Annotated in this window: 90 protein-coding genes, 2 tRNA genes and 2 riboswitches (1 of these 94 cut by a window edge); of the genes, 54 read left to right on the plus strand and 38 right to left on the minus strand. The window is 56.2% G+C overall.

What is annotated here, in order from left to right; genetic code table 11:
- The 3 genes from ahpC to ACI5FR_RS20305 all read right to left on the minus strand — a co-directional run.
- Positions 1 to 463, minus strand: partial view of an alkyl hydroperoxide reductase subunit C gene (ahpC, locus tag ACI5FR_RS20295; protein ID WP_405457644.1) — the 5' portion only. The gene continues 101 nt to the left of window position 1, outside the view; the window shows 463 of its 564 coding nt (coding positions 1–463); the start codon lies at positions 461 to 463; its stop codon lies off the left edge, out of view.
- Between the two features lie 134 nt (positions 464 to 597).
- Positions 598 to 2,271, minus strand: coding sequence for an AarF/UbiB family protein (locus tag ACI5FR_RS20300; protein ID WP_405457646.1), 1,674 nt, complete (start codon positions 2,269 to 2,271; stop codon positions 598 to 600).
- 12 nt (positions 2,272 to 2,283) lie between these two features.
- On the minus strand, positions 2,284 to 2,583 hold the full coding sequence (locus ACI5FR_RS20305; RefSeq protein ID WP_405457649.1) for a phasin family protein: 300 nt from the start codon (positions 2,581 to 2,583) through the stop codon (positions 2,284 to 2,286).
- Between the two features lie 306 nt (positions 2,584 to 2,889).
- Between ACI5FR_RS20305 and ACI5FR_RS20310 the strand changes: the two genes are divergently transcribed.
- On the plus strand, positions 2,890 to 4,212 hold the full coding sequence (locus ACI5FR_RS20310; protein WP_405457651.1) for a phytoene desaturase family protein: 1,323 nt from the start codon (positions 2,890 to 2,892) through the stop codon (positions 4,210 to 4,212).
- Positions 4,187 to 5,062 (plus strand): RNA polymerase sigma factor SigJ, encoded by an 876-nt coding sequence (gene sigJ, locus ACI5FR_RS20315; RefSeq protein WP_405457653.1) that lies wholly within the window; start codon positions 4,187 to 4,189, stop codon positions 5,060 to 5,062. The genes ACI5FR_RS20310 and sigJ overlap by 26 nt, the downstream gene beginning before the upstream one ends.
- Before the next feature lie 121 nt (positions 5,063 to 5,183).
- Here the strand turns inward: sigJ and ACI5FR_RS20320 are convergent, their stop codons facing one another.
- Together ACI5FR_RS20320 and ACI5FR_RS20325 are read right to left on the minus strand one after the other, a co-directional pair.
- Positions 5,184 to 9,386, minus strand: a complete 4,203-nt coding sequence (locus tag ACI5FR_RS20320) for a X2-like carbohydrate binding domain-containing protein (RefSeq protein ID WP_405457656.1) — start codon at positions 9,384 to 9,386, stop codon at positions 5,184 to 5,186.
- 438 nt (positions 9,387 to 9,824) lie between these two features.
- Positions 9,825 to 10,403 (minus strand): TetR/AcrR family transcriptional regulator, encoded by a 579-nt coding sequence (locus ACI5FR_RS20325; RefSeq protein WP_405457659.1) that lies wholly within the window; start codon positions 10,401 to 10,403, stop codon positions 9,825 to 9,827.
- 169 nt (positions 10,404 to 10,572) lie between these two features.
- Here ACI5FR_RS20325 and ACI5FR_RS20330 point away from each other — a divergent pair, with 169 nt between their 5' ends.
- Positions 10,573 to 11,796, plus strand: a complete 1,224-nt coding sequence (locus tag ACI5FR_RS20330) for an MFS transporter (RefSeq protein WP_405457661.1) — start codon at positions 10,573 to 10,575, stop codon at positions 11,794 to 11,796.
- 129 nt (positions 11,797 to 11,925) lie between these two features.
- Here the strand turns inward: ACI5FR_RS20330 and ACI5FR_RS20335 are convergent, their stop codons facing one another.
- From ACI5FR_RS20335 to ACI5FR_RS20350, 4 genes are all read right to left on the minus strand, one after another.
- Positions 11,926 to 12,747 carry a phytanoyl-CoA dioxygenase family protein gene (locus tag ACI5FR_RS20335; RefSeq protein ID WP_405457662.1) on the minus strand — a complete coding sequence of 274 codons (822 nt, stop codon included), beginning with the start codon at positions 12,745 to 12,747 and terminating at the stop codon, positions 11,926 to 11,928.
- A gap of 81 nt (positions 12,748 to 12,828) precedes the next feature.
- The gene (locus ACI5FR_RS20340) at positions 12,829 to 13,743 is read right to left on the minus strand and encodes an AraC family transcriptional regulator (RefSeq protein ID WP_405457664.1); all 915 of its coding nucleotides are present in this window, start codon (positions 13,741 to 13,743) and stop codon (positions 12,829 to 12,831) included.
- A gap of 238 nt (positions 13,744 to 13,981) precedes the next feature.
- Positions 13,982 to 14,056: transfer RNA gene (locus tag ACI5FR_RS20345), tRNA-Ser, on the minus strand.
- Positions 14,057 to 14,150: 94 nt separating this feature from the next.
- A tRNA-Ala gene (locus ACI5FR_RS20350) sits at positions 14,151 to 14,224 on the minus strand.
- Positions 14,225 to 14,838: 614 nt separating this feature from the next.
- Between ACI5FR_RS20350 and ACI5FR_RS20355 the strand changes: the two genes are divergently transcribed.
- Complete coding sequence (locus ACI5FR_RS20355) at positions 14,839 to 16,497, plus strand: recombinase family protein (protein WP_405457667.1); 1,659 nt, start codon at positions 14,839 to 14,841, stop codon at positions 16,495 to 16,497.
- An 85-nt stretch (positions 16,498 to 16,582) separates the two neighbouring features.
- On the opposite strand, the gene ACI5FR_RS20360 is transcribed toward ACI5FR_RS20355, so the two are convergent.
- Positions 16,583 to 17,164 carry an NAD(P)H-dependent oxidoreductase gene (locus ACI5FR_RS20360; RefSeq protein WP_405457668.1) on the minus strand — a complete coding sequence of 194 codons (582 nt, stop codon included), beginning with the start codon at positions 17,162 to 17,164 and terminating at the stop codon, positions 16,583 to 16,585.
- 134 nt (positions 17,165 to 17,298) lie between these two features.
- Between ACI5FR_RS20360 and ACI5FR_RS20365 the strand changes: the two genes are divergently transcribed.
- On the plus strand, positions 17,299 to 18,333 hold the full coding sequence (locus tag ACI5FR_RS20365; RefSeq protein WP_405457823.1) for an AraC family transcriptional regulator: 1,035 nt from the start codon (positions 17,299 to 17,301) through the stop codon (positions 18,331 to 18,333).
- Between the two features lie 54 nt (positions 18,334 to 18,387).
- Here the strand turns inward: ACI5FR_RS20365 and ilvD are convergent, their stop codons facing one another.
- A complete protein-coding gene (gene ilvD / locus ACI5FR_RS20370; RefSeq protein ID WP_405457669.1) occupies positions 18,388 to 20,073 on the minus strand; it encodes a dihydroxy-acid dehydratase in 1,686 nt (561 codons plus the stop codon).
- A gap of 219 nt (positions 20,074 to 20,292) precedes the next feature.
- On the opposite strand from ilvD, the gene mobA reads away from it, so the two are divergent.
- From mobA to ACI5FR_RS20400, 6 genes are all read left to right on the plus strand, one after another.
- The gene (gene mobA, locus ACI5FR_RS20375) at positions 20,293 to 20,898 is read left to right on the plus strand and encodes a molybdenum cofactor guanylyltransferase (RefSeq protein ID WP_405457671.1); all 606 of its coding nucleotides are present in this window, start codon (positions 20,293 to 20,295) and stop codon (positions 20,896 to 20,898) included.
- Between the two features lie 132 nt (positions 20,899 to 21,030).
- Positions 21,031 to 21,264 carry a hypothetical protein gene (locus ACI5FR_RS20380; RefSeq protein ID WP_405457673.1) on the plus strand — a complete coding sequence of 78 codons (234 nt, stop codon included), beginning with the start codon at positions 21,031 to 21,033 and terminating at the stop codon, positions 21,262 to 21,264.
- Between the two features lie 214 nt (positions 21,265 to 21,478).
- Complete coding sequence (locus ACI5FR_RS20385; RefSeq protein WP_405457675.1) at positions 21,479 to 21,817, plus strand: hypothetical protein; 339 nt, start codon at positions 21,479 to 21,481, stop codon at positions 21,815 to 21,817.
- 278 nt (positions 21,818 to 22,095) lie between these two features.
- A complete protein-coding gene (locus tag ACI5FR_RS20390; protein WP_405457677.1) occupies positions 22,096 to 22,245 on the plus strand; it encodes a hypothetical protein in 150 nt (49 codons plus the stop codon).
- A 13-nt stretch (positions 22,246 to 22,258) separates the two neighbouring features.
- Complete coding sequence (locus tag ACI5FR_RS20395; RefSeq protein ID WP_405457679.1) at positions 22,259 to 22,711, plus strand: DUF86 domain-containing protein; 453 nt, start codon at positions 22,259 to 22,261, stop codon at positions 22,709 to 22,711.
- 131 nt (positions 22,712 to 22,842) lie between these two features.
- Positions 22,843 to 23,469 (plus strand): helix-turn-helix transcriptional regulator, encoded by a 627-nt coding sequence (locus ACI5FR_RS20400; protein WP_405457681.1) that lies wholly within the window; start codon positions 22,843 to 22,845, stop codon positions 23,467 to 23,469.
- 142 nt (positions 23,470 to 23,611) lie between these two features.
- On the opposite strand, the gene ACI5FR_RS20405 is transcribed toward ACI5FR_RS20400, so the two are convergent.
- Positions 23,612 to 24,250: a bifunctional 4-hydroxy-2-oxoglutarate aldolase/2-dehydro-3-deoxy-phosphogluconate aldolase gene (locus ACI5FR_RS20405; RefSeq protein WP_405457684.1), complete on the minus strand. Its 639-nt coding sequence runs from the start codon at positions 24,248 to 24,250 to the stop codon at positions 23,612 to 23,614.
- 185 nt (positions 24,251 to 24,435) lie between these two features.
- On the opposite strand from ACI5FR_RS20405, the gene ACI5FR_RS20410 reads away from it, so the two are divergent.
- The 5 genes from ACI5FR_RS20410 to ACI5FR_RS20430 all read left to right on the plus strand — a co-directional run bounded on the left by ACI5FR_RS20410 (position 24,436) and on the right by ACI5FR_RS20430 (position 28,516).
- Positions 24,436 to 25,317, plus strand: coding sequence for a helix-turn-helix domain-containing protein (locus ACI5FR_RS20410; RefSeq protein WP_405457686.1), 882 nt, complete (start codon positions 24,436 to 24,438; stop codon positions 25,315 to 25,317).
- The gene (gene selD, locus ACI5FR_RS20415) at positions 25,298 to 26,368 is read left to right on the plus strand and encodes a selenide, water dikinase SelD (RefSeq protein WP_405457688.1); all 1,071 of its coding nucleotides are present in this window, start codon (positions 25,298 to 25,300) and stop codon (positions 26,366 to 26,368) included. The genes ACI5FR_RS20410 and selD overlap by 20 nt, the downstream gene beginning before the upstream one ends.
- 42 nt (positions 26,369 to 26,410) lie before the next feature.
- Complete coding sequence (mnmH, locus tag ACI5FR_RS20420) at positions 26,411 to 27,454, plus strand: tRNA 2-selenouridine(34) synthase MnmH (RefSeq protein ID WP_405457690.1); 1,044 nt, start codon at positions 26,411 to 26,413, stop codon at positions 27,452 to 27,454.
- 212 nt (positions 27,455 to 27,666) lie between these two features.
- Positions 27,667 to 28,152: a DUF948 domain-containing protein gene (locus ACI5FR_RS20425; RefSeq protein ID WP_405457691.1), complete on the plus strand. Its 486-nt coding sequence runs from the start codon at positions 27,667 to 27,669 to the stop codon at positions 28,150 to 28,152.
- Positions 28,139 to 28,516 (plus strand): YtxH domain-containing protein, encoded by a 378-nt coding sequence (locus tag ACI5FR_RS20430; RefSeq protein ID WP_405457693.1) that lies wholly within the window; start codon positions 28,139 to 28,141, stop codon positions 28,514 to 28,516. Before ACI5FR_RS20425 ends, ACI5FR_RS20430 begins: the two co-directional genes overlap by 14 nt.
- A gap of 328 nt (positions 28,517 to 28,844) precedes the next feature.
- On the opposite strand, the gene ACI5FR_RS20435 is transcribed toward ACI5FR_RS20430, so the two are convergent.
- The 3 genes from ACI5FR_RS20435 to ACI5FR_RS20445 form a co-directional block, all read right to left on the minus strand.
- On the minus strand, positions 28,845 to 29,999 hold the full coding sequence (locus ACI5FR_RS20435) for a phosphodiester glycosidase family protein (RefSeq protein WP_405457695.1): 1,155 nt from the start codon (positions 29,997 to 29,999) through the stop codon (positions 28,845 to 28,847).
- A gap of 175 nt (positions 30,000 to 30,174) precedes the next feature.
- Entirely contained in the window at positions 30,175 to 31,650 is a 1,476-nt protein-coding gene (locus ACI5FR_RS20440; protein WP_405457697.1) for a putative bifunctional diguanylate cyclase/phosphodiesterase, read from the minus strand.
- Positions 31,651 to 31,786: 136 nt separating this feature from the next.
- The gene (locus ACI5FR_RS20445) at positions 31,787 to 32,371 is read right to left on the minus strand and encodes a GNAT family N-acetyltransferase (protein ID WP_405457700.1); all 585 of its coding nucleotides are present in this window, start codon (positions 32,369 to 32,371) and stop codon (positions 31,787 to 31,789) included.
- Between the two features lie 82 nt (positions 32,372 to 32,453).
- On the opposite strand from ACI5FR_RS20445, the gene ACI5FR_RS20450 reads away from it, so the two are divergent.
- Positions 32,454 to 32,882 (plus strand): disulfide oxidoreductase, encoded by a 429-nt coding sequence (locus tag ACI5FR_RS20450; protein WP_405457703.1) that lies wholly within the window; start codon positions 32,454 to 32,456, stop codon positions 32,880 to 32,882.
- A gap of 115 nt (positions 32,883 to 32,997) precedes the next feature.
- On the opposite strand, the gene ACI5FR_RS20455 is transcribed toward ACI5FR_RS20450, so the two are convergent.
- Positions 32,998 to 35,079: a transglycosylase domain-containing protein gene (locus tag ACI5FR_RS20455; RefSeq protein ID WP_405457705.1), complete on the minus strand. Its 2,082-nt coding sequence runs from the start codon at positions 35,077 to 35,079 to the stop codon at positions 32,998 to 33,000.
- Positions 35,080 to 35,244: 165 nt separating this feature from the next.
- On the opposite strand from ACI5FR_RS20455, the gene ACI5FR_RS20460 reads away from it, so the two are divergent.
- Positions 35,245 to 36,222 carry a polysaccharide deacetylase family protein gene (locus ACI5FR_RS20460; RefSeq protein WP_405457708.1) on the plus strand — a complete coding sequence of 326 codons (978 nt, stop codon included), beginning with the start codon at positions 35,245 to 35,247 and terminating at the stop codon, positions 36,220 to 36,222.
- A gap of 4 nt (positions 36,223 to 36,226) precedes the next feature.
- Here the strand turns inward: ACI5FR_RS20460 and ACI5FR_RS20465 are convergent, their stop codons facing one another.
- Complete coding sequence (locus ACI5FR_RS20465) at positions 36,227 to 37,393, minus strand: serine hydrolase domain-containing protein (protein ID WP_405457709.1); 1,167 nt, start codon at positions 37,391 to 37,393, stop codon at positions 36,227 to 36,229.
- A gap of 243 nt (positions 37,394 to 37,636) precedes the next feature.
- Here ACI5FR_RS20465 and racE point away from each other — a divergent pair, with 243 nt between their 5' ends.
- The 4 genes from racE to ACI5FR_RS20485 all read left to right on the plus strand — a co-directional run bounded on the left by racE (position 37,637) and on the right by ACI5FR_RS20485 (position 40,338).
- Complete coding sequence (gene racE / locus ACI5FR_RS20470; protein ID WP_405457710.1) at positions 37,637 to 38,443, plus strand: glutamate racemase; 807 nt, start codon at positions 37,637 to 37,639, stop codon at positions 38,441 to 38,443.
- Positions 38,444 to 38,630: 187 nt separating this feature from the next.
- The gene (locus ACI5FR_RS20475; protein WP_405457712.1) at positions 38,631 to 39,758 is read left to right on the plus strand and encodes a M14 family metallopeptidase; all 1,128 of its coding nucleotides are present in this window, start codon (positions 38,631 to 38,633) and stop codon (positions 39,756 to 39,758) included.
- A 22-nt stretch (positions 39,759 to 39,780) separates the two neighbouring features.
- On the plus strand, positions 39,781 to 40,017 hold the full coding sequence (locus ACI5FR_RS20480) for a hypothetical protein (protein WP_405457715.1): 237 nt from the start codon (positions 39,781 to 39,783) through the stop codon (positions 40,015 to 40,017).
- Positions 40,018 to 40,098: 81 nt separating this feature from the next.
- Entirely contained in the window at positions 40,099 to 40,338 is a 240-nt protein-coding gene (locus tag ACI5FR_RS20485) for a hypothetical protein (protein ID WP_405457716.1), read from the plus strand.
- Here the strand turns inward: ACI5FR_RS20485 and ytvI are convergent.
- Entirely contained in the window at positions 40,335 to 41,417 is a 1,083-nt protein-coding gene (ytvI, locus tag ACI5FR_RS20490; RefSeq protein ID WP_405457718.1) for a sporulation integral membrane protein YtvI, read from the minus strand. The genes ACI5FR_RS20485 and ytvI overlap by 4 nt on opposite strands.
- Positions 41,418 to 41,563: 146 nt before the next feature.
- On the opposite strand from ytvI, the gene ACI5FR_RS20495 reads away from it, so the two are divergent.
- Positions 41,564 to 41,863: an iron-sulfur cluster assembly accessory protein gene (locus ACI5FR_RS20495; RefSeq protein ID WP_405457720.1), complete on the plus strand. Its 300-nt coding sequence runs from the start codon at positions 41,564 to 41,566 to the stop codon at positions 41,861 to 41,863.
- Positions 41,864 to 41,907: 44 nt separating this feature from the next.
- Positions 41,908 to 42,132 (plus strand): YuzB family protein, encoded by a 225-nt coding sequence (locus ACI5FR_RS20500; protein WP_405457722.1) that lies wholly within the window; start codon positions 41,908 to 41,910, stop codon positions 42,130 to 42,132.
- 69 nt (positions 42,133 to 42,201) lie between these two features.
- Here ACI5FR_RS20500 and ACI5FR_RS20505 read toward each other — a convergent pair whose 3' ends face one another.
- Positions 42,202 to 42,486: a hypothetical protein gene (locus ACI5FR_RS20505; RefSeq protein ID WP_405457724.1), complete on the minus strand. Its 285-nt coding sequence runs from the start codon at positions 42,484 to 42,486 to the stop codon at positions 42,202 to 42,204.
- A 480-nt stretch (positions 42,487 to 42,966) separates the two neighbouring features.
- Positions 42,967 to 43,055, plus strand: a riboswitch (cyclic di-GMP riboswitch).
- 78 nt (positions 43,056 to 43,133) lie between these two features.
- Here ACI5FR_RS20505 and ACI5FR_RS20510 point away from each other — a divergent pair.
- From ACI5FR_RS20510 to ACI5FR_RS20520, 3 genes are all read left to right on the plus strand, one after another.
- Positions 43,134 to 43,424 carry a hypothetical protein gene (locus ACI5FR_RS20510; RefSeq protein WP_405457726.1) on the plus strand — a complete coding sequence of 97 codons (291 nt, stop codon included), beginning with the start codon at positions 43,134 to 43,136 and terminating at the stop codon, positions 43,422 to 43,424.
- A 168-nt stretch (positions 43,425 to 43,592) separates the two neighbouring features.
- Positions 43,593 to 44,972, plus strand: coding sequence for a molybdopterin-dependent oxidoreductase (locus ACI5FR_RS20515; RefSeq protein WP_405457728.1), 1,380 nt, complete (start codon positions 43,593 to 43,595; stop codon positions 44,970 to 44,972).
- 35 nt (positions 44,973 to 45,007) lie between these two features.
- On the plus strand, positions 45,008 to 45,925 hold the full coding sequence (locus ACI5FR_RS20520; protein ID WP_405457730.1) for a lipoate--protein ligase family protein: 918 nt from the start codon (positions 45,008 to 45,010) through the stop codon (positions 45,923 to 45,925).
- A 38-nt stretch (positions 45,926 to 45,963) separates the two neighbouring features.
- Here the strand turns inward: ACI5FR_RS20520 and ACI5FR_RS20525 are convergent, their stop codons facing one another.
- Complete coding sequence (locus tag ACI5FR_RS20525; protein ID WP_405457732.1) at positions 45,964 to 46,599, minus strand: TetR/AcrR family transcriptional regulator; 636 nt, start codon at positions 46,597 to 46,599, stop codon at positions 45,964 to 45,966.
- A 191-nt stretch (positions 46,600 to 46,790) separates the two neighbouring features.
- On the opposite strand from ACI5FR_RS20525, the gene ACI5FR_RS20530 reads away from it, so the two are divergent.
- Complete coding sequence (locus ACI5FR_RS20530) at positions 46,791 to 47,549, plus strand: SDR family oxidoreductase (protein WP_405457734.1); 759 nt, start codon at positions 46,791 to 46,793, stop codon at positions 47,547 to 47,549.
- A gap of 552 nt (positions 47,550 to 48,101) precedes the next feature.
- Here the strand turns inward: ACI5FR_RS20530 and ACI5FR_RS20535 are convergent.
- Positions 48,102 to 48,830: an alpha/beta hydrolase gene (locus tag ACI5FR_RS20535; RefSeq protein WP_405457736.1), complete on the minus strand. Its 729-nt coding sequence runs from the start codon at positions 48,828 to 48,830 to the stop codon at positions 48,102 to 48,104.
- A gap of 281 nt (positions 48,831 to 49,111) precedes the next feature.
- Between ACI5FR_RS20535 and pdhA the strand changes: the two genes are divergently transcribed.
- From pdhA to ACI5FR_RS20560, 5 genes are all read left to right on the plus strand, one after another.
- Positions 49,112 to 50,200 carry a pyruvate dehydrogenase (acetyl-transferring) E1 component subunit alpha gene (gene pdhA, locus ACI5FR_RS20540; protein WP_405457739.1) on the plus strand — a complete coding sequence of 363 codons (1,089 nt, stop codon included), beginning with the start codon at positions 49,112 to 49,114 and terminating at the stop codon, positions 50,198 to 50,200.
- A 3-nt stretch (positions 50,201 to 50,203) separates the two neighbouring features.
- Positions 50,204 to 51,187 carry an alpha-ketoacid dehydrogenase subunit beta gene (locus ACI5FR_RS20545; RefSeq protein ID WP_405457741.1) on the plus strand — a complete coding sequence of 328 codons (984 nt, stop codon included), beginning with the start codon at positions 50,204 to 50,206 and terminating at the stop codon, positions 51,185 to 51,187.
- A gap of 119 nt (positions 51,188 to 51,306) precedes the next feature.
- Positions 51,307 to 52,659, plus strand: a complete 1,353-nt coding sequence (locus ACI5FR_RS20550) for a dihydrolipoamide acetyltransferase family protein (protein WP_405457742.1) — start codon at positions 51,307 to 51,309, stop codon at positions 52,657 to 52,659.
- A 3-nt stretch (positions 52,660 to 52,662) separates the two neighbouring features.
- Positions 52,663 to 54,075: a dihydrolipoyl dehydrogenase gene (gene lpdA / locus ACI5FR_RS20555; RefSeq protein WP_405457745.1), complete on the plus strand. Its 1,413-nt coding sequence runs from the start codon at positions 52,663 to 52,665 to the stop codon at positions 54,073 to 54,075.
- 163 nt (positions 54,076 to 54,238) lie between these two features.
- A complete protein-coding gene (locus ACI5FR_RS20560) occupies positions 54,239 to 55,150 on the plus strand; it encodes an exopolyphosphatase (RefSeq protein WP_405457747.1) in 912 nt (303 codons plus the stop codon).
- 331 nt (positions 55,151 to 55,481) lie between these two features.
- Here ACI5FR_RS20560 and ACI5FR_RS20565 read toward each other — a convergent pair whose 3' ends face one another.
- The 6 genes from ACI5FR_RS20565 to ACI5FR_RS20590 form a co-directional block, all read right to left on the minus strand.
- The gene (locus tag ACI5FR_RS20565) at positions 55,482 to 56,801 is read right to left on the minus strand and encodes an ABC transporter substrate-binding protein (protein WP_405457749.1); all 1,320 of its coding nucleotides are present in this window, start codon (positions 56,799 to 56,801) and stop codon (positions 55,482 to 55,484) included.
- A 64-nt stretch (positions 56,802 to 56,865) separates the two neighbouring features.
- The gene (locus tag ACI5FR_RS20570) at positions 56,866 to 57,783 is read right to left on the minus strand and encodes a helix-turn-helix domain-containing protein (RefSeq protein WP_405457752.1); all 918 of its coding nucleotides are present in this window, start codon (positions 57,781 to 57,783) and stop codon (positions 56,866 to 56,868) included.
- A gap of 100 nt (positions 57,784 to 57,883) precedes the next feature.
- Positions 57,884 to 58,726, minus strand: coding sequence for a helix-turn-helix transcriptional regulator (locus ACI5FR_RS20575; RefSeq protein ID WP_405457753.1), 843 nt, complete (start codon positions 58,724 to 58,726; stop codon positions 57,884 to 57,886).
- 107 nt (positions 58,727 to 58,833) lie between these two features.
- Positions 58,834 to 59,631 carry a M55 family metallopeptidase gene (locus tag ACI5FR_RS20580; protein ID WP_405457825.1) on the minus strand — a complete coding sequence of 266 codons (798 nt, stop codon included), beginning with the start codon at positions 59,629 to 59,631 and terminating at the stop codon, positions 58,834 to 58,836.
- 112 nt (positions 59,632 to 59,743) lie between these two features.
- A complete protein-coding gene (locus ACI5FR_RS20585) occupies positions 59,744 to 60,322 on the minus strand; it encodes an NUDIX hydrolase (protein ID WP_405457756.1) in 579 nt (192 codons plus the stop codon).
- A 22-nt stretch (positions 60,323 to 60,344) separates the two neighbouring features.
- Positions 60,345 to 61,505, minus strand: coding sequence for a THUMP domain-containing class I SAM-dependent RNA methyltransferase (locus tag ACI5FR_RS20590; RefSeq protein WP_405457758.1), 1,161 nt, complete (start codon positions 61,503 to 61,505; stop codon positions 60,345 to 60,347).
- Positions 61,506 to 61,676: 171 nt separating this feature from the next.
- Between ACI5FR_RS20590 and ACI5FR_RS20595 the strand changes: the two genes are divergently transcribed.
- Together ACI5FR_RS20595 and ACI5FR_RS20600 are read left to right on the plus strand one after the other, a co-directional pair.
- On the plus strand, positions 61,677 to 62,321 hold the full coding sequence (locus ACI5FR_RS20595) for an O-methyltransferase (protein WP_405457760.1): 645 nt from the start codon (positions 61,677 to 61,679) through the stop codon (positions 62,319 to 62,321).
- A gap of 126 nt (positions 62,322 to 62,447) precedes the next feature.
- Positions 62,448 to 63,089: a C-terminal helicase domain-containing protein gene (locus ACI5FR_RS20600; RefSeq protein WP_405457762.1), complete on the plus strand. Its 642-nt coding sequence runs from the start codon at positions 62,448 to 62,450 to the stop codon at positions 63,087 to 63,089.
- 394 nt (positions 63,090 to 63,483) lie between these two features.
- Here the strand turns inward: ACI5FR_RS20600 and ACI5FR_RS20605 are convergent, their stop codons facing one another.
- From ACI5FR_RS20605 to ACI5FR_RS20630, 6 genes are all read right to left on the minus strand, one after another.
- The gene (locus tag ACI5FR_RS20605) at positions 63,484 to 63,951 is read right to left on the minus strand and encodes a hypothetical protein (RefSeq protein ID WP_405457765.1); all 468 of its coding nucleotides are present in this window, start codon (positions 63,949 to 63,951) and stop codon (positions 63,484 to 63,486) included.
- A 63-nt stretch (positions 63,952 to 64,014) separates the two neighbouring features.
- Complete coding sequence (locus ACI5FR_RS20610) at positions 64,015 to 64,998, minus strand: ABC transporter ATP-binding protein (RefSeq protein WP_405457827.1); 984 nt, start codon at positions 64,996 to 64,998, stop codon at positions 64,015 to 64,017.
- A 34-nt stretch (positions 64,999 to 65,032) separates the two neighbouring features.
- Positions 65,033 to 66,034, minus strand: coding sequence for an ABC transporter ATP-binding protein (locus ACI5FR_RS20615; protein WP_405457767.1), 1,002 nt, complete (start codon positions 66,032 to 66,034; stop codon positions 65,033 to 65,035).
- A 17-nt stretch (positions 66,035 to 66,051) separates the two neighbouring features.
- Positions 66,052 to 66,897 (minus strand): ABC transporter permease, encoded by an 846-nt coding sequence (locus ACI5FR_RS20620; protein WP_405457769.1) that lies wholly within the window; start codon positions 66,895 to 66,897, stop codon positions 66,052 to 66,054.
- Positions 66,898 to 66,903: 6 nt separating this feature from the next.
- Positions 66,904 to 67,854: an ABC transporter permease gene (locus ACI5FR_RS20625; protein WP_405457771.1), complete on the minus strand. Its 951-nt coding sequence runs from the start codon at positions 67,852 to 67,854 to the stop codon at positions 66,904 to 66,906.
- Positions 67,855 to 67,959: 105 nt separating this feature from the next.
- Positions 67,960 to 69,558 carry an ABC transporter substrate-binding protein gene (locus tag ACI5FR_RS20630; protein ID WP_405457772.1) on the minus strand — a complete coding sequence of 533 codons (1,599 nt, stop codon included), beginning with the start codon at positions 69,556 to 69,558 and terminating at the stop codon, positions 67,960 to 67,962.
- Positions 69,559 to 69,886: 328 nt separating this feature from the next.
- On the opposite strand from ACI5FR_RS20630, the gene ACI5FR_RS20635 reads away from it, so the two are divergent.
- The 9 genes from ACI5FR_RS20635 (at position 69,887) to ACI5FR_RS20675 (ending at position 83,474) form a co-directional block, all read left to right on the plus strand.
- Complete coding sequence (locus ACI5FR_RS20635; protein WP_405457775.1) at positions 69,887 to 71,524, plus strand: ATP-binding protein; 1,638 nt, start codon at positions 69,887 to 69,889, stop codon at positions 71,522 to 71,524.
- A 14-nt stretch (positions 71,525 to 71,538) separates the two neighbouring features.
- Positions 71,539 to 71,955 (plus strand): gamma-glutamylcyclotransferase family protein, encoded by a 417-nt coding sequence (locus ACI5FR_RS20640; protein ID WP_405457777.1) that lies wholly within the window; start codon positions 71,539 to 71,541, stop codon positions 71,953 to 71,955.
- A gap of 307 nt (positions 71,956 to 72,262) precedes the next feature.
- Entirely contained in the window at positions 72,263 to 73,768 is a 1,506-nt protein-coding gene (locus ACI5FR_RS20645) for a sulfatase family protein (RefSeq protein ID WP_405457779.1), read from the plus strand.
- 53 nt (positions 73,769 to 73,821) lie between these two features.
- Complete coding sequence (locus ACI5FR_RS20650) at positions 73,822 to 76,092, plus strand: helix-turn-helix domain-containing protein (protein ID WP_405457781.1); 2,271 nt, start codon at positions 73,822 to 73,824, stop codon at positions 76,090 to 76,092.
- A 148-nt stretch (positions 76,093 to 76,240) separates the two neighbouring features.
- Positions 76,241 to 77,200: an ABC transporter permease gene (locus ACI5FR_RS20655; protein ID WP_405457784.1), complete on the plus strand. Its 960-nt coding sequence runs from the start codon at positions 76,241 to 76,243 to the stop codon at positions 77,198 to 77,200.
- An 18-nt stretch (positions 77,201 to 77,218) separates the two neighbouring features.
- Positions 77,219 to 78,112, plus strand: coding sequence for a carbohydrate ABC transporter permease (locus tag ACI5FR_RS20660; protein ID WP_405457785.1), 894 nt, complete (start codon positions 77,219 to 77,221; stop codon positions 78,110 to 78,112).
- A gap of 26 nt (positions 78,113 to 78,138) precedes the next feature.
- On the plus strand, positions 78,139 to 79,746 hold the full coding sequence (locus tag ACI5FR_RS20665) for a type 2 periplasmic-binding domain-containing protein (protein ID WP_405457788.1): 1,608 nt from the start codon (positions 78,139 to 78,141) through the stop codon (positions 79,744 to 79,746).
- A gap of 28 nt (positions 79,747 to 79,774) precedes the next feature.
- Positions 79,775 to 81,067: a sulfatase-like hydrolase/transferase gene (locus tag ACI5FR_RS20670; RefSeq protein ID WP_405457789.1), complete on the plus strand. Its 1,293-nt coding sequence runs from the start codon at positions 79,775 to 79,777 to the stop codon at positions 81,065 to 81,067.
- A gap of 103 nt (positions 81,068 to 81,170) precedes the next feature.
- Positions 81,171 to 83,474 carry an ATP-dependent DNA helicase gene (locus tag ACI5FR_RS20675; protein WP_405457792.1) on the plus strand — a complete coding sequence of 768 codons (2,304 nt, stop codon included), beginning with the start codon at positions 81,171 to 81,173 and terminating at the stop codon, positions 83,472 to 83,474.
- 16 nt (positions 83,475 to 83,490) lie between these two features.
- On the opposite strand, the gene ACI5FR_RS20680 is transcribed toward ACI5FR_RS20675, so the two are convergent.
- Together ACI5FR_RS20680 and ACI5FR_RS20685 are read right to left on the minus strand one after the other, a co-directional pair.
- A complete protein-coding gene (locus tag ACI5FR_RS20680; protein WP_405457794.1) occupies positions 83,491 to 84,156 on the minus strand; it encodes a tetratricopeptide repeat protein in 666 nt (221 codons plus the stop codon).
- 95 nt (positions 84,157 to 84,251) lie between these two features.
- Positions 84,252 to 86,822 (minus strand): S-layer homology domain-containing protein, encoded by a 2,571-nt coding sequence (locus ACI5FR_RS20685; RefSeq protein ID WP_405457796.1) that lies wholly within the window; start codon positions 86,820 to 86,822, stop codon positions 84,252 to 84,254.
- A gap of 595 nt (positions 86,823 to 87,417) precedes the next feature.
- Here ACI5FR_RS20685 and ACI5FR_RS20690 point away from each other — a divergent pair.
- The 3 genes from ACI5FR_RS20690 (at position 87,418) to ACI5FR_RS20700 (ending at position 89,075) form a co-directional block, all read left to right on the plus strand.
- A complete protein-coding gene (locus ACI5FR_RS20690) occupies positions 87,418 to 87,843 on the plus strand; it encodes an SRPBCC family protein (RefSeq protein WP_405457799.1) in 426 nt (141 codons plus the stop codon).
- Position 87,844: 1 nt separating this feature from the next.
- Positions 87,845 to 88,186, plus strand: a complete 342-nt coding sequence (locus tag ACI5FR_RS20695; RefSeq protein WP_405457800.1) for an ArsR/SmtB family transcription factor — start codon at positions 87,845 to 87,847, stop codon at positions 88,184 to 88,186.
- 79 nt (positions 88,187 to 88,265) lie between these two features.
- Entirely contained in the window at positions 88,266 to 89,075 is an 810-nt protein-coding gene (locus tag ACI5FR_RS20700; RefSeq protein ID WP_405457802.1) for a C39 family peptidase, read from the plus strand.
- Positions 89,076 to 89,126: 51 nt separating this feature from the next.
- Here ACI5FR_RS20700 and ACI5FR_RS20705 read toward each other — a convergent pair whose 3' ends face one another.
- Positions 89,127 to 90,377 carry an MFS transporter gene (locus ACI5FR_RS20705; protein ID WP_405457805.1) on the minus strand — a complete coding sequence of 417 codons (1,251 nt, stop codon included), beginning with the start codon at positions 90,375 to 90,377 and terminating at the stop codon, positions 89,127 to 89,129.
- A gap of 143 nt (positions 90,378 to 90,520) precedes the next feature.
- A riboswitch (ZMP/ZTP riboswitch) is annotated at positions 90,521 to 90,601 on the plus strand.
- Positions 90,602 to 90,694: 93 nt separating this feature from the next.
- Between ACI5FR_RS20705 and ACI5FR_RS20710 the strand changes: the two genes are divergently transcribed.
- From ACI5FR_RS20710 to purN, 4 genes are all read left to right on the plus strand, one after another.
- Entirely contained in the window at positions 90,695 to 91,564 is an 870-nt protein-coding gene (locus ACI5FR_RS20710; protein ID WP_405457807.1) for a bifunctional 5,10-methylenetetrahydrofolate dehydrogenase/5,10-methenyltetrahydrofolate cyclohydrolase, read from the plus strand.
- Complete coding sequence (locus ACI5FR_RS20715; protein ID WP_405457809.1) at positions 91,561 to 92,220, plus strand: cyclodeaminase/cyclohydrolase family protein; 660 nt, start codon at positions 91,561 to 91,563, stop codon at positions 92,218 to 92,220. The genes ACI5FR_RS20710 and ACI5FR_RS20715 overlap by 4 nt, the downstream gene beginning before the upstream one ends.
- A gap of 84 nt (positions 92,221 to 92,304) precedes the next feature.
- A complete protein-coding gene (locus ACI5FR_RS20720; protein ID WP_405457810.1) occupies positions 92,305 to 93,213 on the plus strand; it encodes a sugar phosphate isomerase/epimerase in 909 nt (302 codons plus the stop codon).
- On the plus strand, positions 93,206 to 93,796 hold the full coding sequence (gene purN / locus ACI5FR_RS20725) for a phosphoribosylglycinamide formyltransferase (protein WP_405457811.1): 591 nt from the start codon (positions 93,206 to 93,208) through the stop codon (positions 93,794 to 93,796). Before ACI5FR_RS20720 ends, purN begins: the two co-directional genes overlap by 8 nt.
- Positions 93,797 to 94,054: 258 nt before the next feature.
- Here the strand turns inward: purN and ACI5FR_RS20730 are convergent, their stop codons facing one another.
- Positions 94,055 to 94,291: a hypothetical protein gene (locus ACI5FR_RS20730; RefSeq protein WP_405457812.1), complete on the minus strand. Its 237-nt coding sequence runs from the start codon at positions 94,289 to 94,291 to the stop codon at positions 94,055 to 94,057.
- A gap of 139 nt (positions 94,292 to 94,430) precedes the next feature.
- Here ACI5FR_RS20730 and ACI5FR_RS20735 point away from each other — a divergent pair, with 139 nt between their 5' ends.
- The 3 genes from ACI5FR_RS20735 to ACI5FR_RS20745 are packed head-to-tail and all read left to right on the plus strand — an operon-like array spanning position 94,431 to position 97,656.
- A complete protein-coding gene (locus ACI5FR_RS20735) occupies positions 94,431 to 95,813 on the plus strand; it encodes a CapA family protein (protein WP_405457814.1) in 1,383 nt (460 codons plus the stop codon).
- Positions 95,814 to 95,842: 29 nt separating this feature from the next.
- Positions 95,843 to 96,484, plus strand: coding sequence for a fumarylacetoacetate hydrolase family protein (locus ACI5FR_RS20740; RefSeq protein ID WP_405457817.1), 642 nt, complete (start codon positions 95,843 to 95,845; stop codon positions 96,482 to 96,484).
- Positions 96,481 to 97,656, plus strand: a complete 1,176-nt coding sequence (locus ACI5FR_RS20745) for a DUF2264 domain-containing protein (protein WP_405457818.1) — start codon at positions 96,481 to 96,483, stop codon at positions 97,654 to 97,656. Before ACI5FR_RS20740 ends, ACI5FR_RS20745 begins: the two co-directional genes overlap by 4 nt.
- 42 nt (positions 97,657 to 97,698) lie before the next feature.
- On the opposite strand, the gene ACI5FR_RS20750 is transcribed toward ACI5FR_RS20745, so the two are convergent.
- Positions 97,699 to 97,995, minus strand: a 297-nt coding sequence (locus ACI5FR_RS20750) for a hypothetical protein (protein WP_405457820.1), incomplete at its 5' end; no start/stop codon positions are given.

The following is a 97,995-nucleotide window of genomic DNA, read 5'->3' on the forward strand; positions in this document are numbered from 1 at the left end:
CAGCCTTGATCTTGTTCACCAGCGAGCTTGCATCGCGGCCAATGCCGCCCGCATTGATTTCGACGGTTTGGATGACGCCGTCCGGGTCGATGATGAATGTACCGCGATCCGCAAGACCGTCTTGCTCGATCAATACATCGAAGTTGCGGGAAATCGTATGGGAAGGATCCCCGATCATGATGTAAGTGATTTTGCTGATCGTTTCCGAGCTGTCGTGCCATGCCTTATGAGTAAAATGGGTATCGGTCGAAACGGAATACACTTCAACGCCAAGCGACTTCAGCGTCTCGTACTGGTCTTGGAGATCGCCCAGCTCGGTGGGGCACACGAAGGTGAAGTCTGCCGGATAGAAGCAAACTACGCTCCACTTGCCTTTCAGATCGGCTTCCGTAACTTCGATAAACTTGCCATTGTGATAAGCATTTGCTTTGAACGGTTTGACTTCAGTACCAATGAGTGACATGAATCGTTTCCTCCCGTTAGTGGTTTATTTAAAATAATTCTAAATAAATATTAACTACTGGTTAGGCTGTTGTCAAGTGCTCTCGCCAGCATTTTCGGACGAATATTTTTGCTCTACAGTAAACGGCAGCCTGGTTAGAAACGGCCGGAACGAAAAATGGCAAAGAGGAGCCATAGGACCATGAGCAAAGCGACGATAAATCCAATCTCGAGAATCGGAATGTTCCAAAGTGTCGTTTGCGACTGACTCAGCGAAGCGCCGATGATCAATCCTACCATGATGATACTCAGCGATAACAAAACGATGCTGAACGACAGGCGGTTGCTGATGCGATCCAGCCTGTTCATCAAGTCATCCACCTGGGGAACCGAAACCTCCACTCGCACCTGTCCCTTGCGCAGCATCAAAGACCATTGCTTCAAACTGGCCGGTACCTCATGAATCAAATCGATAAATTCCGGCACATCCTCGACCCATTTCCTCAGCCATCGCACAGGATTCAGCTGCTCCAAAAACAGCTTGGTCCCGAAAGGCTCCGCTACATCAAATACGCTGAATGTCGGGTCCAGTGCCGATACGACCCCCTCCATGGTCAAGAGGGTCTTGCCCAGCAAAGTTAACTCCGTCGGAATCCGAATCCGATGGCGGAACGCGACGGCGAACAAATCCCGCACCGCTTCTCCCAGGCTAACCTGTTTTAACGGAACCTTGTAGTATTTCTCCCGCAATTCCTCTACATCGAGATAGAGCAGCTCTTTGTTCACCGTTTCCGGAATCACGCCCAAATTCGATATCGCTCGGATCACGCCCTTCGAACTCTGGTTTCGAAGAGCGATGACCAACGTTGCAAAATGCCTTTTCGCCTCAGGCGTCAAACGGCCTACCATTCCGAAATCGAGCAAGGCCAGATTGCCGTCCTTCATCGCCAAAACATTGCCCGGGTGGGGATCTCCATGGAAAATGCCCTCGATGAGCACTTGCTGGAAAATGGTCGTCGCCAATCGTTCCGCAAGCAATCGGCGGTCGAGGCCCGCGTGATCCAATTGGTGATGTTCGGATAGTTTGATCCCCTCTATGTAGGTCATCGTCATTACCCGCTTGGAGCAATAGTCCGGGTAAACCTGAGGTACATGGACATGCTCCCAGGTTTTGCTCAGAGCAGCAAACTTGGCGGCATTCCGCGCTTCCGTCCCGTAATCGAGCTCGGCTCGAAGCGCCTTTCCCAGTTCGTCCACCATATCGCTCAGCCGATAATTGTGCGCCCATTCCAACCTGGATTCGGCCGCCTTCGTCAAATCCTTCAAGATGTCCAAATCCGTTTCAATCTGGTCTTGAATACCCGGCCGTTGTACTTTTACCACTACCGGCGTGCCGTCCTTCAGTACGGCTTTGTAAACCTGTCCAATAGAGGCGGCTGCCAGGGGCACATCGGAGAATTGCAGGAAAAGCTTTTCGATGGGCGCCCCAAGTTCCTGTGCGATAATCTTGGATGCTTCGGAATAAGAAAATGCAGGCACGTTATCTTGCAGGCGCTCCAGCTCGGAGAGGATGGAGGGCGGAACCAAATCAGGCCGGGTGCTTGCGATTTGTCCCAGCTTGACAAAGGTCGGACCGAGCTCCTCCAGCAGCAGACGAATCCTTACCCCGACGGTTTTGGCATGAATGTCATGCCGTTCCGTTCTCCACAAAAACCTAAACCTCTCGGTTTTGCCGATCTCATCGGACACATAGCCGAATCCATTGCGCGCGAATGCCGAGGCGATCGTTCGATAACGCTGCAATTGTCGAATCCGCTTGCCTGCACTCATCTACGCCTCCTGTTACTCCTCGGGTTGGACCTTTCGCTCCAGCGCTTCCAACCTCTGTTCTAGCCGTTCCAGTTCCTCCCGGGTGGCCCATCGTTCACCCAGTACGGCGTTCACCCGCTCACGCGCCACCGCCTCTATTTGCTGCCGCGTGTCTTCTCCTTTCCTTATGAGTTCTTCCACCATGGCTTTCGATTCAGCCCGGTTGACTTCGCCTTTTTTCACAAGCTCATCTACCGTTTTTTCAATTTGTTCCTTGCTTGCGATCACCAGGCCCAGTCCCAGAGAAATTGCTTTTTGGATGGTGTCTTTCATGTTCTTCACGGCTCCTTGTTTTGAATTGTTATGGAGGTTCAACTGTACTAATATGCGTCCAGCGTCTTCCTTAAGAACGCCTGTTTCATAGCTATTGTTCTCAAATCTTTGGACAAATTAACCCAGGTTTTCATTTTTGTTTGAAAGCGGTCGCCCAACTACGAACCGCAAGGTTCGAGACAGGAAATTCAAGATGAGTATGGAAGGACTGTATAGCATTTCGTATTTGGCCATTAACTTTGGATGAAAGTGTCACACTTTACTCTCCGGTAACGTCTTGTTCCCAAAAAGAGTGAGGTGGCCAACATGGCAAAGTATGATGTCGCGATCATTGGCGGAGGACTTACCGGTTTAACCGCATCGATTTATTTGGCAAATGCTGGACTGTCCACGATTGTATTGGAAAAAGCAAATCAGCTTGGCGGTCGTGGGATTACGGTCCATAAAAGCGGAGCATCGCTTAATTTGGGCGTGCATGCGTTATATCGGGACGGGGCGGGGGAGGAGGTTTTGCGCGAAATAGGCGTGAAGCTGAAAGGCGCCAGTCCGCCGGCTTCGGCGGGAGCGGTGTGGAATAACCGGGTATATACGCTGCCATCCAAACCTTTGCAATTGATTGCATCCAGGCTGTTTTCATTCCCGGAAAAGATGGAGCTTACCCGTCTAATGCTCAAGCTGGGCAAGATGGATACCAAACAAATCGGGCCGATCAGTTTAAAGGAGTGGGCTGAACGGGAAATTCGGCACCCGATGCTTAGGCATGTTATATATTCGGTGAGCCGGGCTAACTCTTTCGTTCCTCACCCTGAGCTTCATCTTGCGGGTCCTGCCGTGCGGCAGCTTCAACGAACGTTTGGCGGAAAAGCTTTCTATCTCGATGGGGGATGGGGAGCGCTGGTCGAGGATTTAAGAGAGCGGGCCATTCGCGCAGGCACTACGATTATGCATCATAAAAAAACGGTCGAAGTGGAACATGACGGGACGGTTCGACGGATCCGGTGTGCAGATGGCGATACGATCGAAGCTCCGCATGTCGTGATCGCTGCCGGTCCGAAGGAGGCGTATGATTTGGTCCATAACGCGGACGGCACCTCACTTGCCAGGTGGAAAGACTCCGCTAAACCGATCCGCGCAGCGTGTCTTGATCTCGTATTGCGCCGTTTCCCCGATGGCGGTTCCACCTTTATTGCCGGATTTTGGCTGGATCAGCCCATCTTCTATAACTCCCCGTCTACTGTAGCGAAGCTGAGCGATGACGGCTCCGTCGTCATCCACCTGATTAAACATCTTGGTCTGAATGACAGCCATCCTGAAAAGGATTTGTTGCAGTTGGAACAAGCCATGGATCTCGTTCAACCCGGTTGGCGAAAAGAGGAACTAGCCAGGCAGTATTTGCCGAACTTGACGGTTGTCCATGATTTCAATACGGTAGATAAAAGCAGTGTCTATCACGGTCCGGCGATCCCGGAAATACGCGGCCTGTATGTGGCTGGAGATTGGACCGGGCATGGGGAGCAATTGGTTGATGCATCGTTTGCCAGCGCCAAACGAGCGGCCCAAGCGATCATAGCCGATAAACATTCGGGAAGGGGAGAACTGCGCGTTGGAGAGGGGAGAGTTATATCTTGAATGGAAACCGTTGCTCTTGTCGTTAGCGTATCACACTCTGGGAAGCATCACAGATGCGGAGGATATTGTCCACGAAGTGTTCGTGTCGTGGGAAGAGAATCCGCCGCAGCAAGTACGCGACTTCAAGTCCTATTTGTGCAAGTCGGTTCATAATCGTTGCGTTGATTTCATTCGATCGTCGAGTAAAAAACGAGAATCGTATCTCGGTCCCTGGTTGCCGGAGCCGGTTGATACCGGGGAACTTCGGAAGAGCGATCCATTCGCGATGATGGTATGGAAAGAATCCCTTTCTACAGCGGGATTGTTATTGTTGCAGCAGCTCTCCGCGACAGAACGGATTGTATTCCTGCTGCGTGAAGCGTTTCATTACCGTTTTGATGAAATTGCCGAGATTGTCGACAAAAGCACGGCAAATTGCCGGCAAATCTTTCATCGGGCGAAGAAGAGCATCGGTCCATTGCCTGTACGGAGCCCGGAAGTAAGGGAGACCAAAGCGGCCTTAGCTGAACGATTCGCCGTGGCGTTGATGAACGGGAATATCGGATTGCTCATTGAATTGTTATCAGCGGAAACCGTACTTTACACGGATGGAGGGGGTAAGGTAAAAGCGGCATTCCGCCCAATCCTTGGTTCGGATCGAATCATCCGTTATTTCGTCGGTATTGCGCATGAGGTTCCGGCAGGATATCGATGTGAGACTTGTGAAATCAACGGCATGCCGGGAATACGGTTAGCGGCCGGAGAGATGATTTTCGCAGTTATTACATTTGAGTATTCGCAGGAGCGGCTATCCAACCTCTATATCGTGATGAATCCGGAGAAACTGTCGCACTTTAATCGTGCGAAGTAAGGCTGCTGTGAAAAACTTGTAGGCAGGTAGTCGGGGAGCAAAAAAACGGCATCTCTGCCGGCCATAAAAAATTCCGCATGATGGGTTTGACCCACTCATGCGGAACGATGGCTGCTCGCAATCAGTCAATCGATCCAAGCGTTTTCAGCGTCCTTACGAACACGACCACCGCCTGTGCGCGTGTTGTTTCTCCCTTTGGACTGAATGTGTCCTCGGCTGTACCTGTCATTATTTGAAGCTTGACCATGAGACGAACGTCCTCCAGATAAGACGCGTCCACGCTTCCGATATCCTTGTAGCCGTCCAAGCTAACGGGTTGCTGTGTGATCGCCAGATTTTCGAGCGTAATGACAGCAGCCAGCATACTTGCCATATCTTCGCGGGTTAGCGGCTGATCCGGCATGAAGCTGTAGCCTTTCACGAAGTTCAGTAGTCCGAGCTCCTTCGCTTTCGCTACCTCTCCAAAATACCATGCGTTTTGCTTCACATCGTCATAGGGCACCGTACTGCCGGTCGATGTGCCGCGTCCGAGCGCCCGGACCAGCATCGCAGTGAACTCCGCTCTTGTTACGGCTCGGTCAGGGTTGTATAGGCCGCCGCCAACGCCATCCACAAGCCCTTTCGCCGCAGCAAGTTCGACGAACGACTGGCTCCAATGCTTAAGCACATCGGTAAAGCTCGCCGCATTTTCCGCCACCGTATACACGCTATTGGAATAAGAGCGGATCATCACATACCATATGCCATCGATCAATACTTTCTTGGCGGGAACAAACTGAAACTTCTTCGTAGTATCGTTATAGCGGAAAGCGCCCCATTGCTCCGGCATGCTGGCTATGCTCTTCGGCATCGGTATCACTCTCGTGAGCGCCTTATTGAACTGATCCGCTGTTCCGATCGTTTGGCCAGTCTTCGTATTTATAACGTCGATGTGGAAATCCACCATCGCGCCCAGCACTTTACCCTCTGGTAAGTCGTTCGAAAGCGCCGTCCGTATGTCTTTGTCGCCGGACTTGTCAGTAAGCACAATCTTGAAATGGATATCCTCGGCTTTGAGGTTATGGTTTGCAAGCAAGTCTTTGAGTCCCGGAATCAGCGACGCCACATTGACCGGTATTCGATAGATGCCGTAAGGCGTCTTAATCTCGATTAAGAAGGTAGGGTTCTTACCCTCAAAGCTCGTCAAAATGCTTGCCGGAATGCTCACATACGCTACGCCGTCCTTAGGCGTAACTTCCAGTGTGACGGATGGCTTCGTTGTGTCGATTGTATCCGGGTTAAGCGTTACGCCATTCAGGTCGATGAGCGGCAATGTAACGGGAGGCGTTGAGTCGCCTTCGTCACTCGGTGATGGCGGCGTTGGTGTCGTGTCGCTCACCGTAACAGCCAAGATTGGATCGACACCCGCGCTAAAGTCGAAGGTCAGGTTGGTCGTACCAACCGTTTGCGCTGCCAAATAGCTCTTCTTGATCGTTACGGTGCTACCCGAAACAATGTAGTCGGTGCCGGATACTAGGGTAGACGTGCCGTTCTTAATCGCGCTGAGCGTGTTGCCGTTTAACGTCATCGTAACCGGGATGTCGGCTTGGGCGGACGTCTTCTTATCAAAAGCTGCCGTTGTCGGCGTTATCGTTGAATCATAGATTGTCGTATCGATTACAGTGACAGCCAAGACCGGATCGACACCTGCCTCGAAATCGAAGGTCAGGTTCGTCGTACCGACCGCTTGCGTTGCCAAGTAGTTTTTGTTGATGGTAACAATGTTGCCTGCTACGGTGTAGTCGGTGCCGGATGCGAGCGCGGATGCGCCGTTCTTAATCGCGCTGAGCGTGTTGCCGTTTAACGTCATCGTTACCGGGATGTCGGCTTGGGCGGACGTTTTTTTGTCAAAGCTTGCGCTTGTTTGGTCAATCCCGCTGTCAGGGATGAAGAAATACCGATAGGCAGCTGCCACTCCAGCCGGAACCCCACCACCTTGCGCTTCCAATACCAGTGCATATATCGTATGTTCGCCGCGAGTCATCGATGTCGTCGTTCCCGTCCAATCGCTGCCTGCTCTGTTTGCTTGTATCCATGGCCCTTCGGTGCTGTCAAGCTGGAAATACACACTTTGCACGACCGAAGGAAACGGCGTATAAGAATTGGTTACTTGGAACGTGAACGTCTCGCTCGTTCTGTGTGCAATGTTGTCGGGTAATGGCATTATCGCAACATTCATCGGATTCATCGTACGTCCGGCAGCGTCGATGACGGTCACGTTGACGCTGCTATTATTCGGGAGAACATAGATTTTGTTCGTAACCGAATTCACCGCGAGGGTATAAGGATCAGCTCCCGCCGCTACATGCGTCGTCGTGTTGGTCGCGCCATCTATGACTGTCACGGTGTCGCTGTTTTCATTAGCAACATAGATTTTGTTCGTTACCGGATTCACCGCAATTCCACTAGGACTGGTTCCTACCGGTGCCGTCGTCGTCGTGTTGCTCGTACCATCGATGATCGTCACTTTGCCATCCAATGGATTATTAACATAGATTTTGTTCGTTACCGGATTCACCGCAATTACACTAGGATATAATCCCACCGCTACCGGCGTAGTTGTCGTGTTGCTCGCGCCGTCGATCACGGTCACGTTGGAGCTGTCATTATTGGCGACATAGATTTTATTCGTTACCGGATTCACCGCGATTGCCCAAGGACTGGTTCCCGCCGCTATCGTCGTCGTCGTGTTGCTCGCACCGTCGATGACCGTCACGTTATTGCTGTCAGCATTGGCTACATAGATTTTGTTCGTGACCGGATTCAGCCCAATTGCCCTAGGACTGGTCCCCACGGTTACCAGCGTCTTCGTGTTGCTTACTCCGTCTATGACCGTCACCTTGCCAATACCAACATGGGCCACATAGATTTTGTCCGTTACCGGATTCACCGCGACTGCGAGAGGATTGCTTCCCACTGGTACCGTCGTCGTCGTGTTGGTCGCGCCGTCTATAACTGTCACGTCTTGATCGTTACAATTGCTGACATAGATTTTGTTCGTTACCGGATTTACCGCAATTGCGCAAGGTGCGTGTCCCACCGGTACTGTCGTCGTCGTGTTATTCGCGCCTTCAATGACCGTCACGTTGTCGTTGAAGCGATTAGCGATATAGGTTTTATTCGTTACCGGATTCACCGCGACTGCGAAAGGATTGCTTCCCGCCGCTACCGTCGTCGGCGTGTTGCTCGCGCCGTCAATGACCGTCACGTTGTCGCTGCCAGAATTCGCGACAAAGATTTTGTTCGTTACTGGGTTCACCGCAATCGCTTTAGGGGTGGTTTCCGCCGGTACCGCAGTCGGCGTGTTGCTCGCGCCGTCTATAACTGTCACATTGTTGCTGCCAGCATTGGTCACATAGATTTTGTTTGTTACCGGATTGACCGTAATTTCCCAAGGGCTGCTCCCCGCCACTACCCGAGTCGTTGTGTTACTCGCGCCGTCAATGACTGTTACGCTGGTGCTGCCCTCATTGGCCACATAGATTTTATTCGTAACCGGATTCACCACGATTGCCCTAGGATTAGTTTCCGCCGCTATCGGAGTCATCGTGTTGCTCGCACCGTCGATGACTGTCACGTTGGCGCTGCCATAATTGGTCACATAGATTTTATTCGTAACCGGATTCACCACGATTGCCCTAGGATTAGTTTCCGCCGCTACCGGAGTCGTCGTGTTGCTTGCACCGTCGATGACCGTCACGTTATTGCTGCTAGCATTGGCCACGTAGATTTTGTTCGTGACCGGATTCACCGCAATTGCACTTGGACTGGTTCCCACAGGTACCGTCGTCGGCGTGTTGCTCGCTCCGTCAATGACCGTCACGCTTGCGCTGCCAGTATTGGCCACATAGATTGTGTTCGTTACCGGATTCACCGCAATTGCACTAGGACTGGTTCCCACTGGTACCGCCGTCGGCGTGTTGCTCACACCTTCAATGACTGTCACGCTGGCGCTGCCAGTATTGGCCACATAGATTTTGTTCGTTACTGGATTCACCGCAATTGCCGTAGGATTAGTTCCCGCCAATACTGTCGTCGTCGTATTGCTCGCACCGTCAATGACCGTCACGAAGGTGCTGCCATAATTGGCCACATAGATTTTGTTCGTTACCGGATTTACCGCAACTGCTTCCGGAGTGAGCCCCGACGTCGCAATAGCAGTCAAGCGCGTATCTGCCGAAGTCGATTGCGGCGCCAAAAAAAACGATGTAATGAAGAGTCCGAGCACCATAATCGTGTGAAGGATAGAGGTAAGCGACTTTCTTTTAAGTGTCCATTGTTTCATCCGAGATTCTCCTGTCTGCGAGCCGCGAGACGCCGTTAATGGGCGTCTGACCCTGTATAAATGTATTCCGCTTCGTCGGTGCTCTAAGCCGCATTAGCCGCACAAAATAATTCCTGTTCGCTATCCATTTCTATTAAATACATACTCTAGAGTATATCATACCAAGACTAAAAATTGGTATAAGTAGAATCAAACCCGTTTCGATCAGCGTCTTCGGCTGACTAAGGGGATGTCCGAATCTTGATTGAACTTGCTGATGAAACTTATTCGATGATGTAGCGCGGCATAAAGAAAGAAGCCACCCGAAGGTGGCTTCTTTCTGTATAGAGCCTAAGGGGATTGAACCCCTGACCGCATCGCTGCCAGCGATGCGCTCTCCCACGCTTGCTAGCTACACTACCCAAATTCTATCTACACCTTAGAAGCTTCCAAACGCTCTCAATTCGAACGTATACCTTTAAAAACTTGAGTTACTAATTGCTCAACATAGTTTTTACCAATCGGATCCCCCGTAACTAGTAAACGGTAGAAAATCGGGCCGTAAATGAGATCTGTGCATAATGCGATATCGAGATTCTTCCACAGCTCTCCACGCTCAAGCCCCCGATTCATTATAGTACGAACCTCCAGCCGGCGAGGCTGAATATAGCGGGTCCGAAATGCCTCGGCCAATGCAGAATCAACCTGCCCCTGTCCTATAATTTCCAGAAAAATGGACCCCTCGCGGCTTATCATAAACTGGGCCATATTCGTAGCATGTTCCAGGATATCCTGAAACACCGAACCTGTATCCGGCACAGGCAATCTTGCAGTCGCAGCGGATAGAAAACCGTCCATCACCACTGCAGCCTTGTTTGGCCACCATTTATAAATCGTGGCTTTGCTTACCTGGGCACGCTCAGCGATTTTCTCTACCGTAACAGCTCCAAAGCCGCTTTCCAACAATAATTCATAAGAAGCTGATAGGATGGAGCTTTGCGTTTCCATATTGCGCGGACGCCCTCTTTTGCCCTGCACAGGAATCCTCCTTTGTCAAAATCCTCTTATTCCAAATAAACTATACGTTTAGTATACAAAACAAATTAATTTTTAAAAAGTCTATTTACAAAACGATACGTACAGTATATTATTTCAGTTAACTATATATTAAACTAAACGTTCAGTATTTATTAAAAGGAGGATTTTTATGGTTAGCGAACACGGTAAACAAGGCAACCGTATATCAAGTTGGATGATGTTTCTGTTGGCAGCCGCGTGCGGCCTTATCGTTGCCAATCTTTATTATGCTCAACCCCTTGTAGGACCTATCAGCGTTGCAACTGGCCTTACTGCTGCAACGGCGGGATTCATTGTTACAATGACCCAAATCGGTTATGTAGCCGGGCTGTTGTTCATCGTACCGCTAAGCGACGTCATTGAAAATCGGCGTCTCACGGTGATTATGCTTATGGTTGCAGTTGGCGCACTGTTAACTGCCGGACTCGCATCCAATGCACCGTTGTTCTTTATCGCATCTTTATTCATTGGGATTGCATCGGTAGTAGCCCAGATTCTCGTGCCATTCGCCGCCTATTTAGCGTCCGAAGATCAGCGCGGCCGAGTTGTCGGTAATGTTATGAGCGGCCTTTTATTAGGTATTATGTTCGCCCGGCCGTTGGCCAGCTTCGTAACCAGTCTTTGGGGTTGGAGAGCTATATTTATTTTGTCTGCAATTGTTATTTCTTTATTGACCGCCTTGCTATCATTTGCGCTTCCGGTTCGTAAGCCGTTTCCAGCCGTACGCTACGAAAAATTAATTGTTTCTTTAGGCGCTATTTTCCAACAAACTCCCTCGTTACGACGTCGCGCTATGTATCAAGCCTGTTTATTTGGTGCTTTCAGTTTATTTTGGACGGTTGTTCCTTTACATTTAGCGGATCATTTCGGAATGTCCCAAATAGGTATTGCATGGTTTGCGCTAGTTGGTGTTGGTGGGGCGATAGCTGCACCGATTGCCGGAAGATTAGCGGATAAAGGCTGGAGTAAAGTGTTAACTGGAATAGCCATGATTGTAGCCGTATTGTCTTTTTTGCTCATCCATCTGTTCCAAGGTTCTTCAAGCTTTGCTCTGATTCTTCTCTTTGTATCCGCCATTACACTTGACATGGCCGTATCTGGGAATCTTGTGATTGGTCAACGTACGATTTATTCATTAGGAAGTGAAGCGAGAGGACGCCTGAACGGACTCTTCATGGCCATATTCTTCGTAGGCGGAGCCATCGGTTCATCTTTGGGAGGCTGGTCTTATGCCCATGGGGGCTGGAGTCTCACGTCTCTTATTGGAACAATCTTGCCGCTCTTGGCTTTGGTTTACTTTCTCACCGAAAAAAGAACAACTGAACGGGTTGAACTTACAAGTCACGGCAGCTGAATTAGAACCTAGGGGAATGTCTGAATCGTGATTATGTTTGCTGACGAGGTGGGCTCGACGAAGTGAATGTCGGAAAATCCTGTATGCGGACAAAAAAGACCCGCGAGCAACAGGCTGCGGGCCTAACTGTTATTGTTCCTTATAGAGAAGTGGTAGCCCATCTCCAACGAATCGTTCGCCGTGTTTTGGCTGAAACAATCTTACATTCATATGATTATCATTTTTCGTACCGGCTCTATAACGCGATTCGCCCGACATCAGATGGATGGCCATCGATCTGCGCGGTTGATCCGTTGTATTCGCTCCGCTGCCGTGAATAGTTAGTGCATGATGAAAGCTGACCTGCCCCGCCTTCATTTCTATTGGAACCGGTTTGAATAATTTGCCCAACGATTCCTTTAATCCTTTCTCTTGCTTATCGATATCTTGCTCATAAAAATCGTTTACTTTCATTAAACCCTGTTTATGGCTGCCTGGAACAACCTGCATGCAGCCGTTAGCTACAGATACATCATCAAAAGCAACCCAGGCTGTCACTAACGTAGGCTCAGCCACGCACTGCCAATACGAATAATCTTGATGCCATCCAACGTTGGCCTTGATCCTCTCCTTGCTAGTTCCCGGCTTGTATAACAGCTGATCATGCCATAGCCGCGTGCTTTTCGTATTCAGCAGCTTCGCAGCAATTTGACCAATCAACGGATCAACGGCCAACTCGCGAAGGGTATAATCCGACCAATGACAATTGTCTGTTTGCCTGAGACCGGGTGTGTCTTTCCATGCTTTCCAAGGAGCTCTGCCAGTTTCGAATTCACCGTTATATACTTTGTCCATGTGGTGTTTTAGCAATGTCAGGCGTTCATCGTCGATGATTTTTTGCGATATCCAGTAGCCGTATTCGTTAAAAAAAGCAATATCCTGTTCTGTTGGTAAAAAATTTTTATCAACCATTTACAACACCTCAACCAATTTTTGATAACTTCATTGTAAATGGTTGAAAATCTAGTGTCTTTCCATATCTGACGCAACAATTTAAACTTTCGAATCATCTTTATAGTTTGTTTTGCTATGAACAAACTTACGAAATTCGGCAGGCGACATTTTCGTAAAATTCTTGAAAAACATGCTGAAGTTATGAATCGTGTTGAAACCCATTCTTTCTGCAATTTCTGTAACGGAATCATTGGTTTCCCGCAAGTAATATTTGGCTCGGTCAATATAGAGGGCACGTATATAGTCGCTGATGGAAATGCCGAGAGTTGTTTTGAATAACCTGTTTAAATGGGAGCGGCTTAGATGAACAGCAGCACATAAATCGTCTACGTTATGTCTGCTGTTTACTTCCAAATGAAGCAGTTCAAGAGTGCGCTTGATAGCCGGATGAAGAATGGTTGATGACGATTTGCCCTGCTCAACTGCACTTGAATAATTTCTTATCACTGTAATTAGAAGCTGAATCAACAGACTTTGAGCCATACGCATACTTTGCTTTTGAACGCTTCGAATTTCTTCAATGATCTTATCGAACATCAGTTTCAGGGTTCCCGTTCTATCCTCCACTACCCGATTATTCCCGATGTCAATATATTCAAGCTCCAGATTCTTCATTTGATCCAGTTTAAAGCCTAAGTAGTACATCTTAAAGGAATTGATTCCGGAAGCGGCGCCGTAATGGACTTCCCCAATTTTGGAAAGAAAAAGATCTCCTTCCTTTACGTTATAAAAGTGACTGTTGTTATAAAACCAACCCTGTCCCTTCACAATGTAGCACAATTCAAAATGAGGATGAAAATGAGGAGGGGTATACCACTTTTTTTGCTCCGCAACCCCAACATATAGCAGGCTGTCAAAAAGCATCCCGAACGGCACTTCATAACAAAATTCGTCCGGTATTTCCATAAGCCGTGTCGAAGTGGGTGTTGCGTATTCGGGTGCCTGATTAATCAAATTTACCCCTCCCTGAAAGTTTTCACGATCTAAAATCATATACTGCAGACAGACTCGGAAAGTTCCGATGACGTAAGACGGGAGACTCCAGATGCTAATGCATGCTTCAGGACACGCATGCAACCGTACTAAATTGGTCGAGAGAGCGGAGCCTAGTGTGCGCGGAACGACCCCCTTGCAGGGGTTCACTCCAACCCTAGGCTCCATAACGAAAAAGCACCCCGAAGGGCGCTATATTTGGAGCCTAGGGGGCTCGAACCCCTGACCTCATCGCTTCCAGCGATGCGTGATTCCCAGCTGAGCCTAAAACACTACCATAATGGATTGCTTGAGATGAAGATTATCGTTGACACAAAAATTGCAAAAAAGGAAAAACCTACTCACAATTTAAGAGTAGGTTTATTTTATGGAGCTTAGGGGGCTCGAACCCCTGACCTCTTCGCTGCCAGCGAAGCGCTCTCCCAGACTGAGCTAAAGCCCCGGACAACAAAATTTATTATACAAGCTCCCCGAATAAATTGCAAAGAGAACATACATTCCCTAATTGCGTATGTATTAGACACCAAGAGTGCTTCGGTTTACACAAGCTGCTTATCATTTGGCAAAGAACGCGAAAGAGTTCAACAACTACAACGACATTATGCACCAGCTTAATGACTCCTTCACGCGCCTCAAACTTGGATAACAACACTCAAGCCATTGCTGAGATGTCCGAAGCCCTTGGTCGGATTCGTCGTCGTGACTATGTTGGCGTCTTCCTTTCTCGTAATGACCTTCGGAGACTTCAACTGGAAGCGGCATTGTACGAGAAGCAGTGCTCATACTGTCATTGATTCCTCTACTGTACGGTATGGCGCTTGTGGGAGAAAAGCCAAGTGCTGTATCTCCTACTCCAACTACACTGCCGCGAATCTTCACTTATTATCTATGTGTTCATAAGTTTGCGGTTAAGATGGCAGTTGTTTGTCACCATATCAAAACAAATCATCGAAAAAGCTACCAGCATATAAGTTGGTAGCTTTATTTACATTTATTACAAGTCTAAATTATAATTGTTTCATGGTAGTTAAAACAGCTTAAATGAAGGAGTAATGTATGGTGGCGAATTTGTCTGCACCAAAAAGAGTGGCTTGCCTGTATAGGGTGTCAACTAAAGGTCAGTTGAGTTTAAATGACGACATCCCAGATCAAAGAAGGGCTTGCCAGAACTTCATCAACTCCAAATCTGATTGGGTACTTGTCAAGGAGTATGTTGAGAAGGGTGTTTCTGCATTCAAGGTGTCTGCCAGCAAGAGGGATGAAATACAGAGGGCCAAGGATGATGCCGAGAAAGGTCTATTTGATGTGTTGCTTGTTTTTATGTTTGACAGGCTGGGCAGAAGGGACGATGAGACACCATTCGTAATGAAATGGTTTGCAAAGCAAGGTGTTGAACTCTGGTCTGTAAATGAAGGACAGCAGAAATTCGAGAGCCACGGAGATGATCTAATGAACTATATTAGGTTCTGGCAATCTAGTGGTGAGAGTAAGAAGACATCAATGAGGGTTAAAGAGAACCATACACAGATGGTCGAGGATGGAAAGTTTAGAGGTGGTAAGCCGCCATACGGTTATAAGCTTGTGAAGACAAGTGAGGTGAACAAGAAAGGTAAGGAGCTAATGGGGCTGGCTGTGAACGAAGAGCAAGCGGCAATCGTTAGAGAGATGTACATGCTTGTTTACGAGCAGGGGTTCGGTAGCAACAGAATAGCGAAGTATTTTAACATCGAAAGAAAGCCTACAGTAATGTCAAGCACAGGCGGCGAGTGGACGACAGGTGTCATTAATTTTATCCTGCGGAATCCTATCTACAAAGGCTATAGCACATACGGGAAAAGAACTAGTGACTTTGGTGTCTTTAATATGCAACCTAAAGACAAATGGGTGTTGTCACAACAGGCCAACGATGAGTTGATTATTGTTGACGAGAGTGTGTGGAATGCAGTCCAGACAATTAGAAGTTCTAGGACTCCTGACAAATCAAAGAATGATTCATATGAGAGGGTGACTATAACGAAAAGCCCACTGTTATTTACCGGAATTGCAAGATGTGGGCATTGCGGATCGCCTCTAACAACAACCTATAACAGCAAGAAGTATGCACTAGCAGACGGAACAATTCAGAAATGGAAGTCAGCCAAGTATCGTTGTAGCGGCAAGGCATTAGGGAAGTCTTGTGACGGTCAAACGATTCATTCTCACAACAAGATAGAAGGGGTAGTTCTTGAGGAAGTGGATAAATATTTAGATAAGCTTAAGCAAGTTGACTACAACAAGGAGATCGAACACTTCCGTAAGAAGAATCTTGGCGAAGACACTAAATTACTGAAATCCTTGCAGAAGGACATAGAGGAACATTACAAAGAGCTTGCTCACCTACATGCAGAGGTTCCCAAGGCGATAGCTAGTAAAAGCTCTTTTAAGCCAGAACTGCTTTCATCTTTGATCGAACACAAATACACGGAGATCAAGGAGGTAGCTGAAAAGATTAAACAAGTAGAATCCACACTTGGGACCAAGAAGGTTGAGATCGGGGAGATGGAGGCATTACAGAAACATATCCCCATCTGGAAGGAAGAGTTTGAGGCCGCACCACATGAAAAGAAAAAAATGATGCTAAACTCAATCATTGAGCGCATCACAGTTTATAGAGATTCAATTGTGGTTGATGTCAAATTGCATGTTTCTCAGTTTATTTCTTCGCTAATGGGGTAGTGAATAAATCTCACTCGTTCTAACGCATCGAGGCCGCCCCCGCAAAGAGAGCTTGGCTTCCCATTGCGGAGGCGTATTCAGGCTGTTAAGCAAGCTTCGACCCTAACCGTCTTACCTTCTCCAGCCAACGTGCTCTATGCTCCGGCGACGATGGTCTTACCGGGCCAATCTCGGTGACGCGAACGGGGGTGATGCCGCAAAATTGCAAAATGTTACGCTTCATGACGCTATGCCCGGCGCGTTTGTAGATCCAGCGGTTGTACCAAGCCGGCGTATCCATCGTGACGATAAGGTGTGCGCTTTTCCCGGATAACAGCTTATCCCAGAGCGGAGAGTTCTCGCGGTACTTGTAGGCGAAGCCGGGCAGGAAGACGCGGTCGATAAAGCCTTTCAGAATCGCCGGCATTGCGCCCCACCAGGTCGGATAGACGAAAACGAGGTGATCGGCCCACCGAATGAGCTCTTGCGCCTCTACTAGCACCGGCTCGAGCTCGGTTCGTTGCCGATACCCATGCTTCAAGTTCGGATTGAACTCGATTCGGCTGAGATCGAGCTCCCGAATGTGGGCTTGACTCCCCGATGCACCTTCCCGATAAGCACCGGACAGAGCCGAGCAAAAGCTTTCGGAATCAGGGTGTCCCTGGATGATGAGAATGTTCGATTTCATGGCTATGTTCCTCCTATGTGAATGGTCATGGTACTATAAAGTGGAGTGACTAGTATCAAGCATACAAGGATGAGAAACATAAAGGTATGATCGACCGCGCACGGAAATTGCTCATTCACGCAAGGGAGGAGTCCATCGTGACCTATAACGGAATTGCCATTTCTATGGTCTATCCGATCTTGAAAGCCATTGTACACAAAGGATATGAAGCGGAGGATTTTGGCCGGTATGCTTCGCTTGACGCAAGCCTGCTGCAAGATGTCGAAGCTCGGATCTCCGCAGAGGAGCTGGAACGGCTCATGCTCGCAGCCGCGGCGTTCACCCGAGACGAGCATTTCGGCTTGCGGCAAGGGCAACTGATGGAGTTCGCCGACATGGGGGTACTCGGTTACGTGATGATGCATTCCAATACGATCGCAGACGCGCTGGAGGCGTATCGGAGATATAACGTCATTCTGTGCAGCGGGTTCAATCTAGAGTGCGCCAGCGGGGAGGAAGACGTCACCATAAGATTGTCCATACAGCAACCTGCACAGATGTCGCGGCATTGTGTGGAGGATATGGCCGTCTCTGTCTATCGCTTGATCGGGAAGCTGAGCAATCGGCCGATCCCGCTGAAGGGGGTGAACTTTACGCATGAAGCGACAGCCGATACGGAGCCGTACGTGACGGCATTCGGCCTCCTGCCCAAGTTCGGCGAAGCGGAGAACGCGCTGATCCTGAGCAAGGACGTTTTGAACTATCCGGTGCTTTACTCGGATCCCAGGCTGTTGGAGGTATTTGAACGCATAGCCCGAGAGACGCATGAGACCTTGACCGGAAATAACACCTTCACGAATCGAATCGTCGCATGGATGGAGAAGTGTATGCCTTCCTGCTTCCCGACCTTGCAGCAAACGGCGGAAGCATTCGGGACGAGCACGAGAACGATTCAGAACAAGCTGAAGGAAGAGAACACGACGTATGTCGACTTATCGACCCGCGTGCGCAAGGAAATCGCCATGCGATATTTGAAGCAAAAGGACTACTCCGTGGGCGATATCGCTTATGTGCTGCACTTCTCGGAACCGAGCGCCTTCCAGAGCGCCTTCAAAAAATGGACCGGTCTCACTCCGGGCCAGTACCGGGCGAACTCGGGGAAAGAGCGGAGGGAGGCCGCAACGCGGTGATGCAACAAAAAAGAGCCCTGCCACCCGGCAGGGCTCTTCCTAAAATCGCAAACCTTACAGCTTCATCACGCCGCCGCTGCTGGCGTTGGTGACGAGCGCCGAGTAGCGCGCGAGGTACCCGCGCTTGATCTTCGGCTCGAAGCCCGGCCATGCGGCACGGCGGCGTTCCAGCTCCTCGTCGCTCACCTCGAGCGTGATCTTGCGGTTGTTCATGTCGAGCTCGATCATATCGCCGTCATGGACGAAGGCGATCGGGCCGCCCTCGGCCGCTTCCGGCGAGACGTGGCCGATCGAGATGCCGCGGGACGCGCCCGAGAACCGGCCGTCGGTGATCAGGCCGACCTTCGTGCCGAGGCCCATGCCGACGATCTGCGACGTAGGCGCGAGCATCTCCGGCATCCCCGGGCCGCCCTTAGGCCCTTCGTAGCGGATGACGACGACGTGGCCTTCCTTGACCTTGCCGTTCGCGATCCCGGAGAGCGCTTCGTCCTGGGAGTCGAAGCAGATCGCTGGACCGCGGTGGTAGCCGCCGACGGACTTGTCGACCGCGCCGACCTTGATGATCGAGCCGCCCGGCGCCAAGTTGCCGAACATGACGGACAGGCCGCCTTCTTTTGAGTGCGGATCCTCGACACTCCGGATGACGGTGCCGTCGGTGATCTGGGCATCGATCACGTTCTCGCGCAGCGTGTTGCCCGTTACGGTCAGCACGTCGCCCACGAGCGCGTTGTCTTTCTTGAACAGCTCGTTGATGATCGCGCTCACGCCTCCGGCGTTGTGCAGGTCTTCAATATGATGGTCCGAAGCCGGAGCGAGCTTGCACAAGTAAGGAACCCGCTTCGCGACTTCATTGATCCGCTCGATCGGGTAGTCGATGCCGGCTTCATGCGCCAAGGCCAACGTGTGCAGCACGGTGTTCGTCGAGCCGCCCATCGCCATGTCGAGGGCGAAGGCATTGTCGATCGAGTCCTTCGTCACGATGTCGCGAGGCTTGATGTCGCGCTTGATCAGCTCCATGAGCTGGGTCGCGGAACGCTTCACGAATTCGCGGCGCTCCGGCGAAACGGCGAGAATCGTGCCGTTGCCCGGCAGGGCCAAGCCGAGCACTTCGGCGAGACAGTTCATCGAGTTCGCGGTGAACATGCCGGAGCACGAGCCGCAGGTCGGACAGCCGTAACGCTCGAGCTCGTCGAGGCTCTTCTCGTCGATCTTCCCGGTCATGTAGGCGCCGACGCCTTCGAAGACCGAGGTGAGGGAGATGGCGCGGCCATCGCTCGTGCGTCCTGCCTTCATCGGGCCGCCGCTCACGAAGACGGTCGGGATGTTCACGCGAAGCGCGCCCATCATCATCCCGGGCGTAATTTTGTCGCAGTTCGGGATGCACACCATGCCGTCGAACCAGTGGGCGTTGACCATCGTCTCGACAGAGTCGGCGATAATCTCGCGGCTCGCGAGCGAATAGCGCATGCCGATGTGGCCCATCGCGATCCCGTCGTCGACGCCGATCGTATTGAACTCGAACGGCACGCCGCCCGCCTCGCGGATCGCATCCTTGACGATTTTCCCGAACTCTTGCAGGTGGACGTGGCCGGGTACGATATCAATGTAAGAATTGCAGACTGCGATGAACGGTTTGTCGAAATCTTCCTCAGCCACGCCGGCAGCGCGCAGCAAGCTGCGGTGCGGGGCGCGGTCGAACCCTCTTTTGATCATATCGGATCTCATTTTTGCCTTAGCCATCTCGTAGGTTCCTCCCTCATATGAACGCATGAATCGATCGGTATCGCATCCATGTTCGTCTACCCCATGCATTTACCCTTAATACTAAACAAATTCCACCTATCTGACAAGTGAACATCTTATCCAGCATGGGATTGATAGGGTAGGCTGCTCGAGTTGAGCGGGATGTTTCAGAATCGATATAATGGGGTAATAAGGATGGGGCTGGGGGGATCTGGATTGACGGCAGGTGTAATCTTGGCGGGCGGACGGAATCGAAGAATGGGCGGACAGCCCAAGGGACTGCTAGAGCTGCAGGGTGAGGCGATCATAGCGAGACAAATCCGTCTGATGCGGACGCTATGTGCGGAAATGATCGTGGTGACCAACGAGCCGGAGCTGTATCGGAGCGAGGTGCCGCAAAACGTAAACCTTGTGCCGGATCGGAATCCGGGGCTCGGACCGCTGGCGGGCATGGAGGCGGCCTTCGCCTGTACCTCTTCCGATACGATATGGATCGTTGGCTGTGACATGCCGTTCGTATCGCCTGAGGCGGCACGGCTCATGCGGAGCAAGCTGGAGGAGCGGGAGGAGCTCGATGCGGTCATCCCTTGTCTCCAGGGGAAGCGGCACCCTTTGCACGGGCTGTATAGGAAGCGGGTGGAGAAGGCGGTGTCGCCTCTTCTGGAAACGCAGCAATTGCGTCTGATGGGCTTGTTCGAGCGGATCCGATGGGTAGAACTAACGGACGAAGTATTTGTAGAAACAGGTATCGGCACCCGTTTTGCCACGAATGTCAATACGCCGGAGGAATGGGTCGAGCTCAGAAAAAATGTCGAAAAGTAAGAAATTGGATCGAAATTAGGGACGCAAAAGGGCAGAACGATACGAATGCTTTTTGTAACCTTTTACCCCACACTCACGTCTAGGAAATAGGCGACATGCCGTTTCCAATCTATTCCGGGAGAGTGATATGAGATGCCCTACTACATTGGCTACAAAGGAAAAAAGCTTGGCTCCGCCTTATCCAAAGCAGATGCGGAAGAGAAGCTGGTCGCGCTGAGCCGCTGTTTCAACCAATTGGAGATTATTAAGGAACCGAGCGTAAACTCCTCAAAGGAAACCCAGCCGTTATTGCCGTTGGAAGTCGCCGCCGCCGTCCCGTTCACTCGTCCCATTTTCGAGAATACCCTTTATTCAGTGCGTAAATAAAAATGCCGATGATGGCCACCGTGATGATCCCGATCAATACCCAAATGCCTGTCATAACGTAATCCCTGCCTTTACTAGGTTTCATGCTGCCCGAGCTAACCTGTGAGCTATCCTACACTATACACGAAAATCCGGCAAAGATACATATACGTATATTAGCAGGACGTTTGGGAAAAAAGATGGATAGGCATGTTTTGCGACAGGAGGGAACCTTATGGACAAAAAGACGTTCTACGTATCGGTACAAGCGGGCGATGTTCTGGAGGATCCGGATGTCGCAGCGTTCGAGTTCGAAATCGAGGCGACGGACGACCAAGTGGCCCTGCTGCAGGATCTGATGGACGAATGGTCGCAAGGGGACAGCCGCTCGCCGGTCTCCATGTTCTCGTACATGGGGGAAGAGCATTCCGACGATACCCGAATCGATAACTATGACGCCAGGCTGGAGCGGATCTACCGGTACATCCACAAGCTGGGGACGCCGGAGACGAAGCGGCATATCGAGAGCATGAATGTGATGCACGATTTGCAAGACGAGAGCCGTCAGAAATAAAAACTCCTGATTCTGTAAGCGAAAACCGCACTGCCTCCGGCAGATGCGGTTTTTTGATAACATCAGAATTTATAAGTTTTGAGCGTAAGCTCAAGAATTCTGGTGTTTCAAGAAAAGCTACCGCTAAAGCACGAATGCACTTCCTCGAAATGCTTCGAACTGAAGCTTTTCTTATAACCTCATCGCGGTGCCCGGGTTCCCGACGGCCCTTTTCTTGACGCTGGCGTTGCCGGGGGATAAACTGGACTGTAGAAGACGGATTGGAGTGACGACAGAAGGTGAGCGCAGTGTTGGGGTTGCCGCTAGCGGCCGAGGTCGACATGAAGGATGTCGGCGAAGCGATGTTTTTTGTGATGGTGGTTGTTCTCGCCTTTATTTTCCTGATTCTGTGGGCCAAGTGGAAAAAGAAGAAACGGGATCGAAAGTAGAGGGGGAAGGCCGATGTATTATGTGAACGTGGAACAAATGGACGAGCGGCTCGCCATGATCCCGCTCTTGACGCAGGCGTGCGGCGAGCTATTGAGGCAGGAGGGGGCGGCACCGCTGCCGCTGTTGTCCCGGCTGGCGCAGGAGCGCGCGCTGCACCTCGCCATCGAGCTGGTGACGGACGTCGGCAGTCTGCTGATCGACGGGTTCCTGCTGCGCGATGCAAGCAGCTATGAAGATATAATCGAGATTCTCAGGGTAGAGTCGATCTTCCCGGACGAGCTGGTCGCGCCTCTGCAGGAGCTGGTCCGGCTGCGCAAGCCGCTCGTGCAGGACTATATGCGGGCGGGGACGGAGACGCTCCATCCGCTGACGAGACAGCTGCCCGGGCTGCTGGCGTCATTCGAAGCGTCGGTACGGGCGTTCATGGCGAAGGAACTGGGTCCGTTCGGCAAAGGGGTTCAGTAAAGAAGTTCAGCAAGGAAGTTCAGCAAGGAAGATCATCAGGGAAGATCAGCAAGGTTGACCAGCAGGGAAGCAAGGCCATGACGTTCATGGAGATCAACAAGAGAGCGACTTGGGGAAGGAGGCGGAGGAACATGGAGCAGGAATCTTCTACGCGCCAGACGATCTTGACGATGCTGAAGACGTCCGGCCCGCTGCATGTCGGGGAGATGGCACGGCGGCTGGGCGTGACCGAGATGGCGGTACGGCGGCACCTGCATACGCTTGAGCGGGATGCGCTCATCGAGTCCAGCCTCGTCCGGCAGCCGATGGGACGGCCGATGCACGTCTACCGGCTGACCGAAGCCGCCGATGAGTTGTTCCCCAAAAATTATGGCGTGCTGGCGCTCGATCTCCTCATGGAGCTCTCCGAGGACGAAGGCGAGGAGCGGGTCGACCGGCTGTTCGAGAAGCGGCGCGACAAGCTGCTGAGCAAGTATGCGAAGTCCATGGAGGGCAAGCCGCTCGAGGCGAAGGTGGCCGCACTCGCGGACATCCAGAACGCCAACGGCTACATGGCCGAGTGGCAGCAGGGGGCCGAAGGCGAGTTCGTGCTGCAGGAAGCAAATTGCCCGATCGCACAGGTGGCCCGGCAGTTCAACCAAGCTTGCCAATGCGAGCTGCAGCTGTTCCAGCGGCTGCTCGAGGCGGACGTGGAGCGGACGGAGTGCCTCGCTAAAGGCGGAGGCAAGTGCGTGTACATCATTCAGCCCAACACATGACAACATCCCAACTCAGGCTGCCTCATAGCCGCGAGATTGGGATGTTGCGGTTTCCGGGAGCGGGCGGAACCGAAGCCGTCCAGCTGCCACGATGCGTAGCGGCGGAAGAGCCAGGCCGCGTAACAGCATGCAGCCTAACCGCCTAGCTGCCGATCGTCTGCTCCGTCAACGCCCGGGCTTTCTCGGTGATCCAGGCGAAGTTGCCGGCGGCGATCTCCTTCAAATTGACGACGGAGCCGCCGATCCCGACGCCATGGCAGCCGATGCGGATAAATTCGCGGATATTGTCCGCGTTCACGCCGCCGACGGCCAGCATCGGGATGTGGCTCAGCGGGCCTTGCAGCTCCTTGATGTACCCGATGCCGAGGCTCGCGCTCGGGAACACCTTGACGGCGGTCGCGCCGGCTTTCCACGCACGGACGATCTCGCTCGGCGTCATCGCGCCGGGGTAGATCGGCACGCCTGTGTCGGCGCAGTAGCGGATGACGGCTTCATCCGTATTCGGCGTGACGATGAAGCCCGCTCCGGCCGCCAGCGCCGTCTTGGCGTCGTCCAGATCGAGCACGGTGCCCGCCCCGATGAACATGCGGTCGCCCCGCTCGTGCTGGAGCTGCCGGATCATGTCCGGCGCACCCGGAGTGTTAAGCGTCACTTCCATGACGGTAATCCCGCCGGCGTAGAGCGCATCGGCCACTTGGAGAATGTGGCGCTCTTCGACGCCTCGAATGATGGCGATGATACGGGTTGCTTCGACTTGCTTCAGTCCTTGTTCTTTGTCCATGTGTCGCTGCCACTCCTTGTCTCCTGCTATTGTCGGTTATTATACCACATGCAGGCCGGAACCGCCGAACCCTCGTGAAGGCAACGCTTGAATGAGCGCGTCCCAAAGCATACAATGAATGGGAACCCTGCGTATGGAGCGGGCGCCCGTATCCGCGCTGCCATGCTCCTGGATGGAGGCCAGAGATGAAGCTCCGACCGATTCCGCTGCCCGCAAGCGGTGTATATCTGTATGAAAGCAAGCACCAGGAAGGCGACACGATCGATCCGCATCACCATGCGGTCCATCAGATGTTGTTCGCGCTCGAGGGGCGGGGGACGATCAAGGTCGACCGGACCGCATACGACTTCACGACGGACAATGCCGTCATCCTGACGCCGCAGACCGACCACGCGATCGTCTCCGACGCGAAGCTGACGCTGCTCGTGCTCGCCTTCGACGCGGGCCGGCTCGATGCCGACGTGCGCCGCGAGCTGCTGCAGGAGAGCTTCCCGCAGTCGGCGTACATGCCGCTGAATGGATTCACGGCGAGCGAGCTGCGGCCGCTGCTCCGCAAGATGCTGTTCGAGCAGTCGCGGCCGAGCGCGCTCGGCGGGTGGGCGATGCGCATCTACTTGCTCGAGATGCTGCTCTTGCTCGCGCGGTCGAAGCACCCGGCGCCGATCCACGACTCGAACCAGCTGCGGGCGGAGCGGATCCGCGCCTACATCGACGGGAACTATTACGAGCCGATTCAGGCCGGCGATCTGGGGAGCAAGCTCGGGCTTAGCGCGCGGCATATCAATCAGATTTTCAAGGACCAATATCAGCTGACCCCTACGCAGTATTTGACCGAAGTGCGCGTCCAGGTAGCCCAGAAGCTGCTGCAGGAGACGGACAAAGACATCGTGTCGATCTGCTTCGAGGTCGGCTACGAGAACCTGTCGACGTTCTATCGGACGTTCAAGGGGGTCGTGAACATGTCGCCGAACCAATACCGTAAGGTTTATCGCGGCACAGATATAGAAACAATGCGTACAGAGGCAGGAAAGGACGAGGAGGACCACGATGAGCGACAATCAAACTGAACGGATCAAACTGACATCATATTCGTCGAAAGGCGGCTGCGGCTGCAAGATCGGCCCGGCCGATCTCTCCCAGGTGCTGCGCAACCTGCCGCCCGGAGTGCCGAACCCGAACCTGCTCGTCGGGCTGGACACGAGCGATGATGCCGGCGTGTACAAGCTGACGGACGAGCTGGCGCTCGTGCAGACCGTCGACTTCTTCACGCCGATCGTCGACGATCCCTACGCGTTCGGGCAGGTGGCGGCGGCCAATGCGCTCAGCGACGTGTACGCCATGGGCGGGAAGCCGCTCACGGTGCTGAACATCGTGGCGTTCCCGATCCACACGCTGGACAAGTCGGTGCTGGCCGACATTCTGCGCGGGGCGGGAGACAAGGTGCGCGAGGCCGGCGCGACGCTCGTCGGCGGCCATTCGATCGACGACAAGGAGCCGAAGTTCGGCCTCGCCGTCACCGGGACGGTGCATCCGGACCGGGTGCGCACGAATGCCGGGGCGAAGCCGGGCGACGTGCTGATCCTGACGAAGCCGATCGGAGTCGGCATTCTGACGACGTCGATCAAGAAGGATCAGCTGAGCGAGGCGGAGATCGCCCGCGTGACGAGCGTCATGACGACGCTGAACAGGACGGCGGCGGAGACGATGGAGCGCTTCGAGGTGCACGGCGTAACCGATGTCACGGGCTTCGGCCTGCTCGGCCATGCGTCCGAGATGGCCAAGGGCAGCGGCGTCGGCTTGCGCATCGCGGCGAAGCGCGTGCCGTTCCTGCCCCGCGTGCGCGAGCTCGCGGAGGCCGGTTTCGTGCCCGGCGGCACGAAGAGCAACTACGCCCACCTCGAGGGCAGCGTCACATTCGACGCCTCCATCGACCAGATCGGCCAATGGATGCTGTGTGACGCGGTCACCTCGGGGGGCTTGCTCATCGCGGCGGCGCCCGGGGAGGCGCCGGCGCTGCTCGAGGCGCTGATCGCCGCCGGCGTCGAAGCCGCCGCCATCGGCGTTGCCGTCGCGGAGCACGCCGGACACATCGTCGTGCTGGACGCGGAAGCGGTGTAACCCGCGGATCATGAAGCGACATCGACAGAGGAGGGAAGCCGGATGGTGCAGGAAATCACAATAGAGCAGCTGCTGGAACCGTACCGGGCCGGTGCGGTCACGCTGATCGACGTCCGATCTCCTTCGGAGTTCGCGGATTCGACCATTCCTGGGAGTCGGAATATCCCCTTATTCAATGACGAAGAACGGGCCGAGATCGGCACGATATACAAGCAAGTGAGCGTAGAAGCGGCGAAGCAGCGGGGGCTCGAGATCGTGTCGGCCAAGCTGCCCGCGTTCATCCGGGAATTCGCCGAGATCCCGGGGCGCAAGGCCGTCTTCTGCTGGCGCGGCGGTATGCGCAGCAAGACGAGCGCCACGCTGCTTGGGCTCATGGACATTCGCGTCCATCGGCTCCAGGGCGGGTTCCGCGCGTTTCGCCAATGGGTCGTAGGGACGCTGGAGCAGTTCGAGCTTCGGCCGCCCGCGGTCGTCGTGAACGGCTACACCGGCTCGGGCAAGACATCGCTCCTCCAGCGTCTCGAGAACGAGGGCTATCCCGTGCTCGATCTCGAAGGGATGGCCGGCCATCGCGGGTCGGTCTTCGGGCAAGTCGGGCTCGCGCCGAACAACCAGAAGACGTTCGAGGCGCTTCTCGCCTTGAGGCTGCTCGAGCTGCAGGAGGCGCCGTACGTGCTATTGGAGGCGGAGAGCAAGCGGATCGGCAAGGTGATGGTACCGGACTTCCTGATGGAGGCGAAAGCCCGGGGCGTGCAGCTGTTCCTGGAGCTGCCGACTCAGGAACGGGTCCGGCACATCCTCGAGGACTACGAGCCGGAGCGGCACGCCGAGGCGTGCCTGGAGGCGTTCGCCCGCATCAAGAAGCGGATCCATACGCCGGTCGCCGCGGAGATCCAGGGTCATCTGGAGGAGGGGCGCTATGCGGAGGCGGTGGCGCTCCTGCTGGTCTACTATTACGATCCCCGGTACGAGCATGCCTCGTTGCAGTACGGGGGGGAGAAGCTGGTATGCAAGGCGGAGACGATCGAAGAAGCGATGGAGCTCGTGCGGGACCGGCTCCGGGAGCGGTTTCCCGTCCCCAAGTGAAACGAATTGGAGCGCTTGCCCTTCCGGGAGGCGCTCTTTTCGTTGTTTCTGGGGTCCCCGGCTGACAAGAGTGCGGATATTTTTCCCTGATGTTGTGTCAAAATGGGCGCCCCCGACTTATAATGGAACTAAGAAATGGGCATTCGTCTAGAGCAGCACGTGCACCAAAGTCCACCCCATTGCATAACAAACCGCCGAGGTGAGGGAAGCGAATGATTTGGCAAATTAGCGTGGCATGTATAGCAGCAGCATTTATCGTACTCGTCGGGTACCTGATCGCCGCCATTCAAACCGCACGCGCCTCCATGATGCAAATGAACCAGTCGCTCGAGAAGATCGAGCACCGGCTGAATGAAATGTCCGCCGAGACGATGAACGTCATGCGCTCCGCCCAGCAAGTAACCGACGATGTTCAGCGCAAGATGAAGACGTTGGATGCGCTGTTCGTGTCGATCGGCCAAGTGGGCGAGTCGGTCCAGCAGGTGACCTCTTCGGTGAAGCAAGTGTCCGCGACCGTGTCGCAATCGATGCAGCAGGCGGGGCAGACGGTTCGGGGGAATGAGTCTCGGATCGCGGAATGGCTGGACTGGGCGGCATGGGGGTTTCAGGTAGTGCAAAAATGGCAGCAACGGAAGCAGCAGAAGACGAACCAACCCAAACCTACAATGGAAAGGGAGGATTCACATGTCGGAACCTAATACCACGAGAGGCAAGGATCTATTAATTGGAGCTGTGATCGGCAGTGTACTGGGGGCGGTCGCGGCGCTTCTCCTGGCGCCGAAGTCGGGCAAGGAGCTTCGCGCGGACTTGTCCGAGCAGCTGTCGACGGTGAGCGAGAAGACGCAGCAGCTCGCCACGAACGTGAGCAGCAAGACGTCGGAGATCGCGAAGCAAGTGTCCCAGCACACCGGCGACTGGGTGCAAAAGGCGAAGGAAGTGGCCGTCAGCGTGAGCGACGAGGTGCGCGCTTGGAAGGAAGCCCGCCACGAGGTGGCCGCGACTAGCGAGGAACTGATGCCGGCCGACGCCGAGATCCTGCTGTCGAAGCAGAATAAGCAGTAGGCGGGTATACTTGGTGAAATAGAGGAAAAACTTTCATCTAATCGAACTTTTCATGCTTTTGTAAGTGGAATAAATGAAAAAAGTTCATCTATTGGAGTCGAGGATTGCATTCCCATAGAAAATCTAACAGATAGATGCAAATTTTTCATCTATTCCACACAAAAAGCGGATGCTTGGCGAAATAGATGAAATTTTTTCATCTATCCGCTTTACAACAGCCACAACGCTCTAAGGCGCTATGCCTTAGAGCGTTGTTCTGTTCCTAACCCGGGGTCCCCACAAAGTAACAGGAATAAGCGTCGAAGGTCCACCTCACTTTGTGGGGTGTTTACCACTTGGACGGATCGATCTTGCTGATGTCGAGGCCTTCCCAGATATTCTTGATGTGCACCTGCTCCGGGTGTTCGAACACGAGGAACGCGGTAGGCAAATACCGCTCGCCGTAAGGGCTCGCCGGCTTATTGACGATCTCGTTGTTGTGCACGAGCACCGTTGAGGAGCCGCCGTCCAGATTGGCGGCGATGATCGCGCCGTGCTCGAGGAAGATCTGCTGCACATCGTACAGCGTGGCGCCGATGCTGTGCGTCTGCCGGCCGTCGATGATCGCGAATAGAATCGTGCCGTCTTCCTTCTGTGCGATACACGTGCGGGGAGCGATGCCCCAGCCGTCGGCCTGGCTCTTGATCAGGCCCTTGCCGTCGACGATGAACTTGGGCGAGAACGTCACCGCTTCCCGCACGCCCATGTCGAGCAGCTGCTTCGGCGTATAGCGGCCGGCCACCATACGGCCGTCCTTGTCGATGCCGACGATCTGCGTCGGCGTATTGTTGTCCCCGTCGTTATAGAACACCTTGCCGCCGGCTATAACAAGACCGGTCGGCTGGAAGCCGTTGCCTTCCCAGTTCGGATCCACGAAGCCGCCGGCATTTACGCCGAGCACCGCGCCGGTCCGCTTCACCATGCTGGATACCTTCTCGCCCTTGCCGACACGCTCCGGTACGGCGAGCCGGATCGACTTCGGATCGGAGATCGAGACCAGGTAGCCGCTGAATTTCGGGCCCTTGATCGGTTCGATCTCGACCAACTCCCGTTTCTTCACTTCCTTCACCGTTTCCGACACCGGGGCGATATGCACCGGGATCGTGCTCGGCACTTCGGCCATCGCTTCGAACTGCTTCATATACTTGTTCACTTGCTCCTCGAGTCCCTTGCTGCCGATCAAATATTTGGCCCAATGGCGATGCTGGGTGGTGATCAACGTATCGGCCATCATATAGCGAAGCTGATTGCCGGACGAGGTGAAGAAGAACCAGCCGAAGAAGAGGAGTCCGGCGAACGCCATCGAAACGGCCAGCATGCCGAAGCGTCGGGCCCACTTCCGCCGGCGCTTCGGCTTCGGACGCGGGTTCGGCCTCGCCGCTCGCTTCGTCCGGCTCGACCGGCTGAGCGAGGGCGGGAGATTGGGATTCACCTTAGTTTCCATAACCGTTCCTTTCCGTTCATGTAGGCATATCTTGTTCCGGTTGGGAGTTCCCTAAGGTATAGACGGATTCGGAACTAAAAAGTTTCAGAGGGCCCCGTCAAGGAACCCCACAAAGTGACGTGGGCCTTCGGAGCTTATTCCTATTACTTTGCGGGGACCCCGGGATTTTAAATTCTTAAATGTCAAGAAAGTTGCGCTCCTGCCCGAGCAGCTGCTCGAACGGCTGGGCCGCAAGCGGTTTGCTGATATAGTAGCCTTGGATCTCTTGACACCCGTGCTCCCGCAAAAAGGTCAGCTGCTCAGCCGTCTCCACGCCCTCGGCGATCGTCCGGATGTTCAGCCGCTGCGCCATCGCGAGCAGGGCGGTCACGATCGCGGAGCTCTCTTCGTCGGCATTCAGCTCCTGTATGAACGATTTGTCGATCTTGAGCGTATGGATGCGGAACCGTTTCAAGTAGCTGAGCGAAGAGTACCCGGTGCCGAAGTCGTCGATCGAGATCGCTACCCCAAGCTCCTTCAACGCTTGAATCGTCTGCACGACATGCCCGATATTCGTCATCGCCACATTCTCCGTAATTTCCAGGCACAAGTAACGGGGGTCCAACGAGGTGCGCTCCAAGGCGTCCCGGACGGTCTGGACGAACAGCGGATGCTCGAACTGCTTGACCGATATATTCACCGACACGCACACCGGAGGATAGCCGCGCCGCTGCCAGTCCCGGGTCGCCCGGCAAGCCTCCTCCAGAATCCACTGGCCGATCGGGACGATAAGTCCCGTCTCTTCCGCAAGCGGGATGAATTCGAGCGGGGAGATCAGACCCAGCTGCGGATGCTCCCAGCGCGTCAAAGCTTCCATGCCGGTCATCCGGCCGGTGGCCAGACTGACGATCGGCTGGTAATGGACGAGAATCTGGCCGCGGTCGACCGCCTTCCGGAGATCGATCTCCAGCTGAAGCCGATGAATCGAGCGGACGTTGTGATCCCCGTTATAGAGCTCGTATGTATTGCCGCCTCTACGCTTCGCGACATGCATCGCCGAATCGGCATACTGGATGAGCGTATCCGGCTCGTCGGAATGCTGCGGGAAGAGCGCGATGCCGATACTGGCGCTGCTGTACAGCTCCTGGGACTCATGCATGAACGGAGTCTGGAACAGGTGGACGATCGCCTTCGCCATCTGTGCGACCCGATCGGGCCCGTCCACTTCCGGCAGCAGCAGGATGAATTCGTCTCCGCTGAACCGGGCCGCCATGCCGACGGGGCGCACAAGCGCCTGCAAGCGTTCGCCCCAATGCTGGAGCAGCAAGTCGCCGACATGATGGCCCAATGTATCGTTGATAACCTTCAGCCGGTCTATGTTCAAGAAGAACACGGCCGACTGCTTGCCGGACTGTTGTGCCGCCCGGAACACCTCCACCATCTGCTCCCCCAGCATGAGCCGATTGGGGAGTCCGGTAAGGGCATCGTAGCGCACCATATGCCGGATTCGTTCTTCGGCCTGCTGGAGATCGGAGGCCTCCATCCGGAAGCCGGCCTCGATGAGCGACTCCCGAATCGAGTCCAAGGTCAGGTTGAGCACGTAAGCCGCGTCGGGCGTATACACTTTGTATTCATGATGACTGATCCGTTCGACTTTCACAATTTGCTGCACGCGCGATCAGCTCCGTTTTGGGTTCCTAGCATTATTTTACGGTATAATGGCTGGATTTCGATAGAAAAGTTACAAAACGGAGCAGAAAAGCCGACATGAGAGAGGGGCATTATCTAGCAAACGCCGTCAGCTCAGTCTAGTCTACCCAGGAGTCGTTCACTCGCGCGAACAGCACATGATCCTCCCAGGCTCCGTTAATGCGTAAATACTGGCGGGCATAGCCTTCTTCGCTAAACCCGTTCTTCTGCAAAACTCGGATCGAGCCGCGATTGTGGGGCATGACGGCTGCTTGCACACGGTGCAAGCCGAGCGCGCCGAAAGCGAGCTCCAGGCACAGCCGGACCGCTTCAGTCATATACCCCTTCCCGTTGTACCGTTCGTCGAGGGAATAGCCCAACAAGGCATTCTGGAACGCGCCCCGCGCAATACCGGTCAAGTTCAGCTGTCCGATCAGCTCCGCGGAAGCCGAGTGCACGATCCCGAAACGGTACGCCTCGTCGAGAGAAGCTTCCCGGATCGCCTGCCGTACGATTCTGGTCTGGGCGTCCAGCGAGAAGTGCTCCTCGGACTGAAGAGGCGAGAAGGGCTGGAGGAACGCGCGGTTGCGGTTTTTGAACGCATGAAGCGCCTCCGTATGGTGGAGGGCGAGGGGCTGCAGCTCAATGGAAAGACCGGCCCGGAATAACTCTATAGAAAAGTTCCTGGTTGTAGGGTTCGACATTTGGGGGCCAGCTCCTTTCTGTGGTAGGATAGATTTTGAAAATGATAGGGTCGATTCGTTGAACAAAAGGAGCTGCGCGTCTGTGAAATGGAGAAAGTTCGTGCTGGAAAACGGGCTGCACTTGTCCTGGGTCGTCGCCTTGGTCGCCACCCTGGGCAGCTTGTACTTTTCCGAAGTCAAAGAATATTTGCCCTGCAAGCTGTGCTGGTATCAACGTATTCTGATGTACCCGCAGGTGCTGCTGCTCGCGATCGCTGCGGTGCGGAAGCAGACCGGCATCTATGCGTATGTGCTGCCGATGACGCTGCTGGGTGCGTGCGTGTCCACGTACCACTACTTGATGGAGAAGACCGATTGGATTCCGTCAACTTCATTCTCCTGCGGAATGGTGCCCTGCGATATCGAATACATCAACTGGCTCGGCTTCATCACGATTCCGTTCCTCGCCTTGTGCGGATTCGTCCTCATCTCCATTATTCATCTCCTGCTGTGGAGATATTCGAGACGCTAGAGCGTAAGACGCGGGCGGGCAGCCTTTCCGCAGAGGAAGGGCTGCCCGCTTGCATCGTACCGAGTGTCAATCGTCTTTATCGTTCCGGTTTTTCCGAATCGCTTTCTTCGTCGTGCTACTCCCGCTTGTCTTCCGATTTGCCTTTGTTTTTCTCCTTCTCTTTTTCCTTTTTCTCTTTCTCCTTTTTCTCCTTCTCTTTTTCTTTTTCCTTCTCTTTCTCCTTCGACGCACCATTTCCTTGTCCCTTGGATCCGTTCGGGTTTGTCGTCTCAGGCTTCTTGAACGGCGTGACCGGTACGTCCTTCAGTGCGATCTGCATCATTTCGCGGAAGACGAGCGCCGGGTTGTACCCGCCGGAAGTCGACAAATAATGGGTTTGGTCGGTATGGTCATACCCGATCCAGACCGCTCCGGCCAGCTCAGGCGTGTAGCCCGCGAACCAAGCGTCCTTCGCTCCGTCCGGGACGCCGGCGAACTGAGGGCTATCGGGCAGCTGCGTCGTGCCGGTCTTCCCGGCGACTGGGCGGTTCATCGCCGCGTTCGTGGCCGTCCCTCGCGTGACGTTGTCGGCGAGGATGTCGGTCATCCGGTAAGCCGTCTGTTCCGACATCACCCGGACGGCCTGCGGCTTCGCTTCCGCCAGCACGTGCCCGTCGGCGTCCACAATCCGGGAGATCGTACGGCCGGTATACATGGCTCCTCCGTTCGCGAAAGCACCATACGCTTGTGCCATCTGCAGCGGCGAGACGCCTTCCTCCATCCCGCCGAGCGCCAGACCCAGATTGTTGTCGTTCGGTGTGAATGGGATACCTAGTTTTCCGGCGAACGACTTGCCGGTCTGAAGCCCGATTTCGTTCAGCAGCCATACGGCCGGAATGTTCCATGAGCGGATGACGGCTTCCCGGAGCGTAACTTGGCCCCGAGTGGATCGATCCCAATCCGTCGGCTTGTAGCCGTTGATATTGAGGGGACCGTCGTACAGGAGCGACTCCGGGGTATACCCGCGCTCGAGCGCCGGGCCGTAGACGATGAGCGGCTTCATCGTGGAGCCGGGCTGCCGCTTCAGCTGCGTCGCGTGATTGAACCCCCGGTACACGTGCTCGCCCCGGTTGCCCACGATTCCGCGCACTCCGCCCGTAGCGGGATCCAGGATGACGGCCCCGCTCTGGATGAGCTGATCGGACGCGCTTTTCGGGAACAGGTCGTCGCGTTTGTAGACCGTCTCCATTGCCTCCTGAACCGTCGGGTCGAGCTCGGTCTCTATGCGCATGCCCCCGGCCAGCAGCTGCCGCTCCGTAAGTCCGTACCGCGCGATCGCCTCTTCGATCACGGCGTCCATGTAGGAGGGGTATTGGCCGCGCAGCCCGGGCTCGGCTTGGGTCGCGAGCTGGACCGGACTCGCCTTGGCGGCGGCCGCTTCCGCTTCGGTGACATAGCCTTCCTCCCGCATCAGATCGAGCACGAGGTTGCGCCGTTCGACGGCCAGCTCCATGTTCTTGAACGGCGAATATCGGCTCGGCGCTTTCGGCAGGGCGGCGAGCATGGCACTCTCGGCCAAGTTCAACTCGGACACCGGCTTGCCGAAATATCGCTTGGCCGCCTGTCCGATCCCCCACTGCCCTTCGCCGAAGTAAATCTGGTTCAGATACATTTCCAGGATGCGGTCTTTATCGTAAGTCGCTTCAATCTTCATCGCGTACGCGGCTTCGGTCAGCTTGCGGCTGAACGTTTTTTCCTTGCTCAGGAACAGGTTTTTGGCCAGCTGCTGGGTGATCGTGCTGCCACCTTCACTTAGACCCCCCTCTTGTACGTTGCGGAGCGCGGCCCGCATAATGCCGAACGCATCCACGCCGGAGTGGTCGTAGAACCTCCGGTCTTCGACGGCCACTACCGCTTGGCGCAGCGTCTGCGGGATGCTCGCCAGCGGAACCGGGACGATTCGCGAGGAAGACATCTCCGAGGCCGGCTTGCCGTTCCGGTCGAGCAGTTGCGTCGGGGCGAGGAGCGGGTCGGCCAGCTTCCCGATGTCAAGCGAGCGGATCCACAGTCCGGCTGCCGTCAGGGTTCCCAGCAATACCGCGCCGGCGCCTAGAAGCGCCAGCTTCTTGTTCACCCGCAGCTTCGGCCGCACCTTCTTCTTCGCCGGTTCGAGCGGGCGCAGGCGGCCGCCTGGCATCGCTTGCGTCGTTTTGTTCATCTCTAGTTCCCCCTTGCACCACAATGCAGATCGGCATTCCGGTACATAGTATTCGGCGGTCCGTGGCGATAACAGGGGGGCACTCCGATAATTGGGGAGAAGCGGGACGGCCTGGAGGAGAACGATCGGCTTTTGTCGAATATTAGGAGAGAAGAGGTGATCCCAATGAAATCGACCAAATGGATGCTTACAGCAGCACTCCTGTCTACAATGATCGTGCCGGCTTGTTCCTCTCCGGATGCGAATGGGAATGGGAATGGGAAAGGGGCTGAAACGCCCAAGCCGTCACTAACCCCGACGATGGCGCCAACGGCAACCCCGGTGCCGACACCGTCGTCTACTCCGACACCGAGCCCGACCCCTAAGCCGACGCCGGAGCCTACGCCAACCCCGACGCCTACGCCGAAGCCTTCTTCGTCTGCAGGGGTTAAACCGCCTACGGCTGGCGATTTGAAGCCGATCAACTGGTACTACATGAAGAAAAAGAAGGGCGAAGTTCCCGGATTCCCCGCCGAAGTGAAGGGACTCACCGAGAGTCAAAAGGCCGTTTGGGTGGGAGAAGGCAAGAAGGTATATTTGACGATCGATTGCGGCGGCGAGCTGCTGGACTATAAGAAGCTGCTCAAGGCGCTCAAAGACAACGATGTGAAAGCGACGTTCTTCCTGACCGGGTACAATCTAAAAAACCAACCGGATTACGTCAAGCTGCTGCTGGCGGAAGGCCATACGATCGGGAACCATACGATGACGCACAAAGACTTCACTACGCTCTCCGATGAGCAAGTGAAAAAAGAGTTCGCCGATTTTGAGAGCCTGTATAAAGGCATTACCGGCCAGGAGCTTCCGAAGCTGTTCCGCTTCCCGTACGGAACGTTCAGCAAGCATCTGCTGAATCTCGTCACCGATCTCGGGTACACGTCCTATTTTTGGTCGACTGCGATGAAGGACTGGGAGCCGCGCGCGAACGGCGCCGAGGATCCGTATAACGACATTATCGGCAACCTGCACGACGGGAATGTCATCCTGATGCACCAGGCGTCCAAGGAAAACATCGACGCGATGGACCGCATTCTGAAGGAAATCAAGAAAGAAGGCTATGAGTTCGGGATGATTCAGGATCTGAAGCCGAAGCCGGCAGGGTAATCCGTCAGGATGACCCCGCTCGGAACCATTCAATCGCTTCGGCCAGCTTGGCACCCGCGTTCAGGGATTCGGGGATCGGTTGATCGGAGCGGATCGCCCGGACGATGCCGTTCAGCACCTGCTCCGGCAACTCCATCACCGGCGTCTGGGCCGTCATGGCCACGATGAGTTGCAGCTCGGGCACGACGAAGATGCGGTTGCCTCCCGAGCCGGCGGCGTAGAACGTCTCCAGCTTTCCTGCGCCCAAGTGCTCGAATTCGGGGGAGAGCGGTTTCGTCCACCAGTAGTAGCCGTAAGCTTGCTTGCTGATGCTGAGGACGATCCGCTTGGTCAGCGATTCCCGGATCCACGCCTCCGGCAGTACCGTCGTGCCGTCCCACTGGCCCTCCATCATGTACAGCAGCCCGAGCTTCGCCATGTCTCTCGCGGTCAGGGCGAGTGCCCACGCTCCGATCGTAATGCCTTGGGGATCGTGATTCCAGCTTGGCGTGCGGATGCCTAGCGGCCGGAACAGCCGGGCCGAAGCGTAGTCGAGCATCGCCTCGCCGGTCGCTCGCTGGAGCACCGCCGATACGAGATGCGCATCGCCGTTGCTGTAATTGAATTTCGTCCCCGGCTTGTACAGCCCGGGATGCTGCAGAATCGTACGCACCCAGTGATCCGAATGCATCATCTCGACGGAAGCTTGCTCGTTCACATTGTTCCATTCCAACCCGGAAGCCATATAGAGCAAATGTTGGATCGTGATCTCGGAGCGGAGCGGATCGTGAGCGAGCTCGGGAAAAAACTCCGCCAGCCGTTGATCGACGCTGTGCAGCTTGCCTTCCTTCAGCGCAATCCCGACCAGAGCGGAAGTCAGGCTCTTCGCCACCGACCGCATGTCCTGCGGATCCTCCGGTCCTGTCCGGTCACTGTAGGCTTCCGCGACCAGACACCCGCCCCGGACGACCACGATGCTGTTCACTTGGCGATCGCGAACCGCCAGGAACGCATCGGCGATCGCGCCCGAGTCCATCCCTTGCTCCTCGGGGACGGTTGTCTTCCAGTGTTCCGTCGGCCAATGGTCCAGCTTCGGACCCTGAGCCGAGGAACGATTCCATCTTGTAGGCCAGCCTGAAGATGCCCCGCTTGACCGATTCAAGGACTTCGTAGCAGATTTCGATGATTTCACTCCGACGGGTCCTCCCTATCCATTTTTTTCTCTATGTTGTGCGATACTCTAGTGTCCATCATACTTGGCGAATATGAAAGGGAAATGAAAGGAAGCTGAAAGCCAGCTGAATGTTGGCTGAACATAGGCTGAATGCCGTGGTTCGGATAAGCCCGCCCCCGCGCGGAGTATGAGAACGTTTCGCAGCCCGGAGTCATATTGTAAACGTAGACTTTACTTTTTGACAAAAGGAAGCGAAACCTTGTGCAGCAAGCCATTGCAATACTCGACTCCGGCGTGGGAGGCTTGACCGTCGTGAGGGAAGTGATGCGCCAGCTTCCTCAGGAGAAGGTCATTTACTTCGGCGATACGGCGAGAACGCCGTACGGTCCTCGTCAAGCGGAAGAAGTCGTCGAGTTCACCCTCCAGATCGTCCAGTACTTGACCCAGTTCAACCCGAAGATGGTCGTCATCGCCTGCAACACCGCTACCGCGCTGGCGGTCCGGGCCATTCGCGCTTCCGTCACGATTCCGGTGCTCGGTGTCATTCATCCCGGCGCGCGGGCGGCGATCAAGTCGACGCGGAACGGCCGGGTAGGCGTCATCGGAACCGAGAATACGATCAAGAGTGGCGCCTATCAGCATGCCTTGCAAATGATTTCCCCGAATCTGAAAGTGGAAAGTCTGGCTTGTCCGCACCTCGTTCCGATCGTGGAACAAGGTCTGTTCCGGTCCGCGGAGGCTTGGGAGACCGTTCGGACGTCGCTCGCTCCTCTTCGAACCAGCTCGATCGATTGTCTCATTCTCGGCTGTACTCACTACCCCTTCTTGTCCGAAGCGATCTCGGAAGTGATGGGGACGGGGGTCAAGCTCATTAATTCGGCGGAAGAGACGGCGCGGGAGATCAGCGCGATTCTCTACCACCGCGGGCAGCTCGCCGCATCGGGGGACGTCCCCGTGCATCAGTTTTTTTGCAGCGGCGATCCCGCCAAGTTCCAGCACATCGCGCAGGAATGGCTAGGCGATCAGATTGCCCATACGCCGGTAGTCTGGCAGATGGCCCGGCTCTAACGGCGCCCTGCGCTATTACAATGTGAAATCGCGAAGACCAGAGCGACGCTCTGGTCTTTTTGGAGTTAGGATGAAAGGTTTCCTCTAGTACAGGGTTCAACCATCTCCGGGCGCCCGGCAGCGGGCATCACAACATTGTCCCCGCGCATAAGCATGGGTATCACCATGTAACAGGGAGGCAATACGCATGGCTGTGCCTTATGTCATTCAACCGGGCGATACATGGTTTCGTCTCGCCGAACGGACGGGGGTGCCCGTCGGGGAACTGGCCGAGCTGAATCGGAACATGCACCCGGGCCCATCCGAATACTTGTTACCGGGGCAAGTGATCTTCGTCCCGATCGCCCCGATGGAGCGGCGTCTCGTCGATCGGGCCCGGAAGGGCGAGCTGCTGACGGGGGCGGGACCGTATGGCTATGTCGAGCTCATCCGCGACGTCCAGCTGTTCATGATCCGCTATCCGTTCGTGCAGCTGGAATGGATCGGCCGCAGCGTCATGGGGCGGCCGATCCCGGTCGTCCGCCTTGGGATCGGGCCGTACGAGGTGCACGCCAATGGCGCGTTCCATGCGAACGAGTGGATCACCACCCCGCTCCTGATGCGATTCATGGAGCAGCTGTCGGAGGCGGTCTCTCGCGGAAGCGGACTGGGGAAGATGGATCCGCGGGAGGTCCGAAGCTTGTACAGCGACGTCACGCTATGGGTCGTGCCTATGGTGAACCCGGACGGCGTCGAGCTCGTCCACGGCGGGATATGGCCGGACCACCCTTACGGCTCGCGGCTCTTGGAATGGAATCGGGGAAGCTGGAACTTCACCGGCTGGAAGGCCAATATCCGCGGGGTCGACCTGAACGACCAATTCCCCGCGTTCTGGGAAGAGGAACGGGACCGGCGCACGGCAGGCGCACCCGGACCGGGGCCGCGCGACTATACGGGCATCGCGCCGCTCACTGAGCCGGAGGCGCAGGCGATGGCGCAGTTCACCCGCTACCGGGACTTCCGGCTGGCTCTTGCTTTTCACACTCAGGGAGAAGAGATATACTGGAACTATCGCGGGCTGGAGCCGTCCGCCTCGGCCGGTATCGCCGAACGGCTCGGCCTGGCGAGCGGCTACAAGCCTGTCAAGCTGTCCGGCAGCGACGCCGGCTACAAGGACTGGTTCATCCTGCAATACCGCCGTCCGGCGTTCACGGTTGAACTGGGACAAGGCGTCAATCCGCTGCCGCTCGAGCAGTTCCCGGACATCTATGCGCGGATGGAGCCGCTCCTGCTGGAAGCGATGCGGGCGGCGAGGGAACTGACAGGTGATCGATAACTGGAATGTGTAGGGAGGACATATGTCAAACTGGTGGAAGAGGGGGCTGTCAGCAGGCAGATCGGCCCTCATCGTGTTGGCCGGCGTACTGCTGCTTTATTTTGGCGTCCCGGCGACATCTTATGCTTGCGCCTGCAACGGCATGCCGTCCGCGGCACGACTGCTTATGATCGCCGTATTCGTAGGCGCCGGGATTATACTGACGGTCTTTGTGGTTATAGTAATCCTAATCGGCCGCAAAAACCGCAAAACGAAATAACCGGGCCGGAAGAAAAGCCGCGCTTCCGGCCAGAGCGATCGAAGCCTGGAGGAAGGCGCGGCGTGCGAGGAGGAGATTCGCTTGAATAAATGGCTGTCGCTGAGACATTGGTCGCATGTCATTCGCAGGGTGGTGCGGCTCTTGGCGTCGCCCCGAATCCCGGTACGCGAAAAGCTGCTGTTCCTGATCCCGGTCGTCGTCTACTGGGTGATGCCGGACGCGCTGCCCTTCCTGCCGATCGACGACATCGCCGTGACGATGCTGCTCATGGGCTGGTTCTCCGGCCGGATGGAGTCGAAGTACGACATGTCCGACCGTTAATACTCCCCGCTTGGCAGGCGGATCCATCGCCTCAGGTAGCCTTGGTCCATAAGCGCCTTGATAAGAATGATCAGGATCGGCGACAGGATGAGGCCGGCTACCCCGAAGAGCGAGAGGGAGATCATCATGAACGACAGCATCGTGAAGGCGGATACGCCGAGGGAGTCGCCTGTAATCTTCGGCTCCATGATTTGGCGCACGAGGATGACGACGACGAGTACGACAGTGATCCAGATCGCCAGCGTCGTGTCTCCGACAATGAACAGGTAGATGATCCATGGAATGAACACCGTCGACACTCCGAGCAGCGGGAGCACGTCGAAGAACGCAGCCAGGAGCGAGATGGACAGTACGTTTTTGACGCCGAGCAGGAGCAGCGCGATGAAGATGATGACGAAAGTCAGCGTGATGAGCTTGAGCTGCGCCTTCAAGTAGGTGACGATTCCCTTCAATACGTTCTCCTTCAGGAAGAAGAAGGCGTTCTTGAACGTGCGGGGCGTTTTCTCAGTTGCGAGCCGCTTCCAAGTCTCGATCTCGATGCTTAGGAAATAGGCGAGAATAATCCCGATGGAGAAGTTCACCATAAAGCTGGAGAACGTCGTCAGCTGCGAGAATATCCATCCCAGGAACTTGGCGGCGAGCTCGGCGCCCCGGGTCGTAATCGTGCCTGCGTATGATTTGGTCTTCTCCACGACGTCCTCCGGCAGTGCCTCCATCTTGGATTGCCAATAGGCGGCATTATTCACGATCTGATCCTGGAGAATCCGGGCGTATTCCGGAATTTTCTGCGAGAGCGAGTAGATCTGTGCGGCGAAGATCGCACCCAGCCCGATGAAGACGGCCAAAATAATGAGGATGAACAGCATCGTGGAGATGGCGGTGGCGATCGACTTTTTCATCCCGCGGCGGTTCAGGAACTTGGCCAGCGGTTCGATGATCATGAAGATGACGAAGGCCATGAAGATCGGGGTCGCGATTCGATACATGTAGCTGAACGCCAGCATGAACAGGTACACGGTTAGAACCATGAGTCCGATATCGAAGATCGTTTTGTAGTATTTTTTGTAGAAAGAAAGCATCGGTTCACCTCACTGTCATTCGCCCGGAAGAAGGGTCTCCCACTATTTTACATGGTACAAACCGCAAGAGCAACGAACCGACCATTAGACGATGCGCGGAAAACATGATATGATTTTGATGATCCATGGGACAAGGAGTGACGAGCATGAACTGCAAAATAACGCGCAGCGCGGCCAAGGTACTAGAAAAGGAATTGGCTCTGGAAGAAAATAAAGGCTTGAAGGTCAGAGTGAAAGTGGAGTTCACGCATAACGGACTTGTCCAGTATGCCTTGGGATTGGACGAGCAGGACGAGAATGATGTGGTCGTGATGACCGATAAAGGCATTGAAGTGCTGCTGGAGAAAAACGACGACACGCTTGACGGCGTCAAAATCGACTACTTGTACGTCCCGAATGAAGGGTTCTTCATCACCAACCCAAGCAAGACGGGCTCCCGGGTGTAGAGCTACGGGCACGGTTGTCGGATCAGTGAAAGGAATGCCAGACGATGGCCAACGATATCCGGATTTGTGACAAATGCAGGCATATGAAGGTGAAAACGACGCTGGCCAAGCTGGACAAGCTGGCCCCCGGCACCGAGGTGAAGGTGGGGTGCAAGTCCTACTGCGGACCTTGCTCGCGGGCGGCGTTCATCTTCATCAATGGCCGGTATATTACCGCGCCGACGGAAGACGAAGCGATCGAAAAAGCACGGAAATACATCAAAGCTTGATGAACGAAAAGAAGAGCAGCTTTTCCGTCATGGAAAGGATGCTCTTCTCTTACTTTCGGGTTCCATCGCTCAGCGATTGCCCTTGCGCTTCCGTCCCTTGACGGCCCGGTTGGCGGCGGAAGCGCTGGGGGCACGCTCCGGACGCGGCCGCGGGCGCTGTCTCGATTGCTTCACCTTCCGGAACAGGAATAGCCCGTTCAATACACCCGCGAGCCCGATCACGACCAGCATAAGCTGGAGCGAAAGCGAGTCCGGATGCCGCAGGAAGGCGTAGAGGGATATACCGGCGAACAAGAGCGCCAGAGCGAGCTCCAGGATGGCCAAATGCCGGAGCAGTCTGTGATTCGGGATCATGCCGCACCTCGTAGGGGGAGCTCCGGCCGCAGCCGGGGTTGTTCTCTCATCATAGCATATAGGCGGAGGCTTCTCCTACTTTCCTGCTAGAAGGGGTGGCGGACGTCCTCATAGGATGGATGGCCGGGAGGGAGAAACACACAGAAGTTTTGCGCCAATCGGGCATCTGTCCAATCCATGTTCGCCCTTTCTTCATACTGTGGTTAATGTGGTGCAGCCACTAACGATGGGTTACGAGAGAGAAGCAAGAACTAGGGATAGGCATGAGGCGCTGGTTGCGGACCTGGAAGGTCGTCCGCAGGGGGTGTCTTCCCCCGCAGAAAACCGGGTTATTACAACCCGGTTTTCCGTTTCTTCCCACCGTGTGTCTCAGGAATGCAATAGAGTTGCAAGAAAAATAGGAAAAAAGAACGATGCTTTCATAGAGATGATCCTTTATGCTTGGGTAAGCATCTATAGAAAATCGACAAACTTCGAACAATCTCGAACCGGCAAACCTGGCGAAAGCCAGCGTCGCAAAGCTACAGGGGCTACTGCCAGTACTTGGGCAACGCCAGCCAGCTACCGAAAGAGGGTTGAAGTTTTTTATTTTCATACCTCCATCGGACCGATCAGTTTCCAAATCACAGCTAAGGAGAGGATAACCCGTGAACGGCACTTCATTCGCGGCGGAGCAAGGATTTTATTTCAAAGTGGGCGGCGATTTCTTCGGCATGTACCAGACGTCCGAAGGCCCGAAGCTGTTTTTCAACAGAGACAAGTACAAACTAAGCGACAACTGCTGGGATGTAGAGCTCGTCATCGGTCGCGACAACAGCCTGTTCACGTTTTATTGGAAGGGCGAGGTCAAGATCTCGTTCCGATGTCCCGGGCATTATGCCAAGTTCTTAACATGGTTCCACCTGCTGCTGGGCAAGACGAATCCGCAATGGGCTTAATTGCGCGACGGGCGTTCGTCCGCTGCATACATAGCGCCGACTATTTGCCAGGCATGGCAAAGGGGGCGCTTTTTTGTTTAGGCTTGGACTTGGCACTCGCGATCTTTCGCACGCCTCTATTTTGCTATACAATGAAGGAAGATCATGGAGTTCGGCGGTTTGGGCAGAATGGCTAATACGGATCTTGAGAAGGAGCGGATCGCGGTGGGGGTCATGAGCAAATGGAGGAAGAAGTCGTTTGGTAAAAAGCTGGCGGCCTTGCATAGTTGGAACGCCTGGCTGGTGCTGCTGCTTGCGGTGACCGGGATCGTGCTGTTCATCCCGTCGTTGCGCGGGGTGTTGGGCGAGGGGCGCGTATGGACGAAGCACATCCATATTTGGTTGGGAGTAGCTTCCACCATCGTCGTCGTGCTGTATCTCCCGCGCATGGTTCGCCACATTCGCCAGCTGAAGGGGAAGCCGGAGCAGCAATGGAACTTGGGTATCGTACTCGTCCTGCTCGTCGGTTGGATCGTGTCCGGGATCGTGCTGTGGCAGTTCAAGCGGCTGCCGCCCCTGTGGAGCAACGCCGCGCTCGGCGCCCACGACTTGTTCACGTGGGTCGGGGTACCGTACGCGCTGTACCATTCCGTCTCCCGCAGCCGCTGGCTGAAGATGAAGCGCCCGGGAGCCGTGCTTCAGCGCGATGCGGAGATCGAGAGGGCGCGCGAAGGTTCGGGCCCCGGGAGGGGGGACATTGCCGCGGCGGCCACAGGGAGGACATGGACCGCCACGCCACGCTCCGTAACCGATCGGGTGCGGGACGTCTTGTACACCCGCAGATCGTTCATCCGCTGGGGGTTCGCCGGCCTCTTGGTCGTGCTGGTGGGACCTAAGTTCGTGCGATGGCTGTTCGGCAGCGGAGGCGGGACCGTCAATCTGGCCGACCTCGAGCCTCAGTGGAACGGCAATCAGATGGTGCCGGACCCGCAGCCGCTCCCGGATTCAATCGTGCCGGTGGGCGGCGGGAGCAAGGGCGAGTACCGCATTTATACCGTCACTCCGCTCCCGACATTCACGTCAGAGAACTGGTATTTCAAGATTACCGGGCTGGTCGACCGGCCGCAGGAATGGAACTGGAGCCAGTTCATCGAGCTCGGCCGAACGGTGCAAGTGAGCGACTTCCACTGCGTGACCGGCTGGTCGGTGTATAAGAATACATGGGAAGGCATCAAACTGACGAAGCTGCTGGAGATGGCCGGCGTCAAGCCCTCGGCCAAGTACGTCAAGTTCTACTCCGGCGACGGCGTCTACACCGATGCGTTGACACTCGCGCAGGCGTCGTTGGACGACGTGATGGTCGCGGTCTTGCTCGACGGCAAGCCGATCCCGCGGGAGCTCGGCGGACCGGTACGGCTCATCGTGCCGAAGATGTACGCCTACAAGTCGGTCAAGTGGCTGGAGCATATCGAGCTCATCGCCGAAGACCATATCGGCTACTGGGAAGTGCGCGGGTACGACGTCGATGCGTGGGTCCCCGGGCTGAAGCCCAAGCAGAGCAATTTGTAATACGCCAATCGTATATAAAGGAGTCGCACTAAAACATGACAGCCAGATGGAGCATAGACGAACCGTTCTACATTCACGATACGAGCGAGCGTACCTTAGTGGGCGACGTCCTTTATCCGTTCGCCTACGATGAGCTCATGTGCCGCCGTGTGGGAGAGGGAGCCGCTCCGCTCGTCCATGTGTGGCGGCATGAGAAGGCGCTCGTGCTCGGCTTGCGGGACCGCCGCTTGCCGATGGCCGAGCTCGGCATGAGCTGGCTCAGCTCCCAAGGGTACCAGGTAGGCGTCCGCAGCTCCGGGGGAGCGGCGGTTCCGCTCGACCCCGGCGTGATCAACATCTCGCTCATTCTGCCTGTCGGGGAAGGCAAACCGGACTTTCGCGCCGGGTTCGCGGAGATGCGCGATCTGATCGCCGAGACGCTGCAGCGGTTCGGCGTCGACATTCAGACCGGCGAGGTGAAGGGCTCTTACTGTCCCGGCGACTTCGATCTGTCGATCGACGGCCGGAAATTCTGCGGCATCTCCCAGCGCCGGCAAAACAAAGCGTATGCCGTCCAAGCGTTCGTCGTCGTGGAAGGTCACGCCGAACGCCGCGCCCAGATGGTGCGGATGTTCTACGAGATGGCTACGGGCGAAGAGAACAATGAGCGGGACGGCTGGCTGGAGCCGCAAGACGGAGCGGCAGCGGCGGTGGGGGTAGAGCCAGACAGCGAGCGTGAAGCAGAGGAGAGCAGCAGGGGCGCGTTGCTGTCTTACCCGATCATCCGTCCGGGGACGATGGGCAGCCTAGTCAGTTTGGCCGGCGGGAAGGGCATTACGATGCGGACTTTCACGCTGGCGCTCCGTCAGACGCTCCAGCAGCGGGGAGGGCGGCTGGAGCGTCATTCGGCGCTGCCGAGCATGGACGAGCTGCAGCGGAAGGCCGCGGAGCTGAAACAGCGGTATGGCGGGTAATGGGTAACGGGTAAGGTGTAGTGGGTAGAAGAAAACAGTTATTTGGGAGTGCCGTTCTTTCCTTTCGGGGAAGGGGCGGCATTTCTGTTGATGGTAACCGCGGTGCGGGGACGATAATGAATCAGTTTGATCAATTGGTCCTGCATGTAAGAGGGCGGAACCTTAAACCCGCTCTCGATCCAATGGAACACGAGACCGAGCAGGGCATGGATCGTGTAGACGGCCATCAGCTCCTGATCGATCTCGCTGTTCGTATATTCCAGATCCTCCATGGCGATTTGCTTCAAAGCCACCAGCATGCGTTCCCGGACATTCGGAAGGACGTCGCTCTTGAATAGAATTTGATACACAGCCGCATGCTGATAAAAATGCTCAAAGATGAGAATGGAATTGGCCCCCAGCTCGTCAATATGGAAAATCTCCACATTCTCATAAGGGGCCCGATACGAACGCAGCATGTCCTCGATCAGCTCCGAGATGATGTCGTCGAGCAGAGCTTTTTTGCTGTCGTAATGCGAGTAGAACGTGCCGCGGTTGTAATTGGCGCGCTCCACGATTTCGGTAATGGAGATCGACCCGAAGTCTTGTTCCGTCATTAGCTCCAATAATGAAGCTCGGAGCGCTTCTTTGCTGCGCACGACGCGCCGGTCCGATTTTTTGTCCGCTGCCGCCATTTCCACCATTCCCTACATTTGTTATTGAACAAAAGGACTCCGAATGTACGTTACCTTACAAAACGAACTTTTTTACTGATTGTGCGCCTTATTCGATTTTTATTATACTCGAATCAACAGGTGTTAAGAAATATACATCTGTTGAAAAAAACAGTCTTTGGGAAATACAAATAGATAGGGAGGATGGCAACATGAGATTGGCTGGGAAAGTGGCGGTAGTCACAGGTGCGGCTTCCGGGATGGGCAAGGCGATAGCGGAATTGTTCGCGGCGGAAGGCGCGAAGGTGGTCGTCTCCGATCTTCGAGTCGAAGCGGCCCAAACTGTTGTCACCGGGATCGAGTCCAAGGGCGGCACGGCGATCGCGCTGGCGGCCAACGTGGCCGTCGAAGCCGACGTGCAGCAAATGATCGATACGGCTGTGGAGAAGTTCGGCAAGCTGGATATCCTGGTGAACAATGCCGGCATTATGGACAACTTCGTTCCGGCGGCCGAATTGACCGATGAGCTCTGGGAGCGAGTCATCGCGATTAATACGACCGGTCCGATGCGGACCATCCGGAAGGCGCTCCCTCTCTTCCTCGAGCAGGAGAGCGGCGTTATCATCAACATCGCTTCCGTAGGGGGCTTGTACGGATCCAGAGCGGGCGCGGCCTACACGGCGTCCAAGCATGCGGTCGTCGGGCTTACGAAAAATGTCGGGTTCCAATATGCGAACAAGGGCATCCGCTGCAACGCGATTGCACCCGGCGGCGTGAACACCAATATCGGGACGACGATGAATGCCCCGAACCCGTTCGGCATGGAGCGGGCGATGGCGGGAGCGGCCATGAACCCGCGTTCCGGCGAGCCGGAGGAAATCGCCAAGGTGGCGCTCTTCCTCGCGTCGGACGAAGCCGGCTTCGTGAACGGTACGGTCGTCACCGCCGATGCGGGTTGGACGGCTTATTAAGATAGAATGCAATAAAACTCTGGAGCGAACGCGCTCCAGAGTTTTTTGTTAAGCAAACGCGACGATTACCGTACTCTGGTTCGAATTTGCCCACTTGTAAGTTGATCGTCGGGGCGGGAGCGCGCTTTAGTTCGATTTTTGCCAAGTTGGAGCTATGATTACGAGCAATGATCCCGGATTGCCGCCAATTAAATAGGTGGATCGAAATAGATCGCGGCACAAGAAGACTTGCAGGACCAAAGTGGATGCACGGCGTAAGCATGGACAACCATTAGATGAAAAAATGGCTGTTATTCTCGAAATCTTCGGTTTTTCCAACCGAATAAAAGAAAAATTTGCAGCTAATCCATAAAGTCGGGCAGCAAATCGAATCTTTGGAATCATTAGCGGAAAATTTTTCATCTATTGCTTAGCTAGAAGGCCTTGATTTTCAATTAGAGGATCATATAGCTGCTATTTTTTCGGTCTACCCTCCTGCAGCCCCATCGAATTCGGGATCCTTGAAAAGCGAAGCGCGATCCGCAAGGATATCCTGAATAAGACCCTTCCGCCTCAGCCCAAAAAGTGCCTAAGCGCATCGGGCAGCGCGTTCTGCCAAAAGCCCCATAGGTGCTTGCCGTCCCGCTCCAGGTAAGTCAAACGACACTGGCGCTCTTCGAGCAGCCGTCTCGCTGCCCGGTTGGCCGCCAGGAAATCGAACACACCCCGCGTCGTCTCCACAGACTCCTCCTGCAGCCCGATCAGCATGTACAGCTCCAGCCAGCTCAAGTCCCCTTCCGCCTGAAGCCGCTCCTGCGTGCTCGCCAAGAATGCACCCGATAGTGACAGGACGCGCCGGAACAAGTCCGGATAGTCGAGCGCCAGGTGCAGCGACACCGTCCCGCCCAGCGAATCGCCGGCGAGCAGCCGGGCGTCCGCTCCCTGGCGGATCGGATAACGGTTCTCTACATAAGGCAGCAGCTCCTTGGCGAAGAATTGGCAATATGCGGCGAATCGGGACCCTTCCGGGGCATATTCCTCCGTCCGCACCGCCTTGTCGACGTCGACCGCGACGATCACGGCCGGCTCCATGCCGTCGTCTAGCACGAGCTTCGTCAGCTGAGTGACGATGCGCCCGAAGTTGATGAAGTCTTCGCCGTCCTGACAATAAATGACCGGATACGTCAGCAGTTCGTTATAACCGGGGGGCAACGCGACCCGGATGACTCTCGGTTCACCCAAGTTCTCGGAGGGTATATGTTCTTTAATAATGGTCCGCTTGTAGTAAGCCGTTTCATCCATGGCGCACAGCTCCTTCGAAAGTCAGTTTCAGGGATTGAATTTTATCGTTTTGGCGCAAAATAATCGTTGTGTCGTGTAAAAACCATGTAAATCGCAGAAAGATGTCACTAGCTTTTTGAGTAGCTGTACTATATAATGAGAGTGCCTGTTATACTTGATAATTTCAAGAAACTCGCAAGTAATAAGTACAGTATCACACAGTTTCTTGGAACAGTTTATGTAATATACTATAACAGTTTTAACGCGAGGCAGCAAACAATATCAGTTCGAGGTGATTCGACATGAGCCAATCTTTATCCGAAGTCCGCATCGACGACATTCAACCGCTATCGATTCTATCCGCCGACGGAACCGTTGTCGATCCAGACGCCGTTCCCCAGCTGAGCGACGAGCAATTGCGCGAGTTGATGCGCCGCATGGTATTCACCCGCGTATGGGACCAGCGCGCCGTCAGCTTAAACCGTCAAGGCCGCCTCGGCTTCTACGCGCCGGTGTCGGGGCAGGAAGCCACGATGATCGGGAGCGAGTTCGCTCTTGTGAAGGAAGACTGGGTATGTCCGGGATACCGCGATATGCCGCAGATCGTATGGCATGGATTGCCGATGTACCAAGCGTTCCTGTACTCCCGCGGCCATCAGCATGGCGGTCAAGTGCCGGACGACGTGAATGTGCTTATGCCTCAAATCATCATCGGCGCTCAAATCGTGCAAGCTTCCGGAGTAGCGATGGGACTGAAGAAGCGCGGCAAGAAAAATGTGGTCATTACTTACACCGGCGACGGCGGATCGTCCCAAGGCGATTTTTATGAAGGCATGAACTTCGCGGGCGCGTTCAACCTCCCCGTTATTTTTGTCGTGCAGAACAACGGTTATGCGATCTCGACCCCTCGGGAGAAGCAATCCGCGGCCAAGACGATCGCCCAGAAGGGCGTGGCGGCGGGTATCCGCAGCGTTCAGGTAGACGGTATGGACGTACTGGCGGTATACAAAGCCGTGCAGGAAGCGGCTGAACGCGGACGGAACGGCGAAGGGGCGACATTGATCGAAGCGATCACTTACCGGTTCGCGCCGCACTCGATGTCCGGCGACGACCCGACCAAATATCGGACCAAAGAAGAAGAATCGGAATGGTCGCAGCGCGATCCGCTCGTCCGGTTCCGCAAATATCTGGAGAGCAAAGGGCTTTGGACGGAAGAAGAAGAGAACAAAGTCATGGAAGAAGCGAAGGAAACGGTAGCCGAGCAAATCAAGAAGGCCGAGTCGACCGAGAAAATGACCGTGCCGGGCTTGATTGACAGTATGTTCGAAACGCCGACACAGCAGCTGGAAGAGCAAAAAGCGGAGTACATCGCCGCGAAGGGGGACAAGTAAGCCATGGCACAAATGACGATGATTCAAGCGATCACGGACGCGATGCGCGTGGAGCTGGAGCGCGATCCGAACGTATTGATTTTCGGGGAAGACGTGGGGAACGTCGGCGGGGTGTTCCGGGCTACGGAAGGGCTGCAGAAGCAGTTCGGCGAAGACCGCGTATTCGATACGCCGCTCGCGGAATCCGGCATCGGCGGCCTAGCGATCGGGCTCGGCGTGACCGGCTTCCGTCCGGTAGCGGAGATCCAGTTCATCGGCTTCATGTTCGAGATGATGGACTCGATCGTGGCCCAAGCTTCCCGGATGCGCTATCGCTCCGGCGGCAAGTACAACAGCCCGATCACGTTCCGTACACCGTTCGGCGGCGGCGTGAAGGCCCCTGAGCTGCACTGCGACAGCCTGGAAGGCTTGATGATCCAGACGCCGGGCATCAAAGTCGTCTGCCCTTCGAACCCTTACGATGCCAAGGGCTTGCTCATCTCGGCGATCCGCGACAACGATCCGGTGTTCTTCATGGAGCACCTGAAGCTGTACCGCGCGTTCCGCGATGAAGTGCCGGAAGGCGAATACACGATTCCGCTCGGCAAAGCGAACGTCGTGCGCGAAGGCTCCGATGCGACGATCATTACGTACGGCGCGATGGTGCACACTTCGCTCAAGGCGGCGGAGGAGATCGAGAAGTCCCGCGGGGCGAAGATCGAAGTCATCGACCTGCGTACGCTGAGCCCGCTCGACATCGACACGATCGTCGCGTCGATCAAGAAGACGAACCGCGCCATCGTCGTGCAAGAAGCACAGAAATCCGCCGGTGTAGCCGCGGAAGTGATTGCGCAGATCAACGAAAAAGCGATTCTGCACCTGGAAGCTCCGGTACTCCGGATCACCTCGCCGGATACGGTCATGGGCTTCCCGCAGATCGAGGAAGAATGGCTGCCGAACCCGGCCCGCATCATCGCCGGTCTGAACAAGGTCCTCGATTTCAATTAAAACCTTACTAGGTAAATCATAGATAACAGTGATCATAGTCCGCAGGCGAATCGCAATTGTCTCCAATCAAGGGATGAAACGGTTCGTCTTGCGGGATTCTTATAGTGGAGGTAATGGACGTGGCGATCTATAATTTCAGACTGCCGGAGCTGGGCGAAGGCTTGCATGAAGGGGAAATCGTCAAATGGCACATCAAGCCGGGCGATACGATCCAGGAAGACCAAACGATCATGGACGTGCAAAACGATAAAGCGACCGTCGAAGTGCCGTCCCCTGTCACCGGGAAAATCGTGGAGCTGAAAGTGAGCGAGGGCACCGTCTCCGTCGTCGGCGACATCCTCGCGACGATCGACGTCGAAGGCGAGCTGCCGCCGGACGTGCACGCCGGCCATGGCGACGACGCGCATGCGGCACCGGCTGCTCCTAGCGCGCCGGCTGCAGCGCCGGCTCCGCAAGCGGAAGCGGCGAAGCCGCAAGCCGCCGCGCCAAGCGCGCCTGCAGCGCCTAGCGCTCCGGCCGCTGCGCCTGCGCCGAGCGGCGAAGTGCTGGCGACGCCGAGCGTGCGCAAGTTCGCCCGCGAGCAGGGCGTCGCGATCGCGCAAGTGCGCGGCACCGGCCGCAACGGCCAAGTGACGCGCGACGACGTGAGCGCGTTCGCGGCCGGCGGCGGTGCTGCCGCAGCAGCGCCTAGCGCGGGCGCGGACAACGCGGCGGGAGCCCCGGCCGCACCGAGCGTGAGCGCGCCGGCAGGCGGCCCGGTGAGCGGCGAGCGCGTCGAAGAGCGCGTGCCGCTGAAGGGCATCCGCAAGGCGATCGCGAACGCGATGGTGAAGTCGGTGTACACGGCGCCGCACGTGACGATCATGGACGAAGTCGACGTCACGGGGCTCGTCGAGCTGCGCGAGAAGGCGAAGCCGCTCGCCGAGAAGAAGGGCGTGAAGCTGACGTACTTGCCGTTCATCGTGAAGGCGCTCGTGGCGGCGGTTCGCCAGTTCCCGGCACTCAACGCTTCGATCGACGACGAGAAGAGTGAGATCATCTACAAGAAGTATTACAACATCGGTATCGCGACCGACACGGACAACGGCCTCATCGTCCCGGTCATTCACGACGCAGACCGCAAGAACGTCTGGTCGATCGCCGGCGAGATCAAGGATCTCGCCGCCCGCGGCCGCGAAGGCAAGCTGGCGCTGAATGAAATGAAAGGCGGCACGATCTCGATCACAAACATCGGATCGGCGGGCGGCATGTTCTTCACCCCGGTTATCAACTATCCGGAGGTCGCGATCCTGGGCACCGGACGCATCTCCGAGAAGCCGGTCGTCAAGAACGGCCAGATCGTAATCGGCAAAGTAATGGCCCTGTCCCTAAGCTTCGACCATAGACTGATCGATGGTGCGACCGCTCAAAACGCAATGAACTACATCAAGTCGTTGCTGGAAGATCCGCAACTGCTTGTCATGGAGGTGTAACCAATGGTTGTAGGAACATTTACTACCGACGTGGACGTGCTCGTGATCGGTTCCGGACCTGGAGGTTATGTAGCGGCGATCCGGGCCGCGCAGCTCGGCAAATCCGTCGTGGTCGTGGACCGCGCGGAGATCGGCGGCGTCTGCTTGAACCGCGGCTGTATCCCGTCCAAAGCGTTGATCACGGCGGCGCATCACTATGAGGCGGCTACTCACGGCTCCGACATCGGCATTATCGCCGAGAATGTGAAGGTCGATTTCGCCAAAGTCCAGGAATGGAAGAACAGCGTCGTGAAGAAGCTGACCGGCGGTGTGGCGCAGCTCCTGAAGGGCAACAAAGTGCAAGTCGTAAGCGGCGAAGCGTTCTTCGTGAGCGAAAATGTAGTGAGCGTCGCAACCGAGAACGAAGCGTCCCAATATAAGTTTAACCAATGCATCATCGCGACCGGCTCTACGCCGATCGAGCTGAAGACATTCAAATACGGCAAACGCATCCTGTCCTCGACCGAAGCGCTCAGCCTGCCCGAGATTCCGAAAAGCCTCGTCGTCATCGGCGGCGGATACATCGGCATCGAGCTCGGCCAGACGTTCGCCAAGTTCGGGACGCAAGTGACCGTGCTGGAAGGCTCGGATTCCATCCTGCCAGGCTTCGAGAAGGAGCTGTCCCGCTTCGTCGGCCGCAACCTGAAGAAGGTCAACGTGGAAGTGGTGACCGAAGCGCTCGCGAAGGAGTCGAAGGTAACGGACACCGATGTGACGGTTACGTATACGGCAAAGGGCGAAGAGAAGTCCATCACCGCCGAATACGTGCTGGTGACGGTCGGACGCCGTCCGAACACCGCGGATCTGGGCCTGGAGTCGATCGGCGTGAAGCTGACGGAACGCGGCCTGATCGAGATCGACGCGCAGTGCCGGACGAGCGTGCCGAACATTTACGCGATCGGCGACATCGTACCGGGCCCCGCGCTGGCGCACAAGGCTTCCTACGAAGGCAAGGTCGCCGCAGAAGCGATCGCAGGCCAGCCTAGCGTGATCGACTACAAGGCGATCCCGGCGGTCGTCTTCTCCGATCCGGAGATCGCGAGCGTCGGTTTGTCCGAGACGGAAGCGAAAGCGGCCGGCAAGAACGTCGCGATCGGCAAGTTCAACTACGCGGTGAACGGCCGCGCCCTGACAATGAATGCCGGCGACGGCTTCGTGAAGCTAGTTGGCGACAAGGACACAGGCTTGCTCCTCGGGGCGCAGATCGTCGGTCCGGAGGCGTCGAACCTGATCGCCGAGATGGGGCTTGGGCTCGAGATGGGCGCTACGCTCGAAGATATCGCCCTCACGATCCACGCGCATCCGACGCTCGGAGAGATCGCCATGGAAGCGGCGGAGGTTGCCTTGGGCCATCCGATCCATTCGATCGTCAAGTAAGACCCGGTTTCCGTAAGCACGAAGGAGCATTTTCCGCTGGAACAAGCGGGAAATGCTTCTTTTTTTCGTTTTTTTATTGGAAGATGAAGGAATAAGTCATGAGGAGCGAGAATACATAGTTCTTTAGAACCATTTTATGTGACAAGGAGGCTGTTTTCCCCGTATGCGTTTGATTACCCGATCCGATTTCGACGGCCTGGTCTGTGCGATGCTGTTCAAGAAGCTGGGCATGATCGACGAAATGAAATTCGTTCACCCGAAGGACGTGCAGGACGGTCTAGTGGAAGTGACGTCTAACGATATATTGGCCAATTTGCCGTACGCCCCGGGGTGTGCGCTCTGGTTCGATCACCATTCGAGCGAGCTGCAGCGGATGGGCGAATCCGTACAGTTCGAAGGCGAGACCCGCATCGCTCCAAGCGCGGCCCGTGTCGTGTACGATTACTACGGCGGCCGCGAGCGCTTCGGCGATATCGACGACATTATGGCCGGCGTGGATAAGGCGGACTCGGCCCAGTTCAGCGCCGACGATATTTTGAATCCCCAAGGATGGGACTTGCTCTCGTTCCTCATGGACGCCCGGACGGGTCTTGGACGGTTCCACGACTACCGGATCAGCAACTACCAGCTGATGGAGACGCTGGTCGACTACCTCGGTGAGCGGAGCGCGGAGGAGATACTGGCGCTGCCGGATGTCGAGGAACGCGTAGTGCGTTATCGCGAGCTGGACGTCTCGTATCGCGAGATGCTGAAGCAATATACGCGCCTCGAAGGCAACGTCATCGTGACCGACCTGCGGGGCGTGGAGACGATCTATCCCGGCAACCGGTTCATGGTGTACGCGCTGTATCCCGAGCAGAACATCTCGATCTGGCTAGTGGAAGGCAAGGGCAAGCAAAACTGCGTGTTCGCATGCGGCCACAGCATTATTAACCGTACATCAGCCGTCGATGTCGGGGCGCTTATGCTCGAATATGGCGGAGGCGGCCATATGCCGGCGGGCACGTGCCAAGTGCCTTATGACGATGCGGATCGTGTACTGGGCGAATTGATCGCCCGGATGAATCAGGCATAGGGAGAGACTGCAGACAGACTGCAGACAGACAACAGAGACAATAGGCAGAAGCTTCATGGGAAGGAATCGACCGAGGCAAGGAAAGTCGGGATTCTATGGAGGGCGGGGCAATGCCGAACTATTTTTTTCAAGAAATATGGACGCCGTTGAAATGGATTGGACTTAAGTTTTTTCGAGACGATGAAGGCAAGCTATGGATCAAATGGTTCTCCCGCCCGCGCAGACGACTCTAGATACCACAACCTGTCAAGTCCGATTACGCAATAAACGGCCGCTACCACCACGATTACGTGTGGGGAAGCGGCCGTTCGTTGTGGAAATCCCGGTTTCGTTATTTGCCCTGCTCCGCCACCTGCTTGTCATTGCGCTCCGCCGCTTCGCGCAGCGCCGTGTTCATGTCACTGCCCTTCGACATCGCATCGAGCGCGGCCAGCGTTTGCGCCTTGCTGATGTCGTTATACTTCGTCTTGACCGTAGGCGGAGCATAGGTCGGCGGAATCATCGCCTTCAGGTTTTTGCCTTTGACGTAAGGCAGATCGGCCCCGAAGTCTTGCATAATCGACGCGTCCTTCAGAATCGTCGTGATCCCGCTGCGCACCGCGGCGCGCTGGAACTCGTCGGAGGTCAAATACTTCATCACCGTGAAGGCCGCATTCCGATTTTGGCTGGAGCTGGCGAGGAAGAAGTAAGTGGGGTACGACTGCGAGCCCATGCCGGTCTTGCCGGGTAGGATCGGGTAAGGAGCGACGTCCCAGTTCACGCTGTCGGCATAGATCTTTTCGGCGCCGCTTAGCGTCAAGAACATGGCCACGGTTTTGTCTTTGTAGAACGGATTCTGCTGATTGTCCAGAAAGTACTTGCCGCCCGGCACTTCATTGCCTGGAATTTGGTAAAAGCGGACCAAGTTCTGGAACGCTTTCTGGAAATTGTCCTGGAGGAACTGCGACTTGCCCGTTGTCAGATCCTGGAGCGGGGCTTCGTACTGGTTCAGCATCAGTCCGAAATCGAATGCCATCGTCAGTCCTTTGTAGTTTTTGCCGGCCTCGTTCCGTGTCATTTTCCGCGCCAGCTCATACATTTCGTCCCAAGTCATATTGTCCTTCGGATACCCGACGGCGAACTGATCGAACAAGTCCTTGTTGTAGTACGTCACGAGGGACCGCGTCCAGGTAGGCAGCCCGTAGATGCCGCCGTTAGCCAGCTTGCGCTGCAGCTCGATCGTAGTAGGCTCGAACCGGCTCAAATCGAGTTTATCTTTGGCGATCAAATCGCTGATATCGCTTTGCAGGTCGAAGCTCATAAGGGCGGAGGCGGTGGAGGCGACCATGAGGTCGATTTTCTCCCCGGAGGCGATGACTTCGCCCAACGTTTTGCTGTTTACCTGCTGAATGATCTTGAACGTCCAATTCGGGAACTTCTCCTTCAGCTTGTTGCCGTACTTCTCCATAAGCAGCTCGACCTTCTCGCCGGTCGTATCGTAGATGACGAGCGAGGCCGGCTGGGCCGCAGGATCCGGCGTCCGGGCAGACGCGGTGGGCGCCGGATCATTCGTGGGGCCGGCTGTGCCGCCGCTGCCATCTCCTCCGCAGGCCGAGACGGTCCACGTCAAGACGAGCACGCCGATCAGCAGGGTAAGCTTCCGTAAACGCATGAACATGACCTCCTTGTATGACTCTTCTGGCTTTTCTGTTCGTCGGGCGCCTTTCAAGCTTCAACTACTTGCCGAGGGCAGGGACCGGGAGGGTGAAGGGCTCGAGCAGGAACGGCTGCACTTTTTTGCGGTACTGCTCGGGAGACAGGCCCACGAATTTTTTGAACAGGCGGCTGAAGTGGGACAGACTCTGGAACCCGACTTCCCGATACACGTCCGAGACGGTACAGTCCCGATTCAGAATGAACAAAATCTTAGCCTGATTGATCCGGAATTTGAACAAGTAATCGATGATCGAGGCGCCCGTCAATTCGCGGAAAATCCGGGACAGATGGTGCTTGCTCATGTACACGCTCTTCTCCAGCGATTCCAGTGTAATCGGCTCGCGGTAGCGGTGTTCGATGATCGAGATGATCGCCTGCACGTTCCGTTCCTTGTCGTCCCGGTGGCCGGCGCCGGCTTCGCCCTTCCCGCTGCGCCGCTCCAGCTCGTCCATAGCTTCCTGGCATTCGCTGTAGATCAGCCACAGCATGTCGAAGAATGCTAGCAGGAACCGGTTGAACTCGACGTTGTTCTGGCTGTAATAATACTTGTGCATGCGGGCGAGCAGCTCCTCGAATTCCGCCTTGCGCTCCCCGCGCAGCCGAATACGCCGGTTCTTCAGCTCCTCGAACGGACGAAGCGGATGGAGCGGGCCTTGGGACTGGTAGAAGATGCGGACGATCTCGGGGTAGAACGAGAACATGGAACGCACATACTCGCTGTCCCGATCGACGATCGGTCCGTGCAACGTCATGCCGTTCATGATGATGGCGTCGCCGGGCTCCAGCTCGAATATTTCGTTGCCGATCAAATACTCGCAGTCGCCTTTGTGAAAATAATAAATTTCGTATTGCGGATGGGTGTGGAACGACTTGACGAATGGGGTGCCCCACTCGTAGTAGTATTCATTGAACAGGGGGTATTGCCGCTTCAGATTCATGGACTCTCCCTCCTTCCCGAATCCGTTCGCCTCGAGGATCCGCTCCGACATCGATAACCGTAACATACATGGCTTTGCGGCCGCTTTCCTGATATTCGTGTCAATGGTCGCCTATTTGTCTCTGTTTGCTTTCCTCTGGATGCATGGTGGAGGAGGGGAGGCTTTTGCGGTACTTTTCCGGGGAGACGCCGACATGGGTTTTGAACAGCCGGCTGAAATGGGACACGCTGTGGAAGCCGACCTGGAGGCAGATGTCCGTGATCGAGGAGCAGGGGGACGCCTGGAACCGCTTCTTGGCCTCGTGAATGCGGCGGCGGTACAAATAATCGAAGATCGTCATGCCCGTCGTTTCGCGAAAAATTTTGGACATGTACTGTTTGCTCAGATGCAGCTCCCGCTCCAGGCTCTCCAATGTTACGGATTCGCTGAATGCGTTTTCAAGATAGGCGGTTACTTTGCGGGCGTTCCGGGCTTTCTCGCTGACCGAATAGTTCGCGGCCTTCATGGAGGGCTCGCACTGCGCATACACAATAATCAGCAGGTCGAAGAACGCCATGACGAGCCGATTGAATAGGACCCAGTCGGGTTCTCGGTAGAACCGGTCGATCCGCTTCATCGCATCCTCGCATTCGGAGACCGCTTCGTCATCCAACTCCATCCGGGCGTAGCCGAGCACTTCGAAAGGGAGCAGGATGTCCATCCCGTTCGTCTGCGTTTCCAGCGTTCTAATATGATTCGGGAGAAAAGACAGCTTCGTATGGAGAAGCGCCGTATCGGTCTCGATGCTGGAGTCCAAAAGGCCGCTGCCGTTCCAGAGAAGAAGCTCGCGGGTGTCCGGTAAGTATACGATGTGATAGCAAGCGGGCGAAGGTTGGTGAAGCCGGATGGGGGAGGGCGAGCGGTAAAGGAACGCTTCGATTAACTGAGGCGGGTTCGCGGTCATTTGATCCACTCCTGGTAACGATGTTGCTTCCATAGTACCATAGTTGGACGAAGTCGGACATGGAAAAGGCCGAGGAGAAGAGGGGCTTCTCCCCGGCCTGCGAGGGACTAGATGCCTCGGGACATAAGCCGGATCAAGTCGGTATCCTTCGTGCGGATCGTCAGCCCATCGAGTCGCTCGGATTGGACGCCGTCGCAGTAGCGGCCGTCAGCCAGGTCGGTGCTTAAATATTGGACCGTGAGCTCGTACGGGCCTTCGATGCGGTGCGGGCGGCACTCGGCTCGATTGCGGATCGCTTCGCCGATCGCCTCCTTGATCTCCGTGCGTACCCGCTGTGGCGGGATCATCAAGGCGCTGTGGCGGCCCCAAGCCTTCTTCGTACAATAGGTGGCCACGCCCTGACCGAGCTCTTGCTTCGCTTCCTCACACGTCTTGTCGTCGCCGGTCACGAGCAGGACCGGCACGCCGTATTGGCCGAGCAGCAGGCCGTCCAGGCCGATCTCCCCGACCGGGCGGCCGTTCAGCTTGACGGAGGAGAACGAGCGGCTCGAGTATGTATGGTCGCGCACGGCCTGGGCCACGCCTGCCATCGCGTGGTACCCGATCAGGAACGCGCCGTCGAACGAGGCGTCGATGCCGGGGAACCGCTCCTTGAACGAGGTCGCCCCCATGAAGTACGAAGCCCCCGGATGCAGCCGGTCGGGAACGAAGTTAATGCCCGTCGCATGCACATCCCGCACGATAATCTCGGTCGCTCCGGCCTGGAGCAGCCCTTCCACGACCGCATTGACCTCGTCGGTCAAGAGCCGCCGCGATTCTTCGTACATCCCTTCGCCCTTCATAAGCTGCGACGTGTGGATGATCCCGCCGATGCCTTCCATATCCACGGCTACATAAATTTTCACAGTCAAAAACGCCCCTCTCCGCTACAGATTCTGGGTGTATCTTACCATGCGCGGCGCGGGGCGTAAACTTGGATATTCAACCGACTGAGGGCACGTTCGCCGGGATTGTAGGCTAGTTCGCCGATACGAACACATTTGCGGCCAATTGCGGATTGTTGTGGAGCAGCCAGGCGAGGAATCGGAATTGAGGAAACGGCTGTATCGGAAGCTGAGCCTCGTAGGGTGAGCGGGACAGGCATCGGCCGCCCCATGCGGTGAAGTCGCCGTAAGTCGCTTGGCCGTCGGCGAGCCGGGCTATATCCGCCGCGGTGAGCAGGACGAGCCCCTGCGTCTCGGAGGCCAGTCGGGGGACGTCGTCGGTCACGGCCCAGAACATCGCATTGTGGCCCATCCGCAGAACGGGCTTCACGACGTATCGAGGTTCTTGGTCGGTTATCTCGCTCGGGGACGCGTCCCCCGCCGGGTCCCATTGATACGTCGACGGAGAATGGAGCAGCGTGACCCGACAGCCGGTCTCCTCCAACGCTTCCCGCACTGCGGCGGCCTCGACGGTCTCCCCGGGATCGACGTGACCGCCGACGCGTACGAGGGCCAATTGGCCGGTCTTCGGGTTAGGTCCGCATTGGAATACGAAGGCGTCCCGGTATCGCAAATATACGCCCGCTGTTAGGATTGGGGTTGTTTCCGGCAACAAAATCGCTCTCCTTTAGGGATCATTCAGATGAATCTGTCTCATCCCGCCGGCGCGGCGGCAGCGGGCCAAGATACTGCAGCAGCGCACACTCGATCCGCCCGTTGAACAGCTTGCGCTTCTTGTCCGCGGTCCGGCCGAAGTAATGCTCGAACTGCTTGCTCGGGCTCAGCACGAACGCGGACCATGTGTCGAGCCCGCTGTAGACCGAGCCGAGCTGGCGGATGACGCGCTCGACCTCGTCGGAGGTGCCGATGCGCTCGCCGTATGGCGGATTCGTAATGAGGACGCCGTAGTCGCCCTCCGGCTTCCACCTGGCCACGGGCGCCTCGTAGAACGAGATTTCCTTGGCTAGGCCCGCGCCCTTGGCATTCGCAAGCGCGACCCCGATCGCCTCGCGGTCGATATCGGAGCCGACGAGCTCGAGCGGCTCGTCGTCGCGCACGAGGTCGTACGCCTCTTCGCGCGCCTGGTCCCACAGCGCCTTCGGCAGCGCGTCCCACGCTTCGGCGTCGAAGGAGCGCCGGAGGCCCGGCGCCAAGTTCCAGCCGATCATCGCCGCCTCGATCGGGATCGTGCCCGACCCGCAGAACGGGTCGTGGAGCGGCCGGCCGGGCCGCCAACGGCTCAGCAGCACCATCGCGGCGGCCATCGTCTCCTTGAGCGGCGCTTCGGTCGCCTGCTTGCGGTAGCCGCGCTTGTGCAAGCTCCAGCCGGTCGTATCGAGCGTCAGCGTCGCGATGTCGTTCAAGAGCGTCACCTCGATGACGTAGCGCGGTCCGTTCTCCGGGAACCAGTCGGTCTGGTAGCGCATCTTCATCTTTTCCACGACGGCCTTCTTCACGATGCCTTGGCAGGCAGGGACGCTCGACAGCTGCGACTTGTGCGACCGGCCGTTGACCGGGAACGTCCCGAGCTCGGGAATCCAGTCCGGCCAGGCGAGCGCCTTCGTGCCCTCGAACAGTTCGTCGAACGTCGTCGCCGGGAACTCGCCCATCTTGATGACGATCCGATCCGCGGTGCGCAGCCACAGGTTCGCTCTGCAAATGCCGAGCAAATCGCTGCGGAAGGCGACCTTCCCGTTCTCCACGCTGACATCGGTATAGCCGAGATCCCGGACCTCCCGGGCTACCAAGGCTTCGAGCCCCATCGGGCATGTTGCGATCAGCTGTATGTGCTCCATCTGTCTATATCCACTCCGTCCCGGTTTGCGATCCCCTGAGGGAAGTCATACAATTAAGTTTAGGCTAGTATTTATAGGCTAAGTATAGGCGAAATGACCAAGCGTTACAAATCAAACGGGCGGCCGGCGATGGACAGCTCGATCCACATTTTCGGAAGGGGAATCAGTAGAATGACGGAACAGTTGACGGCGGAACAATATGCGGAAAGCTTATATGCGGAGGATCCGATCCTTCGGATGGTCACGGAGGGCATCCGGGCGGCGGATATGCCGGAAATCTCGATCGCGCCGGGATACGGCCGACTGCTCACGTTGCTCGTGCGGATGAGCGGGGCGAAGCGGGTGCTCGAGATCGGCGCACTCGGCGGATACAGCGGCATCTGTCTGGCGCGCGGGCTTGGGGAGACGGGGCGGGTCGTCTCGCTCGAGCTGAAGCCGGACTTCGCGGAGGTGGCGAAGCGGCATGTGACGGCCGCCGGGCTCGGCGACAAGGTCGAGTACCGGATCGGGGAAGCGCTCGACAGCCTGGACGCGCTGGAGCGGGAAGGCGCCCGGTTCGACCTTTACTTCATCGACGCGGACAAGGGCAACTACTTGAACTATTTGGAGCGGGCGATCCGCCTCGCGAACCCGGGTGCGATCATCGTCGGCGACAACGCGCTTATGCGCGGCCGGGTCGTCGACCCGAGCGTCACGTCGAACTCGGTGCAGGTGATGCGCCGGTTCAACGAGACGATCGCGACCGACCCGCGGCTCGAGAGCACGCTGCTGCCAGCGTACGACGGGCTGTGCATCGCGCGGGTGCGGACGCCGTAACGGCGGGTGTGTAAAAGCTGGAAGCTTTCGATCAACGGTCCCTACGGCGCGAGTCGGTTCGAACATGTATAGTATAGCCGTTCTGCTATACTATACATCGGATAACCAGGAAGGATGATTGCCCGTATGAACGTGATCGAAAAGCAAATCTCCGTCTCCTTGGAACCGGCCTTTGAAACCGAATACCTTGGGCTTTTGAACGAATACTTTGCCGCTTCGGAGCGGAACGGCCGGGCTTCCTCCATCCACGAGAAAAAGAAACTGATGGCGGTCAAAGAGGAAATGGCTCGGTTATGCAACATGAATCCGCAGAAAATAAACATGCTGAAGGCGGTCATCCAAGAGGTCCGGGACTCCAGGGAAAAACTGATCGTGTTGACCAAGTCGAATGCGGTGGCGAATGAATTGCTGGGGGAGCTTGCCGCGGATGAGGAGATGGAAGGTGTTCTCCTGCTGCATGCACAGATGTCCATCCATGAAGTGAATCAGATCCATGACCGGTTTAACAAGAGTCCTAGATCAACGGTCCTGCTCGTTACGGATGCGGTCAATACGGGACTGGATTTTACCGCGGCCAACCATCTGCTGCACTACGATTATCCGATCCGCTATAATGAAATGATTCAACGCAACCTGCGGATTACGAAGCAAACTTCTCCTCACAGCCAAGCTACGATCTACTACCTTGTAACGACGGGTAAAATCGACGATTTCGATTATCGGGAATGCAGGAGTGAAAAAGAAGGGATCGAAGCGGTAAGCTCGTAAGGATAATGTGGAATTGAATACAGCGAAAAGGAGCTTGCCGTGGGCAAGCTCCTTTTTTCTGGCGAATAAGAGGGAACGTAGCTCTTGCGACCAGTTGTCGGATTGGTTAGTAAAGCGATGTTAACAAATAGTTTAGCAATCTTTACATATTAGGCGCGACTTTGCTGCATAGTGGCCGATTGTAAGGCAAAGTTCCGTTAATGGTAAACTCGGCTTTATTATTAACGGAGGATAGGTTTACAATTTGCTCTAAACGTCACGATTCTACGCTGAAGTTGTAAGATTAGGTTTACAATTTGTAAGTTTCGCCTTACAACGACGGCACACAAGTACAGACGCTCCTCTGCCAGGGTTCTGGGCACTGCGGTGCGGCGGAATCGGAATCAGCACGGGCTTACTCCGCCCCCGACCCCGTCGCCGGCAAATAAATGCGCAGCGTCACAGTACCCTGCGCGTCGTCCCGTCCCGTCTCTTCGACGGTCCAGAACGGGGACAGCGACTCGCGGAGCCGTGAAGCATCGGACAGCGACAACATCAGTCCCTCAATGCGGTCCGGCAGGTTCGGGTAGTCTCGCTCGCGCATCCGGCCGAAGCGGATGCCGATGTAATACTTCATGCCATTGATCGTGTTGAACGTGATCTGATAGCCTTCGCGAACCGCCCGTTCGAACGATTCCGGCTGCGTGGCCGCGTAGTCAATCAGGTTGCCGAACTCGAGCTCGCCCGGGGCGATAGAGGCGAACGGCTCGGGCGAGCCTGCCGACGCGAGCCGGATCAGCTCGTCGTCGCTCATGCCCGAGGTGCGGGCGGCTTCGATCAGGATGGCGGTGTTTTGCGATACTTTTGCGCGGTTAGGCGACATACGCTAGCTCCTCCTCTCACTAGACTTCTCTCACCAGACTTCTCTCACCAGGTCTCTCCCCAATTATTCGTCCTTATCGAATAAATGGCAAGCCACATAGTGGCCGGGCGCGATCTCCTTCATCCGCGGGGTGTCCTCGGCGCACACGCCCATCGCGTGCGGGCAGCGCGTCCGGAACTTGCAGCCGGACGGCGGCGAGAGCGGGCTCGGCATGTCGCCGCCGAGCACGATGCGCTCGCGGCGCACGGCGCGGGGATCGGGCACCGGGATCGACGACAGCAGCGCCTGCGTGTACGGGTGCGCGGGATGCTCGTACAGCTCGTCGCTATCGGCCACCTCGACGAGGCCGCCCAAGTACATGACGCCTATCCGGTCGGAGATGTGGCGCACCATCGACAGATCGTGGGCGATGAACAAGTACGTCAGCCCGAGCTCGGCCTGCAGGTCCTCAAGCATGTTGACGACCTGAGCCTGCACGGACACGTCGAGCGCCGAGATCGGCTCGTCGCATAGGACGAACTCCGGCTTCGCCGCAAGCGCGCGGGCGATGCTGATCCGCTGCCGCTGGCCGCCGCTGAATTCGTGCGGGTACCGGTCGGCATGCTCCCGCTTGAGCCCCACCTTCTCGAGCAGCTCATAGATGACGTCGCGGCGCTCCCGAGCCGGGTACACCCGGTGAATGTCGATCGGCTCGCCGATCAGCTCCGTGACCGTCAGCACCGGATTCAGCGAGGAATACGGGTCCTGGAATATCGCCTGCATCCGGCGGCGGTACGGCTTGAGCCCCTTCTCCGGCATATGCGTCAAGTCCTGGCCGTCATAGACGATCTCGCCGCCGGACACATCGTACAGCCGGATGACGCTGCGGCCAGTCGTGGACTTGCCGGACCCCGACTCGCCGACGAGACCGAATGTCTCGCCGCGGCGAATGTCGAAGCTCACGTCATCGACGGCGCGCACTTCCTCCAACGTCCGGCCGAAGAAGCTCTTTTTCGCCGGGAAATATTTTTTCAGGTGGCGCACGCTTACGAGGGGGCTTTGCGGCACGGCAGGCTCATGCTCGTGCTCAAGCTTAAGCTCTTTACTCATCCGAATCTCCCCCTTTCTCCTTCACGCGCTCGTCGAGCAGCCAGCACAACGACCGATGGTCCGGTCCGGCGTCGAAGTAAGGCGGGCGCTCCGAGCAAATGTCCATCGTGTGCGGACAGCGTCCGGCGAACGGGCAGCCCGTCGGCGGGTGCAGCAGGTCGGGCGGCGTCCCCTCGATCGGGACGAGCCGTTCGCGCGAGCCCTTGTGAACCCGCGGCAGCGAGCGAAGCAGGCCGTGCGTGTACGGATGCTTCGGGTTGTAGAAGATGTCGTCCACGGGACCCTCCTCCATGACGAGCCCTCCGTACATAACGACGACACGGGTGCAAATCTGCGCCACGACGCCGAGGTCGTGGGTGATGAGCAGAATCGCCGTTTCCGTTTTCTGCTGCAGCTCCTTCATCAGCTCCAGGATTTGCGCCTGGATCGTCACGTCGAGCGCGGTCGTCGGCTCGTCCGCGATGAGCAGCTCCGGCTCGCACGACAGCGCCATCGCGATGACGACGCGCTGCCGCATCCCGCCGCTGAACTCGTGCGGGTATTGCTTCATCCGCGCTTCGGGCGAAGAGATGCCGACCAGCCGGAGCAGCTCGACGGCGCGCGCCTCGGCCTGGCGCTGGCTCAGCTTCCGATGTCGCACGAGCACCTCGGTCAGCTGGCCGCCGATCGTGCGCACCGGATTGAGCGACGTCATCGGATCCTGGAAGATCATCGCGATCCGATTGCCGCGAATGCGGCGCAGCTCTTTTTCCGGCTTGCTTAGCAAGTCCTCGCCGTCGAAGAGCACGCGGCCGCCCAGCACGCGCCCCGGCGGAGGGAGGAGGGAGAGGATCGACTTCGCGGTGATGCTTTTGCCGCTGCCGGACTCTCCCACGATGCCCACCACTTCTCCTTTCGCGATGCGGAAGCTGACGCCCCGTACGGCTTGCACTTCACCCGCGCGGGTGAAAAACGAAGTTTTCAAATCTTGTACGTCCAAGAGCGGTTTGCCCATTTGAGCGTGCCTCCTTTCTACCTCTGGTTCACCCTAGGCTCAAACGCGATACGGAGCAAATCGCCCAGAACGTTGAAGCTGAGCACCGTAAGCAAAATGAAGATGCCCGGGAACAAGGCGAGATGCGGCGCTTCGCCGATATAGCCCTGCGCGTTGTTCAGCATGCTGCCCCAAGACGAGTTCGGCTGTTGAATGCCGAGCCCGAGGAAGCTGAGCGACGATTCCATAAGAATCGCCGTCGCGATATTGATCGTTGCCGCTACGATAACCGTAGAGATGATGTTCGGAAAAATGTGCATCGTTACCGTCTTGAACGCGCTCTGCCCCGACACCTTGGCGTACAGCACATACTCGCGCTCTTTGATCGACAACGTCTCGGCCCGCACGAGCCGGGCGATGTTCATCCATGTGAGCAAGCCGATGATCAGAATGATGTTCTGAATGCCGGGCTTGAAATAAACGCTGATGATCAGCATGATCAGGAACGAAGGCACAGACATGAAAATATCGACGAGCCGCATCAATAGAGCGTCAACCCGGCCTCCGGCGTAGCCGCTGATCGTGCCGATGGCCGTCCCGACGACGGTGGCGATCAGCATAGCGAGAAAGGCGACGGAGAGCGAGATGCGGCCGCCGTACAGCGCACGGGTGAAGTAATCGCGCCCGTAGTCGTCCGTGCCGAACCAGTGGCTCGCATTCGGAGCCTGCAGCCGGTCCTGCACGACGATCTGATTCGGGTCGTACGGACTCAGGAAAGCGAGGATCGACGCGATCAAAAACAGTGCGAGCAGGCCGAGGGCGACGAAACCGATTTTGCGCAGCAGCAAGCCGCGGAGCAGATTGTCCCAGATTCGTTTGTTCATCTCGCGTCACCCCCCTGCCTTAATGCGCGGATCGGCTACCGTGTAGAGCAGGTCGGCGACCAAGTTGCCGATTACGAGCATGATGGAGGTGAGCAGCGTGATGACCATAATGATCGGATAGTCGAACCCGAACATCGCGGACACCCCGAACGAACCCATCCCCGGCCACGAGAATACGGTCTCGGTAATGATGGCGCCGGCGACCAGCTCGGGCAGCGACAGCCCCAGGATCGTAATGACGGGCAGGAGCACATTCTTCAGCACATGCCGGAACAGCACTTCCCGCTTCGAAGAGCCATAGGCGTACTGAAGCTGCACATAATCCTCCCGAAGCTGGCCGATCGTATTGGAGCGAATATAGCGCATGAAGACGGCGAAATTGGCGAAGCTGAGCACGATGCATGGGAGAATCCCATGCTTCAGGATGTCCCAGATTGAACTAACCCCGATCGTTCGCATGCCTAGACTGGGCAGCAGATGCAGCTGGATGGCGAATACGTAGATGAGCAGCATGGCGAACCAGAAGCTCGGAATCGAGATGCCGATATAAGAAATAAAGTTCATTATCTTATCGATCCACCGGTTCGGATTTGCTCCAGACAGCAGCCCTAGCGGGATGGCAAAGATGAGAGAGACGACAAGCGCCGCCCCCGTCAACCCGGCGGTAGCAGGAAGCCGCTCCAGCACCTGGTCCAGCACGGGCCGGTGATTGATGAGCGAATAGCCGAGGTTCCCCTGCAGCGCATTGCCGAGCCATAGGAAATATTGCACATAAGCCGGCTTGTCGAGGCCGAGGTTATGGCGAATGCGTTCGACGTCCTCCGGGCTCATGTTCGGAGTGACGAACGTCTGCACCGGATCGCCCGGCGCCAGCTTGATCAGCGCGAACGCTAAGATAGAGATGAAGATCAGCATTGGGATAGCCTGCAGCAGTCTTCGGAGAATTAATGAGTTCATCGGCGTCCCTCCAGCATAGTAGCGGGCCACGAATCAGGAAGCGAAAATAAGCTGATGCGCGATCAGCTTATTCTCGCTTGGCCGTGATTCGATTACAACCACGTATTACTTGACGTACAGCTTGTTCAGGTTCTCAAACATAACGACCGGCTTCGTGACCGCTTCCTTCAAGCCTTCGTACTTTTTGTCAATCGCGATGATCGACTTCGTGTAAGCGATCGGGTAGAAGAGGCTCTCGTCCGCGATCTGCTGTTGGATTTTCTTGTACAGGTCGCCGCGTTTCGCCGTATCGGTCTCGACCGCCGCCTTGGACCAGAGGGCGTCGAAGTCTTTGTTGTTGTAGTGCGAGTAGTTGTAAGCTTCCGTGCTCATGAACAGCGACTTGTACGCATCCGGCTCATACCCCATGATGTAGCCGCCGAGCGACAGCTCGAAATCGGTATTCTTCATGTTCGTCGACTTTTGGCTGTAAGCTGCAGGGTCGAGCGCCATCAGTTCGACTTCCACCCCGACGTCCTTCAGCTTTTGCTGAATGTAGAGCGCTTGGCTCGTCTGCGCCTTGTTCGAGTTAATATAAGCGAGACGAAGCTTCAGTTTATCCACGCCTGCCGTCTTCAGCAATTCCTTTGCTTTGTTCGCGTCGTACTTGTACGTGTTGACATCCTTCGTATGGTACAGCGTATCGGGCGTCAGCACCGAAGAGGCGGGCTCTGCAAAATCCGTCGACGTGTACGAGGCGGTAATGAGCTCGTCACGGTTGATCGCGTAAGAGATCGCTTGGCGAACTTCCTTCTTCTTCATGACGTCGATGTTCATGTTGTACGCCATGTAGGCGAGGCGGCCTTCGTTGAACGAGATCAGGTTGAACTTGCCCGTATCGTTGAACTTCTTGAAGTCCTGCGGATCGATGAACTTCATTTGCATTTCGCCGTTCTGAAGCGCCAGGTTGGCCGCGTTTGTGTCTTTGGCGATGCGGTACGTGACCGAATCCAAGTACGATTTGCCGTCGAAGTAGCCGTCGAAGCGGTCCAGCGTGACATATTCGCTGGCCTTGTATTCCTTGAACTTGAACGGACCGGATCCGACCGGCTTGGCGTTTTTCGGGCTCTTCTCGATGTCGGCTTCGCCTTCGAAGATGTGCTTCGGAATCGGGAAAATTTGAACGAGCGCACCCTCGAACGCCGCGGTCACTTGCGGCAAGTTGAATTCTACCGTGGTGTCGTCCACTTTCTTCACGGTGATCGGCTTGCCGTCCAGGACGAACAGGCTGCGAAGGAAGCTGTGCTGCTTCTCGTCCAGAATGCTATTGATCGTGAACACGACATCGTCGGCCGTCAGCTTCTGACCGTCATGCCAAGTCAGGTTGTTTCTCAGCTTCAAAGTGTACTTCAAAAAATCGGCAGAAGGCGTCAGGCTCTCGGCGAGCACGAACGTTTTCTTGCCGTCGTTGATTGAAAAGAAGGGAGCATAGAGCGACTGATTGATCGTTAACGTCACACGGTCGCCCGCATATAGCGGATTCAGCGCCTTCGGATCGTCGGCTACGCCGATGACAAGACTGCCTCCGCTCTTAGGGGTGCCGGCCGCCGGCGATGCCGCTGGAGTGCCTGCCGGAGATGGAGTCGCAGCTTTCCCGCACGCTGCCGTAATGAAGAGCAGCAGGGAGAGCACGGTCGCGGTCCAAAAAGCTTTCTTGTTGCGCATTGGTTGCATTCCTCCGTGTCTGAAATGTAATATTGTTTCATGAACTTTCATCAGTATAGCACCATTATTTCAGAAATCAAGTAAATATTCCTTGTAAACAGGTAGGAATTATAGGTTATTGGCAAAATCGTGAAATTCCTCGTTGTAGGATGTCCCTTGAATACCATAACTATCCATGCTGAAAATCAAAGGAGCAGTCCGTACCCCTTTTCGGGTTTCGAATTGCTCCTTAGTTGTATTCGTAAAACATCTCATATAGAAATCGCGATCTCTGTCGTTTATGATAGAAAAGTATGTTCATCCTAACAACCAATGAGCGGGTGTAGAAATGTTGTTTCTATTTGACTACATCGTTAATCTCTCCATTTTTTCACTCCTGGTCAGTACACCCTTGGTTATCCGTTCTTTCCTTCATCTTCGGCCGCTTAAGCAACTGAACCTTTGGATAGGTCTCTACGGGGGGATCGTTTCGATAATCCTTGTTATGTTGTCGGTTAAGCAACAAGGCTATTCTTACGACATTCGCTATGCCCCTGTCATTCTGGTATTCGCCTATCTGGGACCGGCAGCAGGTTTAATAACCGGTTTTTTTGCCTTAACCACAAGGCTGCTTGCAAGCGGCAACTGGCCTCCCGCTATTATTGGCTGGGCATTCATTATGCTGGTTTTTTCGATTTTCCATCTCTTTATATCACGATCACGTCTCACCCCTCTGAAAAAAAGTATGGCCTTTTTTGGAGTCTATATTGTTTTGTATTTAACTACCGTATTTTCATTTCACATTTTAGTCGATAAACCGCTTTTTCATCTTCAGTATTTGTTGTTTGTGATGTTAGGCGTAATCCTTGGGAGCTTGCTCATTGAATCGAATGAGAGGCTTCGCAGAATCATTACTGAGAACCAATATATGGAGAAGACATTGGAGGCAAGCGAGTCCAAATATCGGCTAATTGCCGAGAATACATCCGACTTGATTATGGTTTTGGATAAAGATTATTCGGTTAGTTATATTTCTCCTTCCCACGAGCTCGTTCTGGGATATCCGAGCCTTGAATTGGAAGGTGCTGAGTTCTATAAAATCGTAGATCCGGACGATGCGGGAATGTTCAGGGATACCATCGAGAAGATGTTTGAAAATAAGAACACGCACTCCATGGAAATCAGGCTCAAGCACAAAGAAGGCCATTGGATCCAGTTTGAGTCTCTCTGTAGACCGGTTAAGGGAGAAGAAGGGACGACCCGGCATATCGTCATGATCAGCCGCGATATCTCCGAGCGCAAAAAAGCGGAACAATTCCTCTTGCAATCCGAGAAGCTATCCATTGTCGGGGAGCTGGCAGCAGGTGTGGCACATGAAATACGCAACCCCCTCACAACGATAAAAGGGTTTCTTCAGGTCTATAAACGGGAGAATCCTTCGATAAAGTATAATGATTTGCTCCTGGATGAGCTCGAACGCATTGAAACGATTACTAGTGAACTTCTCTCTATGGCCAAACCTCAAGCGGCTCAGCTTACTCGTATGGATGTACAAGAGCTGATTGAATATACGCTCGAGTTTCTGACTCCTCAGACCCTTTTGAAGAATATCGAATTTAAACGTAATTATTCCGGAATCGGTTTTCCGGTAACAGGCGAAAAAAATCAATTGAAGCAAGTGTTTCTCAATGTTTTGAAGAACGCTATAGAGTCTATGCCTGATGGCGGAGAGATCTATATCAGCTTGCAAAAAGTAGCGGAAGAGGAGTGCCTTATTTCGATTCAAGATCAAGGCTGCGGGATCCCCAAGGAGTTAATCCCTCGATTAGGCCAGCCCTTTTATAGCTTGAAAGAAAAAGGGACAGGGCTCGGTCTGATGATCAGTCATAAAATTATTAAGCAGCACCATGGGAGTATTGCGTATCAAAGCAAGGTAAATGAAGGTACTTTGATTGAAATTAGACTGCCGCTCGCCGCTGGAAGATAAGGGGGAAAATAAGGATGGAACCGGTGCTGCTGTTCGTGTATGGGACGCTGCGTATGGGGGAGGCGAACCATGGTGTGTTGCGGGGAGCGGTGTGCGTATCGAGAAAAGCATTCGTCACCGGCAAGCTGGCCGATACCGGGAAAGGGTACCCGGCATTGTTCCAACTCGGCGAAGGGCTCGTAGCAGGCGAGTTGTACGCGGTGAATTGGACTGAAGCGGGCGCAGGTTTGGACGAACTGGAGACGTATTACGGCCCGGGCGATCCGCGCAATGAATACGAACGGATTCAGGTGACGGTAAGGGACGAATCGCAGGGCGGGAGCCGACAGCTGCAAGCATGGACGTATGTGTATCCGCCGGCCGCCTTCTCCCGGTACGCGGCCATCCCGTCCGGAGACTGGACGAGCGTAAGCGGACGCCGTATGGTATAGTACCGAACCAATTCTTTTCTAAAGGGGCCCTCTCCGAGATCGTTGGTCTTTGGGGGAAAGGCTCCTTTCTTTCGCATGCGCCGAATGCTGCCGCGTGCAAGGAAATAGGGAATTGGAAGGAAGTTATCGCTTATCACATTCGGGAACAATGCTATACTATTAGATCATATGATTTGTAATTTGGAGGATCACGCTTGTAAAGAACCGACAATGGGCAGCACAATCGACATATTTACGCCGCGGGGGCAATTGACGCCATAATGGGGGTTGAACCATTCCAGCATCAGATTAGGGAGGCAACCATCTCATGGCAAATCATACGGAAACGGCCAACCGCCGGCCGAATATCCTGTTCATTCAGACCGACCAGCAGCGGATCGACACGCTGCGCGCTTATGGCGGAAGTGTATGCCAAACGCCTCACCTAGACCGTCTCGCGGAGGAAAGTGTCGTTTTCGCGAACGCCTACACGAGCTGTCCCGTATGCACGCCTGCGCGCGCGTCGATGCAGACGGGGCTCTACCCGTTCAAGCATGGGATGCAGACGAATAGCTACGGCCTCGGTTCGACGGTGCAGGAGCTTCCGGATATGCCCCGGCTGCTGAGCCGCCAACTGGAGAGCCAATCGTACAGCATCGGCTATACAGGCAAATGGCATCTCGGATTCGGGCCGGAAATGGGCCAATACCTGCGCGGCAATCTCGCCTACATGCAATTCCCGGAAATCGCCGCCGGCTTCCGGTCGCTGCCGACCGATCTCGGCTATGAGGGCGACGACTTCGGCGGCCACGGGGGCGGAGGTATGACGTACCCGCTGTTTCAAACGTATTTGAAAGAAAACGGGCTGGAACTGAAAATTGAAAACAAAGTAAGCGGTCATTTCGAGTACCATTATGCGGGAGAAATTACGTCCCCCGTCGAATCGACCGTCGACTATTACTTGGCGGAGCGCGCGATACATTATATCGACGAGTTTCGCAAACGGGATCGCCCGTTTTTCTTCTCGCTGAACTTCTGGGGACCGCATGAGCCGTATGTGGCGCCGACGTGCTTCCTCGACTTGTATCGCGACGCCGAGCTGGAGCCGTGGCCGAACTTCAAGGACGAACGGAAGGACAAGCCGTCGATCCACCGCATCAAGAAGGGCAACACGACGGAGTGGAACGATTTCGTGCCGTATATCAAGCATTATTACGCGTTCATGAGCTGCATCGATGAGCAGATCGGCCGCGTGCTCGACCATTTGCGCCGGCATGGCGTGTATGACGACACGGTCGTCATCTTCACGGCGGATCACGGCGAATCGCTCGGCATTCACGGCGGGCTGTGCGACAAATCGTATTTCATGTACGAAGAAACATGCCATATCCCGCTGATCGTCAAACCGGCCGCAGGACTAGGCGCAGCGCGGCGGGAGGAGCGGTTCGTCGGCACCTGCGACATTCACGCAACGATCGTGGACCTGGCCGGCGCCGAGCCGTTCCCGGGCGCGGACGGGCGCTCGTTCGCCCCCATGCTGGAACAGGAGCAGCTGCCGGACTGGCCGGACTGCATCGTGACGGAAGGCGCCGGACTAGAGAGCGTGATGTTCACGCAGCGGATGATTCGCCATGGAGCCATCAAATACGTGTTCAACTGCGGCGATCTGGACGAGCTGTACGATTTGGCTGCCGACCCGTATGAAATGCGCAATCTGGCATCCGACGAAGGCAGCGCTGCGCTGCTAAGGAAAATGAGGCAGTGCTTGGCCGAATGGATGGTACTGCACGAGGACGGCCTGTACAAGCAGTTCGTCAGACTGCGGCTGGAGTAGGGGGCGCTTGGTGCTTACGAATAGAAAAACATGTGCGAAGGGAGTCCAACAGCATGAGCCGATTGAAGCCGAAGTCCAATGTCTGGTTCCGGATGTTTATGTCTTATCTGCTCGTCTTTGCGGTTCCGTTTGTCGTCTTTGCCGTGTTTGTCTACTATAACGCCATCGTCAGCTTAAGACAGGAGATCGAATCGGCGAATTTGAACAAGCTGGATCAGGTGAAGGATTCGTTCGACCTGCTCGTCCAAGGGCTGGACAAGACGGCGGCGCGCATGTCCATCGATCCTCGTCTGACTCCCTATATGGTGCGTAATGGCAGCTACAACAGCATCGAAGCGATCGAGGAGCTCGGCAAATACAAGGCAAACAATGCTCTCGTGGACGAGGTGCTCCTCTATTTTCGCGGAGACGATGAAATTTATTCCTCAACCGGCAAAAACTCGATGAGTACGTTTACAAAGTCGATCTACGGTTTCAGCGACTGGAACGGGCTCCGTTTGTTAGACGATTTGAACGACAGCCGCCGATTTCATATCCGCCCGGCGGAGACGGTGACGATCGGCAACAGCGAACGCGCGAGTGTGATGACGTATTTGTTCCCGATCCCGCGCAACGCTCCGTCGCCATACGGCACCGTCATGTTCCTGATCCGGGAATCGATGTTTACCGACCGCATCAAGCCGCTGCTCGGCGATTTCAGGGGCGCCGTCTACGTCATGGACGAGAAGGGCGTCACGCTCGCTTCGCGGAGCGAGGGCAGCAGCCTCAGCAAGATGGAAGCGGATGAGGCGCTGCTCCAAAACGCTGACGCGGGCATCCACAACACCGTCATCGGCGGCGAGCGCTACTCGGTGATGGTAACGAAGTCGACGATTACCGGGTGGTCGTATGCGGCCATCATGCCGACGAATCAGTTCATGGGCAGACTGCTCAAGATGAAAACGCTCGTGCTGCTGCTCTGCGTGTCGGTCGTCTGCATCGGGCTCGCCGCGGCGGCCGTGCTCTCGCGCCTTCAATACCGGCCGATCCGCAGCATTGTCGAGCATATTCGCGCCATCCAGCCGAAGCACGGATCGCCTCCGGCAGGCCGCGATGAATGGGAGATGATCCGCAAAACGGTCGATGCGAACCGGGATTTGCTGCAGAGGATCGATCATTTGCGACCGGTAGCGCAGGAGCAGTTTTTCCAGAAGCTGCTGATGGGGCATATCAAATCGCCGGGCGACATCGAGGCGTTCATGGCAAGCGAAGGCATCTCGTTTGCCGGCAGTACGTTTTTCGTGGCGATCGTCACGCTGGATTCGCGGGAATACGTCTCTACGAAAAAGCGCGAAGAGGCGATTCGCTCCCTCCCTTCAGATGGGGTGTCGAGCTTGCTCGGCGTTGAATTGATTCATGAGAACGCTTTTGCGATCGTGGTTAACCTGACCGATAGCCGAGAAAGCGTGCGCGTGAAGCAGGAGCGCATCGTGGCAGACGTCGCGGAGCATCTGGAACGCATCTATCCGATCAAGCCGACGATCGGCGTCGGGAATCCCGTTCGCGGGCTGGTGGACATCAATCGCTCCTACATCGAGGCGATGGCTGCGGCCGATTACAAGATCCAGGGACGCCAGGGATTCGTCATCTTTTTCGACGAAATCACGGCTTGGCAGGAGAGCGAAGGCTGGTATCCGGTCGAAGAGCAGGTACGCCTCGTCCAAAGCATCAAGCAGGGCGACAGGGATATGGCGAACGCGGCGATGTCGGCCATCCTGGCCGACCTGAGCGGGAAGGAGATGTCCTTTTTTTATCTCAAGTGCATGTGCTACGATCTGATCAACACGGTGCTGCGCACGATGAATGAGCTCCGCTTCGAGCTGTCGGCCGACAACCGGCTCGCCCTCACGGAGTTTACGTCGCTGGAGGAGCTTGGCGCCGTCATGAACCGGCTTGTCGCCGGCATTTGCGATCATGTGCTCGCGAGCAAGGAAAGCAAAAACCATGCGCTGCGCGACGCCATCCTGGATTATATCCGGCAGCATTACCGGGAGTATGAGTTGAATTTGGAGAGGATCGCCGACCACTTTCAAATCTCGATTTCGTATTTCAGCCGGTTTCTGAAGGATCAGACGGGACTTACCTTCACGGAACTATTGACGTACATGCGGATGGAGGAGGTCAAACGGGAGCTGCGCTGCACGGACAAGGTCATCAAGGACATCGTAACCAGCGTAGGGTATATCGACGTGCCGAACTTCATGCGCAAGTTCAAAAAGGCGGAGGGTCTCACTCTCGGACAATACCGCGAGTTGTACGGCGAACGGCCCCATAAGGCGTTGTAGACGCATTGTCAAACTCCCTTTCGATGTGTAAGGGAGTTTTGCTGTAGATTGTAAAGAACGACAATGTGGCGGCATGAATGACAAGTTTACGCTTGCCGGCCTTCCCCGCTATGATGGCATCATCATTCAAGCGAAAGGAGGTTCTAGCGTGGCGACCGTGAATTCCGCATCGTTTCCTTCCGAGGAAACCCGCTTGAAAACTCGCAAGAGCCGCTGGAGACAGCTGTATAAAAACTGGGAGCTGTACGCGTTCGCTTTGCCTACGCTCGCCTACTTCATTATTTTCCACTATATCCCGATGTACGGCGTGCAAATCGCGTTCAAAGACTACATCGCCACTAAGGGAATATGGGGCAGCCCCTGGGTCGGTCTCGAACATTTGAAGCGGTTTTTCGGTTCGTATTATTTCTGGAGCCTGATTAAAAATACGTTAGGCATCAGCGTCTACGAGCTGCTTATCGGGATGCCGATCCCGATCCTGCTCGCGCTTTCCTTGAACGAGCTTAGAAACGGCGTATTCAAGAAAATCGTGCAAACGGTTACGTATGCGCCTCACTTCATTTCCGTCGTCGTGATGTCGGGGATGGTTATCGCCTTTCTGGCTCCCGGTACGGGGCTGGTGAATTTGGCGATCAAGGGGCTGGGCGGACATCCGATCCCGTTTCTGAGCGATCCCGGCTGGTTCAAAACGGTGTTCGTCCTATCCGGTGTCTGGCAGAACATGGGATGGGGCACGATCATTTATTTGGCGGCACTGGCGAACGTCGACCCGCAGCAGCACGAAGCGGCCATGATCGACGGTGCTACTCGCCTGCAGCGGATTCGCCATATCAATCTGCCTAGCATCGTGCCAACCATCGTTATCTTGCTGATCTTGAACGTCGGCAGCTTCATGTCGGTCGGCTTCGAAAAAGTGTTCCTGCTGCAAAACCCGCTCAACATGGACGCGTCCGACGTCATATCCACGTATGTGTACCGCAGCGGACTCGTGCAAGGCCAATACAGCTTCGCATCGGCGATCGGGTTGTTCAATTCAGTCATCAACTTCCTTCTGCTGATAGCGGTCAATCGATTGGCCAAGCGTATCAACGAAACGAGTCTGTGGTGACGCGAAAGGAGGTCCGCTATGCAAGGAATGGCTCGTACGGACAAATGGTTTGAACTCGCGAACCGGCTGGGGCTGCTCTTCGTGCTCCTGGTCGTGCTGTACCCGGTAGTCTATATCGTAAGCGCATCGATTAGCGACCCGATCTTCGTGAACAGCGGCGAGATGTGGTTGTTTCCGAAAGGGATTACGCTCGAAGGCTATGAGCGGGTGTTTCAAAATCCGGAAATATGGCTCGGCTACCGCAACACGATTTTTTACACGGTTCTGGGCACCTCGATCAATCTGCTGCTGACAATTCCGTTCGCGTATGCGCTGTCCCGCAAGGATTTTGCCGGAAGGGGAATCATGACGGCGATCGTCGTGTTCACGATGTTTTTCGGCGGTGGGCTGATTCCGACGTATCTGCTGGTCAGCTCGCTGGGCCTGGTGAACACCGTGTGGGCTTTGCTGCTGCCGAATGCGGTCGGGGTGTGGAATTTGATTATTTGCCGCACCTTTTTCCAAACGGGATTCCCGAAGGAGCTGCAGGAATCCGCGCAAATCGACGGATGCAGCAATACGCGGCTGTTTATCAGCATCGTGATCCCGCTATCCGCGCCGATTATCGCGGTTCTGGCCTTATTCTACGGCGTAGGGCATTGGAACAGTTATTTCAACGCGATCATTTACATCAAGGACCGCAATATGTATCCGCTGCAGCTGATTTTGCGCGAAATTCTCGTCATGAATCAAATGAACGATTCGATGATGATGAATGGAGACGACATGGTGGCGATGGCCAAGCAGGCCAGAATTGCGGATATTATCAAATACGCCGTGATGATCATCTCCTCGCTGCCGATCATCGTCATCTACCCGTTTTTGCAGCGCTTTTTTGTGAAAGGCGTCATGATCGGCTCGATAAAAGGGTAAACGAAAATACGTAGGGGGACTCAAACATGAACAAACGGAACATCTCGCGCGTGCTGCTCGCAAGCGCATTGACAGGCGCGGTGGCTCTCGCCGGCTGCTCCCAGAGCAGTCCGAGCGAAGCGAAGAAAGAAGCTGGCGATGCGACGCAGCCTAAAAATTTCAACGCGCAAAACTATCCGATCGTGAACGACAAGATCACGCTGAAAATGATGGGCTCCAAAGCGCCCATTCACGGGCCGTGGAACGAGATGGAGCTGTTCAAGGAAATGGAGGCGATGACGAATATCGCCTTCGATTTCAACACGCCGCCCAGCACGAATTATGCCGAAGCGAAAGGGTTGGCATTCGCCAGCCATCAGCTTCCGGACGTCTTCTTCAACGCCGGCCTGACGCCGGATGACGAGGTGACCTTCGGCCAGCAAGGACAGCTGATTCCCCTGGAAGGTCTGATCGACAAGTACGCGCCGAACTTCAAGAAGCTGCTCGAAGCCAATCCGAGTATCAAGAAGTCGATCATAACGGTGGACGGTCATATCTATTCACTGCCGCTCGTGATCGACCAGCTCCGTGCCGATGTCACGGGACGGATGTGGATCAACGGCGACTGGATGGCGAACCTGGGCATCTCGAAGGTGCCGACCACGACGGACGAGCTGTACGAGCTGCTCAAAAAATTCAAGACGGGCGACCCGAACAAGAACGGCAAGGAGGATGAAATACCGTTGTCCGGTACCAAGCTGACCGGCCTCGAAAGCCATCTGTTGCCCGCATTCGGCCTGCTCGGGCGGGAGATCGAGGTTAAGGACGGCAAAGTGCGCTTTAATCCGGTACAGGATCAATACAAAGCTTACCTCGACTATATGCGGAAGCTGTATGCGGAGAAGCTGTTCGATAACGAGGCGTTCGTGCAGACGAGCCAGCAGATGAACGCCAAGGGCAATCAGGGGCAGATCGGCGTCTTCTTCGCCTCGTCGCCCGACCTGGTCTTGAAGGTGGCTAAGCCGGAGGACAACGAGAAGCATATGTTGATTGGACCTCTTACGAGTCCAGTCAACAACGAGAAGCTGACGATCAAAAACTCGAAAATCCGCCGTGGCACGTTCGCCATCACCAATGTGAACAAGTACCCGGAGGCCACCATCCGCTGGGTCGATTATTTCTACTCGTCCGAAGGCAGCAAGCTCGGCTACCTAGGAAAAAGCTGGAAGTGGCTTGACGACAGCAAAACGAAATGGACGTTCGAGTCGCCGGCCGGGGTCAACTCGGAGGAATACCGCGGCAAGCTGACGCCGGATGTAGGCGGTCAAATCCCGCTTATTAAGGAGAAAGACTTCGACAACAAACGGGATAACTTCGTGAACATCTTCCTGAACCGCGTCACGGAAAAAGAGCTCCTGCCTTATGCCAAATCGGCCTTCCCGGACGTATATTTCACGAACGAGGAGCAGAAGCGGCTGAACGTCATCAAGACGGACATCAAAACGTACGTGGACCAGATGGAGGCGAAGTTCATCGTCGGTCAGGAATCGCTGGACAAATGGGACAGCTATGTCAGCACGATCAAAAAAATGGGCCTCGACGAAATGCTGAAGATCAATCAAGACGCTTACGATCGCTGGAACAAAGCCATGTAAATATTTGCTCGACGGGTGGTATGCGACAATGAGAAAACCGAACTGTATCGTCATTTACTGCGATGATCTGGGCTACGGGGATCTGGGGTGCTTCGGCTCCGACGCCATTCGGACGCCGCACCTCGATGCGTTGGCTGCGGATGGGGCTCAATTGACGAGCTGGTACTCCAACTCGCCTGTCTGCTCGCCTTCACGTGCTTCGCTGCTCACCGGCCAATATCCGATGAGGACTGGGGTCAACCATATTCTGGGCGGGCGGCGAGGAACGAACGGGCTCAGCCCGGCCTCCAAAACACTCGCGCAGCGCTTCAAAGACCACGGGTACCGGACGGCCGGCTTTGGCAAATGGCATCTGGGTTCATCGCCCGAAACGAAACCGAACCAACGTGGGTTCGACGAGTTTTTCGGGTTCATGGCCGGCTGTATCGACTATTACTCCCATATCTTTTATTGGGGATTGCCGAATGTGAACCCGGTCCACGATTTGTGGCACAATGGCAAGGAAGTCTGGAGCAACGGCCGTTATATGACCGAACTGATCACCGAGAAGACCGTCGATTATATCCAGACGCACAAGGAAGAGCCGTTCTTCCTGTATGTCGCTTATAACGCGCCGCATTATCCGATGCATGCGCCGGAGAAATACATGGAGCGGTACAAACATTTGCCTTGGGACCGTCAAGTGATGGCGGCGATGATTTCGGCCGTCGATGACGGCGTAGGTGAAATTGCCGCTGCGCTTAAGCGCGCGGATCTGTATGAGGACACGGTCATTTTCTTCTCGAGCGACAACGGCCCGTCCTCCGAATCCCGGAATTTCCTGGACGGCACTGAGGATGTCTATTACGGCGGCAGTGCCGGCATCTTCCGCGGTCACAAGGCCAGCCTCTTCGACGGCGGCATTCGCGAGCCGGCCATTCTCAGCTACCCGCGCCGTATCCCGAAAGGGCAGGTGTGCGATGAAGTCGGCATCATGGCCGACATTACGCCGACGATTCTCGACTTGGCCGGTTTTCCGGTTCCTTCGGCCGGTGAAATCGACGGCCTGAGCGTCGTGCCGATGGTCACGGCAGGCGCTCCGACGCCGCACAGCCGCCTATTCTGGGAATACGGCGATCAACTGGCCGTCCGCGAAGGGAAATGGAAGCTTGTGTTGAACGGCAAGCTCGACTTTTCCCGCAGTCAGCCGGATGCCGTGCATCTCTCCGATCTGGAAGCCGATCCCGGCGAACGGATCAATCTGAAAGACATTCATCCGGAGCTTGCTAACCGGTTGGAGCTGGAGTTGCGAAGCTGGTACGAAGAGCTTACGCACCGGTGAACCCTGCTTAATGGATGACCCCTTTGGAGACCGGACGAGCGTAAGCCGACACCGTATGGTATAATCGAGAGAACAAACGTTCTGCGATGGGAGATTTCGCGTGATGCACGTCGTTCAGGTCCAGGCTGCCGTCCGGCATTTAGTAGAATACGTGTACCGCAGCGGCAGCATCGAATCCGGCTATCGCTCTACTAGCTCGCTGATCGAAGGGACGAAGGCGCATCAGAACATCCAGCGGCAGTATGGCGAGGAGGATCGGAAGGAAGTGTACCTCTCCGCGGAGATTCCGCTCGATGAGGGACTCTCGCTCCTCATGGACGGCCGCTGCGACGGGCTGCTGCGGAGGGACGGCGTGCTCGTCATCGAGGAGATTAAGTCGACGGCCAGGGAGCTGTCGGAGCTGGAGGAGATGTCGTATCCGGTTCACTGGGCTCAGGCGAAGTGCTATGCTTATATGATCGGGCTGTCGCATCCCTCCGAACGGCTGCAGGTCATGCTAACTTACGTTCACGTGGAGACGGGCGAGCAGAGGAGGTTCGTCCAAGATACCGAGTTCCGCGATCTGGAGCGGTTCGTGCTGGAGCTGGCGGCACGCTATGCGCCGTACGCCCGGCTGCTCGTCTCGCACCAACGGAAGCGGGACGCGAGCATCGCGCAGCTGGAGTTTCCGTTTGAGGGCTACCGGGCCGGACAACGCAAGCTGGCGGGAGCCGTATACCGGACGATCGAGGAAGGCAAGAAGCTGTTCGCCAAGGCGCCGACCGGCATCGGCAAGACGATCTCGACCACGTTCCCTGCGGTGAAGGCAATAGGGAACGGGCTCCTGCAGCGCATCTTTTATTTGACGGCGAAAACAATCGCGAGGACGGTCGCAGAGGAAGCTTTCGGGCGGATGATGGCGCGAGGTCTTCATCTGCATACGGTTACGCTCACGGCTAAGGAAAAAATCTGCTTCCAGGAAACGGTCAGCTGCAACAAGGAGGATTGCCCTTACGCAGACGGCTATTATGATCGAATCAATGAGGCGATCCTCGACACCTTGTCGCAGGAAACGCTGCTGACACGGCCTGTGATCGAGCGCTATGCGCGCAAGCATCGGGTGTGCCCGTTCGAGATGTCGCTCGACTTGGCCTACGCGGCCGATGCCGTCATCTGCGACTACAACTACGTGTTCGACCCCCGCATCTCCCTGAAGCGCCAGTATGGCGAGCAGAAGAAGATGACGGCACTCCTGATCGACGAGGCGCACAATCTCGTCGACCGGGGCCGGGAGATGTTTTCCGCCGCGGTGAGGAAGTCGGATTATCTGGCGCTGCAGCGGGCGTACAAGGCGGCGGATCCCTCGCTGTCTCGGGCGGCAAAGGACGTGAACGACCATCTGTTGGCCGTCCGCAAGCGGTTGGGGGATGAGCCGCAGGTGGATCAGGAGCTGCCTTCTGAGTTGACCGAGCGGCTGGAAGCGTTCATCGTACAGGCGGAGAAGCATCTCGCGGCTTCCGGTCCGGATGAGGGGACCGCTCAACTGCTGGACACGTATTATGGTGCACAGGCTTTCCTGCGGGTAGTGAAACTGTATGATGAGCGCTATGTGACCTATACGGAGACGAACCGTAACGACGTAACGGTGAAGCTGTTCTGCCTAGATCCGTCCTACTTGCTGCAGCAGGCGGGAAAGGGTTACCGGGCGCATATTTATTTCTCCGCTACACTGACTCCCGGCGGCTATTACCGGGACATGCTGGGGGCCGAGGCGGAGGACTATACCCTCTCGCTGCCGACTCCGTTCGCCAAAGAGCAGCTGACAGTGCGGATGGAGCCGCTGTCGACCCGCTATCAGGACCGGGAGCGGACCCGGGAGCCGCTCGCCCGGCTGCTGCTGAGCCTTGTCCAGGAACGGCCCGGCAATTATTTGTTCTTCTTCCCGTCTTACGCTTATATGAACGATGTTTATGCGGTGTTCGAAGCGGCGAAGGAGGAAGCGGACCTTCAGCGTGAGGTGACTTCTCTACTACAGACGAACGAGATGTCGGAAGCGGAGCGGGAGCAGTTCCTCTCGGCGTTCGACGCGGAGAATGAGACGACGCTGGCCGCCTTTGCCGTGATGGGCGGGATTTTCTCCGAAGGCATCGATCTGGTCGGGGATCGGCTGACGGGCGTTGTGGTCGTCGGGGTCGGCCTGCCTCAGCTGGGGCTCGAGCGGAACGTCATCCGGGACTATTTCAGCGCGATCGGGAAGAACGGCTATGACTATGCCTATGTCTATCCGGGCATGAACAAGGTGCTGCAGGCCGGAGGACGGCTGATCCGATCCGAGAGCGACCGCGGCATCCTGGTGCTCGTGGACGACCGGTATTTTCAGCCGAAATATCGGCAGCTTTTGCCTGAGGAGTGGCGGGAACGTATCTAAAAGCGTGCAGGCTGCATCATTTTGAGGCTGAAGTAAGTTCATCGACCATCTTTTCGGCGTCTGCAAGTCCCGGCGACCCCGGAGCCGCTTTTTGCACGTATTGCTGTAGGTTGGCCAACGCTTCTTCCCTCCGGTTCAGCTTGAGCTGTGCTATCCCGACAAACCGGTACGCCTCGACAAACTCCGGATCGTTAAGAAGCGGCTCCAGCAAAGTGATCGCTTGCGGGTACTCCTGCTTAATAAAGTGGATTTGCCCTTTTTTGAATTTCAAATCTTTATATTCGGGCATATGCTTAAGTCCTTCGTCAATGGCGTTCTTCGCTTCGTCTATTTTGTTTTCGAGCATGTGGATCGCCGCGATATTGTTATATGCCTCCGCCAGCTGCGGCGATTTGCGGACCGCTTCTTCATAATGGGATAACGCCTGTCCCATCTGATTTTGCTTGCGGGCGATATTCCCGAGCTGAAAGTCGAACTTCCCGTCCTCCGGGTAGTCCGTTTTGCACCGCTCCAGCTCTTGTTTGGCCTTTGCCGTATCGTTTTGTTCCATCCATCTGAGCGACTTGGCGTAACAGGAGCCCGCATCCTCCGGCAGCTCGGGCACCCTGATGGCGTAATAGCTCCATATGCCGGCGGCCAGCAAAACCGGAATAAGCAGCAGCGCCAATTTGTTCTCTTTCATCGGCAGCACCTCCACGACATCATACTACTAAATTTTCGACAAAGACAGAAAAGGAGTCAAACCCCGATGAAGGGATTTGACTCGAAAATGAAAACTTATGGTTTCTTGTATACGTCGAACGTGACCGTGTCCACCGAGTACGTCACACCGCTTACCGTTTTTCTTAAACCGGTGATGCTGATTGGGTAACTGGTTCCGTTCGTCAGAGTATCGTGACCGATCACCAAGTAGACTTGTTCATGCACGGATAACCATCTGTTTCCGCTGCGCGGAATACCGCTTACGGTTACACCTGACAAGTCGGATACGATGTTATCGCTGAACTTGACGACCAGATAAGCGTTGGAATCGTCATTCTCGATTTCAATTCTGTTGTTGCCGCTATCCCAATTCAATCCATACACATTCAGGGTAACGCTGTTATTAGGCGATGACAGTGCCGCTATCACGGACAAACTGCCGGACGGTAATACAACGCTAACGTTATATGCCGCAGTGAAACCTCCGTAAGTCGCCGTTACAACTGTACTGCCTGTTTGGAGAGGCGTCAGCAAACCAGTGGAAGATACGGTTGCAATGCTTGTGTTCGAGCTGCTCCAACCAGTTGCAAATGCAGTTACATCAACCGTTGTCATATCGATGAGCGTTGCAGACAGCGACAGCTGATACGTCGCTCCTGTTACCGAAACACTCGAGCTATACACCAGCCCGGTTACCGTTGGAGACGAAGATCCTCCGGATACAATTACTCCGAATGTCACATCGACACTTCCACCTTTACCGTCGTACACGATCGCCGTAACAGTCGCATTGCCTACAGCCACCGGATACAAGTACAGTACTCCGGACAATACGCTTGGGCTAACAACAACACCAGTCGGAGATGCGGTTGCGCTATTTACGACCAGCGAGTCTCCATCAGCATCTGCGGCTAATTGGGAACCTGTCAAAGCAACAGGCATACCGCCGACTGTCAAGGATTGAGTAGTTACAGTCAACGCGACCGGCGCATTATTCCCGGCAGAAGCCGAAATTGTGAACGTACCCGTTTCCGTCTTATTCTTATAAGTTACGCTGTACTTCACGACTTGCTCGACCGCAGTCTGATTGATCGCCGGAACAGTCAGCGTCACTTTACGATTCGCACGATCCTCAGTTAGAGCCGTCGGCGTTACCGATGCAGCCGCACCGTCGTTGATTTGCTTCGTAACGGTGAAATTGCCGATCGAAATACCCACCGGAGGAACCGCCGTCATTTCTACAACAATGGAGCCGTTTGTTGCGGTAATGCCTTTAATGCTCGCCACCGGCGGATCGTCGTTCGAAGAAGTTCCGCCGCCGCCAGTCGTTGTCCCATCGCTATTAACCGTCGAATCAGGCTGCTTTTCAAACTTAGTACCTTCCGCACCTTTGTTGATCGTAGCCTTTTCGATTTTGCCTTCGCCGGTAACCTTCAGCACGGACTTCAAGATAAGGTCGGTAATCTTCGCGTCTTTGCCGAGGTTCAGCTGTGTGTCGCCGGCTTTGTCGGTTGTCGACAACTTCTTGATCGAACCGTTCGGAACATCGATAGAGACCCCTTTCGCGTTGACATCGACGTTATCGAAGTTACCGAGCATGGATACCTTCGAGCCAGACGGAAGCTTATCCGTCAGACTAACGTTGTTGAAACCGCCATTAGTCGCGTTCGAGTTGTCGATCTTCGCGTTGGACTGCACGTCGACCTGCTTGACAGTCGTTTTGCCTTCTGCCACGATACGCACTTCGCCAGTTTTCTTGTCGACGACGATCTTAAATAAAACGGAGTCATTGAAGTGAATCGAGTTCGCGCCGCCGCCGTTTACGAACGTTTCGCCTTTGACCACGCTGTTGATCAGGTTTACATCGCCTTCGCCAACGCCTTCGCCGATCGTCAGGTTACCGGTCACCGTCACGTTCTGCAGCGTAATGCCGCCTGCGTTGACGAGCACGTTGCCTTCGAGCGTCTGGTTGCCGGTAGCCGGTCCGTATGTACCCGCTTTGTCGTATGTAGCCGCATAGCCGCCGCCCATTGCGCGATCCAGCGTCACAATCGCTTCGGCACGGGTGATGTTTTTCTCGTAACCGAGCGTTCCGTCCTCGTAGCCGTCGAAAATGCCTTTGCCCACAACGGCTCCTACCGCGTTTTTGCTCCATTCCGGAAGCTTCGACGCGTCCTTGAACTTGCTCAAATCACCCGCTTTGCCCGTATCGAGCTTCAGCAGGCTGGCCAGCATGACCGCTATCTCTTGACGCGTTACGTTGTCCCCCGGCTTCATCGAGCCATCCTCGTAACCGCTGATGTAGCCCGCCTTCAGGGCGATCGCCACTTGCTCGTAGTCCCAGTTTTTCGGGTCAACGTCTATCGCTTTCACTTCCGCTTTATCCTTAAAGCCGAAAGAGCGATTGACGATCGTCATGAACTCCGCGCGTGTGATCGAATTGTCCGGTTTAACCGTACCGTCCGCGTAGCCCTGGATGTACCCTTTGTCAATCCAGGCTTTGAGCTGCTTTTCCGCCCAATGCCCGTTGACGTCGTTCAGTTCGTCCGCCGCGAATGCAACGCCGAATGAAGATAGGATCAGGCATAAGGCTAAGGTGATAGCCAATGCTTTTCTCGCTGCGGCAAACTTTCCGTAACGGTTCATGTTTCTCCTCCTTAAGTAATGTGTAGCAGGAAGCTTCATTACTAAATGGAGCCAACAGCGATTCAAGACATTGCCTATCATCCGGTATGAAGTTTTCGGAATAAATTTGCAAATCTCCTCCCATTGATCCAATTTAAGAAATGACGTTTTCCTACCAATAGCCTATTTTTCGACATATAACTTCAAAGTCCTGCATAATATACGGTACTTTTTTCGCGTTTTGCCTTGTTTATCTGATATTCAGCAAAATAGTTGAGACTTATGGCTTCCCGTACTTTTTTCATGGTTTCTTTGGCGATTTCACGGGCACACTGTGTTAGGGGAATTATTTGGTTTTGCGGAAAAATAAGATCGGCACACGAATTTCAGAGGATGCAATAAAAAAGCTAGAGAAGCTTTCGCCCGTGGAGACGTCGTAAAACTTGAGGACGTGATTGATGACTTACTCAATTGAGTTCGATAAAGATGCCTATAAATATCTTCAAAGCGCGCTTTTTTGTTAATTTTTTTGTTGACAGGAAACCAAAAGGTTTCCTATAATAAAAGCGAAACCAAAAGGTTTCCAATCAAAAATTCCGATACTGGAGGCCCGTAAATGATGTCCAACAACCAAACAACACTGCCCGATATTCGCCAATCTGTAGTGCTTAGAGCGCCGATCGACAAAGTATGGAAGGCCGTCGCGACGTCCGAGGGCATCGCCGCCTGGTTTATGCCCAATACGTTCGAGCCTGTCGAAGGGTTCGAATTCGTGCTGAAGGCCGGTCCGTTCGGCGATTCGCCATGCAAAGTAACCGTACTCGATCCCCCGAACAAGCTTTCTTTCAATTGGGGCAAAGACTGGACCCTCACCTTCGAGCTCGTTGACCAAGGAGGGAAGACGGAGTTCACGCTTATTCACTCCGGATGGCACGCCGACCAAGTGACCGAATTCGGAGAAACCCACGCCGTCGTTCGCGAGCGCATGTCCCAAGGCTGGAGCGGCATTGGCAACAAGCTCCGTGAGTACATCGAGGGCTGAGATGGCGTCAACCGCACCGAAGCATGACGTGTTCCAAGCGATTGCCGATCCTACGCGCCGCAGCTTGATCCGGCTCTTGGTCGATCAGGAAATGCCCGTGAATGCCATCAGCGGACATTACCCGATGAGCCGGACCGCGGTGTCCAAGCATTTGCGTATTTTGGCGGAGGCGGGACTCGTGAAGGAACGGAAGGTGGGCCGCGAGACGCGGTATCGACTCGAGACCGAACCTCTGCAGGAGCTGAAGCGCTGGCTCGCCTTTTACGAGCGCTACTGGGAGAACAAGATGGCGGCCCTCAAACGGTTCGTGGAATCCGACGCCGACGAAGAGCAGCAAGGATAAATTCACACGCCCCCTACCTCGGATAAGCCTGCACAAGCAGCGGATATGCTATACTAGGCTTAATAGAGGAGGGAGTCGGATGCACCGGAAAATCGCAGCGTTCACGGGGATGTTCGTCTTGCTCACTTGGCTGCCGTTAAGCGGAGCCGAGCCTGACCATGTTCCGCTGGAAAGCGTGTCAATCGCTGCGGAATCGCCGCTCATCCAGACTGCCGATGAGCCGCCGGTCTCCGAGCCGGAAGCGAGCACCGAGGCCGTCGGCGCGGCCGAAGATGCTGTGCCGGACACCCTCCATTGGATCGACGTTCCCCTCATCAGCCAGCTGCCGGAGCTGTACAACGGCTGCGAGATTACGAGTCTCGCGATGCTGCTCGCCTACCTCCAGCAGCCGATCGACAAGCTCGACCTGGCGTCGATGCTGCCGAAGGACGAGACATCGCCGGAGTTCGACGAGGACGGCAATATCGCCGTATGGGGAGATCCCGACATCGGGTTCGTCGGCGATATTTATGGGAACGAACTGGGCTACGCCGTCTATGTGAAGCCGCTCGCGCATCTGCTCGAGCAAGTGTACACACCTGGCTCGCTCGACCTAACAGGTCTTGACTTCAGCGAGATCGAGCGTGCGGTGACTGACGGGAAGCCGGTCGTCATCTGGAATATAGCCTCGTTCGAGCAGAGCGATGCCTGGACGACATGGAAGACGCCGGAAGGCAAGGAGGTATCGGCGACATTCCAGGAGCATTGCGTGCTGCTTGTCGGATTCGATGAGGAGTCAGTGTATGTGAACAACCCGTTCGAGAACATCCAGGCGCAAAAGGTGCCCAAGTCGTCGTTCATCGTAGCGTGGGAACAGATGGGGCGGATGGCACTCACCTATCAGAGCTAGCAGCCCGAACGACAAATAACCTGATCGGCCCAAACGCCGATCAGGTTATTGTCATTTAGCGGGCTTTGGCTCAGGACGCGGTTCGGGCAACGTGTCCGGTTTCGGGGCCAGCACCCTTAGGCGAATCAGCGTCTTCCACACCCAGACGGCGTTCAGCATCAAGAGCGCGCTCGCGATGTAGAAGATGCCTCGGATGCCGATGAATCCGGACAAGAATCCGCCGACTACAGGGCCGATCATGTTGCCGAGGGAGAGGAAGCTGCTGTTGAATCCGTAAGCGCGGCTCTCCATCCCGTCCGGCGTGTACTTGCGAATCAGCGCGTTGACCGAAGGCAACAGCCCGCCCATGAACATCCCGAGGATGAACCGGATCGTGAACAGCTGCCATATGTTGTGCACGAGCGCCTGCGGGATGAAGAGCAGCCCGGCTCCGATCAGCGAAATCATCAATATTTTGGACTGGCCGATCCGATCCCCCAAGCGGCCGAGCAGCGGCGAGGCGATCATGTTCGAGAAGCCGGTGATCGAGCCGACGAGACCGGCATAGAACGCCAGGTAAGCCCCGGGTCCATGCAGCTCCTGCACGAAGATCGGCATGAGCGGCATCGAGCTGAGCATTGCGAACTGGATGAGCACCGTCACGGTGAATAGCGCGGGCAGCTGGGGAATGCGTCCCAGCGTCTTGAACCCTTCCACCACGGAGACGCTCGGCTTCTTCGCCGCTTCCTTGGCGTTGAACGATTCCTTCACGATGAACAAGGCCAGGAGCGATGCGATGAACAACAAGGAGCCGGTGATGTAAAAGATCGGGCGGAAGCCGATCCACTCCGCGAGCAGGCCGCCGATCAGCGGGCCGAGGATGGTACCCGCCACGCCGCCGGACTGCAGCGTACCCATGGCGAAGCCCATGCGGCTCTTCGGTGTGGTGGCGGACATCAGGGCCGTCGCGGCGGGCACATACCCGGAGATCGTGCCGTTCAGGACGCGGAGCAGGAGCAGGTGCCACACGTTGCCCGAGAAGCCCATGAGCGTCATCACGATCGCCATGCCGAAGCCGGAACGAAGCAGCATCATTTTGCGGCCGTACCGGTCGGCGAGCTTCCCCCACAGCGGCTGGAAGAAGAACGACGTAATGAAGTTCCCGGCGAAGATGACGCCCGCCCACATCGACACCTTGTGCGGCTCGGTGATCCCGAGCTCCTGGATGAATAGCGGCAAGAACGGAATGACCATCGTCATGCCGCCCATGACGAGGAATTGGCCGAACCAGAGGACCGCCAAATTCGCTTTCCAATTTCCCATTTGGACTCCCTCCTAATATTGCAATATTATATCACTTTGTTTGGACAAACACATAAACCATTTGGTAAGATGCAAGTATCAGCCCTCCGTTGACCGCCTTCGCGCCTTGAAAGTTCCGCGTGCCGGCACACGGAGCTTGACTGTCCGGTTCGGGTAACTGGCGAGCGTGGAGCACCACGAGGGAGCCCGGATTGTCATATATGCCGTTCGCCTGGGTGAAGCATTTGGAATTGATCGATTGCGGGGAGAGTTTGGTCTCGTCCGATGGATCAGCGCCGAATGTTTTTTGTTTTTCAATGTGGAAGGAGACGAAAAAGATGAGCAAACTGTTGAAGGGCAAGCCGGTTGCGGACGAAGTGTACGCGGAGCTGGCGCAGCGGACGGAGACGCTCCGGGCGGACGGCGAAGCCTTGCAGCTCGCGGTCGTAACGGTGACGGGGGACCCGGCGTCGGCCTACTACGTGCAGGCGAAGCGCAAGGTGGCGGAACGGATCGGAATCGGGTTCCGCCTATATGAATTTGCCGCCGACTGCACGGAGGCGGACTTGCTCGCTTGCATCGCAGGGCTCAATGCCGATCCGGCCGTGCATGGCATCATGCTGGAGCTGCCGCTGCCGAAGCATCTGTCCACGAGCCGGATTACCGAGGCGATCGAGCCTCTGAAGGACGTGGACGGCGTGACGCCGGCGAGCAAGCTCGCGCTGCTCACAGGCGCGCCGGGACTCGTCCCCGCTACGCCGCAAGCGTGCATTCGCCTCGCCAAACACTACGGCTACTCGCTCTCCGGCAGCAACGTGACGCTCGTCGGGCGCGGGAAGACGGTCGGGATGCCGCTGTTCCACCTGCTGCAGCGGGAGCAGGCGACCGTCACCGTATGCCATTCCCGCACCCGCGACCTGAAGCAGCATCTCGCCCATGCCGAGATCGCCTTCGTGGCGGTCGGGTTCGGCGGTCTCGTGACGAGCGGCATGATACATCCGGAGCTCGTCCTAATCGATGCCGGGATGAACGAGCGGCCCGACGGTACGATCGCGGGCGATGTCGATCCGGACGCCGGCGCGATGGCCGCGGCATTCACTCCGACGCCGGGCGGGATCGGGACGCTTACAACGGCGCTGCTGTTCGACAACGTCTACAAGGCTTACGAGCTGCAGCGGGCAGCGGGACAGAAGGAGGGACATCTATGAGCACGAACGATCAGGAAGCCGGCCGCAAGCCGGCGTGGGACAGCACGATCAAGGAATTTCTGGAGGAAGCCGGGGCTGCGAAGCCTACGCCGGGCGGCGGCAGCGTCGCCGCGCTCGTCGGGGCGCTCGGTGCGGCGATGGCTTCCATGGCGGCTAATTTCACCAAGGGCGCGAAGTATGCCGATGTGGCGGACGAGGTCGAGTCCGTCTTGGCCCGGCTGCGCGAGATGTCCACGATGTGCGAGGATCTGCTCGAGGCGGACATCGTCTCCTTCGAGCGGTACATGGCGGCGATCCGGCTGGCGAAGGATACCGACGAGCAGAAGGCGGCTCGACGGCACGCGATCGAGGAGGCGTCGCACGAAGCCGTCGCCATCCCGCTCCGGCTGATGGAGGCATGTGCGGAGGCGCTTGGCATCGCCTGTGAGCTCGCCCCGTACGCGAACAAGAACGTGATCTCCGATCTAGGCATCGGAGCGGTCTTGTTCGAGGCGGCCGCAGAATCGGCGCTGCTCACGGTCGAGATCAACCTCGCGGCCATGTCCCCGTCCGAACGGCGGGACGAATACGATCGGGCGAGCCGGGAATGGATGAGCCGGATCGCGGAGAGGAAGGTCGCCGCCGTAGACGCAGTCCGCAAGCGCATCCGGGAATAGCCACAAAAAGAGGAGGAAAGTCCCCCAATTTGTGCTAATCTGAGTTCATATTGACTTTCAGAGAGATGAGAGAGGGGAAGCACATTGAACCGAAGATTGCAAATGGGCATGTGGAACGGGTTGGACCCGGCGCATTGGGAAGCTTACACTACGGAGCGGATAACAGGACTCGAAGTGTCGCAATTCCGAAGCCTGGAGCAGATGGAAGAGCTGCATGCATTCGTGGAGGCGAAGGGGCTCGGCTACGGCATCCATACGCCTGTGCTGGGCGGACAAGGGTATTCGCTGCCGGCCATCACCTCCTTGGAAGCGGCGGATCGCGAAGCGGGATTCGCGCGGCTCGCGGAGGAAGCAGCGGTCGCGAGGCGGTTCGGGGCGAACTATTTGCTCCTGCATTATCCGTATCCTTCGATCTTTCCGAGCCTGCAGGACGAAGCTTACATGCGGCGTCTCCCTCAGTTCGAGCACTATTCCATGGATCATTGGAGAGACAGCCCGTTCCAGGAATATACAGAGAGAGCGTTCGAGCGCATCGGCGAGCTGCAGGCGCGTACCGGTCAGCGCATAGTGTTGGAGTACGATTTTTTCGGAGATTACGAGATGGGATGGATCGCCGAACTGTTCCGGCAGTATAGAGACATCGGGCTTGTTGTGGATTTGCAGCGGTTCGATGTCCATCGACGGGTTTTCCCCGGCTTCGACCCCTATGCTTACATGGATGCGGTCGCTCCGTTCGTCTACCTAGTGCACTACAGCAATGTGAAGTATGGGCCGGATGCGATGGACCGCCATCTGCCGGTGCTGCCGGAGCACGCGGAGCTACCGGACTATGGCGACGCGCCGAGGTATCTCGAGTACTTGTCCCGTCGCAACGACCGGTTTCACCTCACATTCGAGCACAATCCGGCACGGGTGACGAAAGAACAGCTGGCGGAATGCTACGAGCACGCTGCCGAGATTATGAATGGGAAGGCCAGGGCCGGAAATGCGTAAACCGAATTTGGCGCTGTTCGCTTCCCATAACGGTTCGAATGTGCAAGCGATCCTCGATGCTTGCCGCGAGGGCCGTCTGGATGTGCACGTATGTGCAGTCATCAGCAACAACTCCGGGTCGTATGCGCTGGAGCGGGCCCGTCAGGCCGGCATTCGGGCGTACCATCTCAGCTCCGTCGCGTATCCGGATCCCGTGGAGCTCGACCGGGCGATCCTCGGGACGCTCATCGCCACGCACGCCGATTGGATCTTCCTCGCCGGGTACATGAAAAAGCTCGGGCCAGCCACGCTCGCCCATTACCGCGGCAAGGTGGTCAATACGCATCCGTCGTTGCTGCCGAAATTTGGGGGCCAAGGAATGTATGGCCATCACGTGCACACGGCGGTGTTGCAGGCAGGGGAGCCGGTAACCGGAGTTACCGTTCACTTGGTCGAGGAAGCTTACGATGAGGGGCCGATCGTGGCCCAAAGCGAAGTACCCGTGCTGCCCGGCGATACGGTGGAGACATTAGGCGCGAGAGTACAGGAGCGGGAGCGCGAGTTGGTCGTGGAGACGCTAAGACGCCTGTGCCGGGGCGAGTGACGGCGTTCCCGGAGGCGGCGTCCTGCTCGGCCATCAGCTCCATCTTGCGCACAATGAGCCGGTCGATGTTAGCCTTCTTCTGCTCCACCTTCCACTGCACCCGCTCATATTCGGCGGCGAGAGACCGGCGGGTCGCCTCATGCTCGGCGTCGATGCGCTCCGCCCGTTCGAGCTGCCGCAAGAGCTCCTGCTCGAGCCGATCGATCCGCTGGCGAACCGAGGCACGGTGCAAACCCCATAGAGTAGTCTTCAGCCGTCTCATAGCGACTCGTTCCGCGAGACCCACTCGGTCAGCCGGGCTTCGAGCTGCTCGAGCTGCCGGAGCTCCTGCCGGCTTCTCTCTACGGCGCGTCTCGAAGGCAGCAGCGCTGCCTCGTATTCCTGCCGCTTCGTCTCATTCCGCTCCTCCAGCAGCAGCCGTTCCGTCTCCAGTACACTAATATACCGTTCAACGCTGGCCGGCGTGTAGCCGAGCCAGCCTTTTCTTCCTTTCATGGGTCAATCGCTCCTCTCCTCCATCCATTCTAGCACGAGCGGCCGGAAGGATTATGCCTCGTTTTGTAGCGGGGGCGGACCGCAATGGCCGCAAATCTGCTATAATGAGGAATGAAATGGTGCGTATAAGGAGTCGCTAATGAGAGAATCGCGTTCGGAACGACATAAGAAAAGCAAGCCCCGCCTTACATTCAAAACCCGCGACCTGGTGCTGCCGCTGGCCGCGGTGCTGCTCGTGGCGGTCATCGGCCTGACGGTATGGGCCATAGGAGGCGGGCGCGGCTCGACCGCTACGGAGCCGCCGGAACCTAGCGGGGACCCCGGGGGCGGAGCGGCAAGTACGGCGACGCCGAAGCCGACCGGAACTCCGGAGGCGACCGCCAAGCCAGGTACGCCGACGCCGATGCCGTCGCAATCGCCGTCGTCCGGCGGGACGGCGGTTCCCGCACCAGGCGCGACACATACGCCGGGTACGGGCGGAACGGCCAAGCCGGACGACGATTCGCGGGTCAAACTCGCGTTCGTCGGAGACGTGATTTTCGCGAGTACGGTTGAGACGGTGTTGCGCAGGGAAGGCTTCGACTATCCGTATCGCAATGTGAAGTCCCACTTGCAAAACGCCGATGTAACGGTCGCCAACCTGGAAACGCCGATTACGAGCCGAGGCACGCCGCAGAAAAAAGATTTCGTGTACCGTTCCCCGGCCGAGGCGCTTCCCGCGTTCAAGGAAGCCGGATTCGACCTGGTCAATATGGCCAACAACCATATTCTGGACTACGGGATCGAAGGGCTGCTCGACACGTTCGACCATCTGGACAAGGCCGGTATTCAGCATGTCGGGGCCGGCCGCAATGTGGCGGAGGCGTTCCAGCCGGTCATTGTGGAGAAAAAGGGGATCAAGGTCGCGTTCCTCGGCTTCAGCCGCGTCGTAGAGAATGCCGATTGGAAGGTCGGCAAGGATAAGGACGGACGCGACCGGCCAGGAGTCGCCGACACGTACGCCTTGACGCTGCCGATCGAGACGATCAAGCAAGCGAAGGCGAAGGCGGACTTGGTCGTCGTCATCACCCATTGGGGCATCGAGCGCAACGATATGCCGGAGAGCTACCAGCGGGAGTTTGCCAAGAAATATATCGATGCCGGGGCGGACCTGATCGTCGGCGGCCATCCGCACGTGCTGCAAGGCTTCGAGTCGTACAACGGCAAGTGGATTGCGTACAGCACCGGCAACTTCCTGTTCACGACCCGGGCGGATGCGCCAAAGACTTGGGAATCGGGCATTCTGCAGGCGTCCTGCACGAAGCAGGGGGCTTGCGAGCTGGGTCTCGTGCCGGTTTGGAACAAATGGGCGCTCCCGGACTACATGCTCGAGCCGGATAATCTGAAGCTGTTCGAGCGGTTGTCGAATATCTCGTTCGGCGCTACAGTAGACAAGGACGGATCGATTCGATCCCGACCGGGCGCCCAGAGCTCGGCGTCGCCGAAACCAACTGAGAAACCAACTACGAAACCAACCCCTTAGACGGATATACAGAAGGAGACCTCCATCATATGCTGAAGCAGACTCGCAATGTCTATTGCGTTGGACGGAACTATAGGGCCCATGCCGCCGAGATGGGCAATGCGGTGCCGGAGCAGCCGATGCTGTTCGGCAAACCTACGCACGCCTTGGTCGAGATGGACGGCAGACATATCGTCCTCCCAGGAGCACAGGGCAGCGTCCATTATGAAGCGGAGCTTGTGGTGCACATAGCGCGCCCCTATGAGTCCGGCATCCGGGTCGACGAGATGGTCGACCAATATGCGCTCGGGCTCGACTTAACGCTCCGCGATGTGCAGGATACCCTGAAGAAGAAGGGGTATCCTTGGCTCGCGGCCAAAGGCTTCCTCCATTCCGCGCCTCTGACGGCGTTTCGTCCGTTCCCGGGTGTGGCGGCACTGCAGCAGGCGGATTTCACGCTTCGCAAGAATGGAATCGAAGCGCAGCGCGGCAATGTTAAGAACATGATCTTCGATCTGCAGACACTCGTCGACTTCACGGCCCGTCATTATGGACTCGGTCCCGGCGACGTGCTGTTCACCGGGACGCCCGAGGGTGTCGGCGCCCTAGCCGATGGGGATCGACTGGAGCTGTTGTGGGACGAGCAGTCGTGGGGCGCTTGCAGCATTCGATTGGAGGGATCAGCATCATGACGCAGACGAATTCGCAACCGCAACGGCAGAGTGGGCAAGCGGAAATGGATCGAACGTACTGGCTGGACGTCCTGTTCCGCATCGCCAACCCGGTGCTTCAAGCGCTCGCCTCCCGGCAATTGAAGGCCGTCATGCCCGTAGAGCGCAAGCAGGAGGATCGGTTCTCATATACGTACCTGGAAGCGTTGGGACGGCTGCTCGCCGGGCTCGCCCCTTGGCTGGAGCATGGACAGGAGGACGAGGAGGAGGGCAAGCTGCGCGCCCTGTTCGCCCGCCTCGCCCGGGAAGCGATCGATGCGGGAACCGATCCGGCTTCGCCGGATTACATGAATTTCTCGGAAGGGTTCCAGCCGATCGTTGATGCCGCGTTCCTCGCCCATGCGGTTGTGCGGGCGCCGAATGCGTTGTGGAGCAAGCTGGAGCCCCGCGTGAAGCGGAATCTCATCCAGGCGCTTAAGCTGTCCCGCTCGCGCAAGCCGTTCTTCAATAACTGGCTGCTGTTCGCGGCCATGGTGGAGACGGCGCTCTATCGGATGGGAGAGACGGACTGGGATCCGATGCGGATCGACTATGCGCTGAAGCAGCACGAGCAGTGGTACTTGGGCGACGGGACGTATGGCGACGGGCCGGAGTATCATGCCGATTATTACAACAGCTTCGTCATTCAGCCGATGCTGATCGATATTGTGGAAGCGATGGGCGAACATTACGCGGATTGGGGCCGCCTTCGCGAGCCTGTGCTGCACCGGGCACGCCGGTACGCGGCTATCCAGGAGCGCTCGATCTCGCCGGAGGGGACGTTCCCGGTCATCGGGCGGTCGCTCGCGTACCGGTTCGGCGCGTTCCAGCTGCTGAGCCAGATCGCACTGCGCCGCGAGCTGCCGGCTCACGTCGAGCCGGCGCAAGTGCGCGGTGCGCTGACGGCGGTCATCCGCCGGACGATCGAGATGCCCGGCACCTTCGACGACGGCGGCTGGCTCACGATCGGGCTGTGCGGCCACCAGCCGGATGTCGGCGAGACGTACATCTCGACCGGGAGCCTGTATCTCTGCTCCACGGTGTTCCTGCCACTGGCGCTGCCGGCCGACGACCCGTTCTGGCAAGGCGAGGCCGAGTGGACGGCCAAGAAGGCGTGGAGCGGCAAGCCGATTCCGATCGACCATGCGGAGTAGAGGAAGCAAGGAGAACAACTGCCGGATCAGGGCAGTTGTTTTTCATTTGGATCGGGTAGCCCTAATGGTGTTATTGTTGGCGTTACTTCCATCCGAAAGTTCTAGTCTATTGCCTTCGACTACTACTGAATAAGCCATGGTGTCGCTAATAGGCACTTGCTTCAGTGCACCGTTTCTCTTTTCAAAGCCCCTCGTCGCCGAGACAGTCAGCCGTCCGTTATTATCCAATGTATAGGTTCCAAAAACACCCGTATAGTCTTCCTCTGTTAAATAATCGCGATCCAAATATGTACCGTCAGGAAAAAATTCTATCTGCCCATATTTCCCGCCGCTTGGAGA

This window comes from Paenibacillus sp. HJGM_3 (assembly GCF_045062745.1).
Taxonomy (GTDB): domain Bacteria; phylum Bacillota; class Bacilli; order Paenibacillales; family NBRC-103111; genus Paenibacillus_AA.

Coding starts and splice junctions, on each gene's coding strand:
- ACI5FR_RS20445 (WP_405457700.1), bottom strand. CDS start 32,371: ATGTCGAACCCTACAACCAGGAACTTTTCTATAGAGTTATTCCGGGCC.
- ACI5FR_RS20300 (WP_405457646.1), bottom strand. CDS start 2,271: ATGAGTGCAGGCAAGCGGATTCGACAATTGCAGCGTTATCGAACGATC.
- ACI5FR_RS20595 (WP_405457760.1), top strand. CDS start 61,677: ATGACGGAACAGTTGACGGCGGAACAATATGCGGAAAGCTTATATGCG.
- ACI5FR_RS20545 (WP_405457741.1), top strand. CDS start 50,204: ATGGCACAAATGACGATGATTCAAGCGATCACGGACGCGATGCGCGTG.
- ACI5FR_RS20380 (WP_405457673.1), top strand. CDS start 21,031: ATGCCCTACTACATTGGCTACAAAGGAAAAAAGCTTGGCTCCGCCTTA.
- ACI5FR_RS20745 (WP_405457818.1), top strand. CDS start 96,481: ATGACGCAGACGAATTCGCAACCGCAACGGCAGAGTGGGCAAGCGGAA.
- purN (WP_405457811.1), top strand. CDS start 93,206: ATGCGTAAACCGAATTTGGCGCTGTTCGCTTCCCATAACGGTTCGAAT.
- ACI5FR_RS20475 (WP_405457712.1), top strand. CDS start 38,631: ATGGCTGTGCCTTATGTCATTCAACCGGGCGATACATGGTTTCGTCTC.
- ACI5FR_RS20335 (WP_405457662.1), bottom strand. CDS start 12,747: ATGGTTGATAAAAATTTTTTACCAACAGAACAGGATATTGCTTTTTTT.
- ACI5FR_RS20645 (WP_405457779.1), top strand. CDS start 72,263: ATGGCAAATCATACGGAAACGGCCAACCGCCGGCCGAATATCCTGTTC.
- ACI5FR_RS20520 (WP_405457730.1), top strand. CDS start 45,008: ATGACAGCCAGATGGAGCATAGACGAACCGTTCTACATTCACGATACG.
- ACI5FR_RS20385 (WP_405457675.1), top strand. CDS start 21,479: ATGGACAAAAAGACGTTCTACGTATCGGTACAAGCGGGCGATGTTCTG.
- ACI5FR_RS20685 (WP_405457796.1), bottom strand. CDS start 86,822: ATGAACCGTTACGGAAAGTTTGCCGCAGCGAGAAAAGCATTGGCTATC.
- ACI5FR_RS20670 (WP_405457789.1), top strand. CDS start 79,775: ATGAGAAAACCGAACTGTATCGTCATTTACTGCGATGATCTGGGCTAC.
- ACI5FR_RS20690 (WP_405457799.1), top strand. CDS start 87,418: ATGATGTCCAACAACCAAACAACACTGCCCGATATTCGCCAATCTGTA.
- ACI5FR_RS20630 (WP_405457772.1), bottom strand. CDS start 69,558: ATGCGCAACAAGAAAGCTTTTTGGACCGCGACCGTGCTCTCCCTGCTG.
- lpdA (WP_405457745.1), top strand. CDS start 52,663: ATGGTTGTAGGAACATTTACTACCGACGTGGACGTGCTCGTGATCGGT.
- ACI5FR_RS20620 (WP_405457769.1), bottom strand. CDS start 66,897: ATGAACAAACGAATCTGGGACAATCTGCTCCGCGGCTTGCTGCTGCGC.
- ACI5FR_RS20395 (WP_405457679.1), top strand. CDS start 22,259: ATGTATTATGTGAACGTGGAACAAATGGACGAGCGGCTCGCCATGATC.
- pdhA (WP_405457739.1), top strand. CDS start 49,112: ATGAGCCAATCTTTATCCGAAGTCCGCATCGACGACATTCAACCGCTA.
- ACI5FR_RS20430 (WP_405457693.1), top strand. CDS start 28,139: ATGTCGGAACCTAATACCACGAGAGGCAAGGATCTATTAATTGGAGCT.
- ACI5FR_RS20675 (WP_405457792.1), top strand. CDS start 81,171: ATGCACGTCGTTCAGGTCCAGGCTGCCGTCCGGCATTTAGTAGAATAC.
- ACI5FR_RS20700 (WP_405457802.1), top strand. CDS start 88,266: ATGCACCGGAAAATCGCAGCGTTCACGGGGATGTTCGTCTTGCTCACT.
- ACI5FR_RS20605 (WP_405457765.1), bottom strand. CDS start 63,951: ATGTCGCCTAACCGCGCAAAAGTATCGCAAAACACCGCCATCCTGATC.
- ACI5FR_RS20405 (WP_405457684.1), bottom strand. CDS start 24,250: ATGGACAAAGAACAAGGACTGAAGCAAGTCGAAGCAACCCGTATCATC.
- ytvI (WP_405457718.1), bottom strand. CDS start 41,417: ATGCTTTCTTTCTACAAAAAATACTACAAAACGATCTTCGATATCGGA.
- ACI5FR_RS20530 (WP_405457734.1), top strand. CDS start 46,791: ATGAGATTGGCTGGGAAAGTGGCGGTAGTCACAGGTGCGGCTTCCGGG.
- ACI5FR_RS20615 (WP_405457767.1), bottom strand. CDS start 66,034: ATGGGCAAACCGCTCTTGGACGTACAAGATTTGAAAACTTCGTTTTTC.
- ACI5FR_RS20600 (WP_405457762.1), top strand. CDS start 62,448: ATGAACGTGATCGAAAAGCAAATCTCCGTCTCCTTGGAACCGGCCTTT.
- ACI5FR_RS20435 (WP_405457695.1), bottom strand. CDS start 29,999: ATGGAAACTAAGGTGAATCCCAATCTCCCGCCCTCGCTCAGCCGGTCG.
- ACI5FR_RS20650 (WP_405457781.1), top strand. CDS start 73,822: ATGAGCCGATTGAAGCCGAAGTCCAATGTCTGGTTCCGGATGTTTATG.
- ACI5FR_RS20515 (WP_405457728.1), top strand. CDS start 43,593: ATGGCTAATACGGATCTTGAGAAGGAGCGGATCGCGGTGGGGGTCATG.
- ilvD (WP_405457669.1), bottom strand. CDS start 20,073: ATGGCTAAGGCAAAAATGAGATCCGATATGATCAAAAGAGGGTTCGAC.
- ACI5FR_RS20460 (WP_405457708.1), top strand. CDS start 35,245: ATGAAATCGACCAAATGGATGCTTACAGCAGCACTCCTGTCTACAATG.
- ACI5FR_RS20735 (WP_405457814.1), top strand. CDS start 94,431: ATGAGAGAATCGCGTTCGGAACGACATAAGAAAAGCAAGCCCCGCCTT.
- mnmH (WP_405457690.1), top strand. CDS start 26,411: ATGGTGCAGGAAATCACAATAGAGCAGCTGCTGGAACCGTACCGGGCC.
- ACI5FR_RS20710 (WP_405457807.1), top strand. CDS start 90,695: ATGAGCAAACTGTTGAAGGGCAAGCCGGTTGCGGACGAAGTGTACGCG.
- ACI5FR_RS20740 (WP_405457817.1), top strand. CDS start 95,843: ATGCTGAAGCAGACTCGCAATGTCTATTGCGTTGGACGGAACTATAGG.
- ACI5FR_RS20330 (WP_405457661.1), top strand. CDS start 10,573: ATGGTTAGCGAACACGGTAAACAAGGCAACCGTATATCAAGTTGGATG.
- ACI5FR_RS20730 (WP_405457812.1), bottom strand. CDS start 94,291: ATGAAAGGAAGAAAAGGCTGGCTCGGCTACACGCCGGCCAGCGTTGAA.
- ACI5FR_RS20360 (WP_405457668.1), bottom strand. CDS start 17,164: ATGAAATCGAACATTCTCATCATCCAGGGACACCCTGATTCCGAAAGC.
- ACI5FR_RS20355 (WP_405457667.1), top strand. CDS start 14,839: ATGGTGGCGAATTTGTCTGCACCAAAAAGAGTGGCTTGCCTGTATAGG.
- ACI5FR_RS20480 (WP_405457715.1), top strand. CDS start 39,781: ATGTCAAACTGGTGGAAGAGGGGGCTGTCAGCAGGCAGATCGGCCCTC.
- ACI5FR_RS20455 (WP_405457705.1), bottom strand. CDS start 35,079: ATGAACAAAACGACGCAAGCGATGCCAGGCGGCCGCCTGCGCCCGCTC.
- ACI5FR_RS20695 (WP_405457800.1), top strand. CDS start 87,845: ATGGCGTCAACCGCACCGAAGCATGACGTGTTCCAAGCGATTGCCGAT.
- ACI5FR_RS20625 (WP_405457771.1), bottom strand. CDS start 67,854: ATGAACTCATTAATTCTCCGAAGACTGCTGCAGGCTATCCCAATGCTG.
- ACI5FR_RS20495 (WP_405457720.1), top strand. CDS start 41,564: ATGAACTGCAAAATAACGCGCAGCGCGGCCAAGGTACTAGAAAAGGAA.
- ACI5FR_RS20575 (WP_405457753.1), bottom strand. CDS start 58,726: ATGACCGCGAACCCGCCTCAGTTAATCGAAGCGTTCCTTTACCGCTCG.
- ACI5FR_RS20565 (WP_405457749.1), bottom strand. CDS start 56,801: ATGCGTTTACGGAAGCTTACCCTGCTGATCGGCGTGCTCGTCTTGACG.
- ACI5FR_RS20590 (WP_405457758.1), bottom strand. CDS start 61,505: ATGGAGCACATACAGCTGATCGCAACATGCCCGATGGGGCTCGAAGCC.
- ACI5FR_RS20500 (WP_405457722.1), top strand. CDS start 41,908: ATGGCCAACGATATCCGGATTTGTGACAAATGCAGGCATATGAAGGTG.
- ACI5FR_RS20400 (WP_405457681.1), top strand. CDS start 22,843: ATGGAGCAGGAATCTTCTACGCGCCAGACGATCTTGACGATGCTGAAG.
- ACI5FR_RS20715 (WP_405457809.1), top strand. CDS start 91,561: ATGAGCACGAACGATCAGGAAGCCGGCCGCAAGCCGGCGTGGGACAGC.
- ACI5FR_RS20320 (WP_405457656.1), bottom strand. CDS start 9,386: ATGAAACAATGGACACTTAAAAGAAAGTCGCTTACCTCTATCCTTCAC.
- ACI5FR_RS20525 (WP_405457732.1), bottom strand. CDS start 46,599: ATGGCGGCAGCGGACAAAAAATCGGACCGGCGCGTCGTGCGCAGCAAA.
- ACI5FR_RS20425 (WP_405457691.1), top strand. CDS start 27,667: ATGATTTGGCAAATTAGCGTGGCATGTATAGCAGCAGCATTTATCGTA.
- ACI5FR_RS20505 (WP_405457724.1), bottom strand. CDS start 42,486: ATGATCCCGAATCACAGACTGCTCCGGCATTTGGCCATCCTGGAGCTC.
- ACI5FR_RS20305 (WP_405457649.1), bottom strand. CDS start 2,583: ATGAAAGACACCATCCAAAAAGCAATTTCTCTGGGACTGGGCCTGGTG.
- selD (WP_405457688.1), top strand. CDS start 25,298: ATGAGCGACAATCAAACTGAACGGATCAAACTGACATCATATTCGTCG.
- ACI5FR_RS20410 (WP_405457686.1), top strand. CDS start 24,436: ATGAAGCTCCGACCGATTCCGCTGCCCGCAAGCGGTGTATATCTGTAT.
- ACI5FR_RS20560 (WP_405457747.1), top strand. CDS start 54,239: ATGCGTTTGATTACCCGATCCGATTTCGACGGCCTGGTCTGTGCGATG.
- ACI5FR_RS20680 (WP_405457794.1), bottom strand. CDS start 84,156: ATGAAAGAGAACAAATTGGCGCTGCTGCTTATTCCGGTTTTGCTGGCC.
- ACI5FR_RS20705 (WP_405457805.1), bottom strand. CDS start 90,377: ATGGGAAATTGGAAAGCGAATTTGGCGGTCCTCTGGTTCGGCCAATTC.
- ACI5FR_RS20660 (WP_405457785.1), top strand. CDS start 77,219: ATGCAAGGAATGGCTCGTACGGACAAATGGTTTGAACTCGCGAACCGG.
- ACI5FR_RS20635 (WP_405457775.1), top strand. CDS start 69,887: ATGTTGTTTCTATTTGACTACATCGTTAATCTCTCCATTTTTTCACTC.
- ACI5FR_RS20665 (WP_405457788.1), top strand. CDS start 78,139: ATGAACAAACGGAACATCTCGCGCGTGCTGCTCGCAAGCGCATTGACA.
- ACI5FR_RS20640 (WP_405457777.1), top strand. CDS start 71,539: ATGGAACCGGTGCTGCTGTTCGTGTATGGGACGCTGCGTATGGGGGAG.
- ACI5FR_RS20535 (WP_405457736.1), bottom strand. CDS start 48,830: ATGGATGAAACGGCTTACTACAAGCGGACCATTATTAAAGAACATATA.
- ACI5FR_RS20310 (WP_405457651.1), top strand. CDS start 2,890: ATGGCAAAGTATGATGTCGCGATCATTGGCGGAGGACTTACCGGTTTA.
- ACI5FR_RS20570 (WP_405457752.1), bottom strand. CDS start 57,783: ATGAATCTGAAGCGGCAATACCCCCTGTTCAATGAATACTACTACGAG.